Origin of the sequence: Bradyrhizobium sp. (assembly GCF_047605465.1) — a bacterium.
Lineage (GTDB): Bacteria > Pseudomonadota > Alphaproteobacteria > Rhizobiales > Xanthobacteraceae > Bradyrhizobium.
In genome coordinates this window covers 57,672-171,448 of the sequence record NZ_JASGFS010000007.1, presented here as the reverse complement: position 1 = coordinate 171,448, position 113,777 = coordinate 57,672, and the positions used below count along the sequence as shown (strand labels likewise).

The 113,777-nt window shown below is 65.8% G+C and carries 99 protein-coding genes (2 of these 99 cut by a window edge); 40 read left to right on the top strand and 59 right to left on the bottom strand.

Features of this window, described 5'->3' with window-relative positions; all coding sequences use genetic code 11:
• Positions 1–150: the start of an NAD(P)/FAD-dependent oxidoreductase gene (locus QM712_RS09825; protein ID WP_415022887.1), read on the bottom strand. Its footprint begins 1,305 nt before the window's first position; the window shows 150 of its 1,455 coding nt (coding positions 1–150); it begins with the start codon at positions 148–150; the stop codon falls past the left edge of the window.
• Positions 151–243: 93 nt separating this feature from the next.
• On the opposite strand from QM712_RS09825, the gene QM712_RS09820 reads away from it, so the two are divergent.
• The 3 genes from QM712_RS09820 (at position 244) to QM712_RS09810 (ending at position 1,538) form a co-directional block, all read left to right on the top strand.
• Complete coding sequence (locus QM712_RS09820; protein WP_415022886.1) at positions 244–780, top strand: SixA phosphatase family protein; 537 nt, start codon at positions 244–246, stop codon at positions 778–780.
• A gap of 71 nt (positions 781–851) precedes the next feature.
• On the top strand, positions 852–1,277 hold the full coding sequence (locus QM712_RS09815) for a universal stress protein (RefSeq protein ID WP_415022885.1): 426 nt from the start codon (positions 852–854) through the stop codon (positions 1,275–1,277).
• A 15-nt stretch (positions 1,278–1,292) separates the two neighbouring features.
• Positions 1,293–1,538 carry a hypothetical protein gene (locus tag QM712_RS09810; protein ID WP_415022884.1) on the top strand — a complete coding sequence of 82 codons (246 nt, stop codon included), beginning with the start codon at positions 1,293–1,295 and terminating at the stop codon, positions 1,536–1,538.
• A gap of 218 nt (positions 1,539–1,756) precedes the next feature.
• Here the strand turns inward: QM712_RS09810 and QM712_RS09805 are convergent, their stop codons facing one another.
• Complete coding sequence (locus tag QM712_RS09805; protein WP_415022883.1) at positions 1,757–1,993, bottom strand: DUF1127 domain-containing protein; 237 nt, start codon at positions 1,991–1,993, stop codon at positions 1,757–1,759.
• Positions 1,994–2,181: 188 nt separating this feature from the next.
• Here QM712_RS09805 and QM712_RS09800 point away from each other — a divergent pair, with 188 nt between their 5' ends.
• On the top strand, positions 2,182–3,525 hold the full coding sequence (locus QM712_RS09800; RefSeq protein WP_415022882.1) for a PLP-dependent aminotransferase family protein: 1,344 nt from the start codon (positions 2,182–2,184) through the stop codon (positions 3,523–3,525).
• 9 nt (positions 3,526–3,534) lie between these two features.
• On the opposite strand, the gene QM712_RS09795 is transcribed toward QM712_RS09800, so the two are convergent.
• Positions 3,535–4,122 carry a hypothetical protein gene (locus tag QM712_RS09795; RefSeq protein WP_415022881.1) on the bottom strand — a complete coding sequence of 196 codons (588 nt, stop codon included), beginning with the start codon at positions 4,120–4,122 and terminating at the stop codon, positions 3,535–3,537.
• Between the two features lie 59 nt (positions 4,123–4,181).
• Here QM712_RS09795 and QM712_RS09790 point away from each other — a divergent pair, with 59 nt between their 5' ends.
• Positions 4,182–4,616, top strand: a complete 435-nt coding sequence (locus tag QM712_RS09790) for a hypothetical protein (protein ID WP_415022880.1) — start codon at positions 4,182–4,184, stop codon at positions 4,614–4,616.
• 3 nt (positions 4,617–4,619) lie between these two features.
• On the opposite strand, the gene QM712_RS09785 is transcribed toward QM712_RS09790, so the two are convergent.
• The 3 genes from QM712_RS09785 to QM712_RS09775 form a co-directional block, all read right to left on the bottom strand.
• Entirely contained in the window at positions 4,620–7,019 is a 2,400-nt protein-coding gene (locus tag QM712_RS09785) for an EAL domain-containing protein (RefSeq protein ID WP_415022879.1), read from the bottom strand.
• Positions 7,020–7,124: 105 nt separating this feature from the next.
• Entirely contained in the window at positions 7,125–8,540 is a 1,416-nt protein-coding gene (locus QM712_RS09780; RefSeq protein WP_415022878.1) for an MFS transporter, read from the bottom strand.
• A gap of 173 nt (positions 8,541–8,713) precedes the next feature.
• Positions 8,714–9,220 (bottom strand): ferritin-like domain-containing protein, encoded by a 507-nt coding sequence (locus QM712_RS09775; RefSeq protein ID WP_415022877.1) that lies wholly within the window; start codon positions 9,218–9,220, stop codon positions 8,714–8,716.
• A 417-nt stretch (positions 9,221–9,637) separates the two neighbouring features.
• Between QM712_RS09775 and QM712_RS09770 the strand changes: the two genes are divergently transcribed.
• The 9 genes from QM712_RS09770 to garD all read left to right on the top strand — a co-directional run bounded on the left by QM712_RS09770 (position 9,638) and on the right by garD (position 22,725).
• Positions 9,638–10,720, top strand: a complete 1,083-nt coding sequence (locus QM712_RS09770; protein WP_415022876.1) for a lysylphosphatidylglycerol synthase transmembrane domain-containing protein — start codon at positions 9,638–9,640, stop codon at positions 10,718–10,720.
• A gap of 145 nt (positions 10,721–10,865) precedes the next feature.
• The gene (locus tag QM712_RS09765) at positions 10,866–12,818 is read left to right on the top strand and encodes a hypothetical protein (RefSeq protein WP_415022875.1); all 1,953 of its coding nucleotides are present in this window, start codon (positions 10,866–10,868) and stop codon (positions 12,816–12,818) included.
• 252 nt (positions 12,819–13,070) lie between these two features.
• Positions 13,071–14,573, top strand: coding sequence for a DUF1800 domain-containing protein (locus QM712_RS09760; protein WP_415022899.1), 1,503 nt, complete (start codon positions 13,071–13,073; stop codon positions 14,571–14,573).
• Between the two features lie 17 nt (positions 14,574–14,590).
• Positions 14,591–15,784 carry a DUF1501 domain-containing protein gene (locus QM712_RS09755; protein ID WP_415022874.1) on the top strand — a complete coding sequence of 398 codons (1,194 nt, stop codon included), beginning with the start codon at positions 14,591–14,593 and terminating at the stop codon, positions 15,782–15,784.
• A 278-nt stretch (positions 15,785–16,062) separates the two neighbouring features.
• The gene (locus QM712_RS09750; RefSeq protein WP_415022873.1) at positions 16,063–17,403 is read left to right on the top strand and encodes an MFS transporter; all 1,341 of its coding nucleotides are present in this window, start codon (positions 16,063–16,065) and stop codon (positions 17,401–17,403) included.
• Between the two features lie 128 nt (positions 17,404–17,531).
• Positions 17,532–18,437 carry a LysR substrate-binding domain-containing protein gene (locus QM712_RS09745; protein WP_415022872.1) on the top strand — a complete coding sequence of 302 codons (906 nt, stop codon included), beginning with the start codon at positions 17,532–17,534 and terminating at the stop codon, positions 18,435–18,437.
• A 126-nt stretch (positions 18,438–18,563) separates the two neighbouring features.
• A complete protein-coding gene (gene kdgD / locus QM712_RS09740; protein WP_415022871.1) occupies positions 18,564–19,508 on the top strand; it encodes a 5-dehydro-4-deoxyglucarate dehydratase in 945 nt (314 codons plus the stop codon).
• Between the two features lie 34 nt (positions 19,509–19,542).
• Complete coding sequence (gene gudD / locus QM712_RS09735) at positions 19,543–20,886, top strand: glucarate dehydratase (protein ID WP_415022870.1); 1,344 nt, start codon at positions 19,543–19,545, stop codon at positions 20,884–20,886.
• Between the two features lie 297 nt (positions 20,887–21,183).
• On the top strand, positions 21,184–22,725 hold the full coding sequence (gene garD / locus QM712_RS09730; protein WP_415022869.1) for a galactarate dehydratase: 1,542 nt from the start codon (positions 21,184–21,186) through the stop codon (positions 22,723–22,725).
• 148 nt (positions 22,726–22,873) lie between these two features.
• Here garD and QM712_RS09725 read toward each other — a convergent pair whose 3' ends face one another.
• Both QM712_RS09725 and QM712_RS09720 read right to left on the bottom strand, forming a co-directional pair.
• A complete protein-coding gene (locus QM712_RS09725; protein ID WP_415022868.1) occupies positions 22,874–23,470 on the bottom strand; it encodes a DUF2147 domain-containing protein in 597 nt (198 codons plus the stop codon).
• 100 nt (positions 23,471–23,570) lie between these two features.
• A complete protein-coding gene (locus QM712_RS09720; protein WP_415022867.1) occupies positions 23,571–24,599 on the bottom strand; it encodes an NAD(P)/FAD-dependent oxidoreductase in 1,029 nt (342 codons plus the stop codon).
• Between the two features lie 182 nt (positions 24,600–24,781).
• On the opposite strand from QM712_RS09720, the gene QM712_RS09715 reads away from it, so the two are divergent.
• The gene (locus QM712_RS09715) at positions 24,782–25,246 is read left to right on the top strand and encodes an acyl-CoA thioesterase (protein ID WP_415022866.1); all 465 of its coding nucleotides are present in this window, start codon (positions 24,782–24,784) and stop codon (positions 25,244–25,246) included.
• A gap of 14 nt (positions 25,247–25,260) precedes the next feature.
• On the opposite strand, the gene QM712_RS09710 is transcribed toward QM712_RS09715, so the two are convergent.
• The gene (locus tag QM712_RS09710; protein ID WP_415022865.1) at positions 25,261–25,581 is read right to left on the bottom strand and encodes a 2Fe-2S iron-sulfur cluster-binding protein; all 321 of its coding nucleotides are present in this window, start codon (positions 25,579–25,581) and stop codon (positions 25,261–25,263) included.
• Positions 25,582–25,772: 191 nt separating this feature from the next.
• Positions 25,773–26,147, bottom strand: a complete 375-nt coding sequence (locus tag QM712_RS09705; RefSeq protein WP_415022864.1) for an Hpt domain-containing protein — start codon at positions 26,145–26,147, stop codon at positions 25,773–25,775.
• Between the two features lie 393 nt (positions 26,148–26,540).
• On the opposite strand from QM712_RS09705, the gene QM712_RS09700 reads away from it, so the two are divergent.
• The gene (locus QM712_RS09700) at positions 26,541–32,186 is read left to right on the top strand and encodes a negative regulator of septation ring formation (protein ID WP_415022863.1); all 5,646 of its coding nucleotides are present in this window, start codon (positions 26,541–26,543) and stop codon (positions 32,184–32,186) included.
• A gap of 343 nt (positions 32,187–32,529) precedes the next feature.
• Here the strand turns inward: QM712_RS09700 and QM712_RS09695 are convergent, their stop codons facing one another.
• The 3 genes from QM712_RS09695 to QM712_RS09685 are packed head-to-tail and all read right to left on the bottom strand — an operon-like array spanning position 32,530 to position 35,334.
• Positions 32,530–33,399, bottom strand: a complete 870-nt coding sequence (locus QM712_RS09695) for an MlaD family protein (RefSeq protein WP_415022862.1) — start codon at positions 33,397–33,399, stop codon at positions 32,530–32,532.
• A gap of 16 nt (positions 33,400–33,415) precedes the next feature.
• Positions 33,416–34,198, bottom strand: a complete 783-nt coding sequence (locus tag QM712_RS09690; protein WP_415022861.1) for an ABC transporter ATP-binding protein — start codon at positions 34,196–34,198, stop codon at positions 33,416–33,418.
• A 2-nt stretch (positions 34,199–34,200) separates the two neighbouring features.
• Positions 34,201–35,334 (bottom strand): MlaE family ABC transporter permease, encoded by a 1,134-nt coding sequence (locus tag QM712_RS09685; protein ID WP_415022860.1) that lies wholly within the window; start codon positions 35,332–35,334, stop codon positions 34,201–34,203.
• 134 nt (positions 35,335–35,468) lie between these two features.
• On the opposite strand from QM712_RS09685, the gene dgcA reads away from it, so the two are divergent.
• On the top strand, positions 35,469–36,464 hold the full coding sequence (gene dgcA / locus QM712_RS09680; RefSeq protein WP_415022859.1) for an N-acetyl-D-Glu racemase DgcA: 996 nt from the start codon (positions 35,469–35,471) through the stop codon (positions 36,462–36,464).
• On the opposite strand, the gene QM712_RS09675 is transcribed toward dgcA, so the two are convergent.
• Entirely contained in the window at positions 36,434–37,630 is a 1,197-nt protein-coding gene (locus QM712_RS09675) for an MFS transporter (RefSeq protein ID WP_415022858.1), read from the bottom strand. The two genes, dgcA and QM712_RS09675, sit on opposite strands and share 31 nt — an antisense overlap.
• 74 nt (positions 37,631–37,704) lie before the next feature.
• Here QM712_RS09675 and QM712_RS09670 point away from each other — a divergent pair, with 74 nt between their 5' ends.
• Complete coding sequence (locus QM712_RS09670) at positions 37,705–38,997, top strand: hypothetical protein (protein ID WP_415022857.1); 1,293 nt, start codon at positions 37,705–37,707, stop codon at positions 38,995–38,997.
• A gap of 262 nt (positions 38,998–39,259) precedes the next feature.
• Here the strand turns inward: QM712_RS09670 and QM712_RS09665 are convergent, their stop codons facing one another.
• From QM712_RS09665 to QM712_RS09645, 5 genes are all read right to left on the bottom strand, one after another.
• A complete protein-coding gene (locus tag QM712_RS09665; RefSeq protein ID WP_415022856.1) occupies positions 39,260–39,655 on the bottom strand; it encodes a hypothetical protein in 396 nt (131 codons plus the stop codon).
• Between the two features lie 38 nt (positions 39,656–39,693).
• Positions 39,694–39,888: a hypothetical protein gene (locus QM712_RS09660; protein WP_415022855.1), complete on the bottom strand. Its 195-nt coding sequence runs from the start codon at positions 39,886–39,888 to the stop codon at positions 39,694–39,696.
• 90 nt (positions 39,889–39,978) lie between these two features.
• Entirely contained in the window at positions 39,979–40,422 is a 444-nt protein-coding gene (locus QM712_RS09655) for an RbsD/FucU family protein (protein WP_415022854.1), read from the bottom strand.
• A 36-nt stretch (positions 40,423–40,458) separates the two neighbouring features.
• Positions 40,459–41,490 (bottom strand): aldo/keto reductase, encoded by a 1,032-nt coding sequence (locus QM712_RS09650; RefSeq protein ID WP_415022853.1) that lies wholly within the window; start codon positions 41,488–41,490, stop codon positions 40,459–40,461.
• On the bottom strand, positions 41,490–42,188 hold the full coding sequence (locus QM712_RS09645) for an alpha/beta fold hydrolase (protein WP_415022852.1): 699 nt from the start codon (positions 42,186–42,188) through the stop codon (positions 41,490–41,492). Before QM712_RS09645 ends, QM712_RS09650 begins: the two co-directional genes overlap by 1 nt.
• Before the next feature lie 108 nt (positions 42,189–42,296).
• Here QM712_RS09645 and QM712_RS09640 point away from each other — a divergent pair, with 108 nt between their 5' ends.
• A complete protein-coding gene (locus QM712_RS09640; protein ID WP_415022851.1) occupies positions 42,297–43,307 on the top strand; it encodes a LacI family DNA-binding transcriptional regulator in 1,011 nt (336 codons plus the stop codon).
• A 41-nt stretch (positions 43,308–43,348) separates the two neighbouring features.
• On the opposite strand, the gene QM712_RS09635 is transcribed toward QM712_RS09640, so the two are convergent.
• Genes QM712_RS09635 through QM712_RS09620 form a run of 4 tightly spaced genes read right to left on the bottom strand, consistent with a single transcriptional unit; the run spans position 43,349 to position 47,744 of the window.
• Entirely contained in the window at positions 43,349–44,581 is a 1,233-nt protein-coding gene (locus tag QM712_RS09635; protein WP_415022850.1) for a hypothetical protein, read from the bottom strand.
• A gap of 26 nt (positions 44,582–44,607) precedes the next feature.
• A complete protein-coding gene (locus QM712_RS09630; protein WP_415022849.1) occupies positions 44,608–45,438 on the bottom strand; it encodes a carbohydrate ABC transporter permease in 831 nt (276 codons plus the stop codon).
• Between the two features lie 7 nt (positions 45,439–45,445).
• Positions 45,446–46,378, bottom strand: coding sequence for a carbohydrate ABC transporter permease (locus QM712_RS09625; RefSeq protein WP_415022848.1), 933 nt, complete (start codon positions 46,376–46,378; stop codon positions 45,446–45,448).
• A gap of 22 nt (positions 46,379–46,400) precedes the next feature.
• Complete coding sequence (locus QM712_RS09620) at positions 46,401–47,744, bottom strand: extracellular solute-binding protein (protein ID WP_415022847.1); 1,344 nt, start codon at positions 47,742–47,744, stop codon at positions 46,401–46,403.
• Positions 47,745–48,018: 274 nt separating this feature from the next.
• Here QM712_RS09620 and QM712_RS09615 point away from each other — a divergent pair, with 274 nt between their 5' ends.
• Complete coding sequence (locus QM712_RS09615) at positions 48,019–49,818, top strand: caspase family protein (RefSeq protein ID WP_415022846.1); 1,800 nt, start codon at positions 48,019–48,021, stop codon at positions 49,816–49,818.
• A 235-nt stretch (positions 49,819–50,053) separates the two neighbouring features.
• Here QM712_RS09615 and QM712_RS09610 read toward each other — a convergent pair whose 3' ends face one another.
• From QM712_RS09610 to thiD, 4 genes are all read right to left on the bottom strand, one after another.
• A complete protein-coding gene (locus QM712_RS09610) occupies positions 50,054–51,037 on the bottom strand; it encodes a threonine/serine dehydratase (RefSeq protein WP_415022845.1) in 984 nt (327 codons plus the stop codon).
• Between the two features lie 78 nt (positions 51,038–51,115).
• Complete coding sequence (locus tag QM712_RS09605) at positions 51,116–52,159, bottom strand: glycosyltransferase family 4 protein (RefSeq protein WP_415022844.1); 1,044 nt, start codon at positions 52,157–52,159, stop codon at positions 51,116–51,118.
• A complete protein-coding gene (locus tag QM712_RS09600; protein ID WP_415022843.1) occupies positions 52,159–52,971 on the bottom strand; it encodes a UDP-2,3-diacylglucosamine diphosphatase in 813 nt (270 codons plus the stop codon). The genes QM712_RS09605 and QM712_RS09600 overlap by 1 nt, the downstream gene beginning before the upstream one ends.
• A gap of 227 nt (positions 52,972–53,198) precedes the next feature.
• On the bottom strand, positions 53,199–53,999 hold the full coding sequence (gene thiD, locus QM712_RS09595; protein ID WP_415022842.1) for a bifunctional hydroxymethylpyrimidine kinase/phosphomethylpyrimidine kinase: 801 nt from the start codon (positions 53,997–53,999) through the stop codon (positions 53,199–53,201).
• Between the two features lie 339 nt (positions 54,000–54,338).
• On the opposite strand from thiD, the gene QM712_RS09590 reads away from it, so the two are divergent.
• From QM712_RS09590 to QM712_RS09570, 5 genes are all read left to right on the top strand, one after another.
• Positions 54,339–56,285: a PAS domain S-box protein gene (locus tag QM712_RS09590; RefSeq protein WP_415022841.1), complete on the top strand. Its 1,947-nt coding sequence runs from the start codon at positions 54,339–54,341 to the stop codon at positions 56,283–56,285.
• A gap of 119 nt (positions 56,286–56,404) precedes the next feature.
• Complete coding sequence (locus QM712_RS09585; protein ID WP_415022840.1) at positions 56,405–56,650, top strand: Lrp/AsnC ligand binding domain-containing protein; 246 nt, start codon at positions 56,405–56,407, stop codon at positions 56,648–56,650.
• Between the two features lie 95 nt (positions 56,651–56,745).
• Positions 56,746–57,168 carry a PqqD family protein gene (locus QM712_RS09580; RefSeq protein WP_415022839.1) on the top strand — a complete coding sequence of 141 codons (423 nt, stop codon included), beginning with the start codon at positions 56,746–56,748 and terminating at the stop codon, positions 57,166–57,168.
• 61 nt (positions 57,169–57,229) lie between these two features.
• Positions 57,230–58,153 carry a hypothetical protein gene (locus QM712_RS09575; protein ID WP_415022838.1) on the top strand — a complete coding sequence of 308 codons (924 nt, stop codon included), beginning with the start codon at positions 57,230–57,232 and terminating at the stop codon, positions 58,151–58,153.
• 20 nt (positions 58,154–58,173) lie between these two features.
• Positions 58,174–58,854: a glycosyltransferase family 2 protein gene (locus QM712_RS09570; protein ID WP_415022837.1), complete on the top strand. Its 681-nt coding sequence runs from the start codon at positions 58,174–58,176 to the stop codon at positions 58,852–58,854.
• On the opposite strand, the gene QM712_RS09565 is transcribed toward QM712_RS09570, so the two are convergent.
• Entirely contained in the window at positions 58,829–60,427 is a 1,599-nt protein-coding gene (locus QM712_RS09565; protein WP_415022836.1) for a nucleotidyltransferase family protein, read from the bottom strand. The genes QM712_RS09570 and QM712_RS09565 overlap by 26 nt on opposite strands.
• A 175-nt stretch (positions 60,428–60,602) precedes the next feature.
• The gene (locus tag QM712_RS09560) at positions 60,603–61,532 is read right to left on the bottom strand and encodes a c-type cytochrome (protein WP_415022835.1); all 930 of its coding nucleotides are present in this window, start codon (positions 61,530–61,532) and stop codon (positions 60,603–60,605) included.
• A gap of 153 nt (positions 61,533–61,685) precedes the next feature.
• Here QM712_RS09560 and QM712_RS09555 point away from each other — a divergent pair, with 153 nt between their 5' ends.
• Positions 61,686–62,102 carry a CHRD domain-containing protein gene (locus QM712_RS09555; protein WP_415022834.1) on the top strand — a complete coding sequence of 139 codons (417 nt, stop codon included), beginning with the start codon at positions 61,686–61,688 and terminating at the stop codon, positions 62,100–62,102.
• 68 nt (positions 62,103–62,170) lie between these two features.
• On the opposite strand, the gene QM712_RS09550 is transcribed toward QM712_RS09555, so the two are convergent.
• From QM712_RS09550 to QM712_RS09520, 7 genes are all read right to left on the bottom strand, one after another.
• The gene (locus tag QM712_RS09550) at positions 62,171–62,617 is read right to left on the bottom strand and encodes a c-type cytochrome (RefSeq protein WP_415022833.1); all 447 of its coding nucleotides are present in this window, start codon (positions 62,615–62,617) and stop codon (positions 62,171–62,173) included.
• Positions 62,618–62,704: 87 nt separating this feature from the next.
• Positions 62,705–65,014, bottom strand: a complete 2,310-nt coding sequence (locus QM712_RS09545) for a xanthine dehydrogenase family protein molybdopterin-binding subunit (RefSeq protein ID WP_415022832.1) — start codon at positions 65,012–65,014, stop codon at positions 62,705–62,707.
• Positions 65,015–65,326: 312 nt separating this feature from the next.
• Positions 65,327–66,853, bottom strand: a complete 1,527-nt coding sequence (murJ, locus tag QM712_RS09540; protein ID WP_415022831.1) for a murein biosynthesis integral membrane protein MurJ — start codon at positions 66,851–66,853, stop codon at positions 65,327–65,329.
• Between the two features lie 300 nt (positions 66,854–67,153).
• Positions 67,154–68,305, bottom strand: a complete 1,152-nt coding sequence (locus tag QM712_RS09535; RefSeq protein WP_415022898.1) for a DegT/DnrJ/EryC1/StrS family aminotransferase — start codon at positions 68,303–68,305, stop codon at positions 67,154–67,156.
• A 30-nt stretch (positions 68,306–68,335) separates the two neighbouring features.
• A complete protein-coding gene (locus QM712_RS09530) occupies positions 68,336–69,340 on the bottom strand; it encodes a Gfo/Idh/MocA family oxidoreductase (protein ID WP_415022830.1) in 1,005 nt (334 codons plus the stop codon).
• A 186-nt stretch (positions 69,341–69,526) separates the two neighbouring features.
• Complete coding sequence (locus QM712_RS09525; protein WP_415022829.1) at positions 69,527–70,939, bottom strand: mannose-1-phosphate guanylyltransferase/mannose-6-phosphate isomerase; 1,413 nt, start codon at positions 70,937–70,939, stop codon at positions 69,527–69,529.
• 6 nt (positions 70,940–70,945) lie between these two features.
• Entirely contained in the window at positions 70,946–71,935 is a 990-nt protein-coding gene (locus QM712_RS09520) for an NAD-dependent epimerase (protein WP_415022828.1), read from the bottom strand.
• Between the two features lie 238 nt (positions 71,936–72,173).
• On the opposite strand from QM712_RS09520, the gene QM712_RS09515 reads away from it, so the two are divergent.
• Positions 72,174–73,133, top strand: coding sequence for a lysylphosphatidylglycerol synthase transmembrane domain-containing protein (locus tag QM712_RS09515; RefSeq protein ID WP_415022827.1), 960 nt, complete (start codon positions 72,174–72,176; stop codon positions 73,131–73,133).
• Between the two features lie 38 nt (positions 73,134–73,171).
• Entirely contained in the window at positions 73,172–74,143 is a 972-nt protein-coding gene (locus tag QM712_RS09510; protein WP_415022897.1) for an MraY family glycosyltransferase, read from the top strand.
• Here QM712_RS09510 and QM712_RS09505 read toward each other — a convergent pair.
• The 6 genes from QM712_RS09505 to rfaD form a co-directional block, all read right to left on the bottom strand.
• Entirely contained in the window at positions 74,131–75,078 is a 948-nt protein-coding gene (locus QM712_RS09505) for an NAD-dependent epimerase/dehydratase family protein (protein ID WP_415022826.1), read from the bottom strand. The genes QM712_RS09510 and QM712_RS09505 overlap by 13 nt on opposite strands.
• Positions 75,075–76,295, bottom strand: a complete 1,221-nt coding sequence (locus QM712_RS09500; protein WP_415022825.1) for a glycosyltransferase family 4 protein — start codon at positions 76,293–76,295, stop codon at positions 75,075–75,077. Before QM712_RS09500 ends, QM712_RS09505 begins: the two co-directional genes overlap by 4 nt.
• A 2-nt stretch (positions 76,296–76,297) precedes the next feature.
• Positions 76,298–78,211, bottom strand: a complete 1,914-nt coding sequence (locus QM712_RS09495) for an SDR family NAD(P)-dependent oxidoreductase (RefSeq protein ID WP_415022896.1) — start codon at positions 78,209–78,211, stop codon at positions 76,298–76,300.
• A 129-nt stretch (positions 78,212–78,340) separates the two neighbouring features.
• A complete protein-coding gene (locus QM712_RS09490) occupies positions 78,341–79,624 on the bottom strand; it encodes an O-antigen ligase family protein (RefSeq protein ID WP_415022824.1) in 1,284 nt (427 codons plus the stop codon).
• Positions 79,621–81,105, bottom strand: a complete 1,485-nt coding sequence (gene rfaE1 / locus QM712_RS09485; protein WP_415022823.1) for a D-glycero-beta-D-manno-heptose-7-phosphate kinase — start codon at positions 81,103–81,105, stop codon at positions 79,621–79,623. Before rfaE1 ends, QM712_RS09490 begins: the two co-directional genes overlap by 4 nt.
• A gap of 11 nt (positions 81,106–81,116) precedes the next feature.
• Entirely contained in the window at positions 81,117–82,097 is a 981-nt protein-coding gene (gene rfaD / locus QM712_RS09480; RefSeq protein WP_415022822.1) for an ADP-glyceromanno-heptose 6-epimerase, read from the bottom strand.
• A gap of 160 nt (positions 82,098–82,257) precedes the next feature.
• Between rfaD and waaF the strand changes: the two genes are divergently transcribed.
• Complete coding sequence (gene waaF / locus QM712_RS09475; protein ID WP_415022821.1) at positions 82,258–83,328, top strand: lipopolysaccharide heptosyltransferase II; 1,071 nt, start codon at positions 82,258–82,260, stop codon at positions 83,326–83,328.
• A gap of 164 nt (positions 83,329–83,492) precedes the next feature.
• On the opposite strand, the gene QM712_RS09470 is transcribed toward waaF, so the two are convergent.
• Positions 83,493–84,530 (bottom strand): glycosyltransferase family 4 protein, encoded by a 1,038-nt coding sequence (locus QM712_RS09470; RefSeq protein ID WP_415022820.1) that lies wholly within the window; start codon positions 84,528–84,530, stop codon positions 83,493–83,495.
• 126 nt (positions 84,531–84,656) lie between these two features.
• Between QM712_RS09470 and galE the strand changes: the two genes are divergently transcribed.
• From galE to QM712_RS09455, 3 genes are all read left to right on the top strand, one after another.
• Positions 84,657–85,670: a UDP-glucose 4-epimerase GalE gene (gene galE, locus QM712_RS09465; protein WP_415022819.1), complete on the top strand. Its 1,014-nt coding sequence runs from the start codon at positions 84,657–84,659 to the stop codon at positions 85,668–85,670.
• A 118-nt stretch (positions 85,671–85,788) separates the two neighbouring features.
• Positions 85,789–87,597, top strand: a complete 1,809-nt coding sequence (locus QM712_RS09460; protein ID WP_415022818.1) for an ABC transporter ATP-binding protein — start codon at positions 85,789–85,791, stop codon at positions 87,595–87,597.
• 36 nt (positions 87,598–87,633) lie between these two features.
• Positions 87,634–88,335, top strand: coding sequence for a fumarylacetoacetate hydrolase family protein (locus QM712_RS09455; RefSeq protein WP_415022817.1), 702 nt, complete (start codon positions 87,634–87,636; stop codon positions 88,333–88,335).
• 88 nt (positions 88,336–88,423) lie between these two features.
• On the opposite strand, the gene QM712_RS09450 is transcribed toward QM712_RS09455, so the two are convergent.
• Positions 88,424–88,882, bottom strand: a complete 459-nt coding sequence (locus QM712_RS09450) for a YybH family protein (protein ID WP_415022816.1) — start codon at positions 88,880–88,882, stop codon at positions 88,424–88,426.
• A gap of 145 nt (positions 88,883–89,027) precedes the next feature.
• Here QM712_RS09450 and QM712_RS09445 point away from each other — a divergent pair, with 145 nt between their 5' ends.
• Together QM712_RS09445 and QM712_RS09440 are read left to right on the top strand one after the other, a co-directional pair.
• Positions 89,028–89,840, top strand: a complete 813-nt coding sequence (locus QM712_RS09445; protein WP_415022815.1) for a uridine kinase — start codon at positions 89,028–89,030, stop codon at positions 89,838–89,840.
• A 13-nt stretch (positions 89,841–89,853) separates the two neighbouring features.
• Positions 89,854–90,681 (top strand): molybdenum storage protein subunit alpha, encoded by an 828-nt coding sequence (locus QM712_RS09440; protein WP_415022814.1) that lies wholly within the window; start codon positions 89,854–89,856, stop codon positions 90,679–90,681.
• An 81-nt stretch (positions 90,682–90,762) separates the two neighbouring features.
• Here the strand turns inward: QM712_RS09440 and QM712_RS09435 are convergent, their stop codons facing one another.
• The 7 genes from QM712_RS09435 to QM712_RS09405 all read right to left on the bottom strand — a co-directional run bounded on the left by QM712_RS09435 (position 90,763) and on the right by QM712_RS09405 (position 99,063).
• A complete protein-coding gene (locus QM712_RS09435; RefSeq protein ID WP_415022813.1) occupies positions 90,763–91,692 on the bottom strand; it encodes an aspartyl/asparaginyl beta-hydroxylase domain-containing protein in 930 nt (309 codons plus the stop codon).
• 133 nt (positions 91,693–91,825) lie between these two features.
• Positions 91,826–91,981 carry a hypothetical protein gene (locus QM712_RS09430; RefSeq protein WP_195803435.1) on the bottom strand — a complete coding sequence of 52 codons (156 nt, stop codon included), beginning with the start codon at positions 91,979–91,981 and terminating at the stop codon, positions 91,826–91,828.
• Positions 91,982–92,084: 103 nt separating this feature from the next.
• On the bottom strand, positions 92,085–93,137 hold the full coding sequence (locus QM712_RS09425; protein WP_415022812.1) for an alpha/beta fold hydrolase: 1,053 nt from the start codon (positions 93,135–93,137) through the stop codon (positions 92,085–92,087).
• A gap of 141 nt (positions 93,138–93,278) precedes the next feature.
• The gene (locus QM712_RS09420) at positions 93,279–94,739 is read right to left on the bottom strand and encodes a flavin-containing monooxygenase (protein ID WP_415022811.1); all 1,461 of its coding nucleotides are present in this window, start codon (positions 94,737–94,739) and stop codon (positions 93,279–93,281) included.
• Positions 94,740–94,899: 160 nt separating this feature from the next.
• Complete coding sequence (gene ahcY, locus QM712_RS09415) at positions 94,900–96,321, bottom strand: adenosylhomocysteinase (RefSeq protein ID WP_415022810.1); 1,422 nt, start codon at positions 96,319–96,321, stop codon at positions 94,900–94,902.
• 129 nt (positions 96,322–96,450) lie between these two features.
• Positions 96,451–97,647 (bottom strand): methionine adenosyltransferase, encoded by a 1,197-nt coding sequence (metK, locus tag QM712_RS09410; protein ID WP_415022809.1) that lies wholly within the window; start codon positions 97,645–97,647, stop codon positions 96,451–96,453.
• A 63-nt stretch (positions 97,648–97,710) separates the two neighbouring features.
• A complete protein-coding gene (locus QM712_RS09405; protein WP_415022808.1) occupies positions 97,711–99,063 on the bottom strand; it encodes a hypothetical protein in 1,353 nt (450 codons plus the stop codon).
• 159 nt (positions 99,064–99,222) lie between these two features.
• Between QM712_RS09405 and QM712_RS09400 the strand changes: the two genes are divergently transcribed.
• A complete protein-coding gene (locus tag QM712_RS09400) occupies positions 99,223–100,938 on the top strand; it encodes a caspase family protein (RefSeq protein WP_415022807.1) in 1,716 nt (571 codons plus the stop codon).
• A gap of 197 nt (positions 100,939–101,135) precedes the next feature.
• Here QM712_RS09400 and QM712_RS09395 read toward each other — a convergent pair whose 3' ends face one another.
• From QM712_RS09395 to QM712_RS09370, 6 genes are all read right to left on the bottom strand, one after another.
• Entirely contained in the window at positions 101,136–102,254 is a 1,119-nt protein-coding gene (locus QM712_RS09395; RefSeq protein ID WP_415022806.1) for a cobalamin-independent methionine synthase II family protein, read from the bottom strand.
• 20 nt (positions 102,255–102,274) lie between these two features.
• Positions 102,275–102,991, bottom strand: a complete 717-nt coding sequence (locus tag QM712_RS09390; protein WP_415022805.1) for an ABC transporter ATP-binding protein — start codon at positions 102,989–102,991, stop codon at positions 102,275–102,277.
• Positions 102,984–103,739: an ABC transporter ATP-binding protein gene (locus QM712_RS09385; RefSeq protein WP_415022804.1), complete on the bottom strand. Its 756-nt coding sequence runs from the start codon at positions 103,737–103,739 to the stop codon at positions 102,984–102,986. Before QM712_RS09385 ends, QM712_RS09390 begins: the two co-directional genes overlap by 8 nt.
• Positions 103,736–104,764, bottom strand: a complete 1,029-nt coding sequence (locus QM712_RS09380; RefSeq protein ID WP_415022803.1) for a branched-chain amino acid ABC transporter permease — start codon at positions 104,762–104,764, stop codon at positions 103,736–103,738. The genes QM712_RS09385 and QM712_RS09380 overlap by 4 nt, the downstream gene beginning before the upstream one ends.
• Before the next feature lie 10 nt (positions 104,765–104,774).
• The gene (locus QM712_RS09375; protein ID WP_415022802.1) at positions 104,775–105,644 is read right to left on the bottom strand and encodes a branched-chain amino acid ABC transporter permease; all 870 of its coding nucleotides are present in this window, start codon (positions 105,642–105,644) and stop codon (positions 104,775–104,777) included.
• 182 nt (positions 105,645–105,826) lie between these two features.
• A complete protein-coding gene (locus tag QM712_RS09370; RefSeq protein WP_415022801.1) occupies positions 105,827–107,017 on the bottom strand; it encodes an ABC transporter substrate-binding protein in 1,191 nt (396 codons plus the stop codon).
• A gap of 528 nt (positions 107,018–107,545) precedes the next feature.
• Here QM712_RS09370 and QM712_RS09365 point away from each other — a divergent pair.
• Positions 107,546–107,830 (top strand): hypothetical protein, encoded by a 285-nt coding sequence (locus QM712_RS09365; RefSeq protein ID WP_415022800.1) that lies wholly within the window; start codon positions 107,546–107,548, stop codon positions 107,828–107,830.
• Positions 107,831–107,897: 67 nt separating this feature from the next.
• Here the strand turns inward: QM712_RS09365 and purU are convergent, their stop codons facing one another.
• A complete protein-coding gene (purU, locus tag QM712_RS09360) occupies positions 107,898–108,761 on the bottom strand; it encodes a formyltetrahydrofolate deformylase (RefSeq protein ID WP_415022799.1) in 864 nt (287 codons plus the stop codon).
• Positions 108,762–108,903: 142 nt separating this feature from the next.
• On the opposite strand from purU, the gene QM712_RS09355 reads away from it, so the two are divergent.
• Together QM712_RS09355 and QM712_RS09350 are read left to right on the top strand one after the other, a co-directional pair.
• The gene (locus QM712_RS09355) at positions 108,904–109,746 is read left to right on the top strand and encodes a uroporphyrinogen-III synthase (protein ID WP_415022798.1); all 843 of its coding nucleotides are present in this window, start codon (positions 108,904–108,906) and stop codon (positions 109,744–109,746) included.
• Positions 109,747–109,867: 121 nt separating this feature from the next.
• The gene (locus tag QM712_RS09350; protein ID WP_415022797.1) at positions 109,868–111,130 is read left to right on the top strand and encodes an MFS transporter; all 1,263 of its coding nucleotides are present in this window, start codon (positions 109,868–109,870) and stop codon (positions 111,128–111,130) included.
• Positions 111,131–111,151: 21 nt separating this feature from the next.
• Here the strand turns inward: QM712_RS09350 and QM712_RS09345 are convergent, their stop codons facing one another.
• The gene (locus tag QM712_RS09345) at positions 111,152–111,826 is read right to left on the bottom strand and encodes a Crp/Fnr family transcriptional regulator (protein WP_415022796.1); all 675 of its coding nucleotides are present in this window, start codon (positions 111,824–111,826) and stop codon (positions 111,152–111,154) included.
• 338 nt (positions 111,827–112,164) lie between these two features.
• Here QM712_RS09345 and QM712_RS09340 point away from each other — a divergent pair, with 338 nt between their 5' ends.
• Positions 112,165–112,986, top strand: a complete 822-nt coding sequence (locus QM712_RS09340; RefSeq protein WP_415022795.1) for an ABC transporter ATP-binding protein — start codon at positions 112,165–112,167, stop codon at positions 112,984–112,986.
• Positions 112,983–113,777 carry the 5' portion of a long-chain fatty acid--CoA ligase gene (locus tag QM712_RS09335; protein ID WP_415022794.1) on the top strand. Its footprint extends 1,137 nt past the window's final position, so 795 of the gene's 1,932 nt are visible here — the first part of the coding sequence; it begins with the start codon at positions 112,983–112,985; its stop codon lies beyond the right edge, outside the window. The genes QM712_RS09340 and QM712_RS09335 overlap by 4 nt, the downstream gene beginning before the upstream one ends.

Below are 113,777 nucleotides of genomic sequence, written 5' to 3'. Positions count from 1 at the left end.
AGCCCCGAGCCGGGCCGCTTCCAGCGCGATGGACAGCCCGGCAAGGCCGGCGCCGATGACGCAGATGTCGGCGTCGAGGTCGAACGACAGCCGCGTGCGCTCGCGAAGGCCGGCTTCCTGCTGGGACACGCTTGTGAAAGTCTCGCTCATGTCGTTTTCTTAAAGGACCGGTCGGGCGCTTGTCACCTTGTCCTCAACAGGCGCCTGTAGATTATCCTGGACGCGTAACGATTCGAGAATGCCATGCGCCGTTTGATGTTGCTGCGTCACGCCAAGACCGAGACCGACGCGCCGAGCGGGCGCGACCAGGATCGCCGGCTCGACGAGCGCGGCCGCAGGGACGCCGCGCAGATCGGCGACTGGATCGCCGCCCACCCGCCGTTTCCCGATACCGCGCTGGTTTCGCACGCCGTCCGCGCCCGCCAGACCTGGGACATCGCCTGGGAGACCATGAAGGACCGCGTCGCAGCGCCGCAGGTCGAGGTTCTCCCGGAACTCTACGGTGCCGATCCGGCGCAGCTCCTGGAGACCATTCGCACCGCAACCGTTCCGGCCAACCCGCAACAGCTCCTGCTGGTCGGCCACAATCCCGGAATGCACGAGGTCGCCTTGATGCTGATGGGCGGCGGTGATCCGGCCGGCGCCAAGGCGCTCGCGGACAATCTGCCCACCGCGGGACTTGCGATCTTCGACTTTGACGACAAGGATTGGAGCGACGTGGCCTACCGCCGCGGCAAACTGGTGCTGTTCGTCAGCCCCAAGCTGCTCCGACTGGAATGAGACGCAAGGGCGCCGTCTCATCCGGTTGAGCCAGCTTGACGGTTGGACGACTGGAAGATTTGGAGGCGCAGATGTTCAAGTCCATTCTCGTGCCGATCGACCTCGCCGACACCGATCTGGCCAAGCCGGCGATCGCGACCGCCGCGACGCTGTCGCAGACATGGAGCGGATCGATACGTCTGCTCAACGTGCTGCCGATGACGCCGGTGATGCTCGCCGAATATGTCCCGGCCGATTTCGACGAACAGCAGCGCCAGACATCGGAAGAGGCGCTCGCGATCGTCGCACGCGAATCCGGCATCGAGTCGGGGCGCATCTCGAGCGTGGTCCGCCAGGGCGGCATCTATCACGAGATCCTGGAAGAAGCCGTCCACATGAAAGCCGACCTGATCGTGATGACCTCGCACCGGCCGGCGATGCGCACATACTTCCTCGGCTCAAATGCAGGTCATGTCGTGCGCTATGCAAAGTGCTCGGTGCTGGTGGTCAGGCACTGAACTCGGAGCAATGCCGTGAGGCAATGGTGGCGAAGATGGACCTACGACGTCCCGCTCGCGATCGGCGATGCGCTGTGGGCCGTGTGCGTGGTGCAATTCGCCGCGTTGCTCGACCGCTTGACGCTGCGGCAGGTGATTGCCTGGATTCCGGTGGTGATCCTGATCCTGGCCTACTACCACAGGATCCCGATCCCGCCGGAGCTGATGCTGGTCGGCGATCTCCTCGCCTATATCGACGGCTGTTCCTGCTGGGCGTGCTGAGCCGGGTCACGACGATTCTGTTCGTGCTCAGGCGGACGGCGGCACGCATCAATCTCCTCGCCGGCAGCATCACAACGCATGTGCGGCGCCTGGAGGTCCGGCATCGGCGACAACGCGGCGCCTCGCCGAAGCCGCGCCGCCAGTCCGACCGATCCGACGACGATCGGGCTTTCGGCGGAGCGTGGGATCAGGTCGCGATCGCCTGATCCCGCGGTGTCTTAGAGATAGCGCCGCAGTTCGTCCTTGAACTGTCCGTAGACGGCGTCTTCGATCTGGCTGCGCGTGATCCCGATGTCGCGCAGCGCGCGGTCGTCGAGCTCGTTCAGCGTCTTGACGGCGGAGCGGCGCTCCAGGCGATCGAACAGCGCAAGTGCGCGTTCGGCGAGCGAGCGGAAAAATCCGCGCGATGAGGATGGGCGTAAATCCTGCCCGGCAGTTTGCGAAATCGTGGTCATTTTTCTTCTCCGGCCTACCGTCCCGCGCGGCGAAGCGGATGCCGTTGGCGCAGACGCCGTGAAGCATCTGCACCCTGTTTTGCCCTCGGATTGCTCTCGCTCTCCTCGGCTCAATCGCGGAACTTGATGGAACTTAAATGCTCCAGTACATTCCTCGGTGCAAGGGAAACATTGCTCTCGGTGCAATAATGTCCAAGTTCGAATACGTAAAGCTCGCCGATTCGATTGCCGCCGACATCTCCAACGGGACGTTGAGGCCCGGCGACCGGCTGCCGCCGCAGCGCAATTTCGCCTACGACCGCGGCATCGCGGTCTCGACGGCCAGCCGGGTTTATACGGAGTTGCTGCGCCGTGGCCTCGTGGTCGGCGAGGTCGGCCGCGGCACGTTCATCTCCGGTGACGTCAGGCGCAATGTCGAAACCGTGACCGAGCCGCGCGACGCGCGGATCGACTTCGAGGTCAACTATCCCCTCCTGCCACAGCAATGGGCCATGATCGCCAAGAGCCTCGCCGGGCTCGAACGTGTCGACGCGCTGGAGGCGGCGCTGCGGGCCTCGACCAGCACTGGCACCAAGAGCGCGCGCAACGCCGCGGCCAATTATCTCGCGCGCAAGGACTGGTCGCCGCAGTCCGAGCAGATCGTCTTCACCGCCAACGGCAAGCAGTCGCTGGCGGCTGCGCTCGCCGCGCTCATCCCCACCGGCGGCCGCTGCGGCGTCGAGGCGCTGACCTATCCCTACGTCAAGAGCATCGCCGCACGGCTCGGCGTGACGCTGGTGCCGATCCCGATGGACGAGCACGGCGCGCGCCCCGATGCGATCCAGAAGGCGCATCGCGAGGCCCACCTCTCGGCGCTCTACCTCCAGCCCGTCATCCAGAATCCGCTCGGCGTCACCATGAATGCGAGCCGGCGCGCGGACATCATGCGCGTCGCCGAGAAACTCGACCTCACCATCATCGAGGATACCGTCTACGGCTTTCTCGCCGACGAGACGCCGCTGGCCGCGCTGGGGCCGGACCGCTGCGTCGTGCTCGACAGCCTGTCCAAGAAGGTCGCACCGGGCCTTGCCCTCGGGATTCTCGTCGCGCCGCCGCATCTGCGGGAGACCGTGATGAGCGCGGTCCGGACCGGCGGCTGGATCGCCTCCGGCCATGCGCTCGCCTCCGGGCAACGACTGATGGCCGACGGCACCGTTGCCGAACTGACGCGACTGAAGCGCATCGATGCGACACGCCGCCAGCAGATTGCAGCGAAGCTGCTCGCGGGCTACCAGATCGCGGCCGATCCGCGCTCCTATCATTTGTGGCTGACGCTGCCGCCGCACTGGCGTTCACAGACCTTCGTGGCCGCAGCAGCGAGGCGCGGCATCGCGCTGACCCCGTCCTCGACATTCGCGATCGCCCATGGTCACGCGCCGAACGCGGTGCGGCTCGCGCTGGCGCCGCCCTCCCCTGAACAGCTCGATTCCGGCCTGCGCACGCTCGCCTCGCTGCTCGGCACCAAGGAAGAGGATTTCGACTCGACGGAATAGCGCGTGCCCTTAGGGCAGCAGCGATCGAGGCAGGCGGTCGAAGCTGTAGCTCCGCGGCTGGTTGCGCCGCACGAAGCCGCCGACCTGCCAGACGAACAGCGCGGCAAATCCGATGATGAACAGCGCGCCGGCGAATTCGCCGATCATCAGCGCGCGGATCAGGAGCCCCGACATCGCCACCGCCAGCACGGCGAGGAAGGCCAGCATCGCGGCATAGGTCTTGCGGCCGAGGCCGGCGATCAGCTCGGCGCGGCTGCCCGCCTTCGCCATCCGCGCGTGCAGCTCGACGATGAAATCGCGGAAACCATTGTCCTGCGGTGCCATCAGCGCCGCGGTTTGCCAACTCGTCGACAGGATCGCGATACGGCCGCCACCGGCACGGCTGACATCGGCGCGGAAGCGGTGCTGCTGCATCGACACGGGGCGGAACGAAAGCCGGATCGCGCTGATCTCGTCGTAGCGCCACAGTCCGGAGCGGCCGGCGATGTGCCAGGACAGGCCGTCGCCGGTGAGCTCGAAACGATGCGCCGAACCGATCAGCGACGCCTTGTAGGCGTAGCTCGTCACCGAACCGGCCTCAGCTTCCGAAACCTGCATCGTCCATCCCGTCCGCGATCGGCTTGCGCGACCGCCCCCGACCATCCTACAAGCGAGGCATGGCTGAGACGATCTTTTTTCCGCGCCGGCTGATTCTCGGTGCTGCCGTGATCGCCGGCGTCCTGCTCGCGCTCGCGGTGCACATGCTCGGCGCGCGCTACGGGCTCGACCTCGGCGGCCTCTGGCGGTCCGACACGCACGAGTTCATGCCGGCGGGCGCGGCGATCGCCTGGTGGCTGATCGCAACCGTCGGATTCTCCGGCGGCTATTTCACCGCGACCCTGATGCAGAGCGCCGTCTCCGGCCAGATCCCGCAACGGATGCGGCAGTTCCTGATCGCGGTCGGCGTGCTGCTGCTCGCGGGGGCCGGCCAGGCGGCGTCCGCACCGAGCCCGATTCCGACCGTCTCCGGCGTGCTCGCGGGCCTCGCCGCCTTGTGCCTGGGCGCCGTGATGGCGTTCTGCGGCGCGCATTTCGCGCTGCGCCGCTCCTAAACCTCACGCCGATGCGCGGCGGCGCACCGGCTCCAGCATCAGCACGACATCCGACGCAGGCCGTGGCTTGCTGAACAGATAGCCCTGCACCTGGGTGCAGCCCTCGCGCCGAAGCAGCTCGAGCTGCGCGTCGTTCTCGACGCCCTCCGCGGTCGTCACGATGCCGAGGCTGCGGCCGAGGCCGGTCACGGCGCGGATGATCGCCATCGAATCCTCGCGCGTGGCGAGCTCCGACACGAAGGAGCGGTCGATCTTGATCTTGTCGAAGGGGAAGCTGCGCAGGTAGCTGAGCGACGAATAGCCCGTGCCGAAATCGTCCAGCGAGATGCGCACGCCCATGCTGCGCAGCTCGTGCAGCGTGGCCAGCGTCGCCTCGCTGTTCTGGAGCAGCACGGATTCGGTGATCTCGAGCTCGAGGCGACGCGCCGTGAGGCCCGATTCCTTCAGTGCCGCGGTCACGGATGCGATCAGGTTCGGGCTCTTGAACTGCACCGGCGACAAATTGACGGCAACGCCGACACCGTCCGGCCAGGTCGCCGCGTCCGCGCAGGCGCTGCGCAGCACGTACTCGCCGAGCTGGATGATCAGTCCGGTCTCCTCGGCCAGCGGAATGAATCCGACAGGCGAGATCATGCCGCGCAGCGGATGGTTCCAGCGCAGCAATGCCTCGAAGGCGACGACGCGATCGCTGGCGACGTCACGGATCGGCTGGTAGTGGACCTCGAACTCGTTCCGCTGCAGCGCCGCGCGCAGATCCATTTCCAGCATGCGCCGCGCCTGGGCGCGCGCATCCATGCCGGTCTCGAAGAACCGATAGGTGCCGCGGCCGTCCGCCTTGGCGCGGTACAGCGCGAGGTCGGCGTTCTTCAGCAGTTCGTCCGGATTGCTGCCGTCCTGCGGCCACAGCGAGATGCCGATCGAGACGCCGATGACGATCTGGTGGTCGTCGATCTCGTAGGGCGCCGAGATGACCTCGACAAGCTGGCTCGCCAGCAGCGTCGCGGCGGCCTCCTCGGACCGGCCGAGCTGCACCACGGCGAACTCGTCGCCGCCGAGCCGCGCGACCGTGTCATTCTCCCCGACGGTGGCCTTCAGCCTGCGGCCGACTTCCTTCAGCAAGGCGTCGCCGATGGGATGGCCGAGGGAGTCGTTGATGTCCTTGAAGTGATCGAGGTCGAGGCACAGCACGGCGAGCTGATCGTTCGCCTTCGCACGGCGCAGTCCCTGCTCGAGCTGTTCGTGGAACAGCATCCGGTTCGGCAGATTGGTCAGCGCGTCATGACGCGCCATGTGCGAGATCTTCGCCTGCGCCTCCAGCCATTCGGTGATGTCCTCGAAGGTCGCGACCCAGCCGCCGCCCTGCATCGGCTGGTTGACGACGCGGATGGAGCGGCCGAACCGTATGACGACGTCGGTCGTGGTGCGCCCTTCCCTGGCATCTTCCACGAGGCGCGCGAAGAACTCGCTGGGATCACCGCTCCATTTCCCCTCGGCCTGCTCCTCCTTGAGCACGTCGAGAAGCACGCGGCCCGTGAGCTGCTTGTCGGAACGGTGCAGCATTGTCGCATAGCGCTCGTTGAACAGAAGAATCTTGCCCTCGGCGTCGAACATGCAGAGGCCCTGCGACATGTTCTCCAGCGCGGTGTCGAGCACCACCTGCTGACGTCCCAATTCGCCCTTGGCGCGGCGATCGAGCACGGCGGCTGCGAGCGCGATCGCGAGAATGGCGACCGCCGCGCTCGCGGTGAGGATCGAGAGCGAGCCCGGCGCGATCGACATTCCGCTGACCACGAGTGTCGGGTCCGGCGTCAGCAGCACGGCGCCCATGGCGGTGAAATGATGAGACACGATGGCGATCGTCAGCAGGCCCGCCGCCTTCAGCGAGCCATAGCGACGATCGGGCTGCGCCGCGACGTACATCGCAAGCGCCGCGAAGACGATGCCGAACAGGACGGAGGCCGTCACCGTCCCGACCACCCAGTCGACCCGCGCGGGCATGTCGAGCGCCATCATGCCGGTATAATGCATGGCCGCGACGCCGCCGCCGATGACGGCACCGCCGATGGCGGCGATGGAGGCACGGCTCGCCGAGACGGCGATGCTCAGGCCGATGAACGTCACGGAGACCGCGAACACCAGGGACAGGATCGTGACCGGAATGTCGTAGGCTGCGCGAGCCCCGGGGCCATAGGCCAGCATCGCGATGAAATGGGTCGCCCAGATGCCGCAGCCGCCGACGGCCGCGTCGAGCAGGATCCAGGCCACGCGGGCACCACCATTCGCCGCACGCGCCCGATGAAACAAGCTGATCGCCGTTGCACTGGCGAGAAGACACACCGCGCCGCCCAGCACGACCAGACGCCAGTCATGCTGGTCGGTAAGACAGTAGAACACTTGATACATTGCCGGCCCCTATTGCAGCCGCACTAGAACCGGCAGAGTGTGGATAGTCGGTAACCGGCTACGAGCCGTCTCCTGAAATGGTGAACAGATGATGTGTGCGGCCGCTCACATGGATCGCTTTGCTGCGCGATCCGTCCGCACGCCGAACCCGATCGCAGCCGCCGCGAGCAGCAGGACCACCGCCGAAATCAGCAACGAGAGGTGGAGCCCCGCCATGAACGCACCGTCACCGGCGACCAGCGAGCCGAACAGCGCCACGCCGAGCACGCTGCCGGTCTGACGCGTCGCGTTCAGGACGCCCGCCGCGATTCCGGACCGCTGCTTCTCGACGCTGCCCAGCAAGGTCGAGGTCAGGGGCGGCACCAGCAGGCCGAGGCCGCCGCTGATCGCGATCATCTGCGCGAACATCGCCCAATAGCTCGTCCCTGCTTCGGTCCAGAGCAGTCCGAGGCATCCGAGCGCCGATATGCAGGAGCCGACGACGATGGTCGGACAAGGGCCGATGCGTTCGGCGACGTGCGGCGCCAGCAGGTTGACCGGCAGCACCGCACCCATCATCGGCACGAAGGCGAGCCCGGTCCACCAGGCCGACAGTCCATTGATCCTTTGGAAGTACAGGCTCAGCACGAAGATCAATCCGTAGATGGCAACATTCACCAGCAGGCCGACGATCGTCGTCAAGCTAAACAGCCGGTGGCTGAACAGTGAAAGCGGAAGCATGGGCTGCGCCGCGCGGCTCTCGCGCCAGACGAACAACACGGCGAAGACCGCTGCCACAAGGAATGCCGCGATCACGGCCGGATGCCGCCAGCCGAGCGCGCCGCCCTCGATGATTGCGCCGGCGAGCGCACCCAGCGCACCGATGGCCGTGATCTGACCGGGCAGATCGATCTCGCGCGAGCGCGCACGCGTGGTCTCGCTGGCATAGCGCCAGCTCAGCCACAGGCCGGCGAGCCCGATCGGGAGATTGACCAGGAAAATCGCGCGCCAGCCGACCAGCGTGATCAGGGCCCCGCCGACGAATGGTCCGGCGGTAAGCGCAAGGCTCGCACCGGCCGCCCAGACCGCAACGGCGCGGCCGCGCTGACGGTCGTCCGCATAGGCGTGGTTGAGGAGTGCCAGCGAATTCGGCACCAGGATCGCCGCCGCGAGTCCCTGGACCAGGCGCGCTGCGATCAGCACCATGGCGTCGGGCGACAGCGCGCAGGCCAGCGAGGCCGCGGTGAAGATGGCGAAGCCCGCCATGAACACGCGCCTGGCACCGATACGATCCCCGATCGCGCCGGCGGTGAGAATGAACGCGGCAAAGGCGATGGTGTAGGCGCTCACCACCCATTGCAGCTCTGCAACGCCGCCACCGAGTGTCTTGCCGATCGCGTCGAGCGCCGTGTTGACGATGGTGACGTCGAGCTGCACGACGCCGTAACCGAGGCTCATCGCCGCGAGCGTGAGCGAACTCGCAAGGCGCGATGTGTCCTTGGTGCGATCGACGGATTTGTAGCCGAGACTATTGGCCCGCATGTTGCCACCTCAATTGGAGCCCCATGCGAAACATAGGCATTCAGTCGCCATCATGCTTCGACAACGACCGAATGATGAATGTCCGGAGAAAGTCGGCGTATCGCCCGCAGGCGGCAATTGAGAGAACAGGCTCCGCGCGGATGGCCGCGCGGCGCCATGTTCGTAGCGTGTTCCTAGCCGGCCGCGCGCAAATTAACCTTGCTCTCGGCAATCGCCGTGAGCTTCTTGTCGGTGGCCTTTTCCTCTTCGAGCGTCCTTGTAAGCACGCTTGCGCAATCGTTGCGGCCGAGCAGCTTGGCCCAGGCGATCAGACTGCCATAGCGAACGATCTCGTAATGTTCGGCCGCCTGCGCCGCATTGATCAGCGCCGCATCGAGCACAGCCTTGTCGGCGACTTCACCGGCGGTCTCGTCGGCCTCCTCGATGATACCGTCGATCGCCGGGCAATCGACCGCCTTCACCTGCGTACCGTACATCCTGAACACTTCCTCGAGGCGCTTGACGTGCTGCTTGGTTTCTTCGAGGTGCGTCAAAAAGCCCTGCTTCAGCTGCGGATCGGTCGCCTTATCTGCCATTTTGGGCAGCGCCTTGGTGAGCTGCTGCTCGGCATAATAGATGTCCTGCATCTGATGCACGAACAGGTCGTTCATGGTCTTGATGTCTTTCGTGAACAATCCCATCGTTCCGATCCTCTCGGGTTTCGGGAACACGCCGGCACCGGCTTGCACGCAAACCGCTTCACCTGCCGCATTCGATTGCTGATGGGGCGCTAACATGCGTGCGGCACCGTCGTTCCAAAAAAGCCGGCAGGGCTTGCGCCGGAACAATGGCAACGTCATCCGGCCGTGACATCATGCCGAAAGCGCAGGCCTGCGGCCCGATCCCGGGCCATTCGACTCATCGGCGCACGCGCACGGAATGTGTACCACATATGACAAAAACGGCCGGTCCGGCGCAGAACCTATCCTTGTCAAGGGCTGCACAAGCCTCCGTTTTTGCCTTAATGGACTAGATGAATACCGAGCGATTGGTGCCTATGTTGGCAGCTATCGCACCTGACCCATTCGGGTCGGTCTTGCCCCCCGCCGGGAGGATGAATGCACGGACTGCTGCCCGCGCTGAAGCGCGGCTTCAAAAGATGGATCGGCTGGCGACGGCTTGGAATTGCCGCGAGCGTCTTCATCATCGCTTTCGCGCTCACGACGCTCGTGCGTACCCTGAAAGGCATCGACACCAGTGTCATCCTGACGGCGTTAACCGAGATTCCGCGCGGTAATATCGGACTGGCGGCGATCTGCGTCTTCTTCGCGTTCTGCACGCTGACCTTCTATGACTTTTTTGCACTGCGAACGATCGGCAAGAAGCATGTTCCGTATCGCATCGCAGCGCTGTCCAGCTTCACGTCCTACTCGATCGGCCACAATATCGGCGCCACCGTCTTTACCGGCGGCGCGATCCGTTTCCGGATCTATTCGGACTATGGGCTGAACGCGATCGACGTCGCCAAGATCTGCTTCCTGTCGGGCCTGACGTTCTGGCTCGGTAACATCTTCGTGCTCTCGATCGGGATGGCGATCCATCCGGATGCGGCATCCTCGATGGATCAGCTGCCGTCGTCGATCAACCGGCTGATCGCGCTCGGCGGCCTCGCCTCGATCGGCGCCTATCTGGTCTGGCTCTGCATGGGCGAGAAGCGCCGCGAGCTCGGCCAGAAGGGCTGGAAGGTGGTGCTGCCGTCCGCCCCGCTGACGCTGGTGCAGATCCTGATCGGCGTGGTCGACCTCGGTTTCTGCGCCACGGCGATGTACCTGTTGATGCCGGCCAATCCGCCGATCGACTTCATGTCGCTCGCCGTGGTGTTCATCCTGGCGACGCTGCTGGGCTTCGCCAGCCACGCCCCCGGCTCCATCGGCGTGTTCGACGCCGCGATGCTGGTCGCGTTGCCCGAGTTCGGCCGCGAGCAGCTTCTGGCCACCCTGCTGGTGTTCCGCATCCTCTATTTCATGATCCCGTTCGGGCTCGCCATCTCCATCATGGGCACGCGCGAGCTCTGGATGAACGTCGTCGAACCCTGGCAGGAGCGCCGGCGGCTGGCTGAGGCCTGCGCACAGGCCAACCTGCCCAATCAGGTGACGCAGATGGAGCGTGAACGGTCGCTGCGGCAGGCGAGCAAGCGCTGAGGCGCGATCCCGCCGGGAGCGCGACGGTCCGCACCGCGCTCCGGCCACTGGACGGCCGCCTGCAAAACCGTCAGACAAAATGTTGCAGGCGGGAGGCCGTTCCTCTCTTATTTCCGCCTCAACTTTGCCGTTGAAGACGCGGGCCATGATCAGACCATTTCTTCGCACCCTCTCCGCAGGCGCCCTGCTGCTTGCCGGAATCCTGACCGCCTTGCCGCTCGAGCGTGCCGCCGCCCAGGATACAGGCGCCCTGCAGATCACCTGGGAGGTGCGCAACCGGTTTCGCCTGTTTCGCGAGGAGCGCGACTTCCTGCTCCATGTCGAGAACGCGCGTAACCGCAGCATTCTCGCCGCCGAGCAGTCGCTGGAACTGCAGAGCGAAGGCCGCGGCTGGGCCCGCAACATGGTCAACCGCCTTTGCATCGACCTCCAGGGCCGGGTCAACCAGCCCTGCACCCGCGACAACGTCAAGGAAAACTACATCACCCCGATCGACCATCCCGTCACCGTCCGCCTGAGCGGCGCGGTGCCGGTCGGCGCCATCTGCGCCTGGTCGTTCGACGACGGCGACGGGCCGCAGCAATCGACCTTCGACTGCGCCGAGCCGATCAATCTGCGCGTCCGCTACGGCAAGCAGACGGTGGCCAGCGTCGACGTCTCCTCGGGCTCCGATCCGACCCAGCGCGTGCAGACCGAGATCCAGGTTCGAGATATCTTCATCGCCGGCCTCGGCGACAGCATCGCCTCGGGCGAGGGCAATCCGGACCGGCCGCTGGCGCTGTCCGACGAGGGTTTCTGCTTCCGCTCCTATCTCGGCACGGCTGGCGCGCAGTACTACCGGCCGAGCCGCGCCGGTTTCAAGGGCGGGCGCGCCTGCGAGGCGCCGGATACGCTCGCCAACTGGCAGCGCTACGGCGCGCTCTGGTTCAACTCGCCCTGCCACCGTTCGCTCTACAGCTACCAGGCCCGCACCGCGCTCGCGCTCGCGGTCCGCTACACCCATGTCGCGGTGACCTATCTGCCGCTCGCCTGCACCGGCGCCAGCATCGGCGACGGCCTGCTCGGCTCGCAGCGCGCCCGCGAATGCCCGCCCGGCAAGACCGGCGTCTGCAACACCAGCGTGAACGCGCAGGTCGCCGAGCTGCGCGAAGCCCTCACCGCCGCGAAGAAGCGGCAGCCGGACCGGACGCTCGATCTCGTGCTGCTGTCGATCGGCGCCAACGACGTCTATTTCTCCGGGCTCGTCGCCGACGTCATCGTCGACACCGCGACCGAGCGTGCGCTGTTCCGCCGCTCGGGCGTGATGGCGAGCGTCGACGATTCCCGCGACGCGCTGACGCGCGAGCTGCCGCAGAATTTCGTCAAGCTGCGCGAGGCGCTGAAGCCGCTCGTCGGCGGCGATCTCTCGCACGTGGTCTACGTCTCCTATGCCAACCCGGCGCTCGCCGAAGGCGGCGTGCCCTGCCGCGGCGGCCGCGCCGGCTTCGACATCCATCCCTCCTTCAACGCCGATCCGGAGCGGCTCGCACGCGTGTCGACCTTCGTCGACACCGAGTTCCTGCCGCAATTGAAGGGGCTCGCCACTTGCACGCGCGGCGCGCTGTGCCGCGATCCCGAAGCCGACCGCATGACCTTCGTCGACGCGCATCAGAGCGCGTTCGCCGATCACGGCTTCTGCGCGCATGCGGGGAACGATCCCGAATTCGACCGCACATGCTTCGCCGAGAACGGCAAGAGCTTCAATCCGGACATCGTGAGCGCGGCGAGCCAGCCGATGCTGTGCGGCCGCGGCGCCTCCGAATATCGCGCCTACCTGCCCCGCGCCCGCTGGATCCGCGACGCCAATGACAGCTATTTCGCCGCGATGACCTATCCGCAGGGGCTGCCGGCGGCGAGCCAGCCGACCGACATCCACGATGCAACCTGGGGCGTGCTGTCCGCGGTCTATGGGGGCGCCGTGCATCCGACCGCAGAAGGCCACGCCGCGATGGCGGATGCCACCCTGCCGGCCGCGAGCGCCGTGCTCGGGCTCGACGCCGCGCCGCCGAACGTCACGCGCGGACTTCTCGCGCCGCTGCTGCCCAGTTCGCAGCAATAGCCGCCCCGACGAGGGCGGAAACAGTCGGGCGGACGCGCAAACCGGGCTGGAACCGGGCTTGCGCGCGCGGTCGCTCGCTGGAAATTGATGGCGCTCCCGTCATTTCATTCCGTTCTATTCAGGGCGCGTTCAGCGATCTGGAACATGATGGCGCACGCGTTGCGGGACTGTGCGCTCCCCGTCCGGTCCAACCATTCGGGAATGATCGTGAATAGCAGGGACGCTCATCGTCGGTTGCGGCACTTCGGCCTCATGGCGCTCGCTGCCATCACGGCAAGCATGATCGCGAGCGCCTCCCGCGCCGATGACCTCAGCCCGCATGATCTCGCCCTGCTCGATCGGCTCACCTGGGGCGTGACCACGTCAAGCGCCACGCATCTGCACGCGGTCGGCGCCGAACGCTGGCTCCAGGAGCAATTGCATCCGGCCCCCAATCCCGCGCTGCCTGACGCCGCTAAGGCGCAGATCGAGGCGATGCCCGACGTCCACAGCTTCCCGTTCGATATCGCCGTCGCCTTCGAGCAGCAGTCGAAGAGCGCCAACCAGGTCACCGATCCCGAGCAGAAGAAGGCGGCGCAGCAGGTCTTTCAGCAGGCGATGAACGATCGCGCCCGGCAGGCCGCGGCACGCACCATCCTGCGCGCGCTTTATGCGCCCGATCAATTGCGCGAACGGATGATGTGGTTCTGGTTCAATCATTTCAACGTGCACCAATACAAATCGAACCTGCGCGTGCTGGTCGGGGACTACGTCGATCACGCCATCCGGCCCTACTCGCTGGGCAAGTTCGGCGACCTCCTCAGCGCGACCGTGCATCATCCCGCCATGCTGCGTTATCTCGACAACGCCGACAACGCCGCGGGCCATCTCAACGAGAACTACGCCCGCGAGATCATGGAGCTGCACACCATGGGCGTCGGCTCGGGCTACACCCAGGCCGACGTCGAGGCGCTGGCGAAGATCCTCACCGGCGTCGGCATCGACACCAGGCCGGAAGACCCGAAACTCAAGCCCGAATTGCAGTCCCAGCTCGTGCGCGAAGGCGCCTTCGAATTCAATCCCGCCCGTCACGACTACAGCGACAAGACCTTCCTCGGACATCCCATCAAGGGACGCGGGCTTGCCGAAGTCGACGAAGCCATCGGCATCCTGGTCCACCATCCGGCGACTGCGAGCCATGTCGCGCGCAAGATCGCGACCTACTTCGTATCGGACACTCCACCGGAAGCGCTGGTGCAGCGGATGGCGCAGACGTTCAAATCCACCGATGGCGACATCGCCGCCGTCCTGACCACGATGATCCATTCGCCCGAGTTCGAGGCATCGCTGAAGCCGGGCACCCGCTTCAAGGACCCCGTGCAGTACGTGCTGTCGGCCGTTCGTCTCGCGTATGACGACAAGGTGATCCTGAATACCGCCCCGATCCAGGGCTGGGCCAATCGCCTCGGCGAGGGCCTGTTCAATCACGACACGCCGGATGGCTATTCGCTGACTTCGGCGTCGTGGAACGGACCGGGACAGATGATGGTGCGCTTCGAGATCGCGCGTCAGATCGGATCGGGTTCGTCCGGCCTGTTCAAACCCGAAGGGCCGAACCCGGTCGAGCAGCCGGCGTTTCCTGTGCTGCAGAATGCGCTCTACTTCAACGGCCTTCGCCGGACGCTCGGGCCGGCGACGCTGGCGTCGCTGGAACGGGCCGTGTCACCCCAGGACTGGAACACGCTGTTCCTGTCGTCACCGGAATTCATGCACTGACAGCAACGGAGATCGTCATGAACCGTCGCGAGCTGATCAAGACTTTTGCCGCCCTCGCTCCCCTCACCGTCGCGGGCCGCGTCTGGGCCGCGCCCGCCACCGACGCGCGGCTGCTGGTGGTGTTCCTGCGCGGCGCCTATGACGCGGCGAACGTCGTGGTGCCGGTGTCGAGCGAGTTCTACCATGCATCGCGGCCGACGCTGGCCATCGCCAGGCCCGACATCGGCAATCCGAACGCGGCGCTCGCCCTCGACTCCGATTGGGGACTGCACCCTGCGCTGCGCGACAGCATCTACCCGCTCTGGGCCAAGCGCGAGATCGCCTTCATCCCGTTCGCCGGCACCAGCGACGATCTGACCCGCAGCCATTTCGAGACCCAGGACACGATCGAGCTCGGTCAGTCCGCGGGCGGATCGCGCGACTATCGTTCCGGTTTCATGAGCCGGCTCGCCGCCGAGCTCACGCGCGTGAAGCCGATCTCGTTCACCGACCAGCTTCCGCTGATCTTCCGTGGAAAGTCGCAGGTTCCGAACACCAGCATCAACAACGTCGCCAAGCCCGGAGTCGACGACCGTCAGGCCGAGTTGATCAAGCAGATGTACGCCCAGTCCAACCTGGCCTCGTCGGTCTCGGAAGGCTTCAGGGTGCGCGACGACGTCTACCGCTCCGTCTCCGAGGAAATGACCGCCGCCAACCGCGGCGCGGTCTCGCCGCGCGGATTCGAATTGTCGGCGCGGCGTATCGGCCGGCTGATGCGCGAGCAGTTCAACCTCGGCTTCGTCGATGTCGGCGGCTGGGACACGCATGTCAATCAGGGCGCGGCCAACGGCTATCTCGCCGATCGGCTCGGCGAGCTTGGCCGCGGCCTCGTCGGCTTCTCCGAGGAAGTCGGCCCGGCCGCCTGGCGTGACACGATGGTGGTCGTGATCTCAGAATTCGGCCGTACGTTCCGCGAGAACGGCGACCGCGGCACCGATCACGGCCATGGCAGCGTGTACTGGGTGCTCGGCGGCGGAATCAATGGCGGCCGCATCCTCGGCGAACAGGTCAAGGTCGAACAGCCGCATCTGTTCCAGAACCGCGACTATCCCGTCCTGACCGATTATCGCGCGCTGTTTGCCGACCTGTTCAGCCACGCCTTCGGGCTCGGGAATGAAAGCGTGCAGCGTATTTTCACCGGGGTTCATCCGACCAACCTGGCGCTGGTCTAGTCGCGAACTGGGATAAGCGCCCGTGTTGCCGCGTTGTCATTGCGAGCACCGCGAAGCAATCCAGAGCGTCTCAGCGAGGCGATGCAGGATCGCTTCGCCGCGCTCGCACTGACGAGCCTCGTGGCTCTGGTCTCGCTGTTCTCCCTTGGCCACATCCCCGCGTTTTCCGTTCCATCAATCCAAAAACGGTATCGATCGATACCCGCTTCAACTTGGACTCTGTCCTCTCCACGCTTCTAGGAAGCAGTCAGAGGAAATAAAGTTCGAGGAGACGCGTCATGAGCGCGATTGTGTCCACGGCGGACGTGAGGAGATCTCGCGTCAGGCTGTTCATCGTGACCATGTTGTTCCTGGTCACTACCGTCAATTATGCCGACCGTGCCACGCTGTCGATCGCGGGTCCCGCGCTTTCCAAGGAACTCCATCTCGATCCCGTCGCCATGGGTTACATCTTCTCGGCGTTCGGCTGGTCCTACGTGATCGCACAGGTCCCGGGCGGCTGGCTGCTCGACCGCTACGGCTCGCGCCTCGTCTATGCCTTCAGCATCCTCGTCTGGTCGCTGTTCACGATGATGCAGGGCTGGGTCGGCTTCCTCAGCGCCGGCACCGCCATCAGCGTGCTGTTCGCGCTGCGCTTCCTGGTCGGCATCGCCGAGGCGCCCTCGTTCCCCGCCAATGCCCGCATCGTCGCCGCCTGGTTTCCCGGCAACGAGCGCGGAACCGCGTCGGCCTTCTTCAATTCGGGGCAGTATTTCGCCACCGTGATCTTCGCGCCGCTGATGGGCTGGATCGCCCACGATTACGGCTGGCGCTACGTGTTCTTCGTGATGGGCGCGCTCGGCGTGATCATGGGCATCGCCTGGATCAGGACCGTCTACGGCCCGAAAGAGCATCCGTCGATCAACGAGGCCGAGTTCGACTATATCAGGGACGGCGGCGCGCTGGTCGATCTCGACGCGCCCAAAGACGAGCGCGTGCCTGACACGGGTCCGAAATGGGACCACATCCGCCAGCTTCTCTCCAACCGCATGATGCTCGGCGTCTATCTCGGCCAGTACTGCATCAACACGCTGACCTATTTCTTCCTGACCTGGTTTCCCGTGTACCTCGTCAAGGAGCGCGGCCTGTCGATCCTGCAGGCGGGCTTCGTCGCGACACTTCCCGCATTGTGCGGCTTCATCGGCGGCGTGCTCGGCGGCGTCATCTCCGACGCCATCCTGCGCAGGACCGGTTCGCTGACCATGGCGCGCAAGATCCCGATCGTCGGCGGCATGCTGCTGTCGATGGCGATCATCGGCTGCAACTACGTCGACGGCCAGGCGCTGGTGGTCGGCTTCATGGCGCTCGCCTTCTTCGGCAAGGGCATCGGCGCGCTGGGCTGGGCCGTCGTCTCCGACACCTCGCCGAAGGAAGCCGGCGGCGTCTCCGGCGGCCTGTTCAACACTTTCGGCAATCTTTCCTCGATCACCACGCCGATCGTGATCGGCTACATCGTGGCCGCAACCGGTTCATTCAATGGCGCATTGGTGTTCGTGGGCATCAACGCCCTGGTCGCCGCGATCGCCTATCTCGTGGTCGTCGGCAGGATCGAGCGCGTCGTGCTGCGGCCTTCCGCCTGAGCACCAAAGTGCGACCGGACGCTAGGTCAGACGAGTTGCGGCGGCGGCCCGGCCGCCGCCTTTCTTTTTGGGGGTGATCGATGCTAGAAATGCCCGAGAAGCGCCTTATCCATCTAAGGCATGTATCGATGTTCGATCTCAACCAACTCCGCTGCTTCGTCACGGTCGCGGAGGAATTGCATTTCGGCCGGGCCGCGGCGCGGCTGAACATGACCCAGCCGCCGCTGTCCCGGCAGATCCAGGTGCTCGAGCACATCATCGATGCGCCGCTGCTGGAGCGCACCAGCCGCTCGGTGCGGCTGACACCGGCCGGACGCAGCTTCCTGCCCGAGGCACGGCGCATCCTGAAGCTCGCGGAAAGCGCCTCGCAGGTCGCCCGCCGCATCGCGCTCGGCAAGACCGGCTCGGTGAAGATCGGCTTCACCGCAGCCGCGGCCTACGGCTTCCTGCCTGAACTGATCGCCGCCTGCCGCGCGAGACTGCCGGAGGTGGATTTCTCACTGAAGGAAATGGTTTCGGGCGACCAGTTCGAGGCGCTGACCTCGGGCCAGATCGATGCTGGCCTGCTGCGGCCGCCGATCGCGCGCCCGGAGCTCGTCAGCCGCCGTGTCGTCGCCGAGCCGCTGCTCGCGGCGATCCCGAAGAAGCATCCGCTGGCGAACGCCGACGGCATCACCATCAAGGATTTCGACGACCAGCCCTTCGTGATGTATTCGCCCTATGAGAGCCGCTACTTCCACGATCTGCTGGTAGCGCTGTTCACCCGCGCCGACGTGCTGCCGCGCTACGTCCAGCACCTGAGCCAGATCCACTCGATCCTCGCCATGGTGCGCGCCGGCCTCGGCCTCGCCATCGTACCGGCCGCCGCTGCAAGCCTGAAGATATCCGACGTACGCCTGCGCCCGCTCAAGCTGCGCACGCGCGTCCCGGTCGAGCTGTTCATGGCGTGGCGGCGCGACGACGAGAATCCCCTGCTCTCGGCGCTGGTGAAGATCGCGAGCGAAATGGCCTCCGCCGAGGTGGTTGAGGATTGATGCTGATTTCGCATCGGTCGATATAGGCTTTGGCTTGGACGCGTATCGAACCGTCTCTTAAACATCCGCACATGGACGCCCGGCCCGCGCTGCGTCCCCTACGATCCAGAGAAGGGAGTGACGCCCATGAGCAAGATGACCCCGCAGGAGATGGCCCGCAAGATCGGCTCCGGCCTGCTGTCCTTTCCCGTCACGCCGTTCAAGGCGGACTACAGCATCGACGAGACGACCTATCGCGCCAACATGGACTGGCTGTGCGGCTATGACGTCGCCGGTCTGTTCGCCGCCGGCGGCACCGGCGAGTTCTTCTCGCTGACGCCGGCCGAGGTTCCGCACGTCGTCAAGATCGCGGTCGACGAGACCAAGGGCCGCGTGCCCGTGCTCGCCGGTACCGGTTACGGCACCGCGATCGCCCGCGAGATCGCGATCGGCGCCGAAAAGGCCGGCGCCGACGGCCTGTTGCTGCTGCCTCCCTATCTCACCCATTCCGAGCAGGACGGCCTTGCCGCTCACGTCGAGGCGGTCTGCGCCGCCGTGAAGATCGGCGTCATCGTCTACAACCGCGACAACGCCATTCTCCAGCCCGATACGCTCGCGCGCCTCGCCGAGCGCTGCCCGAACCTCGTCGGCTACAAGGACGGCATCGGCGACATCGAGCTGATGACCCGCGTCCACACCAAGCTCGGCGACCGCCTGACCTATATCGGCGGCCTGCCGACGGCGGAGACCTTCGCGCTGCCCTATCTCGACATGGGCGTCACGACCTATTCTTCGGCCGTGTTCAATTTCGTGCCGGAATTCGCGACCAGCTTCTACGCCGCCGTTCGCAAGCGCGATCACGAGACCATCAATGCCGGGCTGAAGAACTTCATCCTGCCGTTGATCGCGATCCGCAACCGCAAGAAGGGCTATGCGGTCTCGATCATCAAGGCCGGCATGAAGGTGATCGGCCGCGACTCCGGCCCCGTGCGTCCGCCGCTCACCGATCTCACCGAGCAGGAGACGGCGGAGCTGGCCGCGCTGGTGCAGAAGCTGCCCGCCATCCGCTCAGCACAGCAGGCCGCGGAATAACGCGAAGAAGACGGACAACAGGGAGGAGCGCGCGATGGCCCGGACCGACATCTCTGGCGCACCGGTCGTCACATCGATGCAGGTGGTTCCGGTCGCGGGCCGCGACAGCATGCTGCTCAATCTGAGCGGCGCTCACGCGCCGTTCTTCACCCGCAACATCGTCATCCTCACGGACAATGCCGGCCACACCGGCGTCGGCGAGGTGCCGGGCGGCGAGAAGATCCGGCAGACGCTCGACGATGCCCGCGATCTCGTGATCGGCAAGACCGTCGGCGCGATGAACGACATCCTCGCCGACATCCGCACCACCTTCGCCGATCGCGACGCCGGCGGCCGCGGCAAGCAGACATTCGATCTGCGCGTGATGATCCATGCGGTCACCGCCGTCGAATCCGCGCTTCTCGATCTGCTCGGCCAGCATCTCGACCTCCCGGTCGCCGCCCTGCTCGGCGAAGGCCAGCAGCGCAAGAGCGTCGAGACTCTCGGCTATCTCTTCTTCGTCGGCGACCGGCGCAGGAGCAAGCTCGACTATGTCAAGGGCGAGACCGGCAAGCCCGACTGGTTCAACCTCCGCCACCAGGAGGCGATGACGCCCGAGACCGTGGTCCGGCTGGCGGAAGCCACTCACGACCATTACGGCTTCGCCGACTTCAAGCTGAAGGGCGGCGTGCTGCGCGGCGAGCAGGAGATCGAGGCGGTCACCGCGATCGCAAAGCGCTTCCCCGATGCGCGCGTCACGCTCGATCCCAATGGCGCATGGTCACTCGACGAAGCCATCCGCCTCTGCAAGGACATGCACGGCATCCTTGCCTATGCCGAAGATCCCTGCGGCGCCGAGGCCGGCTTCTCCGGCCGCGAGATCATGGCCGAATTCCGCCGCGCCACGAGCCTGCCGACCGCGACCAACATGATCGCCACCGACTGGCGCCAGCTGTCCCATGCGCTGCGCCTCGGCGCGGTGGACATCCCGCTGGCCGATCCCCATTTTTGGACCATGCATGGCTCGGTCCGCGTTGCCCAGACCTGCCGCGACAACGGCCTGACCTGGGGCTCGCACTCCAATAACCATTTCGATATTTCGCTCGCCATGTTCACCCATGTCGGCGCCGCTGCGCCCGGCAGGGTCACCGCGATCGACACCCACTGGATCTGGCAGGACGGCCAGGCGCTCACCCGGGAACCGCTGCAGATCAAGGGTGGCAAGATCGCCGTTCCCGACCGACCGGGCCTCGGCATCGAAATCGACCGCGCCGCGATCGAAGCTGCGCATGGTCTCTACAAGCAACACGGGCTTGGTGCCCGTGACGACGCTCTCGCCATGCAGGACCTGATCCCTGGCTGGAGCTTCGACGACAAGCGTCCCTGCCTGGTTCGTTGAGACCTCGGGTATGATTCCGGAAAAGCGGCTCCGCTGCAGGATCATGCCCAGAGAGAAGGAGAAAGCGATGACCGCGATCCTGAAGCATCGCCAGGAACATCAATCATTCCAACACCCGAGCAGGGCTCCCATGCCTGCGCGTTCTACACGACGGTGAAGACGGCCTATACTTATCCGGGCTGACCGGCTGACATCGCGGGGTGGATTGGCGTAAGCGTAATCCACCTCCACCTTGGCGGACAGAGACATTGGTGGGTTACGCTTTCCGCCAACCCATCCCACACTTCGGAGTCCTCCATGGACCAGGACGTCGCAGCGAAAGAACAGCCCCGCTACATCAAGCTCAACGCGCGCGACAATGTCGCGATCGTGGTCAACGATTTCGGGCTCCCCGCCGGCTCCCGCTTCGCCTGCGGGCTGACGCTGCGCGCCTTCGTGCCGCAGGGACACAAGACGGCGCTGGTGGACATCGCGGAAGGTGCACCGATCGTCCGCTACGGCGAGGTGATCGGCTACGCGCTGTCGCCGATCCTGGCCGGCGAATGGGTCGACGAAGCGCGCATCCGCATGCCGGAGGCCCCTGCCCTCGACAAGCTCGAAATCTCGACCGCGGTCCCGGCGCAGCTGCCGCCGCTCGAAGGCTTCACGTTCGAAGGCTACCGCAACCCCGACGGTTCGGTCGGCACCAAGAACATCCTCGGCATCTCCTCCTCCGTGCAATGCGTCAAGGGCACGATGGAATATGCGGTGAAGCGCATCCGCGCCGAACTGCTCCCTAAATATCCGAACGTCGACGATGTCGTGCCGCTCACGCATGCCTATGGCTGCGGCGTCGCCATCACCGCGCCCGACGCGGTCGTGCCGATCCGTACGCTGCAGAACCTCGCGCTCAATCCCAATTTCGGCGGCGAGATCCTCGTGGTCGGTCTCGGCTGCGAGAAGCTCGCGCCCGAACGGCTGGTGCCGGAAGGCATCAGCGATGCCATCGTGCGCATGCAGGACGAGGCCTTTGACGGCTTCGGAGCGATCGTCGAGGCGATCATGACCCAGGCCGAAGCGCGGCTGAAAGTGCTCAACAGCCGCAAGCGCGAGACCTGTCCGGCCGCCGATCTCGTCATCGGCCTGCAATGCGGCGGCAGCGACGCCTTCTCCGGCGTCACCGCCAATCCCGCCGTCGGCTTCGCCGCGGATCTCCTGGTGCGCGCCGGCGCGACCGTGATGTTCTCGGAAGTGACGGAGGTGCGCGACGCCATCCAGCTCCTCACCCGCCGCGCCATCAACGAGGATGTCGGCCGCGCGCTGGTGCGTGAAATGGCCTGGTACGATTCCTATCTCGCCCGTGGCGGCGCCGACCGGAGCGCCAACACCACGCCCGGCAACAAGAAGGGCGGCCTCGCCAACATCGTCGAGAAGTCGCTCGGCTCGATCGTCAAGTCGGGTTCGTCCGCGATCACGGGCGTGCTCTCGCCCGGCGAGAAGGCGACGCAGAAGGGCATGCTGTTCGCGGCGACCCCCGCATCCGACTTCATCTGCGGCACGCTTCAGCTTGCCTCCGGGATGACGCTGCAGGTCTTCACCACCGGCCGCGGCACGCCCTATGGCCTCGCCGCCGCGCCCGTCATCAAGGTCGCGACCCGCAGCGAGCTTGCGCGGCGCTGGAAGGACCTGATCGATTTCGACGCCGGCGGCATCGCCACCGGAACGAAAACCATCGAGGAAACCGGTTGGGACCTGTTCCGCCTGATCCTCGAAGTTGCCAGCGGCCGGACGAAGCCATGGTCGGATCGCTGGGGCATCCACAACGATCTGACGCTGTTCAATCCGGCGCCGGTGACCTGAACGCAGCGAACGCGGCGGCATCCGCCATCGTCATTACGATTGCAGCGAAGTCATCCGGACTGGCGCGAGGGAAAGGCTTCGGTCCGCCGCGCCCGCAATGACGAGGCGCGACAGATCACCACCGCGAAGGCAACGGAGTTGCGCGCAACTACTGCTTCGGCCCCGGTGCCATCATGGCGCCGCCCTTCTTCATCGCCGGCACCGGCGGCTTCGCGGCGACGGCCTGCGCGGGCAGATATTTGGCGACGATGACGGGATCGACCTGGGCGAGGTTGGCGTCCGGCAGGCGGCTCCAGCTCTCGTCCTTGCCAAGCAGCGAAATGCCGAGATAGCCGCGCAGGGTCAGCGTCTGTCCATCCGGGCTGACCTTCATGTTGGCCTTCCAGATGTTGCCGTCGCGCGGGTTGAGCACGTTGCCGCCTTCGTATTTCAGGCCGTCGCGCTTCATGTTGCGGACGAAGGAGATGCCGAGCACGGGCGCGTTCTTGCGATCGTCCGTGCACTTGGTGCAGGCCTCGTTCGGATCGTCGCCGGGCCGCGGGAAGGTCTTCACGATCACGCCTTCGAAGACGCCGTTGTGGTCGATGAAGAGGAACCAGCCCACCGGCTTGCCGTCCTCGACCTTTTGCCAGAGGCCAGCGGCCGTAGGCTCAGCTGTTTGCGCCGCTGACGGCACGACTGCCGCGAGGGACAGCGCGAGCGCGAGAAAGGACAGAAGCCGAAAGCTGGAAAAGAAATTCCGCATCATGATCACCTTGCTAAAGCCACGACTGGAATGGCCGCAGACTACGGCGATTTCGCGAACGGTTCCAGCACCAGAACTGGGGCATGGCCTCCCGCCTGCGTCAATTGACACCGAGCTTCTTCTGCAGGCTGGAGGACGAGGTCGTGTATTGGAACACCAGCCGCTTCTCCGGATAGACGTAACGATGGGCTTTTTGCGACATCAGCGCGCCCTCGTGGAAGCCGCACAGGATCAGCTTGATCTTGCCCGGATAGGTGTTGATGTCGCCGATCGCGAAGATGCCGGGCACGTTGGTTTCGAACGCGCTGGTCTCGACCGGCACCAGATTGTTCTCCAGCGCGATGCCCCAGTTCGCGACCGGACCGAGCTTCATGGTCAGTCCGAAGAACGGAAGCATGGTGTCGCAGGAAATTTCGGCAACGCTATTGTCGTTGCCCTTGACGGTCGCGCCGGTCAGCCTGCCGTCGGCTCCCGAGAGTCCGGTGACCTGACCGAGCCGCAGATCCATCTTGCCGTCGGCCACCAGCGCGCGCATCTGTTCGACGCTGTGGGGTGCCGCGCGAAAATCGTCGCGCCGATGCAGCAGGGTGATCCGCTTGGCCAGCGGGTGAAGATTGAGCGTCCAGTCGAGCGCGGAGTCGCCGCCGCCGACGATCAGCACGTTCTTGTCGCGGAATGTTTCCATCTTGCGCACGGCATAGTGCACGGACGTGCCTTCATAGGCCTCGATTCCCGGCACCGGCGGACGCTTCGGCTGGAACGAGCCGCCGCCGGCCGCGATCACCACCACCTTGCATTCGAACACCTTGCCGGCGTCGGTGGTGCAGCGAAACAGCGGATCGCCGATCTTCTCCACCGTCTCGACCATCTCGCCGAGATGGAAGGTGGGATGGAACGGCTTGATCTGCTCCATCAGCGCGTCGGTGAGACCCTGCCCCGACACCTGCGGAATGCCGGGAATGTCGTAGATCGGCTTTTCCGGATAGAGCTCGGCGCACTGGCCGCCGACCTTGTCGAGGATGTCGATGAAATGCGCCTTCATGTCGAGAAGGCCAAGCTCGAAGGCGGCGAACAGACCGCAAGGGCCGGCGCCAATAATCAGCACATCGGTTTTGATCGCGTCGCTCATGTCGTCTCTTTATCGGTCGTTATCGGTTGGACGGCGCCCGGCGGGCAGAGGGGACCCTGCCTGTCTAGCCAACGGGGATGGATCAGGGAAGGCATAAAAGCGGGAGCGTCCCGCAGCCGCGCCCACTTGCCGGGTCAGGATAAGTGGGCTGTAACGAGGAAAGATATGACGGAGATCAACCGGTGAACGCACCAAGCCGCCAGGATACGGCGCCGCGCCTCGAGGACTACCCCTACCGCCTCAGCGACAACGTCCGCTTCGGCGACCTCGATCCCAACCACCACGTCAACAACGCGGTCTACGCCACCTATTTCGAGACCGGACGCGTGACGCTGATGAAGAGCCCGGAATACGGGCTGACCCCGCGGGGCCTCGCCTGGATCATGGTGCGGATCGACATCCACTTCCGCGCCGAGCTGCACTGGCCGAACACGATCGAACTCGGGCTCGGCGTGATCAAGCTCGGACGCACGTCCGTGACCTTCGAGCAGGTCGTGTTCTCACAGGGAAAGTGTATCGCCTCTGCGACTTCGGTCGGCGTGATGCTCGACGGAGCGACGCGCCGGCCCGCACCGCTCCCCGCGGAGGTGATCGAGAAGCTGAAGCCCTGGCACAAGCGCGGCGTCGAGGTCGCGCCCGGCACCTGACGTCGGATGCGGAATCAGGCCTGACGCTCCGGCGTCGCCACGACGAGACCGTCGAGCTCGTCGGCGACCTTGATCTGGCAGGACAGGCGCGAGTTCGGGCGCACGTCGAAGCCGAAGTCGAGCATGTCTTCTTCCATCGGCGTCGGGCTGCCGACCTTCTCGCGCCAGGCTTCGTCGACATAGACGTGGCAGGTTGCGCAGGCGCAGGCGCCGCCGCACTCGGCCTCGATGCCCGGAATGCTGTTGCGTATGGCGGCTTCCATCACGGTCGCGCCATTCTCGATTTCCACCGTGCGGGTTTCGCCCTTGTGGTCGACAAAGTGAATTTTGGCCATATGTGCTCGTGCTGCCGCGATGTTGGGAATGAAGGAGGGTCTGGGCTGTCCTATAACGGGTCGATCAGTCCGGCGCCATAGCGTTTTCGGACGAGGTGGATCCCGGCGCAGGCCAAGAAAACGCGTCAAAACAAGCGGCTGGAGTCCTGCCGGTTCTGAAGCGCGAGCCGCCCCATATTTTGCGGCGCGGACTAATGCTTCAGGATCGCCTCGATCGCGGTGCGGACCTCGACCACCGCCTCCTTCAGCGTGGCGAAGGCGCGGGGCGGGTTGTCTCCGGTCCGGATTGCCATCTCCAGGCCCGCGGCGGCATCGGCCACCGCAAAAGCGCCGATCCCGCGCGCCGATCCCTTGAGCTTGTGCGCGAGCGCGCCGGCCTCGGCGGGCAACGCCGCCATGGCGGCGATGAGCCGGACCGCCTGCTCGGCGAACATCGAGAGCACTTCCTGTTCCAACTCGACGTCGCCGAGGGTCATGCGGGACAGGTGCTCGAGATCCAGCGGGCTATCGAAGGGAGCAAGCGGTGGCGAGGGCATCCAGTCCATCCGTTGCAGTTCAGGCATCATGGCGCAGGTCCCGGCATTGCGCGACGTCCCGCCGGTCCGGCGGATTGGCTCCACGGAAGCATGGAAATGGTTAACGAAACGTTTGGGGGGCTTTGCCCAATTCCGCCAGCATATTGACGAAAAGTTGCCGCAATCGGCCGAGTCCCGTGGAGAATTTCATTTAGTGCGAGGGTGTTACGCCGCGATCCTGTTAACGATGATTAAGATTGTCTTAATCCCGGGCATTTCATTCGCGACGCTCTGCCAATAGGATGTTGCGGAAATTGGCGGACAAGCCGTCCGGGTGGGGACGGCTCGGGACTCCGCGCGAGCGGCATGAACCGGTCTGTGGGCTTGCGCCTCGCGCAGGGCTCGCGGGGGACGCGTACAAGTTAAAGAGGGCTCAGGCTGAACATGGCGAACACTCCCAAGAAGGTCAAAGACCCCACGGAAGTTGCGCTTTCCGCGATCCAGGAAGCGCTGAACATCAGCGACACGGCTGCGGACACCAGCCGCAACGCATCCTCGGTGCGCAACGAGACGACATCTGCCGTGACGCCGCCGGCGCCGGCGGTATTCGACGAGCCGGGCTTCGAGCCCCGTCCGGCCGCGAACGAGCGTTCGATGTTCGACACGATCGAGGAGCCGCGCGGCTCCCGACGGCCCGCCAATGACGACCGCGAGACCATCGGCCAGCTGCTCCAGGCGCTGCAGAAGGGTCGCCCTGCCCGCAGCGTCTACACCTTCGCCACGGTCTTCGCCGGCATCTGGATCGTCGCCTGCGCCGCGCTGACCTTCGGGTTCCTGCCCTCGATCCAGGCCGCCATGGGCCAGAGCGGCGGCGTGCTGGTTCTCGCCGGCCTCGTCGCGCTGTTCTTCGCGCCGGTGATGCTGTTCTACTTCCTCGCGAGCCTCGCCTGGCGCGGCCAGGAGATGCGCATGATCGCGCAGGCGATGGCGCAGGTCGCCATCCGCTTCTCCGAGCCGGAAGGATCGGCTTCCGATTCCATGGTCACCGTCGGCCAGGCCATCCGCCGCGAGGTCGCGGCGATGGGCGACGGCATCGAACGCGCGATCGCGCGCGCCGGCGAACTCGAGACGCTGGTCGCCAACGAGGTCGCGGCCCTCGAACGCGCCTATTCCGACAACGAAGTGCGCATCCGCGCCCTGCTCCAGGACATCGCGCACCAGCGCGACAACCTGGTCGGCCAGGCCGAGCAGGTCCGCAGCGCCATCTCCGGCGTGCAGATCGACCTGCGCCACGACATCGCTCTGATCTCGGATGCGATCGCCTCGCGCGTCGACGAGGTCGCCAAGAGCATCACCGGCGCTCTCGAGGAGCGCGGCGCCCACATCACCCAGGCGCTGAGCAATGCCGGCGACAACATGATCCTGGCGCTCGGCGAGCGTGGCGGCGACCTGCTCGACCGCCTCGAGGAGGCCAGCAACGAGACCACGCGCGCGGTGCTCGACGCCAGCGAGCGGCTGACCACCAGCCTCAACTTCAAGACCGGCCACGTCCACGACGAGTTCGTCGATCTCGCCGACCGCGTCCACGAGATGCTGAACGAGCGCATCGACCGCATCACCGGCGAGTTCGAGCAGCGCTCCTCGGCGATCGTCGACGGCATCTCCGATCGCACCGAGCAGGTGCACGACTCCCTGAAGAACTCGTCGGACTCGCTGCTGCTCGAGCTCGAGCTGCGCAGCAACGACCTCTCCGCCAAGATCGACGACGCCGGCAACCGCCTCGCCGGCCAGATCATGACCTCCGGGGACAAGGCGAGCGAAGCGCTCGACGCCACCGTGAACACGCTGGTCGCCAAGGTCGTGAGCCAGACCGAGACCGCGCACGACTCGCTGTCGCTGCAGATGAGCGCCTTCGACGAACTGGTGAAGAACCAGGGCTCCGAGCTGGTCGAGAGGTTCGCCCGCGATTCCGGCACGCTCGGCTCGCTGATCACGCGCCACATCTCCGAGTTCGACCGCACCGTGAAGACCTTCGGCGGCGAGATCGTCGACCGCATGGGCCAGCGCACGCAGGACATCGCCGACACGCTGAAGACCTACGTCGACAATTTCGACACCCGCTTCACCTCCAACGGCGGCCAGATCACGGCGGCGCTCGACCAGCGCCTGGTGCAGTTCGAGACCACGATCGGTGAACGCGTCACCAATCTCGACGCCTCGCTCAACGGCAGGATCGCCGGCCTGGACAGCACGCTCGACGGCCACATCAGGACCTTCGACGAGCAGCTCGGCGGCCGCGTCACGGCGCTCGAACAGTCGTTCGACACCCGCGCCAGGTCCGTCACCGAGACCATCGACGGACGTCTCGGCACGCTCGCGACCTCGCTCACGGACGGCGCGGCGCAGGCGATCCAGTCCATCGACTCTCGCCTCACCCACCTGACGACGTCGCTGACCGACGGCGCATCGCAGACCATCCAGTCGATCGATACGCGCTTGACCCACCTCACGACGACGCTCACGGGCGGCGCCACGCAGGCGCTCGAGTCCATCGACTCCCGCCTCACCTACCTGACCACCGCTCTGACCAACGGCGCCTCGCAGGCCGTGCAGTCGATCGACACCCGCCTCACCCTGCTGACCTCCACGCTCACGGACGGCACGGCACAGGCCATCGACGCGGTCGACCGCCGCATCACCGGCGTCACCGAGACCATCGACGGCCGCAGCATGCATCTGACCGACACGGTCGCGGCCCGCTTCCAGGACATCCACCAGGCCATCGAGACCAAGGTCGGCTCGGTCGCCAACGACATCGACGTCCGCGTGGCGCAGTTCGAGGATCTCCTCGGTTCGCGCGTCGAGGCCGTCGCGGGCCGCATCGAGAGCAGCGGACGCCAGGCCAGCGAGGACCTGATGTCCCGCGCCGAGATGATCTCCACCACGATCCGCTCGCATGTCGAGGACGCCGAGCGCTCGCTCACCAACCTCGTCGTCAACACCAGCGAGACGATCCAGACCGGCGCCCGCACCGCGCAGCAGTCGCTGATGACGGTCTCCTCGGACGTCAACGCCCAGCTCAAGATGACCTCCGCCGAGGTCGAACGCGCGCTGACCGCGGTCGGCACCGGTGCCGCGAACTCGATCCTGACCAGCGCCCGCGAGGCACAGTCGACGCTCGTCGCGGCCTCGGGCGATGCGTCCAACCAGATCAAGTCGCTGTCGTCCGACGTCGAGCGCACGCTGTCGGCGGCAGGCTCGGCGACCGCGGCCTCGATCCTGGCCGGCGCCCGCGAGGTGCAGACCACGCTCATCACCGCCTCCTCGGATGCGGCCAACCACGTCAAGACGCTCACCGCCGACGTGCAGCGTTCGCTGTCGATGGCCGGCTCGACCACGGCCGAGTCGATCACCGCCGGCGCCCGCGATGCGCAGAGCTCGCTGATCGCGGCCTCGACCGAGACCGCCAACCAGATCAAGGCGCTGTCCTCCGACATGCAGCGTTCGCTCTCGATGGCGGGCACCTCGACGGCCGAGACCATCACGGCCGGCGCCCGTGAGGCCCAGAACACCCTGGTCACGGCGTCCTCGGACGCGGCGAGCCAGGTCAAGTCGCTCGCGATCGAAGTGCATCGCTCGCTCTCGCAGGCCGGCCAGTCGACCGCCGAGACGATCACGGCGAGCGCCCGCGACGCCCAGAGCACCCTCCTCGCGGTCTCGGCCGAGCAGACCGGCCAGGTCCGTTCGCTGGCCGCCGAAATGCAGCGCGCGCTGGCGACCGCCGGCGGCGCCACCATCGAGGCGCTCACCAGCGGCGTGCGCGAGGCACAGGGCACGCTGATCACCGCCTCCACCGACGCGGCGAGCCAGATCAAGTCGCTGACGACGGACATCGAGCGCACCCTGACCTCGGTCGGCGCCGACACCGCGGCGACGATCCTCAGCAGCGCCCGCGAGGCGCAGTCGTCCCTGACCTCGACCTCGGCGGACGCCGCGAGCCAGATCCGCACGATCTCCACCGAGATCGAGCGCGCGCTGAGCACGGCGACCACGAATGCGACCAACGACATCCAGACCAGCGCGCTCAACGCCCAGAATGCGCTGATCTCCGCCTCCAACGAGGCGAGCTCGCGGGTCAAGACGAGCTCCGCCGACGTCGAGCGCTCGGTGCTCGCCGCCAGCAGCAGCTTCGGCCAGGCCATGACCGGCAAGACCGACGAGATCGTCACTTACGTGCAGCAGCAGGCCGACCGTCTCTCGAACATGATCGACGCCAAGCGCGGCGCTCTGGTCGATGCGATCGGCTCGAAGACCAGCCAGCTCACCCTCGACATCGACCGCGTCACCTCCGACGCGCTGAAGTCGATCGAGACGCGCGGCCACGCCTTCTCGCAGACGATGATGGGCAACGGCTCCGAAGTGGCCCGTACCATCAACACCGCGAGCGAGCTCGCCACCGGCGCGGTCGGCAAGTCGCTCAAGGACCTCGAGCAGGCCTCGCGCGCGGCCATCGACCAGTCGCGCCAGGTCTCGATCGCGGCCGTCACCGAGATGCAGGAGACCAGCAAGATCCTGCGCACCGACACGGTGGCCCTGTTCGAGCGGCTCCGCGAAGGCAACATCCTCCTCCAGGAGGTGCTGACCGGCGCTCACGACAACCTCAACTCGCTCGAGCGGGCGCTGGTGACGCGCGTCGCCGACTTCGTCTCGGCGATGAACGACGTCACCTCGCGCAACGGCGCGGCGACGCAGAACCTGGAAGACCAGCTCAACGTCTTCAACACGAAGACCACGAAGGCGCTCCAGGACCTCGGCGAGCTGTCGACCCAGTTCGACGCGCACGGCAAGGCGCTGGTCGATGCCGCGCAGGTCGTCGAGCAGAGCAACAAGAACACCACCGCTTCGCTCGCCGAACGCAAGCAGGCGCTGGAATCGCTGGTCACCACGATCGACCTGCGCACGACCGATCTCGACCAGCGTCTGTCGCGCTTCACCGGCCTGCTCGATGAATCGCTGGCGGCTGCCGAAGAGCGTGCCCGCGACATCGCCCGCGTCGTCGCGGAGACCGCCGGCGCAGGCTCGGCCGCGATCACCCGCCAGTTCGAAGCGGTGCGCGCGGCGTCCGAGGAGGAGCACCGCCAGACCATCGACGCGATGCACGACATCTACCGCCAGACCACCGACGAGGCGGATGCGATGTTCAAGCAGTCGACGGAGCGGTTCACCAACCTCGTCTCCAGCATGAAGCAGATGGCGTACGAGATGCACAACGAGCTCGAAGCCACCCGCAACGAGCTGCGCCGCGGCGTACTCGAGATGCCGCAGGAGGCCGCCGAGAGCACTGCGCAGATGCGCAAGGTGATCGTCGACCAGATCGAGGCCCTCGCCGAGCTCAACCGCATCGTGGCCCAGCATGGCCGCGGCCTCGACGTCTCGACGGCGGGCCGTGCCAGCGTGCAGCAGCGCCAGGAAGAGCCGATGCTGGCAACCGCCGGCACGCGCACCGAGACCCGCATGCGCGACACCGGCAGCGCCTCGACGCTTCCGCCGCCGGACCTCGGCATGCCGGCCTCCTCGCGCCGCACCGAAGCGCCGCCGGTCGCGCCCGCGGGCAACGACCAGGGCCGCGACGGCTGGCTGTCGGATCTGCTGAACCGCACGGACGCCAACCAGGGCGCTCCGACCGGCCGTGAAGCTTCGCCGCGCGCTCGCCCGGCTCCCGCTCCGCAGCCGCAGGCTCCGCAGAGCGCCGGCAATCCGCTGGAGTCGCTGTCGCTCGACATCGGCCGTCTGATGGACCGCAACCTCGCCGCCGAGATGTGGGATCGCTACCAGCGCGGCGAGAACAAGGCCTTCACCAAGCGCCTCTACACGCCCGCCGGCCAGAAGGCCTTCGACGAGGTCGCCCGCAAGTATCGCTCCGACCGCAACTTCAAGGGAACGGTCGACCGCTACATCGCGGAGTTCGAGCGCCTGCTCGACGAGGTCGCCCGCGACGGCCGCGGCCCGCAGGAGCTGCGCAGCCACCTGACCTCGGAGACGGGTCTGGTCTACACCCTGCTCGCGCACGCGGCGGGCCGGCTGGGATAAGGCAAGGCCCGCGAACAGCGCGAGGCGAACGGCGAATGAAAAGCGGAGCCCTCACGGGCTCCGTTTTTGTTTGTGCGCGACGTTGCGGGACCATCATGGCCCGCATGGAGCGCGGCGGAACGCGGTGAAAGACCCGGATAGCGCTTCGCCCCGTCCAGGCTGCGAAATTACGAGATCCGCACGCCACTTCCCTGCACCGTCATTGCAAGCAGCGCAGCGACGAAGCAATCCAGACTGCATCCGCGGAGACAGCCTGGATTGCTCCGCCACTGCCAAGGCTTCGGCGGACACCTCGCTGTGCTCGCAATGACGAGAGACGGATTCCGCGAGCTCGCCCGTCCGCCTACCGCCTGCGTTCCGTCGCGGGCGGCTTCGGCGGCTCGGGCGGCGGGGCCGGCTGGGAGCTGTTGCTGGCGCCGAACAGGACGCGGGTCGGGTTGCGGTCGAAATTGTTCACGGCGCGGCTGATGTCGCCGAGGGTACGGCGGCCGTCGGTCATCAGGGCGCCCGAGCGCTTGTCGAAGTCTTCGGCCAGTTCGCGGATCGACTTCACGGCCTGGAACAGCTCGCCGCCGTCCTTGCCGCCGGCCAGCGTGTTCAGGCCGAGCATGAGGTTGTCGGCCTTGAGCATCACGCCGTCGACCTTGGCCATGACGACGTCGATCTTCTCGGAGTTGCGGGCGAGCGAGTTGGTGAAGGTCTCGAGGTTCTTCAGCGAGTTCTTCACCGATTCCTGATTGTCGGCGACGATCTTGTTGATGTTCTGCAGCGTGCCGCGGATCGCCTCGGTGACGTCCTGCAGCTTGTTCGGATCGGCCGTCAGCGTCGGGATGCCGTCCTGGTCGAGCGGCGGAGGGGCAGCCGCCTCCTCCCCGCCCTTGAGCGAGATCGCGGCGACGCCGGTGAGGCCCTGGAATTCGAGGCCGACCAGCGTGTCCTTGCGGATCGGGGCGTTGTTCTCGATCATCGCGAGTGCGACAACCCGCCGCGGGTTGTCCAGCTTCACCGAGACCACCTCGCCCACCCGGATACCGTTGAAATTGACGCTGCCGCCGTTGCGCAGGCCCGCGGCCGGGCCCTCGAACACGACGCGCAGGGGGCTGCGCTGCTTGGTGGTGTGCAGCGACTGGAACCACAGCACGAAGCCGATCGCGGCGGCGATCACCGCCAGCGTGAAGGATCCGATCAGTACGTAATTCGCCCGCGTTTCCATCAGGTGCTCCGGCTGTTCAACCCATGACCGCGCGGGCGCGCTTGCCGTGGAAATATTGCCTCAGCCAGGGATGCTGCGAGGCCTGCATGTCGGCCATCGACCCTGCCGCAATGATCTTACCGTTCCCTAAAACGGCAATGCGGTCACAGGCTGTGTAGAGGCTGTCGAGGTCGTGGGTTACCATGAAAACGGTCAGGCCCAAAGTGCGCTGAAGCGTCCTGACCAGTTCGTCGAAGTCGCCTGCGCCGATCGGGTCGAGGCCCGAGGTCGGCTCGTCCAGAAAGACCAGGTCCGGGTCGAGCGACAGTGCGCGTGCGAGCGCGACGCGCTTGATCATGCCGCCGGACAGTTCCGAGGGAAAGCGCTCGGCCACGTCCGGCTTGAGCCCGACCATGGTCAGCTTGGCGATCGTGATCTCGTCCATCAGCCGCTGCGACACCCGGAGATATTCGCGCATCGGAAACTGGATGTTCTGCCGCACCGTCAGCGAGGAGAACAGCGCCCCCTGCTGGAACAGCACGCCCCAGCGCCGCTCCACGCCGCGACGCTGTGGGCCGCTGGAGGCGTCGAGGTCGACGCCGAACACCTCGATGCTTCCGGCCACCTTCGGCACCAGGCCGATGATGGTGCGCGTCAGCACCGACTTGCCCGCGCCGGACGGGCCGACGAAGCCGAGGATCTCGCCGCGCCTGACGTCGAGGTTGAGGCCGTCGAGCACCCGCGTCGCACCGAACTGCACGGTGATGTCGCGCACGCGGATGATGGGATCTGGCGTCGCGTTCCGGATGTCCTGGGCCATCGTCACATCCCGATCGACGCGAAGAAGATCGCGAACACGCCGTCCATGACGATGACGAAGAAGATGCCCTTCACCACCGACGACGTCGTGTGCTGGCCCAGCGATTCCGCGCTGCCCTGCACCGCGAGGCCCTCGACGCAGGCGACGATGCCGATCACGGCGGCCATCACCGGGGCCTTCACGATGCCGACGATGAAATGGTCGATCGAGATCGCATCGCGCAGGCGCAGCAGGAACGCCTCGGGATCGACGCCGCCATAGAGCCACGCGACGAGGCCGCCGCCGTAGAGCGCGGCCATCGCGCCGAGGAAGGCGAGGATCGGCAGCGCCAGCACCAGGGCCAGCATGCGCGGCAGCACCAGAACCTCGATCGGGTCGAACCCCATGGTGCGCAGCGCGTCGATCTCCTCGCGCATCTTCATCGAGCCGAGCTCGGCGGTGTAGGCGCTCCCCGAGCGGCCCGCGACCATGATCGCCACCAGCAGGACGCCGATCTCGCGCAGCACCAGCACGCCGAGCATGTCGACGACGAAGATGTCGGCGCCGAAGCGGCGGAAATGGAAGATGCCCTGCTGGGCGATGATGCAGCCGATCAGGAAGGTAATCAGCACGATGATCGGCACCGCGCGCCAGCAGACCTGCTCCATGTGGTGCACGGTCGAGGTCAGGCGGAACGAGCGCGGGTGGATCAGCACGCGGCCGCCGGCCGCGAGCACGGCGCCGAGCATGTCGATCAGGCTCGCCACGGTGCCGCCGATGCCGGCGACGGTGCGGCCGATCTGCTCTAGCATGCCGGTGATGGTGATGGTGCCGGTGTCGATCACGGGCGTCGCCCGCACCCGGCGCACCTCGTCGACGAGGCTCGAATAATTTGCCGAGAGCCCGGCGATCTGCGCCTCGACGGCCCCTTGCGTGAGGCTGCGGCGCAGCCGCTCGATCAGCCAGGCGCCGAACGTATCGAGCTGGGCGACCTCCGAGACATCGATGAAGACGCTCTGCGGGCCGCCGGCGAGCTTCTCCGCATCGGCGACGATCCGCTCGAGCAGCGGCGCGAAGCGCGCGGTCCAGGTCCCGGTGGCACAAAGCGCCAGCGCGTTGCCCTTCGCGATCCGTTCCAGCTTCGGATCGCCGCTCAAGATGTCCGCTCCCGCGCCGGGACGGAGAAAAACGATTGGTTGCGCACGCGCCCTTACCTAGAAAAGGTACCCCCAACTGGCCATTGTTAGTTGCTAGAGGTAACCAGCAGGTTCAGATTTCGCCAGAGTTCAAAATGACTTCCAGCAAAGTTCCGGCACTTCGCGCGCGAATCGAGCGCTTTCCCATCACCGGGAGCTTCACCATCAGCCGGGGCGCCAAGACGGAAGCCGTGACCGTCGTGGCCGAAGTCAGCCGGAACGGCCTCGCCGGCCGGGGTGAATGCGTGCCCTATCCTCGTTACGGCGAGACGCCGGAGGCTACGCTTGCTGCCATCGAGGCCATGCAGGACGCGGTCGCCGGCGGTCTCACGCGGCAAGCCCTGCAGGCCGCCATGCCGCCGGGAGCAGCCCGCAACGCGCTCGATTGCGCCCTGATCGACCTCGAGGCCAAGGCGGCGGGCCTGCGGGCCTGGAACCTGCTGGACCGCCCGGTGCCGGGCGAGCGCACCACGGCCTACACGATCTCGCTGGGGACGCCGGAGGCCATGGCCGCGGCGACCGCCCGGGCGGCGCACAGGCCGCTGCTCAAGATCAAGCTCGGTGGCGAGGGCGATGCGGAGCGGATCGCCGCCGTCCGCAAGGCCGCCCCCGAATCCGAGCTGATCGTCGACGCCAACGAAGCCTGGACCGAGGCCAACCTGCAACACAATCTCGCCGCCTGCGACGCCGTCGGCGTCACGCTGGTGGAGCAGCCGCTGCCGGCCGGCAAGGACGACGCGCTGGCGCAGATCAGGCGCCCGCTCGCGGTCTGCGCCGACGAGAGCGTGCATGACCGCGGCTCCCTGGCGCCCCTGCGCGAGCGCTACGACGCCGTGAACATCAAGCTCGACAAGACCGGCGGCCTCACCGAGGCGCTGGCGATGGCCGACGCCGCGCAGGCCCTCGGTTTCGAGATCATGATCGGCTGCATGGTCGCGACCTCGCTCTCGATGGCGCCCGCGATGCTGGTCACCCCGCAGGCGCGCTTCGTCGATCTCGACGGGCCGCTGTTGCTCGCGCGCGATCGCGACCACGCCCTGCGCTATGACGGCAGCCTGGTCTATCCGCCCGACGCCGCGCTGTGGGGATGAGCCTTGAGATGGGGCCGCGCCGCCCAGATCACGAGCGCACCGGCGGCGGCCATCGCCGCCATGACGTAGTAGAGATCGTCGCCGATCCGCGCGTAGATCGCGCCTGAGGCGATCGAGGTCGCCGCGCCCAGGAGCCCGTTGCACGCGACGTAATAGCCCTGCCCCCGCGCGATCTGGTGCGAGGGCACGCGCTGCACCAGCAGGTTCATGGTGCCGACGATCGTCATCCCGAAGGTGAGGCCGTGGCCGAGCTGCACGATCGCAAGCAGCGCGAGCGGCGGCTCCTGCGCCGTGACGATCCAGCGCACGACCGCGCTCGCGCCGCCGATCGCGATCAGCGAGGACGCATGCAGCGAGAAACGCGGCGACAGCGCGAAGACGGCGATCTCCGCGATCACGCCGAGCGTCCAGAGGCCCGCGATGGTGACCCCACCGAGGCCCTGGGCCTGCCAGTTGATGGCCGAGAACGTGTAATAGGCGACGTGGCTACCCTGGATCAGCGCGGCCGAGGCGATCACGGCCCAGAAGCCGCCGTCGCGCAGCAGCGCCTTGCCGGCATGCGTCTCCGTCGTCTTTCGCCTGACGTCGTCGAGCGGCTGCAGGAACAGGCTGGCGAGCACCGCGACGATGGCCCACGCGACGATGACCCAGATCAACCTGCTCGCGGCGATGCTGTCGACGAGATAGCCGCAGGCGAGCGAGCCCGCGGCGAAGGCCGCCGAACCCCACAACCGCAGCGGGCCGTAATCGAGCCCGTAGCGCGCGACGCCGCGCAACGCATAGGCGTCGGTCAGCGGGTTGGTCGGCGTCCACATCATGCAGGTGAGCGCGTAGATCAGGAACAGCGCGAGCGGTTGCTGCTGCAAGCCGACCGCCGTGAACCCGATCGCGGTGGCCAGCACCGACACCATCATGCCGGCGCGGATGGCGTGCCGCTTTTCGGCAAGGGCCGTGATTTGCGGCAACGTGGTGAAGCGCGTGATCGCCGGCAGCGCGTTGATGATGCCGATCCATGACGGATCGATGCCGATCGCCTTGAGCCAGACCGGGAAGAACGGCAGATGCGTGCCCGACACGGCGAATACGGCCGAGTAGAACAGGGCGAGTCCCACCGCGAATCGCCGTTTCACGGATGCAGGCGTGGGGATTTGTGATTCGCGTGCCATCAAACCAATTGCGATTCGGTCGATATCGTGGTGATCGTTACATAACGCGCAGTGATTTGCGCGACGAGATTGCCATGGCCACTGAAGCATTCGCCCTCTCGCCCATGTCTGCCCGCGCGGCAGAGCCGAACGAGCAGGACTACGAAGCGATCCGCGAAGCCTTCATGGAGACGGCGCGCGGCCGCTGGTTCCTTGGCGAATACGCCAAGCGCAACCGCAATGCCGACACGCGCATGGTTCTCGACGCGGTCGCGAAAATCGAGGAAACCCTTGCGGCACAGCGGCAACCGATCGTCGAGGATCGCCTTCCCGAGGCGCTTGCCGCGATCCGCCGCGCCGTCGCGGATGCCGAAACGTCCGCCGCCAGGGCGTTCGATCCGGCCGCTATCGAGGCCGGCATATCGCCGATCCATCGCGGCGTGCGCATCATCAGGGAGATCTCCTGGCGCTGGCGCGAGATCGGCGCCGACGGGCGAATCTGCGACCTCATTGATTCGCAGCTCTCCTCCATCGAGAGCGCCTGCGCGCAGGTGTCGACCATCGACCCGCGCGCCGACCTGAAGGCCGCCTTCGACCTGCTCAAGGACCGGATCGAGCAGACCGACGTCGGCGCAACGTCGCAGGCGGCATCACCTCCCTCGCCCGCTCCCGCGCGGACCGAATCGCCGTCCAGCGCGGAAACAGCGTCGGCAGCAGCCACGTTCTCCGCGACAGCCGGCGAAGCCCCTGCTGCCGATGCGGCGAGCGCGGTTGCCGAGGCGGCGATGGACGCCGCGATGGAACCGGAGATCGCCGCGGAACGCCATGCCGCGTTCGAAGAGGTCGCAGAGTCCACGGCCCTTGCGGACGTGACGGACGAGTTTTCGCTCGACGCCGCCGCGGAAGCCGAGGACGAAGCGGTGCTCGAGCGCATCGCGATGGAGATGGCCGCGGCCGATCCGGATTTCGACGAACTCGTCGAGCCCGTCGAAATCACCGTCACGGTTCCGGCGCCGATGGACGTCGAGATCGCGGCGATGGTGCCGGAGCCCATCGCGCCCGAGCCGATCGCGGCAATGGTCGCGGAAGAGCCCGCCGATGACGCTCCGATCGCCATGGAGTCGCTTGCGCGGCTCACCGACGCCATCGCGGAAGCGGCCGCCGAAGTGATGGAGCAACCTGTGCCGGCCATGGCGGCTGCAGCCACCGCGACATTCGCCGCCGTGCCGACCGCCACGCTGCCGATGCCCTCGCCGCTCCCCGAGGCCTCGCTCGGCGCCACCATCCTCGCCAGCGGCATCCTGCAGAAGCCCCGCGCACCGGCCAACGATCCGCTGGCCCCGATCCGCCGCATGACCCAGGCCGAGAAGATCGCGTTCTTCTCGTAAGGATCGTTCGCTTCGTTGGTCGCTTAGGCGGTCACCGCATCGTCATTGCGAGCGCAGCGACGCGATCCGGAGTCCTTCCGCGATGAGATCCTGGATGCTTCGCTGCGCTCGCAATGACGGCGCACGAGGCAACAGCAGTCACCTGTCCCGGACGAACGAAGCGAAGCTCCAGGACCCAGGGGTCGCAGCCTCACTGATAGGATGGGTCGCAGCCCTCGCGCGGCCGCCAAGGCGGCGCTGCGCCGCGTTCACGCGCGATCGATCAACCGCAGTTCCAGACCGCGCCGATCGGTGTCCGCGTCCAGCAGGGACCGAAGCTGCCGCCATTGTAGCGGCCGCCGCCGAAGCCGGGCCGGCCGAAATAGTGCCACTCGCCGTCCCAGCCATAATAGCGCGGCACCGGGTCGATGTACCAATGACGCCGGTCGTTGCGCGACAGCCGCCGCATCGCGTCCTTCTGGGCGTAGAGCGGCTGGCTGTTGCTCAGCGGCTGCCGATAACCCGGCAGGAAGCCGTAGCCATGCCAGACCGGCTTGGGACGTTTTTGCGTCGGCTCGGCCGGCGCGACGGCCGGCAGCAACGACACGATGACAGCAATAGTCAGACACAGGACTCGCGACATGCCCGCACGATAGACAGTCGCCTGCAGGAAGGCCATTCAAATCCGAGTGGGCTTGCGCGCCATCGCGCCTGGCGTCAGGCAATTCGCTTCGGTCGCAATTCGATGATCTCGGCCGGCTCCGCGGCGGAATCCGGGCCCGACTGGATCATGCCGTCAGGACGACTGCGCAACTGCGCGTCGCGGTCGATCGCCTCTCGCTCGAACAGAGCCTGCAACTCCGGCCGCAGGCCGTCGCCGCGAAGCGCAGCGATGGAATGAAACTTGTACATGTCGTGCTCCCACGTGTCTTCGCCACGATAGGAGTTGCGACAGATCGATCCACCCGATTTCCGAACGCGCGACGTTGCGCGCGGCAGGCTCTAGCTGATCACGCCCTTGCGGATCAGGAAACAGCCATAGCTCCTGGTGTCCCCGACCTGCACGACACCGAAGCTCGCCGCCGCCGCGCGATAGAAATCAGGGCGCGAGAGCTTGCCGGGCGTGACGGGGCGGCCGACCGAGCGAGCGATCTCGTCCAGCACGGCACGCTGCACCTCGGGGACGCGATTGGGGTCGTCCACCGGCATCATCACGCGCACCGGATCGGGATCGAAATCGTCGAGCGGATAGAGCGTCATGATGGCGCCGATCGCCGTCTCCATGCTCATGCCCGGCAGCTGGATCAGGCGCCGCGACGTCGTGCTCTGCGCGATGCGCGTCGCCGGATGATTGGCATCGACGAAGGCAAGGTCGTCGCCATGGCCCATCGAGGCCAGAAGCCAGAGCAGATCTGGCGTCAGGATCGGATCAAGCGATTTCAGCATGGACGCCTCCCGCAATTGAAATGAATCTCGAGCTCATCATGACGGAACAGCCGCATCGTGCGGAAGCAGCCGTTCCGACTTCAAATCGTCCCAGAGCCCGCGTGGAGCCCTGCGGCTCAGCCGCGCCGCGTTTTGCCGGACTTCGTCGGCCGAAACCGCGCCGAGCACGACACTCGACACGGCCGGGTGCGCGAGCACGAATTGCAGCGCGACATCCGGAAGCGACACTTCATGTGCACCGCATATGGCCTCAATCCGGCGCACGCGCGCAAGGACGGCTTCGCTTGCCGCCGCATAGTTGTAGCGCGCGCCATCCCGGGCGCCGGTGGCCAGAATCCCGGAATTGAAGACGCCGCCGAGAAGGAGGCCGATCCCCTTGCGCTGGGCAAGGGGGAAGAAGCTCTCAGCCGCGCCCTGCTCCAGCAGGGAATAGCGTCCGGCCAGCAGCATCACGTCGAAATCGCCGGCGCTTGCGAAGCGCTCGCACATCCCGACGTCGTTGACGCCGACGCCGATCGCCTTGATCACGCCGTCGTCGCGCAGGCGCGCGAGCGCGCGATAGGATCCCTCCATCGCTTCGGCGAATCGCGTCTCGACCGCGGCTTCGCCGTGGGTCCAGGCATCGACGTCGTGAATGAGCAGGATGTCGATGCGCCCGACACCGAGCCGAAGCATCGACTGCTCGACCGACCGCATCGTGCCGTCATAGGAATAGTCGATGATCGCGCCGTGAGGCAGGCCGCCGACATAGCCCGAACCGTTGCCGCGCGCCGCGAACGGATCGAGCCAGCGCCCCACTTTCGTGGACAGCAGGAAACTGTCCCGCGGCACGCTGCGGAGCGCCGTCCCGCAACGATGTTCGGCAAGACCATGCCCGTAGAGCGGCGCGGCATCAAAGATGTTCATGCCGACGTCGTAAGCGGCAGTCACGGCACCGATGGCGCGGCCTTCATCGAGCACCTGATAGAGGTCGCCGATCGGCGCGGCACCGAAACCAAGGCAACTCACCTGCAATCCCGTGCGCCCGAGCGTGCGCGACGGCAACGGCTTCTCGTTCGCGAAATCCATCACGCCTCCATCCACGCTTGCAGCGCCGCCGTGACGCGCCCGGGTGTTTCCAGCGATGCGCAATGACCGCAATCGGGAATCATCGACAGCGTGCTGCCCGCGATGGCGGCGACCAGTTCGCGCGAACAATCGGGCGGCGTGACCTGATCCTGTTCGCCCACGACGATCGCGGTCGGACACCTGATGGACGCCAGCACAAGACGGGCATCAGGTCGCGCGATGACCGCACGCATCTGCCGCTCGATGATGTCGAGGCCCACGGTTTCGGCCATCGCGACCATCAGCGCCGCGAGGCCGGCATCGTCTCGATGCGCACGATGGAAGTCGCGACCCAGTCCCGCCGCGGCCATCGCCCCGACACCGTCGCGGCGCGCCAGCGCGAGCGCCGCATGACGCAGCGGAGTGGTCGCGGGATTCTCCGGGCGCGCCGACGTCGAGACGAGCGCCAACCGCTCGACGCGTTCAGGCGCCAGCCGCATGATCTGAAGAGCGACATAGCCGCCCATCGAGCATCCCGCGAGCGCAAATCGCTCCGGCGCTCCGGCGAGCACGGCCGTCGCCATGCCGGCAATGCTCTCGCAGTCGAGAGAAGCGACCGGAACGATGACATCGCTCCGACTCCCGAGCGCGTCGATCTGGGGCTGCCAGACGCGATGGTCGCTCTTGAGGCCGGGAAGCAGGATCAACGGCGGAGGCATCGGCTGTCCCTAACCATTGCGATCAATCCGATCACAGATCACTACCTCTCGGCGGAGATAACGTTTAGATTGATGACGTGACTTCGTTCCCTCATGAAGATGGCGTCGATGGCGAACATACGTGACGTTGCTAGGCAGGCTGGAGTATCGATCGCCACGGTGTCTGCCGCCCTCAATCGCAGTGGAACTGTCAGCGAGAAAACCCTGCGCCGGATTCTCGACGCGGTCGATGCCGTCGGCTACGCGCCGAACGGAATCGCGCGCAGCCTCCGGATGGGACGCAGCCAGCTGTTCGGCCTCATCGTCTCGGAGATCACCAATCCGTTCTTCGGCACGCTCACGCGCGCGATCGAGAAGGCGGCGCACGATGCCGGCTACGCCGTCATCATCTGCAACAGCGACGAGGACGAGGCGCGCGAGCTCGAACTGCTCGAACTGCTGCGCGTCCAGCGCGTCGCGGGCGTGATCCTGTCGCCGTCCGGACAGGGCGCGGCCTACCGCGAGAAGCTCACGCGCGAGATCGGCGCGCCGCTGGTCACCATCGACCGGCGGATCGAAGGCCTCGATCGCGACTTCATCGGCCTCGACAACCGCGCAGCGGGCCGGATGATCACGGAATACGTCCTGCGCTTCGGCCACCGCCGGGTTGCCTTCATCGGCGGCCGTGCCGGCCTGTCGACCAGCGACGAGCGCTATCAGGGGTATTGCGAGGCCCTGCGCGACATCGGCCTCGAGCCGGATCCCGCGATCTGCCTGCGTGCCGACTTCCGCGGCGAAGCGGCCTACATGGTGGCCCAGCCGGTGCTGTCGGGCCGCAACCGGCCGACCGCGATCGTCGCCGCGAACAACGTGATGGCCCTCGGCGCGCTGCAGGCGATCGGCGATCTCGGCTTCAGGTGTCCGCAGGACATCTCGGTCGCGGCCATCGACGACTTCCCGTGGAGCACGGCGCTGCGGCCGCGCCTCACGGCGATTGCCCAGCCGATCGAGGAGATGGGTCGCATCGCCGTGGAATACCTCCTGGATCGCGTCGGCGAGATCGAGACGATCACGGCGGCGCGCAGCCGGATCTTCGCACCGACGCTGATCGCGCGCGATTCCTGCGTCGCGCTCGACTAGGAGCGCGCGCGACCTGTCCCGCGAAATGTCGTGCGCGGCGATCAAATATGCAGCCCCGCCCACTCCGGACGCGTGATCCGGTGCACGGCCGACCACAGGCCGATATCCTTGCGGCCGCCGCCGCCGATGCCCCCACCCCAGGCATGCACGTTGTTGGATTCGAGCAGGCAGACCCCCTCGGCGCCCCCACGCTGCGCGCCGTCGGCGAGGCTCTCCAGCTGACTGCAGGCATCGAGCGCGCTGCGCGCATGCATGTCGAACATGAACAGCCCGATCGTCAGCGTCCCCTTGCCGTCCATCCGCTCGCGCGCGTCGAGCGCCTCGCGCCAGACATCGGCGGCGGTGATGTCGAACAGGTCCCAATTGTCCATGAACAGCACGACATCGTCGACGATCCCTTGCCTCGCCCACTCCGCCCAATCGACGAACGAGCCGCGCCGCGAGTCGGTCGGATAGCGCTCGGACACCCACCACGGCATCGGCAGCGCCATCGACCGCAGCGAGCGAACCCGCACCGCCAGGCGCTTTCCGCGTCCGTGCACGAGCGCTGCGGCCTCACGCATGAATTCGGTGTTCTGCGCCACGCGAAAGTCCACCCAGACGGGATCGTCGTTGCGCAGCTCGCGCGGGTCCTTGCCGTGCAGCGCGCGAAACGCATCGCGCATCGGCGGCTCGTAGCCGTAGATCGAGACGCCGCTGGGATCGACTTCCACGCTCGGCTGCCGGCGGAATTCCCATTCCTGGGTCTCGCGATAGAAGTCCAGCATCACGTAGTCGGGATTGTAGTCGAGCTGTTCGGTCAGCATTCCCAGCTTGTGCGCGCGCGTCGCCGGATGCGCGAAGCTGAGCTTGCTGCGCCGTGTCCTGCCCTCGCGCGTCTCGACCCAGCACTCCGGCTTCTCGCGGGCGAGCCGCGAGACATCGAGCTGGAAATGAGTCTCCTCGAACAGCGGATACCATGCACCGATTTCGAGGCCGCGCTCCCGGCCGGCTTCGATCGCATCGGGCAGCGGATCCCATTGCCGCAGATCGTAGCTGCGCCGTGCCGTGCCTTCATTGCCGGGGCGATCGATTCCGCCGCCGCCTTCCCGGCCCCAATAGACCGTCTCGATCTTGGAATGGTACTGGGCCCGCGCCCCGAACATCGTGCGCCACGGCACCCGCTGCACGCCGGCTTCCTTGAGCTGGTCGAGGATACGCTCGACCGACGGACGCCCCCAGCTGCCCCAGGAATTGAACCAGTCGCCGTGACTGACCGTGACATCGACTCGCATTCACATTCTCCCCGTTGCCCGCACCGTCATCCCTTGACGGCGCCGGCCGTAATGCCCTGCACGAACCATTTCTGGATCAGCGTGAAGAGGATCAGAACGGGCACCGCGGTCAGCGCGCCCAGAACCATGATTTCGCCCCACGGTGCATGTCCCGAGCTCGCCATCTCGGCGAGCGCGACCGGAACCGTCTTCATTTCGCTGCGGGTCAGGACCGTGCTGGAAAAAAGATACTCGCTCCACGAGATGATGAAGGCGAGAATGCCGACCGCGAGAATGCCGGGAGCCGCGAGCGGCAGGATGACGAGGCGATAGATCTGGGCGGTGCTGGCACCATCCATCACGGCCGCTTCGTCCAGCTCCGGCGGGATGTTGCGGAAGAAGGATTGCATCAGCCACAGGCAGAACGGCAGCGTCAGGGTCGTATGAGCGAGGATGCCGCCGAGATAGGTATTGGTCAGCCCGAGCTGGTCGAGGGCCACGTAGAGCGGCAGGAAAATCAGGATCGGCGGGATCACGTAGACGAAAAGTACGCCGAGCGTGATGGCGTCGCGGCCGCGGAACTTGAAGCGCGTGAGGCCGTAGGCCGCGAGCGAGCCGAGCAGCATGTTGATGCAGGCGGCGCCGAACGCGACGATCGCGCTGTTGGCGAACCATTGCAAAGCATCCGTCTGCAGCAGCACTTCGCGCAGCCAGTGCAGGCTCGGCTCGGTGAAGAGGCGCGGCGGCCGTGCCAGCAGGTCGGCCGGCGTCCGCAGCGCCGACAGCACGATCCACAGCAGCGGAAAGCTCGCGAACAGCACCAGCGCTGTCGCCCATATCGCGAACGGCAGCCGGAGCAGGATGGCTTTGGGATTCATCGATCGCTCAATGGCTCAGGCTCTGCCGGATCACACGGCGGAACGCGTAGACGACGGCGGCAATCGCAAGGCCGAGCAGCAGCGCGAGAACCGCCGCCCGTCCCGGACGGAAGAAGCCCATCGCCTCCTCGTAGATCCAGATCGGCCAGACATAGGTTGTTCCCGCCGGGCCGCCGCCGGTCAGGAGCCAGGGCAGATCGAACGAGGTCGCGGTCCAGATTCCGCGCAGCACCAGCAACGCGATGGTCGCGCTGCGCAGCGACGGCAGCGTGATGTAGCGAAACTTCTGCCACACGTTGGCGCCATCGAGGCCGGCGGCCTCGTACAACGCCGGGTCGATCTGCTGGAGCGCGACCAGGTAGATCAGCATGGCGAAGGGAAAGCCGTGCCAGATGTTCGCGAGCACCACCAGCCAGATCGCGACATCGGCGGAGCCGAGCGGCGAGGCGTTGAGCGGAAACAGGCCGAGGATCTGCAGCCAATGGGTCAGGATGCCGGTGCCGTCGCTGAACATCCAGCGCCAGACCAGCGCCAGCGAGATGGCCGGCACGGCATAGGGCAGCAGCAGGACGCTGCGCAGGACGACGCTCGCGCGCCCGGCAGCGAGCAGCGTCATGGCGGCGAGCAGCCCGAGCACGAGCTGCCCGGCCGTGGATCCCAGCGTCCAGACCACGGTCACCCAGGAGATCGCGCCGATCTTTCCGCTGAGGAAGACGTTGACGTAGTTGGCGAGACCGACGAAACGGCCGCTCTCGCCGATCATGCCGGCGTCGTAGAAGCTGTAGCTGATCGACTGCACCAGCGGGACCAGCAGGAAGCCCGCCAGCAGCAGCAGGGCCGGCAGCACCAGCAACAGGCCGACCGGCGGACGATAGCGCGCCAGCACGGACCACGGCATGCGATCCGAGGCTTGCGGCGTGGCCGCGCTATCTGGGGTCATGGCTTCGGTCCGGCCGCGTTGACTAGCGACGATCGAGCGACGACTTCATGAACTGATCCAGCTCGTCGATGGCCTGCGCGGAGGTCTGCCGTCCCAGCGCGACCTTCTGCATGCTCTCGTTGATGACGCTGGTGCTCTCCATGATCGAGGAGACCGGGTTGAGGCCGGCTTCCAGGCCGTAGCGGTACCACCTGTTGATCACGTCGCGGCGGATCGTCTCGATCTCCTTGGCGAAGCGCACATTGATCGGATCGGACTTGAAGGCCTCGCTGTCGTAGGCGCTGTTGATGGCAGGCAGCGCGAAAATGGCGCGGCTGTTGGCGCGACGGGCGACTTCCGACGGCTGCATCAGGCAGGCGACGAGCTTCTTCGAAGCCGCGACTTCAGCCTCGGGCGCGGTGCCGATCATCATGTAGAAGCCGCCGCCGAGGCTCGCCTTGGCCGGACCGTCATGGGCGGGAAACGGAAACACGCTGAGCTGGTCCAGCAGCTCCGGCCGCTGCTGCTCGACGAATTTCACCACCCCGCCCCATTCGGCGCCGGCCGCGATCTGGCCGTTCATCAGCGCGGTGCGGATCTCGAGCAGCGTCCAGTCGATGCTGGCGGGCGGCGAATAGGCCTTGTGCATCTTCATCATGTAGTCGAGGGCCTGCACCGCATCGGCCTTGCGTCCGGCGAAGGAATAGTTGCCGGTCTTGGGATCGACCACCGTGATGCCTTCCGCATAGAGCGCATCGAACAGCGACTGCTGGGCCGCGAAGAACTTCGCGCCCCAGGGCACTGCGAAGCCGAACTGATCGGGCTTGCCGTCGCCGTCCTTGTCGATGGTCAGCTTCGCCGCCATCGCCTCGAGCTCGGCCCAGGTCTTCGGTGTCGACTGGATGCCGGCCTGCGCCAGGAGGTCCTTGCGATACCAGACCGCATGATGCAGCGCCCAATCCGGCACCGCCCAGGTCTTGCCTTCGGCCGAGACGGCCTGAAGGAATGCCGGGATGAAGTCGGCGCGGCCGTGACCGTCGATCACGTCGTCGACCGCAACCAGGCTCTTTTTGTCGTGCAGGAACGCGACCACGCTCTCGACCGTGATGATGACGTTGGGCGGCCTGCGATCCCTGAGCGACGTCGCCAGTCGCGGATACATCACGTCGAGCCCGACGCTCTGCAGCGCCACCTTCACGTTCGGCTGCTGCGCCGAACAGGTTTCCAGCTGCTGCTTCAGAACGGTTTCGTGCGCGGGGGTGCTGGCCTGCTGCCAGAGCGTCAGCGTCACCGCCTGCTGGGCCATTGCGCGATCGGAGAGGCTTGCGGCGCCGAGGGCGATCGTGCCCAGGAGCAGCGCGCGGACAGAACCGAGCTTGGATGACATCATTGTATCCCCCCAGATGAAACGTTTCGTTTTGTTACGGCCAGAAGCGGTCCGCTTGAGAATTTCTCCCGCGGATTAATCGTCCAACTTCTCGTTCGGTGTCAATCGAAACGTTTCGATAACGCAAATTGCCGCATCCAGCGGCCAAGACCGAATGTGTGACTTAGCTCACATTTCGCGCATTGGTGATCGCAATCACGGACCTCAGGCTCGAACGCGGCGATGGTTCCCCGCAACCAATCTCGCATCGAGATCAGTGCCAAAGGAGCACACTATGTTCCGCCTGAAGTCCTTCCTGATGTATGCGGGCCTGCTGGGGAGCCTGTTCGGCTTCGCGTGCGGCCCCGCCTCCGCGCAAGTGGCGCCCGGCGAGCCGGCGGCCCCGGCCGCCCTGCAGGGCCCGGAGCAGCGGGTCGCGCTGGTGATCGGCAATTCGAACTACCGGAATGCGCCGCAGCTCGCGAACCCCGAGAACGATGCCCAGTCGATGGCGCAGTTCCTGAACTCCGCCGGCTTCGAGGTGGTGGCCGCGACCGACCTGACCCAGGACGACATGCTCCGCGTGGTGCAGGATTTCTCGGCCAAGGTGTCGGCCCGCGGTCCGAACACCGTGGCGATGATCTACTATGCCGGCCATGGCGTGCAGCTCGCCGGCGAGAACTATCTCGTTCCCGTGGACGCGCGGGTCGCCACCGCCGCCGAGCTGGTCAGCAACTCGGTCCGCCTCGTCGACGTGATGTCGACGCTGGAGACGATCCCGAGCCGCATGCGCATCGTCATCCTCGATGCCTGCCGCAACAACCCCTTCCCCTCCGTCAATGACGCCGGCCGCGGCCTTGCGATCGTCGACGCGCCGAACGGCTCCATCGTCGGCTATTCGACCGCACCGGGCGCCGAAGCACAGGATGGCGCCGGCGGCCACAGCCCCTACACCCAGGCGTTCCTCAACGTGGCGCGTGAGCCCAACGTGCCGATCGAGCAGCTGTTCAAGCGCGTGCGCCTGCAGGTCAACCAGAGCACGAACGGCACGCAGATCCCGTGGGAGAGCTCTTCGCTCACGTCCGACTTCACCTTCTTCGGCGACACCGCCGTTGCCGCGAGCCGTGCGCCGGTGAACACGCCGGTCGTGCAGATGGCGTCCAACCTGCCGAGCCGCTCGGCGCGCCAGGCCTACGACTACGTGCTCTCGGAAGGACGGCCGGAATATTATCAGGAGTTCATCCAGATGTATCCGCACGACCCGCTGTGCGATCGCATCCGCTGGCTGCTGTCGAACCTCGCGATGTCGCAGGCCTGGCACAAGGCGGTGCTCGCGAACTCGCCGCTCGGCTACCAGACTTTCTACGACAGCTACGGCAGCAGCCCCTATGCGACGTCGGCGCTGAAGCTCGCGGCGCAGCCGAAGCTGATCCCCCTGTTGCAGCCGACCAAGTTCCTGGCGCCGCAGACGATCACCCCGACGCTGAAGATCGGCAGCCTCGGCCAGCCCAAATACATGCCGCTGGTGCAGCAGGGTGCGGGTCCGCAGATCAACGCCAATCTGCCGGTCGTGCAGAAGCCTGTCGACAACACCGGCATCGGCAAGCCCGGCAATGGCGGCCAGATCGTCAACCTGCCCGCGGGCAACAACCAGAGCCAGCAGAACGGCACGCCGCCTCAGGTCCCCGGCAAGATCGTCACGCTGCCGGCACCGATCAGCACCACGACCAACAACGGCGCCCCCGGCAAGATCGTGACCCTGCCGGTGACCAACACCACGCAGAATGGCGGCGGCAATGCCGGCGCTACGCCCGGGAAGATCGTGAGCATGCCCGTGAATCTCGGCAAGGGCGGCGCGAATGTCGATGCGAAGCCGGTCAACGTCCAGACGCAGAACAACCCGGTCCGCATCACCAACGGCGTGAAGTTCAACAACAACCCCGTCAACAAGGTTCAGGTGCAGAACACACGCCCGCAGCTCAACACGATGCCGAACCGCAACAACAATGGCGGCAACAATTTCCGGCAGTCGATGAACCAGGCTCCGAACACGAACGCCGGCGGCAACAATCACCGCACCGGCTTCATGCGCTGACAGCCGACAGCCTGGACGGCGCATGCCCTCTCCCGCTTGCGGGGGAGGGCTTTCGCTTTTGATGGATCGAGAGACAGCGGCCGTGTTCGGCCTGCATGGTTCGAGGCACTCGCTTTCGCGAGCTTCTCACCACCAGGTCCGAGATCCCGCCGCGAGACGCGACTTCATCCTCAGGACCTGCCGCAGGCAGGCGCCTTGAAAGATGGTCGCAGGCGAGCTTTCGCCAATCGGACGCTTAAGCCACGAGCTCGGCGAACAAATCGGCGTCGACATTGCCGCCGGAGAGCACGATGACGACGTTCTTGCCGGCAACGTCGAGGCGGCCGGCCAGCAGCGCGGCAAGACCCACCGCCCCGCCCGGCTCGACCACGAGCTTCAGCTCGCGATAGGCATAGGCGACGGCCGCGCCGACTTCGGCATCCGACGCGGTCACGCCGCGCGCGAGCAGCTTGCTGTTGATCGCGAACGTCATCTCGCCGGGGATCAGCGCCATCAGCGCATCGCAGATGGTGCGGCCCGCGGGCGGATGCGGCTCACGGTGGCCCGCGGTCAGCGAGATGCCGTGATCGTCGAACGCCTCGGGCTCGGCCACCACGATCTGCGCCTGCGGATAGCGCGCCTTCACCGCGGTTGCGACGCCGGCGATCAGGCCGCCGCCGGAGGCCGGTGCGACCACGATGTCCGGCGCAAGGCCGAGGCCCGCCATGTCGTCCGCGATCTCGCGGCCGGCGGTGCCCTGCCCCGCGATCACGAAGGGATCGTCATAGGGCTTGACCAGCGTCGCGCCGCGCTTCTCCGCGATGCCACGCGAGATCGCTTCGCGATCGTCGCGGTCGCGGTCGTAGAGCACGACTTCGGCGCCGTAGGATTTGGTGCGCTCGCGCTTGGACAGCGGCGCGTCCGACGGCATCACGATGGTCGCCTGCATGTCCAGGATCTTCGCCGCGGCCGCCACGCCCTGGGCATGGTTGCCGGAGGAGAAGGCGACGACGCCGCCGGCGCGCTTGTCCTGCGGAATCGACGCGACCTTGTTGAAGGCGCCGCGGAACTTGAAGGAGCCGGTGCGCTGGAGCATCTCCGGCTTCAGGAACACCTTCGCGCCGAGACGCTCGTTGAGCACCGGAAAGGACAGCAGCGGCGTGCGGATGGCGAAGGGCGCGATCACGCGCGCTGCGGCATCGATATCGGCGGGGCCGATCGGGAGGTTCTGTTCCGTCATCCCCGATTTGTATCGCGGGCGGCGAGCCACGGGCAAGACACCTCCGCGCGAGGATATCGGGCAAAACGGCCCGGCCGGTCAGGCGACGAAACGCTCGGGCTCCGCCCCGGCCTTGCCCGGGAGCACCGCCCCGACCGCCCGGATGCAGTCGATGAAGGCCCGCGCCGAGGCCTCCCAGGTGTAGTTGGCGGCGAATTCGACGCAGTCCTGCCGGGAAATGTCGAGCGCCGCGAGGCAGGCGCTGCGCAGGTCCTGATCCAGCGCGCCGACCGGCGCATCCCCGATCACGTCGCGGGGCCCCTTCACCGGGAACGCCGCGACCGGCAGCCCGCTGGCGAGGGCTTCGAGCAGGACGAGGCCGAACGTATCGGTCTTGCTCGGAAACACGAAGACGTCGGCCGCCGCATAGATATCCGCCAGCTCCTCGCCGTGCTTCTCGCCGAGAAAGATCGCGTCGGGATAGGCCTCTTCAAGCGCGACGCGCGCGGGGCCGTCGCCGACGACGACCTTGGTGCCGGGCAGATCGAGGTCGAGGAAGGCTTCGAGATTCTTCTCCACGGCAACGCGCCCGACGGAGAGGAACACCGGCGCCGGCAGGCAGAGATCGACGGCGCGGGGATGGAACAGGCGGGTGTCGACGCCGCGCGGCCACAGCACGACGTTGTCGAAGCCGCGCTCGCCGAGTTCGCGCGCCAGCGCCGGCGTTGCCGCCATCACGGCCCGGCTCGCGCTGTGGAAGCGGCGCAGCGCCCGCCAGATCAGGGCGCCCGGAACCGGCACCCTGGCGCGGACATATTCGGGAAAGCGGGTGTGGAAGCTCGAGGTGAACGGCAGTTTGCGCTGCCGGCAATAGCGGCGGACCATCAACCCGATCGGCCCTTCGGTCGCGATATGGATGCTGTCGGGGCGCGCCTCCGCGATCAGTTTCGCGATCCGCGCCGGGCGCGGCATGGCGAGCCGCACGTCGCGGTAGCTCGGCATGGCGAAGGTACGGAACGATTCCGGCGTGAGGAACGAGAATTCGACGCCGAGCCCCTCGGCGGCGTCCGCGAGCTTGGTCAGCGTCCGGACCACACCGTTGACTTGCGGGTGCCAGGCGTCGGTCGCGACCAGGATGCGCATCAGGCTGCCCGTGCTGCCACCTGCGGAACGGGCGCCGCTTTGCGCATCTGATCGGCCCAGGTGATGATCTCGAAATGGCCGTCGTCATGTTCGACGAGCGCCGTGCAGCTCTCGACCCAGTCGCCGCAGTTCATGTAGCGGATACCGCCCTCGTCGCGGATCACGGCGTAGTGGATATGACCGCAGATCACGCCGTCGGCGTCATGACGGCGCGCCTCGGCGGAGAGCGCCTGCTCGAACGCACCGATGTAGTTGACGGCGTTCTTGACCTTCTGCTTGGCCCATTGCGACAGCGACCAGTAGGGCACGCCGAACATGCGGCGGAAGAAGTTGACGAAGCGATTCATCTGGATCGCGAAGTCGTAGGCCTTGTCGCCGAGATGGGCGAGCCAGCGCGCGTTCTGCACCACGAGGTCGAAGATGTCGCCGTGGATGACGAGGTAGCGCTTGCCGTCCACGCCGGTATGGACGGTGTTCTCGACGACGTCGATGCCGCCGAAATGCGTGCCGTAATAGTTGCGCAGGAACTCGTCGTGATTGCCCGGCACGTAGATGACCTTGGCGCCCTTGCGCGCCTTGCGCAGCAGCTTCTGGACGAGGTCGTTATGCGATTGCGGCCAGTGCCAGCTCGATTTCAGCGCCCAGCCGTCGACGATGTCGCCGACGAGATAGATGGTGTCGGCATCGTGGTAGCGTAGAAAGTCGAGCAGGAGATCGGCTTGAGAACCGCGGGCTCCGAGATGAACGTCGGAGATGAACAACGTGCGAAAGCGCCGCTCCGGGCTTTCGTCACTGACATCGTAGCTTCCCATGCGCCAGCCTGTAACAATAATCCCGTGACAGGGGGATGACCGATTGAACTTGTGAGGCACCCTCAGATACGAATCAAACCTCGTCTCCCCCACCCCGCGAATATCAGTCGCATGCGACAATCAGGCGACATGGGGCCGCCGCGGCTTCCGCCGGGGCATGGAACTGACTGGCCGGACGGGGTTATTCCGGCGGACCGCGGTGCGACCGTCGGTGGCCGGAGCCGGATTCAGTAAAATCTGTGGAAATGATGGATCGGCCCGTGGCCGTGTCCGACGCTGAACCGGTCGGCCGCCGCGATCGCCGCGCTGATCCAGTCCTTGGCGTTGCGCACGGCGCGCTCGAGGTCCTCGCCCTTGGCGAGCCCCGCCGCGACCGCCGAGGACAGCGAGCAGCCGGTGCCGTGGGTGTTGCGGGTCGCGACGCGGGGCGCGGCCAGCGCGATCGTGTTGTCCCGATCGACGAGATAGTCGATGCTCTCGGGGCCGTCGCCGTGCCCGCCCTTGATCAGCACCGCACGACAGCCGAGCGCGAGCAGGCGGCGGCCCTGGCTCGCGATCTCGGCCTCGCCTGCGGCAACGGGTTCGTCCAGGAGAGCCGCGGCCTCCGGCAGATTCGGCGTGATGACGGAGGCGAGCGGCATCAGCCTGGTGCGCAAGGCTTCGACCGCATCGGAGGCCAGCAGGCGGTCGCCCGAGGTTGCGACCATCACGGGGTCGAGCACGACGTGAAGAGGCGACCGGCGCGACAGCGCGGCCGCGATCGCATCGATGCTCGACGCCTGCGCCACCATGCCGATCTTCACCGCGCCGACATCGAGGTCGGAGAACACGGCATCGATCTGCGCGGTGACGAATTCGGCGGGCACCGCGTGGATGCCGGTGACGCCGCGCGTGTTCTGTGCCGTCAACGCCGTGATGGCGGAGGCACCAAAGACCCCGAGCGCGGCAAAGGTCTTCAGGTCCGCCTGAATGCCGGCGCCGCCGCTCGAATCCGAGCCGGCGATGGTCAGGGCCACGGGCGTCGTCATCACCGGCCCCACGCGTTGGAAAGAAACACCGCCATGGCCTGTCCTAGCGCGGCAGCCCAACACCAGCAAGCCGCACCGGCCGGGATTCACGGCAAGGCCGCCGACAGCGGCGAATCAGCCGGACGCGGTCATACGCCGCATTGTCGACCCGCAACCGTGCACAGATGCGCAAAAGATACCGTTGATATCGCGCCCCTCCTTGGCGTCATCATTGATGAATGAGACGCTGGATGGTGGAATCGTCCAGCGGCGCCAACATTGCGGACCGACCCCGGTCCGCAAGCCTGTCGGGGGGTGGGATCAATGTGGGCCTTCTTCACTCGTCTGCTCGATTCGTCGATGCTTTCGCCCCACGGCATCTGCCTGTTATGGGAGCCCGAGCTGATCTGGCTCCACGTCGTCTCCGACGCCTGCATCGCGGCCGCGTATTTCTCGATCCCGTTTGCCCTCGCGATCCTCGTCACCAAGCGGCGCGACCTCAAATTCGGCTGGGTCTACTGGGCGTTCGCCATCTTCATCACGGCCTGCGGCCTGACGCATGTGCTGTCGATCTACACGCTCTGGGTCCCGATCTACGGCATCGAGGGGATCGTCAAGGCGATGACGGCCGTCGCATCGGTGTTCACGGCCGGTGCGCTGTGGCCGCTGTTGCCGAAGATCCTGACGATCCCCTCTCCGTTCGAGCTCCGGCAGGTCCAGGCCGCGCTCGAGGTGGAGGAGACCAAGAGCCGTGACGCCACGCTGCTGCTGGCGCAGGTCGGAGAAGCCCAGCGCGCGATGCGCGAGAGCGTCACGCGCCTCACCGCCGTCGTCGAGACGGCGGTCGACGGGGTCATCCTGTTCGATGCCCAGAACCGCATCCTGATGTTCAACCCGGCCTGCGAGCGTCTGTTCGGCTACCGCGCCGGCGAGGTCATGAACCGGAACGTCGGGATGCTGATGCCGGGCGCCGCGAACACCGCGTCCGGCGGCGGCGCGAGATATTTCGCAACCGGCGGCGAGGCCATGGGCCTGCGCAAGGATGGATCGACCTTTCCGATGGATCTGTCGGTCGGCGAAGCCAACCAGGACGGCGAGCCGATCTTCGTCGGCATCGTCCACGACCTGACCACGCGCAAGCTGACCGAGCAGCAATTGCAGCAGGCGCAGAAGATGGAGACGGTCGGCCAGCTCTCCGGCGGCATCGCCCACGACTTCAACAATCTTCTCACCGTCATCATCGGTAACGCCGAACATCTGAGCGATCAGCTCAAGGGACGGCCCGACCTGCGGCGGTTTGCCGACGATATCTGCCTGTCGGGCGAACGCGGCGCCGAGCTGACGCAGCGGCTGCTCGCGTTCAGCCGCCGCCAATTGCTCCGGCCGCAGGCCATCGACTGCCGCGAGCTGCTCGAATCCATGCTCAAGCTGCTCAAGCGCACCCTGCGCGAAAACATCGAGATCAGGACGTCGTTCGGATCCGGCACGATCATGACCTTCGCCGACCGTGCGCAGCTCGAATCCGCGGTGCTGAACCTTGCGCTCAACGCGCAGGATGCGATGCCGACGGGCGGGCACCTGACGCTGAGCACGGAGCTGGCCTCGATCGACGAGGACTACCGCGCGCTTCACCCGGAAGTCGCGTCGGGCGGCTACACCCTGATCTCCGTCACCGACGACGGCGAAGGCATGACGCCCGAGGTGATCGAGCACGCTTTCGAGCCGTTCTTCACCACCAAGGAGGTCGGCAAGGGCTCGGGGCTCGGCCTGAGCATGGTCTATGGCTTCGCGAAGCAATCCGACGGCCACGTCTCAATCTACAGCGAGACTGGCCTTGGGACGACGGTCCGGATCTATCTGCCGCGCATCGGCACCGGACCCACTCCCGCCGAGACGCTGGAGAACGAGGTGGCGGCGCCGCGCGGATACGAGACCATCCTGATCGCGGAGGACGATCCGTTCGTGCGCTCCTCGGCCATCCTTCGGGTCGAAGCGCTCGGCTATCGCGTCGTCGCCGCCGTCAACGGCAAGGAGGCGCTGCAACGGCTGCGCGTCGATCCCGGCATCGACATGCTGTTCACCGACATCGTCATGCCCGGCGGCGTCAGCGGCTGGGAGCTCGCCGAGCAGGCCCGCCGGATTCGTCCGGGTCTGCCGGTCGTGTTCACCTCGGGCTACGCGCTGGAAACGCTGGTCGAACAGGGCCGCGCGCAAGCCAACTCGATCATCCTGACCAAGCCGTATCGCAATGCCGAGCTTGCGCAGCGGCTGAGGGACGCATTTGCCACGGCAACCGTGACCTCGTAAGGCAGAGCCGATATCTGTGTTCAAGGGGCTGGAGGCCCGCGCCCGCGAGCGAGTCCGCTTGCCAATTCCGGCCGGTTTTGGCCTATTAGCCCCCAAAATCCGCCTTCGGAGTGACCGCTATGGTTCCCTTTTTCGTCCAGATCAAATGCAAGCTCGGCCAGTCCTACACGGTCGCCAACGCCTTGGCCGAAGCCGAGATCGCCTCGGAAATCTATTCCACGGCCGGGCATTACGATCTGCTGGTGAAATTCTACGTCGACAAGGACACCGATATCGGTCACTTCATCAACGAGAAGGTGCAGATCCTGCCGGGCATCCAGGACACCCTCACCATCATCACCTTCAAGGCGTTCGGCGCCGGCTAGGCATGCTCAAACGTCCCGGCGGCCGTGCGGTTGCGGGGTGAAATCTCTGTGCTAGCGTGCAGTCGTTGGAATTAAGTCGGATCGCAAAGCAAATCATGCCCCTCACGACGTCAGTGCCGCTTCTGATCAGCCAGCAATTCGACAGCGAAGTGGTGTTGGCCAACTATCAGAACGGCGTCTACTACAACCTCGACGGAAGCGCCGCTCAGATCTGGCTCGGCCTCAAGGCGGGATGGACGGTCGAGGAGATCGGCGCCGCATTTGCAGCAGCGACCGGCGTCGATACGGCATCCATCACCAAGCAGGTGCAGACCTTCGTCGACAGCATGCTGGCGGAAGGCCTGATCGCGAACGGCGCCGCCGACCCGCGCGAGGAGCAATGGTCGCCGACGCTTCCGGGCGAACTCGGCACGCCGGAATTCCAGCGCTTCGACAATCTGCGCGAGCTTCTGCTGATGGATCCCGTTCATGACGCCGGCGAGGAAGGCTGGCCGCTGCGCGAGACCAATGACAGCTAGCGATCGAATCCGGCAGGAGATCGCGAACGTCTTCGAGGCGGACGCATCAGCGGGGTCTACCGTGGCGCACGCACGCTGCGGGCCGTTCGGGTTGCGTCTCTCGTTCGCCTCGCCGGATCTGGCCCGCATGTTCCTGCCGGCCTACATCCAGCGCCCTTCGGATATTGTCGATCTCGACCTGCGCTTCTTCACCGCCGACGATCGCGACCTTTCGGCGCTGGTGCCGGAAGCCGCGGAACGTCCGCGGCTGCTGATCGAGGACGGCATATATTCGGTCTGGCAGCCGGCGGTCATTCCGGTGCTGTTCGCGGTCGACCGGATCGCGCGACGCGGCATCGCGTGGCTGCCGAAGGGCGAAGCTCCGCCCTGGATCCGCAGCCGGCCCGCGATCTCGCTGATCCATGCCATGATGCACGAAACGCCATGGTGCGCCGTGCATGCCGCGGCGGTCGGGACCGATGGCGGGTTCGCGCTGCTGGCCGGTGAAGGGCACAGCGGAAAGACCACCGCGGCACTCGCCTGCGCCAAAGCCGGCTGGCGCTACGCGGGCGACGATTTCGTCGCCGTCAACAGCGACACCGGACAGATCGAGCCGCTCTTCTGCTCTGCGCGCCTGCGCCCCGCTCTCGTCGATGCCTTCAAGAGCTTCATCGGCGAAACCACACCGGTTTCGGACTACAACGGCGAGCCGCGTCACGAACTGAGCCTCGCCGATCTCGGCAATGGGATCGGAGGCGGCAAGCTGCGGGCCATCTTCATCCCGCGCCGCCGCGGCGCGACGTCGCCCGAATTTTCGCCGGCGCGGCAGTCGGACGCGTTTCGTGCGCTGTTGCCGACCACCGCTTACGAACTGCCGGGGTGGCCGGACGTGATCGCAGGCAAGGTCGCGCGGATCGCAGGCCTCGGCCCGGTGTTCTTCGCCGACACCGGCACATCGCCGACCGGCATTCCCTCGGCTTTCTCGCTTCAACTGGAACGGCTCTGACCGAGCAAGGGCCGGCCGGCATGCAGGTATCCGTCGTCATCGCCGCCTACAACGCCGAGGCCTATCTCGCCGAGGCGATCGAGAGCGTGCTCGGCCAGACGGTGCCGCCCGCCGAGGTCGTCGTCATCGACGACGGCTCGACCGACGGGACGCGAGCCATCCTCGACCATTTCGGGCAACGCATCGTCGCGCTCAACCAGGCGAACAGCGGCCAGGCCGTCGCCGTCAACAAGGGCCTCGCCACCGCGCGCGGCGACCTGATCGGCTTCTGCGACGCGGACGATCTCTGGACCCCGCGCAAGCTGGAAATGCAGTTGGCGCTGCTCGAAAGCAACGGCGGCCTCGAGGCCGCCTTCGGCAAAGTGGAGCAGTTCGTCAGCCCTGACGTGCCGCAAGACCAGCGCGAGCGGCTTCAGCCGGCGGTCACCACCCTGCCGGGCGAACTCAAGCAATGCATGCTGATCCGGCGTTCCGCGCTCGATCGCTTCGGCCCGTTCGACGAGACCTTGCCCGCAACGTTCTTCATCGCATGGCTCGGCCGTGCCAAGCAGAACGGCATCAGGATGGCCCATGTCGACGACGTCGTGGTCCGGCGCAGGCTGCACCTCGGCAATGGCGGCCGCGTCAATACCGAGGCCCAGAATCTCGAGACGCTGATGGCGCTGCGCAAGGCCATCAAGGCCCGGCGCCCTCCGGATTGAAAACCGGCGCGCCGTCGATCGACATCGACTTGACGAACAGCCCGAGCAACCGATGGTCGATCGAGTGACCGATATCCATCGGCCGCCGGGCATCGAGCATCCGCAACGCGACGACGATCTTCCGCCGGCCGGTGGCGCCGACCACCTTGGCTCGCAGGGTGATCCTGAACGGCATCGCGTCCCTGCGTCTCGCGGTCGCGCGCGACACCGCGCCGACCCCGGCATAGGCCGCGAAACGAAAACCGTCCCGGTCCGGCGGCAGGAACGGCACCACGGCAAGCTCAACGGCGACGACGGCCTGGTCCAGTTCGTTGGCCGGCACCTCGATCATGGCGAAGTGGCGATCGGTCCACCGTCCCTCGTCTTCCGGGACCGAGAATCCCCGGCCGAACCAGACGCCCTTCCCCGACGACATTTGCGTCGCACCCGCGGCCTGCTGCCATAGTCGCTTCAGGATCGCGTTTCTGAAGAGAGGGAAATGCGCGGCGCTGGCGTCGAATGCCGCAACGGCCGCTCCCGGCAGTTTCGGCCAGGCCCACCGTCCGAACGGCGCCTTGAACTGGGCGCGGAGCGACGACAGGAAGGCAGCCACGAACTGCTGCCATTGCGTGCGTTGCGCCCGCGGCACCGCCCGCACGGCGATCTCGACGAATTTCCCCGGCGGCCCGTAATTCCACAACTGCTCCACCAGCCCGTCCGGTACGAGCGCCGGCATCTCGCGGGCGACGACGTCGAGCAAGTGCGCCGCTAGCAGGCTGCCATTGTAGCGAGTGACGATCGACCGGAAGCGATCCCAGTCGACGCTACCGCCGCAACTCTGCAGGACATGCACGACCTCTAGCGCCCGAAACACCATCTCCTTCTGATCGGCGGAATCCGGCCGCATCGCCGCGATCGCCAGATGTTCCGGAAGACCGGGGATCCGCACTTCATGCGTCAGCAGCGTGGCCGTCTCCGACGTGCTGAACAGCTCCTCGGTGAACGCCTCGTCGTCGAGCCAGAAGATCGCACGCCAATGCAGGTCGATCGCTCTGCTGAGCCCGGCGCGGGACATCGCCACCGCATGGATGTCGCGATCGAAATCGGACTCGGAGAACAATTCGACGCGCATGCCGTAGCTGCGGAAGTCCGCCTGCCGCAATACCTCGATCGCACGCGGAGCATCGGCACGCCGAACCAGCAGATCGTAATCGCCGGTCATGCGCTTCGCCATATAGCTGGCATCGCGCGCGAACAGCGCGCCGCCCTTGATCAGCAGCGATGCGATGCCGGCCTGCTTGAGCGCCGCGTAGGCATCGACGACATCGCGAACCCGCGTGGCGTTGGACAGCCAGACGTGCTTGACGACGCCACGCATGCGCTTGGTATCGGCATCCGCGATCCCGGCCTTGTCGGCGGTGGCGACGAGGAGCGGCATGGTCCGATAGACGATTTCGTCGGCCGCATCCAACGGCTCGGATGCCCGCCAGGCCCGGTAGGCGTCGACGGCGGTCTGGCCCTGGCCAAGAGCAGCCCTGAAGAGCGTCAGATAGCGCTGGTTCAGCGCATCCGGAGGTGTCGATGCTTGCGCCATCTCAGGAAGTTGCAACCGTCGCCGGGGCCGTGTCGATCATCAGGACCGAAGGGAGCGGGGAGAGGATCATCTTCACGGTTGTAAAACTTCGACAGCCCATCACGACGTAGTTCCAATTCTCAGGCGGCGGGAAGATGGGGGCGCAATCACCGGGTGTCAATTGGGAAACATCGCTTCAGCCGTCCGCCTCCTTGCGTTTCGGCCGCACCGGTCCGTCCACCGGCGGTAGCGACTTGAGATAATCCGCCATCGCCGCGATATCCTCGTCCGGCAATTGCGACGAGTTCTTGATCACGCGCGTCATCGCACCGCCGACGCTGTCGCCGTCGGGCAGTTCGCCGGTCTTCAGGAAATAGGCGATATCCTTCGCGCTCCAGTCGCCAAGACGCTTCTGCGTGATGTTGGGAACCCATCCCTCGCCTTCCGGATTGGGACCACCGGCAAGTCGTTCTCCGGCGATGATCCCGCCGAGCGCATTGCGCGGGCTGTGACACTCGGCGCAATGGCCGAAGCTGTTCACGAGATAGGCCCCGCGATTCCACTGCGCGGAGCGGGCACCGTCGGCGACGAACGGCTTGCCGTCCATGAACAGCAATTTCCAGATGCCGACATTGCGGCGGATGTTGAACGGAAAGCGGATGTCGTGATCGCGAACCTTGCCGGCAACGGCCGGCAGCGTCTTCAGGTAGGCGAAGAGATCGGCGACGTCCTCGCGCTTTGCCAGATGATAGGAGGTGTATGGGAAGGCCGGGAAATAATGTTCGCCGGCCGGCGAGACGCCGTTCATCACCGCGTTGACGAACTCCGCTTCTGTCCATTTGCCGATTCCGTCATTTGCATCCTGCGAAATGTTCGGCGCGTAGAACGTTCCGAACGGCGAGCGGATGGCGAGCCCGCCGCCAAGGCGGGTGCGGTCGGGCTGATCGGGCACCGCATGACAGGAGGCGCAACCGCCGGCGTTGAAGATCACCTCGCCATTGGCCAGGTTCGGCGCATGGGCGGGAACGGCGCCGGTCAGCGCCATCACCGGCGCGCTGAGCCACCAGTAGACGCCGGCCGCGGCCACCACGGCGACCAGTGCCACGAGGATCGTGCGTTGCCACATGCGGTCCATCCACTCGTTGCGGCGAACTTAAAGGCGGCCGCGGCGTGGCTCCAGCCACGAAGATTTTAGCCCGCCCCCGTCGAAAACGGGAATAAACTGAAACGCCGGCTGTTGGAAGTTTGGCACCTCAACGACGTCCCCAGGGAGAAAGTCATGAACAAGATCGTCATTGCCGCACTCGCAGTCGGAGCCGTCGCTTTTGCGGGGCCGGCCAGCGCCGAAAAGCTGAAAGCAACGCTCGACGGCAAGTCCGAGGTGCCCGCGACGACCAGCAGCGGCACGGGAACGGCCGATCTGGACTACGACGCCGCCAGCAAGAAGCTTTCCTGGAAGCTCACCTATTCCGGCCTGTCAGGGCCGGCGACAGCGGCGCATTTCCACGGGCCCGCCGAGCCCGGCAAGAACGCCGGCGTCGCGGTGGCGATCCCGAACGCCGCCAACAGCCCGGTCGAGGGCAGCGCGACGCTGACCGACGCGCAAGCCGCCGATCTGCTGGCGGGCAAGCTCTACGTCAACGTTCACACCGCAGCCAATCCGGGCGGCGAGATCCGCGGTCAGGTCACGAAGTAACGCCGCATCAGGCGAGACGAGCAAAGGGCGGGTGCCGCGCGCATCCGCCCTTTTTTCATCGCTCCGCGTCAGCCTTTCTTGACGCGGAACGTCTCGTGGCAGCCGCCGCATTCCTTGCCGATCGCCGTCAGCGTCGGCTTGAGCGTGTCCAGATCCTTGACGTTGCCCTTCGCCTCGCCGACGACCTTGGCGAAACTCGCGATCTTCGCCTCGAACCCGGCCTTGTCCTCCCAGATCTTCGGCGAGGCGTAATAGTCGCCGTCGAGCTTGACGCCCTTCGCACTGTCCGGGAACAGCCCCGGCAGCTTCTTGGCCGTATCCGCGAACTGCGCCAGCGCCGTGTCCACGGTGGCCTGGTCGTAGGGCTTGTCGCCCTTGACCATGGCAGACATCGCGCCGGCGTTCCGGCCGTTGCCCTTCATGAGCGTCTGCACCTCCTTCACGGAGTCCTGCTGCGCCCAGACCGCACTCAAACCGAACAAGAGGACGCTTCCGACAATCAAAGCACGCTTCATTCGCGAATCTCCTTTCCGTGATTCACGATCATGCCGCCCCATCATTGGAGCGAACACCGCCTGGCAGATTTCATTCCATCGGGAAGCTCACAGCGTGTGACGGCGGTGATGCTCGTTGATTGCGATCCACACCCGCTCCGGAGTTGCCGGCATGTCGATGTGGTCTATCTTGTATTCGCGCCAGAGCCCGTCGACGACGGCGTTGACGATGGCCGGACATGAGCCGATCGCACCGGCCTCGCCTGCGCCCTTCACGCCCAGCGGATTGGTCTTGCAGGGAATGTTGTTGGTCTCGAACACGAAGTCCGGGCCGTCGGCCGCGCGCGGCAGCGCGTAGTCCATGAAAGTCGCGGTGATGAGCTGGCCGTCGCCCGCGCCATAGACCACCTGCTCCATTAGCGCCTGACCGATGCCCTGCATGGCGCCGCCATGCACCTGCCCGGCCAGCAGCAGCGGATTGAGCGTCTTGCCGAAATCGTCGACGATCACATAGTTCACGATCTTGATGATGCCGGTCGCCGGGTCGATCTCGACCTCCGCGACATGCGTGCCGTTGGGATAGGTGCCGTCGGCGCTGGCGAAGGTCGCGCTCGCGTTCAGCTTCGCGGGATCGGCGCCCGGCCGCTTGGCGAGATCGGCGAACGAGATCGAGCGGTCGGTGCCCGCGATGCGCACCGCGCCTTCGGAGACTTCCAGGTCGCCGGCGCTCGCTTCCAGCGCCTGCGCCGCGATCTCCTTCAGCTTCTGGCCGAGCTCGCGCGTGGCGCGCTCGACGCTGACGCCGCCGGACGGGATCGAGGCCGAGCCGCCGGTTCCGAGGCCGGTCGCGATCTCGTCGGTGTCGCCCTGGCGGACGTGGACGCGCTCAGGCGCCACGCCGAACTGCTCGGCGACGATCTGCGCATAGGCGGTCTGGTGGCCCTGCCCGCTCGACTGCGTGCCGATCAGGACGGTGATATCGCCGTTCGGATCCATTCGCACATGGGCGGTCTCCTCGCCCATGGTGCCGCAGACCTCGACATAGCTGGCAAGCCCGATGCCGCGAATGAGGCCGTGCTTCTTGGCCGCCTTGGCACGCTTGGGAAACTCCTTCCATTCGCCGATCTCCATCGCGCGCTTCAGGTGCGCGGCGAAGTCGCCGGAATCATAGACCTTGCCGGTCGCCGTCTTGTAGGGCAGCGCCTTGGGCTGGATGAAATTCTTGCGGCGGATGGCGTCGGGCGTCATGTCGAGCTTGCGCGCGCAGGCGTCGACGAGGCGCTCGATGACATAGGCGGCTTCAGGCCGTCCCGCACCGCGATAGGCATCCACCGGAACGCTGTTGGTGAAGATGGTGCGGACCCGGCAATGGAAGGCCTGGATGTCGTAAAGGCCCGGCAGCATGCCGGCGCCGCCATGCGGGATATAGGGTCCGAAGGTCGACAGATACGCCCCCATGTCGCCCATCAGGTCGCAGTCCATCGCGAGAAACTTGCCGTCCTCGGCCAGCGCCATCTTCGCCGTGGTCACGTTGTCGCGGCCCTGCGCATCGCCCATGAAGTGCTCGGAGCGATCCGCCGCCCATTTCACCGCCTTCTTCAGTTTGCGCGCGGCGACCGCCATCAGGGCGTATTCGCGGTAGGGAAACAGCTTGGTGCCGAAGCCGCCGCCGACGTCGGGACAGATCACCCGCATCTTGTCGGTCGGGATGTTGAGGACGTTCTGGCAGAGGATGTCGCGCAGGCGATGGCTGCCCTGGCTGCCGACGGTCAGTGTCAGATGGGCGCGCTTGGCGTCGTATTCGCACACGGCCGCACGCGTCTCCATGAAGCTTGCGACCACGCGCGGATTGACGATGGAGATTTCGGCAACGGCATGCGCCTTGGCGAACGCGGCCTCCGTCGCCTTCTTGTCGCCGATCGAGACGTCGAACAGCACGTTGCCGGCCTTGTCCGGCCACACCTGCGGTGCGCCCTTCTTCACGGCATTGACGACGCCGGTCACGGCCGGCAGCGGGCTCCACTTGACGTCGATCGCCTCGATCGCATCGCGGGCCTGGTCGATGGTCTCGGCCACCACGAAGGCGATGGAATCGCCGACATGGCGCACCTCGTCCTTGGCCAGGATCGGGTAAGGCGGGCCGGTGAACGGATCGGTCTCGAGATTGAACAGGCAGGGCAGATTGCCGAGGTCCTTCACGTCGTCGGCGGTCAGGATCAGCGCGACGCCGGGCAGCGTCCGGGCATGGCTCGCATCGATGGTAAACTTGGCATGGGCGTGCGGCGAGCGCAGCATCAAGCAGCGGAGCACGGCCTGCGGCGCGAAATCGTCGGTGTAGCGGCCCTTGCCGCGGATCAGCGCGTCATCCTCCTTGCGCAGCACGCTCTGGCCGACGCCGAACTTGATGGGGGCTGCCATTTCCTTGTCCCGTCCTATGGTTGTTTTCGGACATACTGCCGTGGAAAAAGTGGCAACGCAAACGGGTTCGGCCGCACGAGAGAGGGGCGGACCACCTTGCAGCGGGCCCGTTGCTGTTTACGGCACGCCTGGCCGGGGGGCAGACCGGGCACGTCCGAAGCGCCAAACAGTCAGAACCGTGGGCAAGGTCGATTGAAAGAAGACGCGATCGAAGCTCTGCGGTGCACCGCGGGATGGAGCCCGGAACTCAAGACGATTCTCCGACAGCCGATCACAAGGATTGACTGACCACCGTGGCTGAAGCGGGCCTTGTTAGCCACGCACCAGCGAGACCAGCCATTTGCGGCCGAACAGCACGAGGATCGCCAGCGCGTAGACGATCGTGCCGCCGACGGCGAGCAGCGCCAGCGTCAATTCGTCGTGGAAGCGTATGGCGGCCAGCGCAGAACCGGCGAAGCGCGCGGTCGACCAGAAGAAGGCGGCGAGGATGATCCCGGTCAGCAGGAATTTGCCGACCGACGACAGCCACGCGCGGTCGAGCACGAGGAAGCCGCGCCGCACGGCGAAGACGAACAGCAACAGCAGGTTGGTCCACTGGCCTGCGGCGGTCGCCAGGGCGAGGCCGATCTGCGCAAGCCCTCCCATCAACGCAACCTTCAGCGCGACATTGATCGCGACGCCGCTGAGCATGGCCCGGACCGGCGTGGCCGTATCCTTCCGCGCATAGAAGGTGGCGACCGCGCTCCGGATCATCACGAACGGGATCAGGCCCACGGCGTAGGCCGCCAGCGTCGCGGAAGCGGCCGCAGCATCGGCCTTGGAGAAGGCTCCGTGCGCGAACATCGCGCGGACGATCACATCGGGCACGGTGGTGAAGGCCGCGACGAACGGCACCGAGAACAACAGCGTAAAATCGAAGGCGCGGCGCTGCGCCTTCATCGCGCCGTCGTGGTCGTTCGCCGTGATCCGCCGCGACATCTCCGGCAGCAGCACGGTCCCGATGGCGATGCCGATCACGCCGATCGGCAGCTGATTGAGGCGATCGGCATAATAGAGCGCCGACAGCGCGCCCGCCGGCAGGAACGTCGCGATGATGGTGTCGGCGAACAGCGCGACCTGCGTGCCCATCGAGCCCAAAGTCGCCGGGCCGAGCGCCCTGAAGAATCCGCGGACGTCTTCGTCGAGGCGCAAGGGCGCAAAGCGCGGCAGGCCGCCGTGGCGCGCGAGATCGTCCGCGAGCAGGAAATATTGCAGGAAGCCCGAAATCAGGACGCCCCAGGCGGCGGCGTGGCCTGCGCTCGGAAACCAGGCCGCGAGCGCCAGCGTCATCATCATCGAGATGTTGAGGAAGATCGACGCGGCCGCGGCGCTGGCGAAGCGCTGCATCACGTTGAGCATGCCGCCGTAGAGCGTCACCAGCGTGATCAGCAGGAGGTAGGGAAAGGTGATGCGGGTCAGCTCGATCGCGAGCTTGCGCTGCTCGGCATCCTCGCTGAAGCCGGGCGCCAGGATGCTCATGGCCTGCGGCATGAACAGCCATGCGACAATCAGCAGCACGACCTGCGATGCCAGCAGCACCGTGAAGATGCGGTCGGCGAACAGCCTTGCGGCCGCCTCCCCGCGCTCGCCATGGACGTGGGCGTAGGCCGGCACCCAGGCGGCATTGAAGGCGCCCTCGGCGAAGATCGCGCGGAAATGGTTGGGCAGCCGCAGCGCGACGAAAAAGGCGTCGGCCACGGGACCGGCGCCGAGGATCGCCGCGAGCATGATGTCGCGGGCAAACCCCGTCAGCCGCGACAGCAGCGTATATCCGCCAACCGTGAAGATACGTCCGAGCATGCGTCTGTTTTAGAGCATGGCGAGATTAGGTCTAGGTGAAAGCCGCGCGGCAGGACGATCGCACGTGACGGGATCGAGAGGGACGGGACTCGCCCGGCCGCCATGATTCGCGACACCCGCCCGAGCGGGCACCTCACCCTCACCATGAGGGTCCGAGATCCCGCCGTGACAGCCGACCCCTGAGGACCTCCCGCAGGCGGCCATCTCCAAGGATGGCCGCGGGCAAGCTGCCGGCCGTCGTCTGGATGTGCGACGGCCCTCTCGTCCGCAAGCGGAAGAGATCGAGAACCCGCAGCCCGATCAGCCCGAAATCGCGCCCCGCACCGCTGCGATGATTCGCTCCTGATCGGCTTCGGTCAGGTAGGCGTGCATCGGCAGGCTGATCACGTCCTGCGACAGGCTCTCGCAGCCCGGCAGGCCGCCGTCGGCGACCGGATACTGCTTGTAGGCGGTCTGCTGATGCATCGACTTGCCGTAATAGATCGCGGTCGGCACGCCCTGGGCCTTCAGCGCGGCGGCGAAGCCGTCGCGGTCGGTGCCGGCAGGAAGACGGATCGTGTATTGCGCCCAGACCGAGGTATTGCCCGGCGCAAGCCGCGGCACGGTGACGACGTTGGACAGACCGCGTGCATAGCGCTCGGCGATCCTGTTGCGGGCGGCGATCTCGTCGTCGAAGATCTTCAGCTTCTCGATCAGGATCGCGGCCTGCATGGTGTCGAGCCGGCCGGTGAGCCCGAGCCTGACGTTGTCGTATTTGTCCACGCCCTGCCCGTGCACGCGGATGCTGCGCAGCGTCGCGGCGAGGTCGTCGTCATCGGTGAAGATCGCGCCGCCGTCGCCGAAGCAGCCGAGCGGCTTCGCCGGGAAGAAGCTGGTGGCGGTGGCGAGCCCGAAGGTGCCGAGCTTGCGGCCCTTGTAGCTCGCGCCAAAGCCCTGTGCGGCATCGTCGATCACGAACAGGCCTTCGGCCCTGGCGATCTCGGCAATGGCGTCGTGATCGGCGGGCTGGCCGAACAGATCAACCGGAATGACCGCGACCGGCTTCAGGCCGGCCTTCCGCGCCGTCGCAATGCCGCGCTTGAGCGATTCCGGGCTCATGTTGAAGGTGGTCTCGTCGACGTCGACGTAGACCGGCGTCGCGCCGGTCCGCGCTGCCGGCGAAGCCGTCGCGATGAAGGTGAAGGACGGGCACAGCACGGCATCGCCGGGCCCGACATTCTTCGCCATCAGGATCATCAGCAGCGCATCGGTGCCGCTGGCGCAGCCGATCACATGCTTGGCGCCGCAATAGGCGGCGAGCTGCGCTTCGAACGCGGCAACCTCGGGCCCGTTGACGAACTGGCAATGGGTGAGAACGCGGCCAACCGCTTCATCGATGGCGGAGCCGAGCCGGCGCCGTTGCGCGACGAGGTCGATGAAGGGAATGGGATCGGAACGCAGATGCTGGTTCATGGCGCCTTGCAGATTCGACATGGAGGAGATTCAGCCGGCGACGCGGCGCGGACCCTTGCGGGCCTGCGATGCGGCGGCCGAACGCGACGGCGTTTCCAGGCACTGCGTGGCGATTTCGAGAGACGCGACGCCTTCGTTGCCGGTGACCGCCGGCGTCTCGCCGTGACGCACGGCCTTGAGGAACGCCAGCAGTTCGGCGCGCAGCGGCTCGTCATGGCCGACCGGCAGATGCCGCATCGAATAGCTGCCGTCCGGCTTGAAGCCGAAACATTCGGTGACCTGGCGCGTCAGGAGATCGCCCATCACGTATTTGCCGCGCGTCGCGACCGTGACGCTGCGCGCCTTGAACGGCGTCAGCCAGTTGGTGTTGATGTGCGCGAGCACGCCGTTGGCGGTGCGGAACTGCAAGAGCGCGATGTCTTCGCGCTCAGCGACGGCGCTCGACAATTGCGGCTGCACCTCGACGATGTCGGATTCGGTGAACCAGCGGATCAGGTCGATGTCGTGCACGGCGAGGTCGATGACGACGCCGACATTGGACATGCGCGGCGGGAACGGTCCGACGCGCGTGATCGCGATCGACAGGATGTCCTCGCCCGCGATCGCCTGCTTGACGGCGGCGACCGCCGGATTGAAGCGCTCGACATGACCGACCATCAGCGTGACGCCGGCGGCCTGCGCGGCGGCGACGATCTCCCGTCCCTCCTCCACCGTGGAGGCGATCGGCTTCTCGACCAGGACGTGGACGTTCCTCGCGATGCAGGCGAGCGCGACCTCGTGATGAAGATGGGTCGGCGCCGCCACGGTGACGGCATCCACGCCCTCGGCCAGGAGCTGGTCGAGCGTCTCGAAACCCTGGCAGTTGGCAAGCTCGGTGGTGCGCGTCCGGTGCGCAGGCGACGGATCGACGATGCCGACGAGACTGACGCCCGGCAACCCCGCCAGCACGCGCGCGTGGTTGCTGCCCATCACGCCGGCGCCAATGACGCCGACCCGCAAGCCGGCCTTTGCCGGTGCAGACCCTTTGGAACTCATTTGATTCGAACCCCGATTCAACCCAAATCCCCGGGGCCACTCCTAGCACGGCCGCCACATTTGTGGCGAATGCCGAGGGCGTGGTCCGGACACGATTTGATTCAAAAAGTTACACGTTCCCCGGGCCTTAAGCGGCTGAAAGATACCGCTCTTTCGGCCCGGATCGCGTGATTCGGAGTCTGCTGGTTACGACCTTTGATAGTCGTCTTCAATCCGGATGATGTCGTCTTCCCCGAGATAGCTTCCAGTCTGGACCTCGATCAGTTCCAGCATGATCTTGCCGGGGTTCTCCATCCGGTGGACGGCGCCCATGGGAATGTAGATGGACTCGTTCTCGTGCACCGTCTTCACGGTCTCGTTGACCGTGACCCGGGCCGCACCCCGGACCACGATCCAGTGCTCGGCGCGATGATGGTGCTTCTGCAGCGACAGCCGCCCGCCTGGCTTCACCACGATGCGCTTGACCTGGTGACGCTCGCCATTGTCCACGGACTGATAGCTGCCCCAGGGCCGGTGCACCTTGAGATGCTCCTCGGTGACCTTGGGGGCCACCGCCTTGAGCTTCGTCACGAGACGCTTCAGGCCGTTCGCATCCTTCTGGCGCGAGACCAGAACCGCATCCGCGGTGGCGACAACGACGAGATCGTCGACGCCTTCGAGCGCGACCAGCGCCTGGTCGGTAGTGACGTTGCAGTTGCGGGAATCCTCGAATACGGCGGTGCCGTGCGAGGCATTGCCCTGCGCGTCCTTCGCCGACAATTCCCACACCGCGTGCCAGGAGCCGACGTCGGACCAGCCGCAGGATACCGGCACCACCGCCGCGCGCGATGTCTTCTCCATCACCGCATAGTCGATCGAGATCGCCTTCGCCGCGCCGAACGCCTGCGGCTCCAGCGTCACGAAGCCGAGATCGCGGCCGGCATTGGCGACGGCGTTGGCGATCGCCTCCACGCTCGCGGCGTCGACCTTGCGGTACTCGTCGAGCAGGACGGACGCCGGGAACATGAAGTTGCCGCTGTTCCAGAGGTAGCCCGAATTGACGTAGTCGGCGGCCTTCACGGCGTCTGGCTTCTCGACGAAGCGCGCGACCGCTTGCACCTCGCCCGAGATCACCTCGCCGGGGCTGATATAGCCGTATTCGGTCGCCGGCCGCTCCGGCTTGACGCCGAAGGTGACGATGCGTCCTGCCCCCGCGGCCACGAGGCCCTCGCGGCAGGCCGCCACGAAGGCGGCGTTGTCCTGCACCACGTGGTCGGCGGCGAGCGCGAGCACGATGGCCTCGCTGGCACGGTTCTGCGCGAACACCGCGCCGGCGGCGATCGCGGGACCGGAGTCGCGCCGCATCGGCTCGAGGATCACGTCGGCCTCGATGCCGATCTCGGCGAGTTGTTCCAGCACCATGAAGCGGTAGGACGCGTTGGTGATGACGATCGGGCGATCGAACAGCGAGCCGTCCGAGACGCGCAGCAGCGTGTCCTGGAAGGTCGATCGCGTGCCGAACAACGGCAGGAATTGTTTAGGGCGCACCTCGCGCGAAGCCGGCCACAGCCGCGTGCCGGCACCGCCACACATGATCAGGGGGATAATGCGTTTGTCCATCGCCATTCAAACCTTGAAGTAGTCCCGATACCAGGTGACAAAATTGCGGATTCCGTGCTCGATCGGCGTCGACGGTGCGAAGCCGGTGTCGCGCATCAGATCTTCGACATCCGCGAACGTTTCCAGCACGTCTCCCGGCTGCATTGGCAGCAGCTCTCTAAGAGCCGTACGACCCAGCTCCCGCTCCAGAAGCGCGACGACATGCATCAGCTCTTCCGGATGGTGGTTGCCGACATTGTAGACCTTAGACGGCGCATTTGCGGCAGCCGGATCATCCACAGGCACTTGATCGATCAGCTTGGATACTACACGGGTGACATCGTCGACATAGGTGAAGTCCCGCCGCATCTTTCCATGGTTAAAGAGCCGGATCGGCTCTCCCGCCAGGATGGCTTTGGCGAACAGAAACATGGCCATATCAGGCCGTCCCCATGGCCCGTATATGGTAAAGAAGCGAAGGCCGGTGACCGGCAGGCGGTAAAGGTGGCTGTAGGACTGCGCCATCACCTCATTCGCCTTCTTGGTCGCGGCGTAGAAGCTCACGGGATGATCGGTCCGGTCCTGCACGGCAAACGGCAGCTTAGTGTTCGCACCATAAACGGACGATGACGAGGCGTAGACGAGATGACGACAGCCGTTGTTCCGGCAGCCCTCGAGCACGTTGAGGAAACCCTCCAGATTGGAATCGACGTAAGCCCGCGGATTGTCGATAGAGTGGCGCACCCCGGCCTGTGCGGCGAGATGCACGACTTTGGCGAATCCGTGTCGCTCGAACAGCGCCGCGATCGTCGTGCGGTCGGCGAGATCGGCCTCCACGAAGGAGAAGCCGGAGTCGCGGCGCAGCAGCTCCAGGCGCGCCTGCTTCAGCTTCGGATCGTAATAGGCGTTGAGATTGTCGAGCCCGATCACGGGCCTGCCTTCAGCCAGGAGTTGCCGGGCGACGTGAAAGCCGATGAAGCCGGCGGCCCCCGTGACCAAAATCGCCTGATCCGTCATCCTGTTCCCAAGCTCATGGGCTTGCCCGCCGCGCCCGCGATAGACGCATGTTTAGCCACCGCGTCGAGGGGGCCGCAATAGCCCCGCCGCCGTTCAGAGCTTTCGGGAGAGGCTTTCATGAGAGCTCTTCGATGAGAGCTATTGCAAGATCGGCGCCAAAACCATACCAAAGCGGCCGAATTCGACGCCTCGCGTCGGGTGGCTCCGAATCTTCGCAAACCCTGTTCATGCGGGCGAGATGCGCCGAATCCTGCTGTCGACGGCCAAAATCCTGATCTCCGCGGCGCTGCTCTACCTGGCGCTGCGCAAGGTCGACCTGACCGAGCTGCTGTCGCGCTTCACGGCGACCAGCCTGTTGTGGATCGGCATCGCCATCGCCGTCACCTTCCTGCAGATCTTCGTCGGCGCGTTGCGGTGGCGCGAGATCAGCTCCGAATGCGGCGCACCGATCGAGCTCGGCCGCGCCATGCGCTACAACGTGATCGGATCGTTCTTCAACCAGACGCTGCCCTCCGCGATCGGCGGCGATGCGGTCCGGCTCTGGCTGGTCGCGCGCGCGGGCGCCGGATGGCGCGCGGCGACCTATTCGATCTTCGTCGATCGCGCGATCGGCCTGATCGCGCTCGCGATCATCATCGTGGCGAGCCTGCCGTGGAGCTATCGCCTCATCACCGATCCGCACGGACGCTCGGCGCTGCTGCTGCTCGACTTCGCGGCGCTCGCCGGCGGCATCGGTTTCCTGATCTTCGGCGCGCTGAAATGGTCGTGGCTGAAGACCTGGTGGGGAACTCATCACCTCCACGCCTGCGCGGTGATCGCCAACCGCGTGATCTTCAACCGCACGCGCGGCCCGATCATCGCGATCCTGTCGCTCGCCATTCACGTGCTGGCCGTCGTCATCGCCTGGTGCGTGGTGCAATCGATCGCCGCACCGGTCAGCTTCGGCCAGGTGTTCCAGCTGGTCCCGCCGGTGATGCTGATCACCCTGATGCCGATATCGATCGCCGGCTGGGGCGTGCGCGAGGCGACCATGGGGCTGGCCTTCGGGTTCGCGGGCCTCGCCGCCAACGAGGGCGTCAACGTCTCGCTGCTGTTCGGCGCAGTCTCCTTCATCGTCGGCGCATTCGGCGGCCTCGTGTGGATCCTCAGCGCGGAAAAGGCCGCGCAGGGCTCGGCGCCGATCGGAGTGCCGGAGTGACGACCACGGCTGTCGACGCGCTGCCGTCGCTGCTCGCCATGGCAGCCGCCGCGCTGGTGTCGGCTCTCGTCACCTGGATCAGCCGCCCCCTGCTCCAGCGCTATGCGCTGGCGCGGCCAAATGCGCGCTCCTCGCACCGGATCCCGACCCCGCAGGGCGCCGGCATCGCGGTGATCGCCGCGACATTGCTGGTCGCCTCGGCCTGGGCCGTCCAGGCGAACGTCACGATCCCGCTGGCGCTGGTGGCGGCGACGGTGCTGATCGCGCTGGTCGGGCTTGCCGACGACATCCTGTCGCTGCCGGTGCTCTTGCGCCTCGTGCTGCAGGCGGCCGCCGTCGCCGCGGTGGTGTTCACCGCGCCCGAGACCGCGCGCATCGTGCCTGCCCTGCCGCTCGCGCTGGAGCGCGGCCTGATCTTGCTCGCCGGCATCTGGTTCGTGAACCTCGTCAACTTCATGGACGGGCTCGATCTGATGACGGTCGCCGAGGTCGTGCCGGTCACCGCCGCGCTGCTGCTGCTCGGCTGGCTCGGGGGCCTGTCCTGGCCGGCCGCGCTGATCGCCGCAGCGCTGTGCGGCGCCATGCTCGGCTTCGTGCCGTTCAACCGGCCGGTCGCGAAAGTGTTTCTCGGCGACGTCGGCAGCCTGCCGATCGGCCTCTTGCTCGGCTGGTGCCTACTCGAACTCGCCTGGCACGGACAGCCCGCCGCGGCGCTGCTGCTGCCGGGCTATTACCTCGCGGATTCGACCATCACCCTGTTCCGCCGCATCGCGAGGCGCGAACAATTCTGGTCGGCCCACCGCACGCATTTCTATCAGCGCGCCACCGACAACGGCTTTTCGGTCTCCCGCGTCATCGGCGAGGTCTTCCTGCTCAATGTCGGGCTCGCTCTGCTGACCATCGTGATGATCCGTGCCGGCTCCACGGCGGCTACGGCGCTGGCGCTCTTGGCGGGCGCCGTCGCGATCGGCTTCGTGCTGCGGCGGTTCTCCCGCCCTCAGGCGTCCTGATCCGCGAGCGCAAGCCGCAATCCCTCGTCGAGACTGATCTCCGGCTCCCATCCGGTCGACATCGCCTTGGAGATGTTGAGCTCCAGCGATCCGATCAGGCTGTCATGGGTGTCCTGCCGGCCGAGCACGCTGAGAAGCGTGCCGAGCAGCTCCGGCGGCATGCCGAAGAGCCGCGGGCTCTTGCCGGATGCCTTGGCCAGACGCGCGATGAATTCGGGCGTCGAGACCTGCTCCTTGTCGGCCACGAGGAAGATCTCGAAATTGCTCGCGGGATCGGATAGATCGAGGCGCCGGAGAATGAACGAGGACAGGTTCTGGACGGCCAGGAAGGCGCGCTGATTGTGGATGGCGGCAAAGGGCAGCGGCAGCCCGACATTCACCGCGCGCGTCAGCAGCGCGAAATTACCCTTGGCGCCCGCGCCATAGACCAGCGGCGGCCTGATGACCGAGATGTTCATCGCGCTGTCGCGCGCGAGCGTTTTCAACCCCGCTTCGGCGGCGGCCTTCGACATGCCGTAGAGCCCGCGCGGGGTCAGGGTGTCGCCCTCGCTGAACGGCGCGCGGCGGTCGTTGCTGCGGCCATGCACGAGAACGGTGCTGACGAAGATGAACTGGCGCACGCCGGCGGCCGCCGCGCACCGCGCCAGGTGCAGCGTGCCGGCGATGTTGACGTTGCGATAGAGCTGGACCGCATGTTCCTCGTGCTTGTGATGCACGCGTGCGGCCAGGTGGATCACGGCATCGACGCCGTCCAGCGCCGCCCGCCAATCGGTGTCCGGGCCGATGGATTCGATGACGACCTCGTCATCACGGCCTTCCGGTGTGCGGACCGTGCGGCGGACCGTCCAGCCCGCCTGCACGAGCGCCGGCACGACGTGACTTCCCACGAAGCCGTTCGCTCCCGTCACCAGCACGACAGGCTTGCGCTCGCTCATCTCTGCTCCGCCAGTTCGGGGTTGCGCAGCAATTCGTCCATCAGCGCGGCATAGGCATCCATCGCGGCCGTCTTGTCGAATTTCGACGCCGTCTTCACCGCGCGCAGCGCCATTGCACCGTCATCGGAGCGCGACGCCGCGCGGATCGCATCGGCCAGTTGATCCGCCCGGCCCGGCGTCACGACCCAGCCGAGACCGTTCTCCACCACCGTCAACGCGGCCTCGGCCTCGGGCTCGGACACCAGCACCACGGGGCGGCCGACCGCCAGCAGATTGTAGAACCGGCTCGGCACCGACACCCCCGCGACATCCTTGCGATACGGAATGATCCAGAGGTCGGCTGCGGCCAGAAACGCTTCGAGCTCGGCGTCCCCGACGCGCGCGACGAAGGAGATATTGGGCAGGTTCGCGGCGGCCTGCAACTGTTTCAGGCGCGCGAAGCCGATCCCCCAGCCGGACAGCAGGAAGTGGATGTCGGCCTCGTCCCGCAGCAGGCGCGCCGCCTCGAACACGATCTCGGGATCGTGGGTGAAGCCGAGATTGCCCGACAGGCCCACGACGAAGCGAGCCGACAGCTCCCGCCGGAACGGGTTGTCCGCGGTCAGCGGACGCGGCGCGGGCACGAGCGTCGTCCAGTTCGGGATGAAGCGAATCTTGTTCCGCGTCATGCCGCGATAGCTCAGCAGTGGCCGCTCCGCATCGCGCCCGATGGTGATGACGGCATTGAGCGCGCGAAACATCAGCGCGTTGGCGGCGCGCATCACCTTGGTCCCGATCGACCCGGGCTTCAGCAGGCCCGCCATCACCAGCACGTCCGGAAAGAGGTCGTGCATGATCAGGGCCGAGCGCGCGCCCTTCAGTCTTGCGGCCGCAGCGACCGCGTAGGGCAGCATGAAGGGCGCGGTGACGGTGAGCACGACGTCGGCCCGCTTCAGCTCCCGCATCAGGGCGAAGAACGTGCGCGCCACGAACAGCAGTTCGGAGACGCCGCGCTGCATCAGCGCCGCCTTCCCCGCCATCCGGTTCTTGATCGCAACGAGCCGCGGCTTGCCCGGACCGGTCTGCGAGGCCGGCAGCGCGCCCGGCGAGCCCGACAGCACCACGACCTCGTGGCTGGCGGCGAGATGACAGGCGATCGCCGCCATGATCGCCGCCGTCGTGCTCGGGTCAGGCGGATAATGCTGGCTCGCGACGACGATTTTGCCGGAAGACTGCATGGTCAGGCCGCGGTCGACCCGAATTCCGGAACCGCATCCTTCAGGATGGTCTTGATGGTGGCGCGATCGTCCCGCGCGATGGCCTGCTCGAGCGCCGCGATCCATTTGCGCAGGGTGATCATCGGCGGCTCGTTCGGCTGTGCGGCCATGACACCGGCGACGCCGATCTCGACGGTCGGCTCCTCCGAGGCGAACAGAATCTCGTGCAGTCGTTCGCCCGGCCGCATGCCCGTGAACACGATCTCGATGTCGTAACCGGGCTGCAGGCCGGAGAGACGGATCATGCGCTCGGCGAGATCGACGATCTTGACCGGCTGCCCCATGTTGAGCACGTAGACCGAGACGTCCGGACGCGCCGTGCCGAGCGCATGCGTCGCCGCGGTGATGACGAGATCGCAGGCCTCGCGGATGGTCATGAAATAGCGGACCATGTCGGGATGCGTCACCGTCACCGGGCCGCCGGCCTCGATCTGGGCCTTGAACTTCGGCACGACGGAGCCGTTCGAGGCCAGCACGTTGCCGAACCGGACCGAGATCAGCCGCATCGCTGCCTTGGCCGTGCCGGCTTCAGCCGCGAGGTCGTGATCGAGCGCCTGGCAGTACATCTCGGCGAAACGCTTGGTCAGGCCGAGCATCGAGACCGGCTCGATCGCCTTGTCGGTCGAGATCATCACCATCGCTTCGGCACCGGCGCTGCGCGCCGCGTCGGCGACGTTGATGGAGCCGAAGATGTTGGTCTTGACGCCTTCGCTCCAGTCGCGTTCGAGGATCGGCACGTGCTTGAGCGCGGCGGCGTGGAACACGATGTCCGGCTTGAAGTCGGCCATCAGCCGCATGATCCGCTCGCGGTCGCGGATGTCGGCAATGCGCCCCTCGACCGTCGCCGCCGTGCCGTGCGCGGCGAGCGCTTCCGTGACCGCATAGAGCGCCGGCTCGGAATTCTCCAGGATCAGCAGGCGCGCGGCGCCGAACACGACGACGCGCTCGCAGATCTCCGAGCCGATCGAGCCGCCGCCGCCGGTGACGATCACCGCCTTGCCCTTGATCAGGGCTTCCAGCCGCGCATAGTCGATCGTCTCGCTCGGCCGGAGCAGGAGGTCTTCGACCGCGACCGCGGTGAGCCGCGGCGTGTCACCGCTTTCCAGAGACGGCATCCGGTTGACGATCACGCCGAGCCGCCGCGCCCGCATCAGGATCGATTCCGGATGGGCTTCCGGCGCGAAGGCCGACGGCGTCATGACGACGCGGGCGATCGCCTTGTTGCGCTTGGCGAAGTCACCGATGACGTCCTCGATGTCCTCGACGCTCCCGAGCACCGGCACGTTGCGGATGAACTGACCGAGATCGGAGCTCGACGGCGACAGCACGCCGACCGGCCAGATGCGCTTGATCGCGCCGCTCTCGATGCCGCGCAGCAGCACCTCGGCGTCCGCGGCGCGGCCGACAAGAAGCGTCGGCGCGGCGTCATCGGTCCTGGCGTGGCGCCGCACCCGCGTGTAGCGGAAATAGCGGTAGGCCATGCGCAAAGCGCTGAGGAACGAGATTTCCAGGAACCAGTAGAGGACGATCGTGACCTTGCCGAGAAAGAAGGCGCCGCGGACGTTGGGGGCGACGAAGATGTAGTCGAGCACGAGGAGCGCGACCGTCAGCACCGTCGCGACGCGGATGATGTTCAGCGCATCGGGCAACGAAATGAAACGCCATTTCGTCGTGGTCAGGTTGAAGATGAAGAACACGACCACGCTGAAGGCGAGGAAGTAGGGCAGGATCTGGAACAGGAGCGGCAAACGGTCGTAGAATCCGTCTCCGCCCTCGAAGCGCAGATAGAAGGCAACGAACAGCGCCGCCGTGGTCGCCAGGAGGTCGTGAAGCGCAATCAGGAAATTGCGCAAAGTGAGATGCGAGAGACGCGTCATCCGCCGACCGATGAAAAACCCGTTAGATGCAACCTGTCCGCGCTGATAGCCCATCTCGGCGAGACTTGCCAGCAACAAGACCTCCGAAGCGCAGCACTTGCCGGCACGGCATTTGTCGAGCGCGAACGCTCAGGAACCGGCTTCCCTCGCCTTCGGCGAAACGCCGCGCGCGCGAAGGACCATGCCGCCGGCAACCCCGACGCCGATGACGTACATCCAGCCCTCGTGGAAGTCGAACAGGTGAGAATTGAACAGAGAGGTGAAGACGTTCTGCACCACCACCAGCAGGCCGATCCAGTTCGCAAGCCCGTCGCCGCGAAACAGCAGCAGATGAAAAAGCCAGGTCGCGTAGAGAATGACGACACCGATGCTGCCCCACTGCACGGCGACGGCCAGCGTCTGGTTGTGAGGATTCGGAAACACCCTGACGCCCGGCACCCAGTCGGCGCTCTTGGAGACCTTGTCGAACAAGCCCTGCGTGGAACCCGTCCCGTGTCCCATGATCGGAGCGTCCCGGAAGAACTGAATCGACTTCTGCCAATATTCGAGGCGCTCGCCCATCGAGGTCGGAATTCTCTGCTTGGTGTAGAGCTGGTAGTCGCTCACGAAGGTATCTGCGGTCTTGCGCAGCTGCGGCGATGCCTGCCACGCGGCCGCGGCACCGGCGACCAGCAAGGCGGAGATGATCGCGATGCTGCGCCAGCGCAGGTGAAGCACAGCGAACACCGCGAGCATGATCGGCACGGTGACGAGCGCGGTGCGCGACACGATCACGAAGGCCATGTTGACGAAGAAGCTCACCGCGAGCGCCGTCAGCAACCCGGCAAGCCAATACCGTTTCTCGCGCAGCAGCAGCACGACCGGATAGGCCAGCGCGACCGCGCACAGCGTGAACTCCTGGCTCTGGTCGATGTAGTTCTTGACGAAGATTCCGCGCTCGGGGTTATCCGGCTTGATCGACAGATTGGGATAGAACGCCACCAGCCAGGACACCACCGACAGCAGCGCGCACGAGATCAGGAAGGCGATGAGCACCCAATGGCCGCGCTGCGAGCGCTCGAAATGGTAGAGCAGGACGGGGATGACGAGCAGCTTCGCCACCGGGCTCAGCGAATAGAGGCGCATGCCCCACGGCGCGTCCGACCACAGCGTGCCCAGAAGCGCCAGCAGCACCAGCGCGATCGGCGCGGCGCAGATCGGACGCTTGAGCGACTCCAGGAATGCCCTGACGTCGAGGAACGGCACCATGCAGACGAGCAAGAGAGCATTGAAGATGCCCGCGAGCGACGTCGACCATGGCAGCGAGGCCGCGGTGAGGATCGCGAACAGGTCGACCGTCTCGCTCCACGCCACCGGGCTGCGCAGGCGCCGCAGCAGCATCCCGCCGGTCGTCTCCCTTGCAAGCGTCGTCACTTCGCCCCTCCCCGTGCACGATGGACCAGCGCCGTCGTGCTGAAGCCCTGGAGGATATCGACGAGCACGACCGTTCCGCCGGAGGCTTCGACGACCTCGTGGCCGACGACCTGCTCGCGGGTGTAGTCGCCGCCCTTCACCAGCACGCTGGGCTTGATCCGGGTGATCAGTTCGAGCGGCGTGTCGTCCTCGAAGATGACGACGAGATCGACCGCTTCGAGCGCCGCCAGTACTTCGGCCCGCGCCCGTTCGTCCTGGACCGGACGATCCGCGCCCTTCAGCCGCCGCACCGAGGCATCGCTGTTCAGTCCGACGATCAGGCGGTCGCAGGCGGAACGCGCGGCCGTCAGCACCTTGACGTGGCCGGGATGCAGGATGTCGAAACAGCCGTTGGTGAAGCCGACCCGCAGGTCCTGCCGCTTCCATTCGGCGAGCTGCGCGTCGAGCGCACCCGGCTCGAGCACGATCTTCTCCTCGGCGGCGAGATAGGCGTGCGGCAGGATCTTTCGCCGCAACTCGGCCGCGCTCACGCTGGCGGTGCCCTGCTTGCCGACCGCGACGGCGGCTGCCGCGTTCGCGATGCGCAGAGCCGTATCCCAGTCCGCGCCCGCCGCGAGCGAGACCGCGAGCGCCGCGGCGACGGTGTCGCCCGCGCCGGAGACGTCGCGCACCTTCACGGGAAAGGCCGGAACATGGACCGCCTCGCCGCTGCGCGGCACCAGCGTCATGCCGCGCTCGCCCTGCGTGACGAGGATCGCCTCGCAATCGGCCAAACGCATCACGTCCTCGGTGGCGTCGACGATGTCCTGCGGCGTGTCGGCGCGGCTGCGGGCGGCCTCCGCGAATTCCTTGCGATTGGGCGTGAGCAGCGTGGCGCCGCGATAGATCGCCCAGTTGAGGCTTTTCGGATCGACGATCACCGGCTTGCCGAGCTTCCGCGCGGTGTCGATCACGTGACGGATCACGCGCGCGGTCAACACGCCCTTGGCGTAATCGGAGAGCAGCACGAGGTCGGCACGGGCGATCTGCGGCAGGATCGCCTCGATCAGCCCGGTCTCGATGTCCTCGGAAGCGGCCTGCGCCTGCTCCCAATCCGCGCGCAGCATGTGGGTGGAGAAATGCTCGGAGACGAAGCGGACCTTTCGCGTGGTCGGCCGCGAGGGATCGCACACCAGCACGCTTTCGATCCGGGCCTGCTCCTTCAGCGCGGAAGCGAGCCGCTTGCCCGCATCGTCATCGCCGACGAGGCCCACGAAGATGCAGTGCGCACCGAGGGACGCAACGTTGCGCGCAACGTTGCCCGCGCCGCCGATGTGGATCTCGCTGCGCTGGGCCGCGATCACCGGCGTCGGCGCTTCCGGAGAAATCCGCGACACCTCGCCGTAGACGAATTCGTCCAGCATGACGTCGCCGATGCAGAGCACCGTGCGGCGCGCGATGTCTTGCGCCAGGGCATCGAAGTCGAGGATGGGCGTCGGCATGGTGGTGGGCCTCAGCGGAAGCGGTCGGACCGGTCGAGATATTCGCCGACATAGGCCTTCACGGCGTCTTCGAGCGTCGTGAAGCCGCCATTGTAGCCGGCCCGGTGCAGACGATCGACAGCGCTCTGGGTGAAGTACTGGTAGCTGTTGCGGATGCTCTCGGGCATGTCGACATATTCGATGTTGGGTCTGGTGCCGAGCGCGGCATAGGCCGCGAGCATCAGGTCCTTGAAGCTGCGCGCATTGCCGGTCCCGACGTTGAACAGGCCGGACACCGAAGGCGTCGCCAGGAGCCACATGACGACCCGCACCACGTCGTCGACATAGATGAAATCACGGCGCTGATCGCCGTCGGCGATGCCCGCGCGATGCGACTTGAACAATTGCACGACGCGGCCCACCTTGACGTCGTCGAAGCGTCGCGCCAGCACGCTCATCATCGCGCCCTTGTGGTACTCGTTCGGGCCGAACACGTTGAAGAATTTGAGGCCCGCCCATTGCGGCGGCAATCGGTCGCCGCGCGTGACGCGCTCGGCCACCGCGAGATCGAACAGGTGCTTGCTCCAGCCGTAGAGGTTCATCGGCCGCAACTGCTTCAGGGCCGCAAGCGAGGCGTCGTCGTCGAAGCCTGCGGCACCGTCGCCATACGTCGCCGCCGACGAGGCGTAGATGAACGGGACGGCGTTGGCCGTGCACCAGTCGAGAAGGCGCATCGACAGGCGGAAATTGGTCTCGATGACGAGGTCGCCGTCGGTCGCGGTGGTCTCGGAGATCGCTCCGAGATGGATCACGGCGTCGAGCTCGCGGCCCTGCAACCAGCCGAGCAGTTCGGCCGGGGGGACGATATCCACAAGCTGCCGCTTGGCGAGGTTGCGCCACTTGCCGTCGGTGCCGAGCAGATCGCAAACCACGACGTCGCTGCGGCCGGCCTCGTTCAGCGCGGCGACGACGTTCGATCCGATAAAACCGGCTCCGCCGGTCACCAGCAACATTCCACTTCCCTGCCTGAGTTTTGCGGCCCGGCCTTGCCGTAGCGCATGATCCGTCAAAGTGTAAGCGGTTTCGGGGACCGGGCCTCTCCCGGCTTTACCTGCCGGCCCGGAGCGGCTAACCGAACCGCCACATTCAGTGACGCTCTGGTTATATTAACGAATGAACCAAGATTCGCAATTTAGCGGAAGTGAGGACCGGAGCGACACCCGCCCGATCCTGATCATCCCCTACATGTGGATCGGTGATTTCGTGCGGAATCACACGGTCGTGCGCGTGCTTAGGGAGCGCTGGCCGAACCGGCCGGTCGATCTCCTGACCACCTCGCTCTGCGCCCCGCTGGTCGACTACATGCCCGGCGTCCGCGAGGGCATCGTCTGGAACCTGCCGCGCAGCCGGCTCGCCGTGGCCCGCCAGTTCGGCCTGGCGAAGCTCCTGCGCGAACGGAACTACGGCACCGCGCTGGTGCTGCCCCGGACCTGGAAGGCCGCGATTGCGCCGGCGCTCGCCGGCATCCCCGAACGGGTCGGATTCGTCGGTGAGTTCCGGTTCGGCCTGATCAACCATTGGCGCTGGGGCGAGAAGAAGCTGCCTCGCTTCATCGACAAGAACGCGGCGCTTGCCCAGGCGGACGGCGCTCCCTTGCCCCCGGAATGGCCGGTGCCGCAACTGCGCGTCCCCGCCGAAGAGATCGCGCGCTGGCGAGAGGCCAACGGCCTGGGCGCCGGAGCCGCCGTGGCCCTCGCCCCCGGCTCGGTCGGCGTCTCCAAGCGCTGGACCGCCTATCCCGAGGCCGCACGGCTCCTCGTCGAGCGCGGGCTCGAGGTCTGGGTGGTCGGCGGCCCCGCGGAAAAAGGACTGGCGCAGGAGATCGTCGCGGCCGGCGGCCCGAAGGTGCGGGACCTCACCGGCAACGATTTGCGCAACGGCGTGCTGGCAATGGCCGCGGCCGGCGTCGCCATCTCCAACGATTCGGGCCTGATGCACATCGCCGCCGCGCTGGGCACGCCCACCATGGGCATCTTCGGCCCGACCAGCCCCTATCTCTGGGCTCCCCTCAACGGCCTCGCCGCCACCGTGGTGCAGGACAAGAGCATTCTGTCCTGCCAGCCCTGCCAGAGCACGATCTGCCGGATGAACGACCACCGCTGCATGCGCGACATCTCGGCGTCCGAGGTGGCAGCGATCGCGCAGCGGGTGCTGGGCGAGGCCGGGGCGTCCGCTTCGACCTGAAGCATTCGAGGCCCGTGCCGATGATGACATCGTGCTGGTGTTTTGCCCGACGTGTCAAAATGTTTCGCTGAGCCCCGGCACCGTGCACCGACGCCCGCCGGCGACGTCCGGCTACTGTGCATGGGGTCGTTTTCGAGATTTTTGTTGTGGCCCGGCCCGCCGGCTCAGAGCACGGTCCGATAAACGTCCCCGATCCGCGCCGCTTCCGCATCGAGGCTGAACGTCGCAAGCACCCGCGCCCGTCCGCGCTCGCCCATCGCGGTGGCCGCAGCCACGTCGCGCATCAGCGGCTCCAGCGCTGTGGCCAGCGCGTCGGCATCGCCTGTCGGGATCAGCACGCCGCTCACGCCATCCTCGACGACGAGTTCAGCCGCGCCGGCCCGCGCGGCGACGAGCGCGCTCCCGGCCGCCATCGCCTCGATCAGCGTCAGGCCGAAGCCTTCGTTGCGCGAGGTGAAGGCGTAGATCGTCAGCCGCTGGTACCAGCGCTGCACCGCTTCGATCGGCAGTTCGCCGGTGATGACGATACGCGATTGCAGGCCGGCGGCCTCGATGCGCTTCTTCAGATCGTTCGCAAAGACAGTCTGCTCCGGCGTGACCTGACCGACGATGACGGCGGTGAAATCCGGGTAGCGCGGCAACAATCGGCACATCGCGTCGACGAAGACATCGGTGCCCTTCTGCGCGCGCACGCGGCCGAAACAGCCGATGGCGTAGCGGCCCGGCAGCGCGGCTTCCGCGAAGGCCGCGGCGCGGTCTTGCGGCGGCGCGTAGACGTCGGTGTCGACGCCATGCGGGATCACGGTCGCCTTCACCTTCAGGAATGAAGCAGAGACGTCGGAGGTTGCGATGATCGCGTCCATGCGCCGGATCAGCCAGCGCGTGATCCAGCTGTGATGCCGCTGCGCCGCCGAGGTGAACACGAGCTTGAGCGGCCAGCCGAACGCGCGCAGGGCGACGCCCACGATCATCTCGTTGTTGCGGCGCGCATGCCAGAGCAGCAGCGTCCTGCGGCGCCAGAGTTTCAGGAGATCGCCGACCTCGAGCCGTGTGATGCCCTCCGGCGCGTCGGAGCCGAACCAGGCGGCACGAAACAGCCGCGCCAGCCGCGGCGCTACCATCCGGTTGGTCGCGGTGACCCCGGAATAGCGCCTGTGCAGATTTGGCACGATCACTTCGAGATCGCCGGGGAAATTCGCCACGCCACGCTCCGTTTCGCAAGGCTCCTATACGCAACATTAAGCATAGTGACCAGTTCAGCCGTTCCGAAACCCCCTCTTCACCGCGCAAACGTTAGCATCGGGGTTGATCGAAGACGGGTGAGATCAATGACTGTGCTAGTCACCGGCGGCGCCGGCTATATCGGGAGTCACACGGTTCTGGCGCTGGCGGAAGCCGGCGAGGACGTCGTCGTGGTCGACGATCTCTCCACCGGATTCTCCGCCTATCTGCCCGAAGGCGTGCCGCTGTTCATCGGTGATGCCGGCGACGAGAATCTGATCGAAGGCGTGATCGCCCAGCACAACATCGAGAGCATCATCCATTTCGCGGGCTCCGTCGTGGTGCCGGATTCGATGCGCGATCCGCTCGGCTACTATCGCAACAATTTCACGACCGCGCGCAACCTGCTCAACGTCGCGGTCAAGCGCGGCATCAACCGCTTCATCTTCTCCTCGACCGCCGCCGTGTACGGCAATCCGGACCAGGTGCCGGTGCCCGAGCACGCGCCGACGCGGCCGCTGTCGCCCTACGGCTCGTCGAAGCTGATGACCGAGATCATGCTGCACGACGTCGCCACCGCCTACGGCATGCAGTACGTGACCCTGCGCTATTTCAACGTCGCCGGTGCCGACCCGCATGCGCGCATCGGGCTCGCCACGATCGGTGCCACGCATCTGCTGAAGATCGCGGTCGAGGCCGCGACCGGCCAGCGCGCCAAGATCGACGTGTTCGGCACCGACTATCCGACGCAGGATGGAAGCTGCATCCGCGATTTCATCCATGTCACGGACCTCTCGCAGGCGCATCGCTCCGCGCTGGCCTATCTGCGCCGCGGCGGCGCCTCCACCACGCTGAATTGCGGCTATGGCCGCGGCTATTCGGTGCTGGAGACCATCGACGCGGTGCGCCGGGTTTCCGGGCGCAGCTTCGCCGTGCAATACGCGCCGCGCCGGCCCGGCGACATCATGACCATGGTCGCCGACACCAGCCGCATCCGCAGCCTGCTCGACTGGCAGCCGCAATACGACGACCTCGAGACCATCGCCGCGCACGCCCTGGCGTGGGAGGACAAGCTGTTCCGCGAGCGCCATGGCGAACTCCGCCACGCCGTCTCGGCCTAGATTCCATCCAGGCGCAAGCCCTTAATTGGGCTTGAAAAGCCCCGCTTTAGCGGGCACAGAGGCCATTCGATCCCTGACGCGCGGGCAGGCTTTTCCCTGTGCCGTCAATGGACTACGGATGGCCCAGTTTCCAAAGAAAATCACCGACGATCCCTATGCGGCAGCGATCCTGATTCGCCGCCTGGTCATGGAACAGGGGGTCACCTACTGGCGGCGCTACATCGTCGCCTTCACGCTGATGGCGCTCGCCGCGGGCGCCACCGCAGGCGCGACCTACGTCCTCGGCCAGGTCATCAACCAGGCCTATGTCGACAAGAACATTCCGGGCATCGCGATGTTCTCGGGCATCACGGTGATCCTGCTGTTCATCAAGGGCGTGGCGACCTACGGCCACATGGTGATCCTGACCAAGATCTCGAACGCCATCCTCGCCACCAACCAGCGCCAGCTCTTCGCCAAGCTGATGCGCGAGAGCGTCGGCTTCTTCTCCGAGCGGCATTCGTCGGAGTTCCTGGCGCGGCTGACCGCCGGCGCCAAGTCGATCACCGACGTCCTCAACATGCTCGTCAACGCCATCGGGCGCGATCTCCTGATGCTGCTCGCCATGATCGGCGTGATGGTGTGGCAGGACCCGCTGATGTCGCTCATCGGCCTCGTCGCGGTGCCGCCGGCGATGCTGGTGCTGCGCAAGCTGGTCAAGCGCATCAAGGGCCTCGCCTACAACCAGTTCACCGGCACCGCCGACATCCTGGAGACGATGCAGGAATCGCTGCAGGGCATCCGCACCGTCAAGGCGTTCACGCTCGAAGACACCATGCAGAGCCGGATCGACGAGAACATCGCGATCGTCGAGCGCAACGCCAACAAGATGGCCCGCGTCGCCAACCGCTCCAACCCGCTGATGGAAATGCTCGGCGGCTTCGCGGTCGCCGGCTGCCTGCTCTATGGCGGCTACAGCGTGGTCGCGCTCAATGCGACACCGGGTGCGTTCTTCTCCTTCATGACCGCCTTCCTGATGGCGACCGAGCCTGCCAAGCGGCTGGCACGGCTCAACATCGACCTGAACAGCCAGCTGGTCGGCGCACGCATGCTGCTTGAAGTGGTCGACAGCCCCGCGAGCGAGCATTCCGACGACGACAAGCCGGCGCTGAAGCTGTCCGATGCGCGCATCGAGTTGCGCGATGTCAGCTTCTCCTATCGCACCGGCGAGACCGTCCTCAACCGGATGAGCATCGTTGCCGAACCCGGCAAGGTCACCGCGCTGGTCGGCCCCTCCGGCGGCGGCAAGTCGACCGTGCTGGCGCTGCTGCTGCGCTTCTACGAGGTGACGCAGGGCGACATCGTGATCGACGGCCAGTCGATCGGCTCGGTGTCGCGGAAATCGCTGCGGTCCCAGACCGCCTATGTCGGCCAGGACGTCTATCTGTTCCGCGACACCATCCGCAACAACATCGCTTTCGGCCGGCCGGGTGCGACCGAGAACGAGATCACCGAGGCGGCGAAAGCGGCCTGCGCGCATGATTTCATCATGGGCTTCCCGCTCGGCTACGATACGCCGGTCGGCGAGCACGGCACGCAGTTGTCCGGCGGCCAGCGCCAGCGCATCGCGGTGGCGCGCGCGCTGATCAAGAACGCGCCGATCATCCTGCTGGACGAGGCCACCGCGGCGCTCGACTCGGAGTCCGAGCGGCAGGTGCAGGAGGCGATCGAGCATCTCTGCCAGAACCGGACCACCATCGTGATCGCGCACCGCCTGCACACCATCATGCACGCCGATGCGATCCTGGTCGTCGAAGGCGGCGAGATCGTCGAACAGGGCCGGCACGACGAGTTGCTCCGCCGCTCGGGCCGCTACGCCTCGTTCTTCCGTCTTCAACATCACGACACCGGTCCCTTGGGGCTGGCGCCGATCAGTGCAACCGCCTAGCATTCGTTTCACCCCAAAGAGCAGCGAGACCGCTTCATGAACGCCGCCTCCTACGTCATCCCGCTTCCGCCCCAGGCTTCGCTTCCCGTCGTCGGTGAGAGCGGCCGCTATCCGGTCCGCCGCATCTGGTGCGTCGGCCGCAATTACCTCGAGCACATCCGCGAGATGGGCAATGACGAGCGCGCCCCGCCCTTCTTCTTCGCCAAGCATGCCGACATGCTGGTGCCCGATGGCGCGACCATTCCCTATCCGCCGCTGACCAAGGACCTGCACCACGAGGTCGAACTGATCGTCGTGCTGAAGAGCGGCGGCCTCAACATTCCGGCCGAGAAGGCACTCGACCACGTCTACGGCTATGCCGTCGGCATCGACCTGACGCGCCGCGATCTCCAGATCGCCTCGCGCAAGAAGGAGCGCCCCTGGGAGGTCGGCAAGTCGTTCGACGGCTCCGCGCCTGCCTCCGCGGTGCAGCCGGCGTCGAAGATCGGTCACCCCTCGACGGGCAAGATCTGGCTGACGGTCAACGGCAAGGAAGCGCAGAAGGGCGATCTCAACGAGATGATCTGGAACGTTCCGGAGATCATCTGGCAACTCTCGCAGCAGGTGAAGCTCGCAGCCGGCGACATCATCATGACGGGCACGCCAGCCGGCGTGTCGCAGCTCCAGCCCGGCGACAAGCTCGAATGCGGCGTCGATGGCGTCGGCACGCTGAAAGTGTCGATCGGCCAGCCGGAATAAACGGCACGGTCACTTCAGATCAAAGGGCCCCGGACATCGTCCGGGGCTTTTTTGCATTTGAGGTCGCGTAGTCTCGGATGCCCCTGCTCTACCACGCCTTGACCGGGCGGTTGGCGTGGCTGGCCTGCGGCACACCGCGGTTGAGCGACATATGCGAATGCACGCACAGCCAGCCATCCGCATTCGCAGCGAACACCATCGTGGCGCGGCCGGGCCGCGGAAACGTGCTGCCGTCGGGATGGTAGCCCGTGCTCGTCCACGGCGCGATCACCGTCGCCATCGTGCCGTCGGCGGATGCGAGGATCGAGGTCTGGTCGAGAACGAAACGGAAGTCCGTCGTCCTCGGCCAGACGCTATTCCACTGCGTCGAGACCCACTGATCGACGCCGGGGATGACATCGTTGTGCGTGCCGAAAGCGAGCACATCGGGATGAAAGAGCGGTCGTGCCGAGGCGTAGTCGACCTCGCGGACGTACCCCGCGAAGGTTTCCAGCCATGCACGGAAGAACTGTGCTATCTCCGCGTTTGCGGTCGGCAAGGGGGCCATTGCCTGCTCCATGTTCGGCTACACGATCGCGGCGAGGTTGTTGCCATGGACCCGGGCGTTCGGCAACTCCGAGACCGCGTATCGACATCGGTCAGGACCGGAGGGTCCCCCGAGAGAATGCATTGGAAACGAAAGGATGTCTCTGATGTCAGCGACGATCACTGAACTCGAGGGGCTGCTCATGCAGCGCTCACTCACCGATCCGCAGCTTCTCGCCGCTGCGGAGGCAGCTTCCGACTTCCGCATCCTGCCGGATGCCACCGTCATCAAGATCGGCGGCCAGAGCGTGATCGATCGCGGCCGCGCCGCGGTCCATCCGCTGGTCGACGAGATCGTCGCCGCACGCAAGACCCACAAGCTGCTGATCGGGACCGGTGCCGGCACCCGCGCGCGGCACTTGTATTCGATCGCGGCCGGCCTGCGCCTGCCGGCCGGCGTGCTCTCGCAGCTCGGCGCCTCGGTCGCCGACCAGAACGCCGCGATGCTGGGACAATTGTTGGCCCGGCACGGCATCTCCGCCGTCAGCAGCGCCGGGCTCTCGTCCGTGCCGCTGTTCCTCGCCGAGGTGAATGCCGTGATCTTCAGCGGCATGCCGCCCTACAGCCTGTGGATGCGACAAGCTGCGGAGGGCGTGATCCCGCCCTACCGGACCGACGCCGGCTGCTTCCTCGTGGCCGAACAGTTCGGCTGCAAGGCGATGGTCTATGTGAAGGACGAGAACGGTCTCTACACCGCGAACCCGAAGACGTCGAAGAATGCCACTTTCATCCCGAAGATCTCGGTGGCGGAGATGAAGGCCAAGGGTCTTCAGGATTCCATTCTCGAATTCCCGGTGCTCGATCTCCTCGCCGCCGCGCGCCACGTCCGCGAGGTGCAGATCGTCAACGGCCTCGTGGCCGGCAATCTCACCCGCGCGCTCGCGGGCGAGCATGTCGGCACCATCATCACCGCGAACTGAGGGGGGCACCGTCATGACTGTCATCAACCAGATCAAGCACGTCGCCTCGCCGCTCGCGCGCCAGACGCTCCTCGATGGTGATCTCACCCGCCCCGTCGCGGGCAATCGCCCGATCAAGCTCCTGCCCTGGGTGCAGGTGGTGAAGATCGGCGGCCGCATCATGGATCGCGGTCACGAAGCGATCCTTCCGCTCGTCGACGAGTTGCGATCGCTCCTGCCGGAGCATCGGCTGCTCATTCTGACCGGCGCCGGCATCCGCGCCCGTCACCTCTACAGCGTTGGCCTCGACCTCGGACTGCCGGTCGGCTCGCTCGCACCGCTTGCCGCCAGCGAGGCCGGTCAGAACGGTCATATCCTCGCGAGCCTGCTGGCGCCGGAGGGCGTCTCCTACATCGAGCACCCCACCATCGCGAGCCAACTCGCCATCCACCTCAGCGCGGCTCGTGCGGTCGTCGGCAGCGCCTTCCCGCCGTACCACCATCATGAGTTCCCGACCTCGCGCATCCCGCTGCACCGGGCCGACACCGGCGCCTTCCTGCTCGCGGACGCGCTCGGGGCTGCGGGTCTCACCATCGTGGAGGACGTCGATGGCGTCTACACCACGGATCCGAATGGCGCCGACGGCAAGAAGGCGGAGCTCTTGAAGGAGACCAGCTTCACCGAGCTCGCGAAGCTCAAGGGCACGCTGCCGTTCGATCCAGCGCTGATCGACGTGATGGCCAACGCACGGCACATCGCGCGCGTGCAGGTGGTGAATGGTCTTGTGCCCGGCCGGATCGGTGCGGCGCTGCGTGGACATCACGTGGGATCGATCATTCACACCGGCGCCAAGCCGGTGTGATCGCAGGCAGCGCATCCCCAAGGAAAAAGCCCCGGAGATCGCTCCGGGGCTTTTTGATTCAGGCCGCGCGGCGAGCGTCGATCACTTCAAGGCCGAAAACACGATGAGGCCAAGAACCAGCGCCGTCACCGAGTACTTCAGCGTGTAGTAGACGTTGCGGTTCCACTCCTTGACCTTGCGGCTGCCGAGATGGATCTCGTAGAGCTTGCCGAACACCTTGTTGAGCGCGCCGACACTCTCGCCGTCGACGTTCTGCGTCGCCGACGCCTTGACGATGTGATGGCTGACCCAGCGATTCATCGCGGTCATGAAGCCGTACTTCATCGGACGCTCGACGTCGCAGAACAGGATGATGCGGTTGACATCGGTCGCGTTCTCGGCGCTGTGGATGAAGGTCTCGTCGAACATGAAGGCCTCGCCGTCGCGCCAGACGCATTCGACGCCGTCGACCAGGATACGGCACTTGTTCGAGTTCGGCGTGACGAGGCCGAGGTGGTAGCGCAGCGAACCAGCGAAGGGATCGCGATGCGCTCCGAGCTTGCCGCCCGGCGGCAGCATCGCGAACATCGCGCCGTGGACGTTGGGGATCGAGTTGAGCAATTCCACCGTCTTCGGGCACAGCGTACGCGCCGACGGCAGGAAGTCGTCATACCACTTCAGGTAAAATCGCTTCCAGCCGCTCTTGAAGAACGAGTAGAAGCCCCAGTCGTTGTTCTTGGCGGCGGCGCGGATGAAGCCTTCGTCGAACAGGCGAACCGCTTCGTCGCGGATGGTTTCCCAGTTCTCGCTGAGCGGCTTGAGTTCGGGAAACTGCTCGACCGCGATCACCGGCTTGTTCGGCACGGCCGAGCCCGCATACATAAGCACGTTGTAAGGGGCGAGATAGGTCGAGTGATCGCCGAGCTGGCGCGCGAAGCGCAATCGCTGCTTGCCGCGGAAGTGAACGTAAATCGTCGATGCCGCCAGCACGTAGAGAATGACAAGTTGCGGCGCAAAAAGCTGTTTCAGCATATCCCCGATCCCCAGTGACCCAGCCGGGGTGTCGTGTAACCCGAGCGGGCCCGTGCGGCAAGATCGTCACCGGCAGGGTGACATCACACGCTGGGGAGAGGCTGGAAATGGAACCCGCGTGCGGGCTGCCGAATCAGGCCCGCGACAGGGCCTGGAGGCCTTTGAAGGTCAGGCGCTTGGGATCCCTGACGCCGGCCAAGTACAACCTTCGGATGAAGGCGATGACGGCGTCGCGGTCACAATCGGTCAGCGCAACCACGGCGTCGACCGCAATCTTCTGGGCTTCCATTGGGCTCACCTCGGCCTTGCGGGTTACCCGGCCCGGACAGGCTAGGATGCACCGGTTAATCCCGCGTTAACCGTTCTGGCGCCCGGCTGATCCGGCGTCGGGCTCAGCTTCCGGCGATATCGACGACGGCCTGGGCAAAGGCCTGCGGGGCTTCCTGGGGCAGGTTGTGCCCGATGCCACCGGCCACCGTCCGGTGCTCGTACTTGCCGGAAAACTTGCCGGCATAGGCCGCCGGTTCCGGATGCGGAGCGCCGTTGGCGTCGCCTTCCATGGTGATGGTCGGAACCGTGATCACGGGCAAGCCCGCCAGCCGCTGCTCGAACGCGGCATATTTCGCTTCGCCCTCCGCGAGGCCGAGCCGCCAGCGATAATTGTGGATGGAGACGTCCACGTGATCGGGATTGTCGAGCGATGCCGCACTGCGGTCGTAGGTTGCGTCGTCGAACGCCCATTTCGGCGAAGCGAGCCTCCAGATCAGCTTCGCGAAATCGTGCCGGTTTCTGGCGTAGCCTTCGCGGCCCCGCTCGGTGGCGAAGTAGAACTGATACCACCATTGCAGCTCGGCGCTCGGCGGCAGCGGCATCTTGCCTGCCGCCTGGCTGGAGATCAGGTAGCCGCTGACCGAGACCATGGCCTTGACGCGCTCAGGCCAGAGCGCCGCGACGATATTGGCGGTGCGCGCGCCCCAATCATAGCCGGCAAGCGTCGCCTGCTTGATCCCGAGCGCGTCCATCAGCGCGACGATATCGGCGGCCAGCGCGGCGGGCTCGCCATTGCGCATCGTCGCCTCCGACAGGAAGCGCGTGGTGCCGTAGCCGCGCAGATGCGGAACGATGACGCGGTAGCCGGCCTGTGCCAGCGCGGGCGTGACATCCGCGAAGCTGTGGATGTCATACGGCCAGCCATGCAGCAGGATCACCACGGGCGCATCGGCAGAACCAGCCTCGGCATAGCCGACATTGAGAACACCGGCGTCGATCTGCTTGAGCGGAGCGAACGACACAGTCGCACCCGGCTTGATCGCAGGCAGGCCGGTCGCCGGTCTCGCACCGCTCTGGGCGAATGCGGGACTTCCCAGGACAAGAGGAGCCGCGGCAACGCCGAGAACGGCAGAGCCGAGGAAGCGGCGGCGGTCGTGATCGATTTCTTGCGACATCGTGATCTCATGGATTGAAAGCCAGCGCGCTGCCGCACGATCGGCCGGAAGGCACCGAGCAGCAAAGCACGCGATTGGATGCCTCACTTTCACAGCGTCATCGGATCACAATTCAGCGATTGCGGCCGCCTCAGTGGGTGGTCAGGAATACCGCATCACACCGTCGTCAACGCGGCCGAAACGCAGGGAGACGATGTCCAGCGCGTAATTCTGATGAAGCCGCCACGGCCGCTTCGAACCCTGCTTGGGCATTTTCGCGACCGAACGCTGCACGTAGCCGGAACTGAAATCGAGCGAGGGCTGCTGGGTGATCGTCCGATCGTCGTTATGAGGCACGCATTGGCGGAAATTGTGCCGGTCCATATAGTTGATGAGCCGGCAGACATATTCGCAGGTGAGATCGCATTTCAGCGTCCACGAGGCGTTGGTGTAGCCGAACGCCGATGCCATGTTCGGCACGTCGGCATACATCATCCCCTTGTAAGTCAGCGTATTGGCGAAATCGACGGCGCGCCCGTCCACGCTGACCTCGAGACCCCCGACGACCTGGAGCACCAGCCCGGTCGCCGTCACGATGATGTCGGCCGCAAGTTCGCTGCCATCCTTCAGGCGAAGGCCGTCGCGCGTGAACGTGTCGATCTCGCTCGTGACGACGGTGGCGCGCTTTTCGCGGATCGCCTTGAACAGATCGCCGTCAGGCACGAGGCACAGCCGCTGGTCCCAGGGATTGTAGCGCGGGGTGAAGTGGGTCGCGATATCGTAGTCGGGACCGAGCGCCATCCGCACGCCCTTCAGGACCAGATCCTTCACCTTCGCGGGCCGGCGCCGGCTGAGCTGGAAGAAGAACATCCCCCACATCACGTTGCGCCAGCGGATCAGGTGATAGGCCAGCCGTGTCGGCAAATTGCGGCGCAGCTTGTTCGCGACGGGATCCTGCGCGGGGCGCGACACCACATAGGTCGGCGAACGCTGGAGCATGGTGACCTGCGCCGCCTTCTTGGCCAGCTCCGGCACCAGCGTCACCGCGGTTGCCCCGGAGCCGATCACGACGACGCGCTTGCCCGTATAGTCGATGTCCTCGGTCCATTTCTGCGGATGCACGATGCGGCCGGCGAAATCGGCCGTGCCCTTGAACTCGGGCGTATAGCCGGCTTCGTACTTGTAGTAGCCCGAGCACATGAACAGGAAATTGCAGGTGAAGCGTACGATCTCGGTCGCGCCCTCGCCCGTGATGCGCTCGGCTTCGACGGTCCAGCGCGCCTCCGGCGTCGACCACGCTGCGCGCTTGACGCGATGCCGGAAGCGGATGTTCTTCTCGATGCCGTTCTCTGTCGCCGTCTGGCGCACATAGTTCAGGATCTGCGCCCCGTCGGCGATCGCCTTCGGATCGGTCCACGGCTTGAAGGAATAGCCGAGCGTGAACATGTCGCTGTCGGAGCGGATGCCAGGATAGCGAAACAGGTCCCAGGTGCCGCCGATGCAGTCGCGGCCTTCCAGGATGACGTAGCTCTTGCCGGGACATTTGGTCTGGAGATGATAGCCCGCGCCGATGCCGGACAGGCCGGCACCGACGATCAGCACGTCGAAATGTTCTTGTTGCATGGTTTCCTCCGCCGCTCGCGATTGTCGGCCCGTCGCTGCCAGCCGTCAATCAGCAAACAGCCGCGCGACGACGGCAAAGCGCGTCGAATTCCACGTGCCGAAACAACAAGGCCCCGGATCGCTCCGGGGCCTTGCGTCGATGATCTCTCGGCTTCGGGGATCAGTAGCGGTAATGGTCCGCCTTGTAGGGACCTTCCTGCTTCACGCCGATGTAGTCGGCCTGGTCCTTGCGCAGCTCGGTGAGCTTCACGCCGATCTTGGCGAGATGCAGACGGGCCACCTTCTCGTCGAGGCTCTTGGGCAGCACGTACACTTCCTTCTTGTACTTGCCGTCCTTGTTGTTGGCGAACAGCTCGATCTGCGCCAGCGTCTGGTTGGTGAACGAGGCCGACATCACGAAGGACGGATGGCCCATCGCGTTGCCGAGGTTCACGAGGCGGCCTTCCGACAGCATGATGATGCGGTGCTTGTCGGGGAATTCGATCTCGTCGACCTGCGGCTTGATGTTGGTCCACTTCAGGTTACGCAGACCCGCAATCTGGATCTCGTTGTCGAAGTGGCCGATGTTGCAGACGATGGCGCGATCCTTCATCGCGCGCATGTGCTCGATGGTGATGATGTCCTTGTTGCCGGTCGCGGTGACGAAGATGTCGGCGCGGGGCGCGGCGTCTTCCATGGTCACGACCTCGTAGCCTTCCATCGCGGCCTGCAGCGCGCAGATCGGATCGATTTCGGAGACCAGCACGCGGCAACCGGCCTGGCGCAGCGAGGCCGCCGAACCCTTGCCGACGTCGCCGAAGCCGGCGACCATCGCGACCTTGCCCGACATCATCACGTCGGTGCCGCGGCGGATGCCGTCGACCAGCGATTCGCGGCAGCCATAGAGGTTGTCGAACTTCGACTTGGTGACGCTGTCGTTGACGTTGATGGCGGGCCACAGCAGCGTGCCGGCCTTTTGCATGTCATAGAGACGATGCACACCCGTGGTGGTCTCCTCGGAAACGCCCTTGATGCTGTTGGCGATCCCGGCGAAGTAGCCCTTCGGCTTTTCCTTGAGCTGCTTCTTCAGCAACGCGAAGAAGACTTCCTCTTCTTCCGAGCCCGGCTTGTCCAGGAACGCGGTGTCGCCGTTTTCGGCGCGCAGGCCGAGATGGACGTACATGGTGGCGTCGCCGCCGTCGTCAAGGATCATGTTCGGGTGACCGCCGCCGTGCCAATCGAACAGCTTGGCGGTGTAGTCCCAATATTCGCTCAGCGTCTCACCCTTCACGGCGAACACCGGAATGCCGGCGGCTGCGATCGCCGCCGCGGCGTGGTCCTGGGTCGAATAGATGTTGCAGGAGACCCAGCGGATGTCGGCGCCGAGCGCCGCCAGCGTCTCGATCAGAACGCCGGTCTGGATCGTCATGTGCAGCGAGCCGGCGATGCGCGCGCCCTTCAGCGGCTGCTTCGGGCCAAACTCTTCGCGGGTGGCCATCAGGCCGGGCATCTCGGTCTCGGCCAGCGAGAGTTCCTTGCGGCCGAAATCGGCGAGCGAAATGTCCTTGACGATGTAATCGGTGAAGCCGGGCTTCGCGTTCATTGCGAGTGTCCTGTTGTTGAACTGGTCATTCCGGGGCGTCTTCGGGAGGCGAACCCGGAATCTCGATGTGATGAATGGGGATCCCGGGATCGCCCGCTTCCGCGAGCGAACCCGGGATGACGCACGAAATCAGAGCGCGCGCTTGAGCGGCTCGACGAGGTCGGTCTTCTCCCAGGAGAAGCCGCCCTCGTTGTCCGGCGTGCGGCCGAAATGGCCGTAGGCCGAGGTGCGCGCGTAGATCGGACGGTTGAGGTCGAGATGGGTGCGGATGCCGCGCGGCGTGAGATCCATCGCCTTGGCGGCCGCCTTCTCGAGCTGGTCCTCCGGCACCTTACCGGTGCCGTGGGTGTCGATGTAGATCGACAGGGGACGCGCCACGCCGATGGCGTAGGCGAGCTGCAGCGTGCAGCGGTCGGCGAGACCGGCCGCGACGATGTTCTTCGCGACGTAACGCGCAGCGTAAGCCGCCGAGCGGTCGACCTTGGTGGGATCCTTGCCGGAGAACGCACCGCCGCCATGCGGGGCCGCGCCACCATAGGTGTCGACGATGATCTTGCGGCCGGTCAGGCCGGAGTCACCATCGGGACCACCGATGAAGAACTTGCCGGTCGGGTTGATGTGCCAGATGGTCTTCGGCGTGATCCAGTCCTTCGGCAGCGCCTCGCGCACATAGGGCTCGACGATGTCGCGGATCTGCTTGGACGAGATGTCCTCGACCAGATGCTGGTGCGAGACAACGATCTCGCGCACGCCGACCGGCTTGCCGTTCTCGTACTGCACGGTGACCTGGCTCTTGGAGTCCGGACCGAGCACCTTCTCCTTGCCGGAGTGGCGGGCTTCGGAGATCAGACGCAGGATCTTGTGGGCGTAGAAGATCGGCGCCGGCATCAGGTCGGGCGTCTCGTTGGTGGCGTAACCGAACATGATGCCCTGGTCGCCCGCGCCCTCTTCCTTGACCTCGCCCGGCTGAAGCGCATCGACGCCCTGCGCGATGTCGGCCGACTGCGGATGCAGGAGGATCTCGATGTCGCAGGTCTTCCAGTGGAAGCCGGCCTGCTCGTAGCCGATGTCCTTGATCGCGTTGCGGACGACACTTTCGATCTGCTCGTTGGTGACGGACGCAGGACCGCGGGTCTCGCCCGCGATCACCACCTTGTTGGTGGTGGCAAGCGTCTCGCAGGCTGCGCGGATCGCCCAGGGATCGATGCCGGCTTTCGGCCCCTCGCGGTAGAACAGATCCACGATTTCATCGGAGATCCGGTCGCACACCTTGTCCGGATGACCCTCGGACACGGACTCGCTGGTGAAGAGATAGGACGCGCGCATCAAGTAACCCCTTGTTCCGCCTCTATTTGGCGGCTCGTTTGCGATGTTTACCGTTGGATTATGTCAATCACGCCGTCGCGAGATGACGTAGGATTCGTCGTAGAACCAGAGCCCGTTGTATTTTCGCAGCACGTCCCTGGCGGCATCGAGAGTGCGGCCGTTCTGAGCCATTTCCGTCAATCGGTCGTCCTCAATCTGAGCGACGTACACCGCCGCATTCCACGCTGCAAAGGCCGTCGAGGTTCCGATGGTCCCGGTCACCTCGTTGGGCAGCGCTTCCATATCATACCTGAAGATCGAACGGTTATCCGCATATGCATTAAAATTAAGGTCGCGGCCCAACGATCCGAGTTCGTACTTAACGGCGCGCAATAGCTCATGACGGCTCACCGAGAAAGGATTTTCTCCTGGCCAGATCGCCTGGATCATTTCCATGCCGGGATCCTGCCCATGGGAGTGAATACCGATCAGGCGTCCTCCGGGCCGAAGCGCCCGCGCCAGGGGCGCGATGATCCGTTTTGCCCGGAAATTGACCGAGGACAGGGCGCGATAAGGCTGTGAGGCGATGACGAGGTCGAAATTGGCCTCGGTCTGGCCCGGCCGCGGAATGGTCGAATCCAGCAGAAACCTGTGATCCTCGCGGTAGAGAACGAGGACGACCGGCCGCTCGTACAGGGGCATGGCCGTGCGTGGGCTGATCGCGGCGCGCCAGTTCTGCTCCAGGAACGGCTTCAATTCGGCGATCTGCGTCTCGAACTCGCCCGACGAAGCGCCCCGCAGCGGAACTTCATGCCAGACGGTGGCGGCGGCCGCCGCCGGCGATGCCGGGGTGAGCCAGGGCGCCTCCGCGTAGAACATGTTGGTGAAGACGAAGACCGACGCGGGATGCTCGAAAATGCGATCCGGCACCTTGTCCAGCGTAAGGCGCAGATCCTCGAGGCTGAGCTCCTTGCCGGCGACATAGAACGGCATGTGCGGGTAACGCTGGTGCGTGGCGCGCAGTACCCGCGCCAGCACCGTGCCGTCGCCGACGCCCGCGTCGAAGATCCGCAGCGCCGGCGGGCGCGGATGAATGGTCGCGAGCTCCAGCGCAACCCTGTCCGCGACCACCCGCTTTTCGCTGCAGGTGTGGACGAACAGCAGGTATTTCTGCCGGTTCTCGAAGAAACGGAAATTGCCGCGCGGATCGCGCCTTTCCGGGGGCACCTGGAGTCCCCGCGGCGGCGGCAGGCCGCCTGTTGATGCGGCCATGTAGGCCTGGATCCGCTCCAGCGTATCGATGGTGATGCGCTTGCCCTCGCGCAGGCGATGCACGAGCTTCCCATCGTTCACCGCGCGGCGGCCAAAGGTCGATTCCGCCATGTCCGCCTTGCGGCAGAACTCGGTGATCTGGCTCAGGATTTCGTCGTTCTTCATCGTGGGGATGTGAGTGGGCAGACGCGTTGGGCTCAGTGTCCTAGCAAAATCTGCCCACCAAGGGAATACCCCCTGACGTTACTCACCTACCGACAAAGCCGTGAACCCCGATGCTCCCGCCGGCAACAAACAAGCGCCTCCTCATCGGGACCACCCCCCATGCGCCGCCTGCTCGTCGCGTTCTGCCTGCTTGCCTCGACCCTTTGGCCGGCGCCAGCCTTCACACAGGCCCGCAACCAGCTGGGGGCACTCTGCACCACCGACACCACACCGGCGGACCAGATGATCGAGGCCTGCAACAAGATCATCGCGCTGAAGGCATTTCAGGGCGGTCAGCTCGCGACGATCTACTTCTGGCGCGCCGTCGGCTGGAACAAGAAGGGCGACTATCCGAAGGTCATCGCGGACACCACCGAAGCGATCCGGCTCCAGCCGAGCCAGGCGGTCTACAATCTCAGGGGATCGGCCTATTACGACAAGGGCGAGTACGACATTGCGATCGCCGATTTCGACGATGCGCTGAAGCTCGGACCGCCGAGCGGCATCATCTTACACAATCGCGGCAACGCCTGGCGCGGCAAGGGCGATTACGCCAAAGCGATCGCGGACTACGATGCCGCGATCAGGCTGGAGCCGAAATCGGCGTTCTCGTTGCAGAACCGCGGCATCGCCAAGGAGGCGACCGGCGATCTCGACGGCGCGCTGGCCGACATCAACCAGGCGATCCGGCTCGATCCGACACTGCCGCAGCCCTTGATCAACCGCACCGCGATCTGGCGCGCCAGGGGCGATCTCGATCGCGCGATCGCCGACGGCAGCGAGGCGATCCGGCTCGCCAGGGAGAAGACGCCCGCGAACATCATGACGCCGCCGAACAACGTACTGATCTCCGGCTATGTCCATCGCGCGCTGGCCTATGAGGCGAAGGGCGACTATGCGCATGCCGGCGACGATTACAGGGCGACGCTGGCGATCGCGGCCTCCGATGCCGGCAGCAAGGCGAACCAGGCCACCGCGAGAGTGAGGCTGTCACTGGTGACGGACATAGCCGTGCCAATCCCGCGCGATGCCCCGTCACCGACGACGCAGCCGGCGGCACCTGCCACTCAGCAGACGGGCGCGGCGCCAGCCACCTCGCCCGCGCCGACTGCGCTTGGCAAACGCATGGCGCTGATCATCGGCAACGGCGCCTATGCGCACGTCAAGCCGCTGCCCAACCCGCCGAACGATGCGCGCGCCGTCGCGAAGAGTCTGCGCGACATCGGCTTCATCGTGTCGGAAGGTGTCGATCTCGACCGCGCGGCGATGCAGAAAGTAACGCGCGACTTCCTGCGCCAGGCAGCGAGGGCGCAGGTGGCCGTGGTGTATTATGCCGGCCACGGCGTGCAGGTCGACGGCCGCAACTATCTCATTCCCGTCGACGTCGAGCTCAAGCCGGGCGCGAGCATGACGGAGGCGATGATCGACATGGACACGATCATGTCCGGCCTCGACGACCAGATCCGCACCAACATCCTGATCTTCGATGCGTGCCGCAACAATCCGATGGCACATCAGGCCGCGGCCAGCGGCACAAATCGCGGCATCGATGGAGCTTCGGGTCTCGCCGCGCCGACAAGTCTCGGCGTCGGCGCAACGCTGGGTGCCGGCACCCTGATCGCATTCGCGACGGCCCCGGGCCAGGTCGCCCTCGATGGCGAAGGCGCGAACTCGCCGTTCTCCGCCGCGCTGTCCCGCCACCTCGGCACGCCGGGCCTCGAGGTGCAGCAGATGTTGACGCGGGTGCGAGCGGAAGTGGTCTCGGCTACGAAAAACAAGCAGGTGCCCTGGTCGAACTCGTCGCTGCTGGGCGAGGTCTATCTGGCGGAGAAGTGAGAGGCACGCCGCCTCCCCACATTTTGGGGTCGTCCCGGCGAAGGCCGGGACCCATCACAGCAGCGAGTGGCTTGACGGACTGACCGCTCGCAGGCTCGCGCAGCAATCAGTCCACGGCGCATGGGTCCCGGCCTGCGCCGGGACGACACCGAAATCGGCGAGGTCTTGCAGCCTCACACGCTGGGGAATGCGTGGAGCTAGCTGCCCCAAACTTCCTTGGCGATCTCCACCGCGAGGCTCAGCTTGGCCCACTGCTCTTCCTCGGAGAGGATGTTGCCCTCTTCGGTCGAGGCAAAGCCGCATTGCGGGGAGAGAGCGAGCTGGTCAAGCGGTACGAACTTGGCGGCCTCTTCGAGACGGCGCTTGATGTCGTCCTTTTTCTCGAGCTCGCCGAACTTCGAGGTGATGACGCCGACCACGACGACCTTGTTGCCCTTGGGCAGGAACCGCAGCGGCTCGAAACCACCCGCGCGGTCGCTGTCGTATTCGAGGAAATAACCGTCGTAGTTCGTAGCGGCGAGCATCGTCTCCGCAACCGGCTCGTAACCACCCGAAGAGATCCAGGTCGAGCGGAAATTGCCGCGGCAGACATGCGTCGTCACCACCATGTCGGCGGGCTTCTCTGCCAGCGCGTAATTGATGACGCGCGCGTAGATCTGCTGGAGATTGTCCGGATTGTCACCGCGCTCGCGCGCCTTCTGCAATTCCTCCGGCGAGCAGAGATAAGCCCACACCGTGTCGTCGAACTGCAGATAGCGGCAACCTGCGTCGTAGAACGCCTTCACGGCCTTGCGATAGGTCTTGCCGAGATCCTCGTAGAACGTCTCGAGATCGGGATAGACGTCCTTGGAGATCGATTTGCGGCCGCCGCGGAAGTGCAGCACGGCCGGCGACGGGATCGTCATCTTGGCGGTGACATGGGCCTGATCGGTACACTTCTTCAGGAAGCGGAAGTGGTCGAGCATCGGATGGTCGTCGGGGAAGTCGAGCTTGCCGATCACGCGCACCGCGTCGTGACGGGTCTGCACGCCCGTGAACTGGATGCCGGCGTCGGGATGGAACAGTTCGCAGCCGGTCAGCTTGGCCAGGAAGTCGAAATGCCACCACGAACGGCGGAATTCGCCGTCGGTCGCAAGCTTCAGGCCGACGGAGGCCTGCTTGTGCACGACCTTCTCGATCTCCATGTCCTCGATCTTGCGCAGATCGTCGGCCGAGATCTCGCCCTTCTCGAGCTTGGCGCGGGCTTCCTTGATCTTGGCGGGACGCAGAAGGCTGCCGACCTCGTCGGCGCGGAAGGGGGCTTTGGCTGGCTGCATTTTTCTGACTCCCGGGAGCTCTAGTGGGCACTCGCCCCTGCGACCCCGAGATGACGCTCCAGGACCGACGGGTCGGCCTTCAGCGCGGCGCTCGGGGCATCGTGGACGATCGTTCCGCGCTCCAATATCACAACGCGGTCGGCCAGCCCCAGAATCTTTTGGGCATTCTGCTCGACGATGATCGAGCAGATGCCGCCCGCCCGGGTGATGGTCCCGATCGCCTTCAGGAGCTCCTCTACGATGATCGGGGCGAGGCCCTCGGTCGGCTCGTCCAGCAGCAGCACTTTCGGGTTGAGCGTCAGCGCGCGGCCGATCGCCAGCATCTGCTGCTCGCCGCCGGAGAGCTGGTTGCCGAAATTGCTCCGCCGCTCCTTCAGCCGCGGAAACATCTCGTAGACCTTCTCGACCGTCCAGGGACCCGGCTGTGCCACCGCGGTCATGTTCTCTTCCACCGTCAGCGAACGGAAGATGTTGCGTTCCTGCGGCACCCAGCCGATGCCGGCGCGGGCCCGCTGGTCGGACCGCAGCGTCGTGACATCGGCACCGGCGAGCGTGACGCTGCCGGAGAAACGGCGGGTCACGCCGACGATCGAGTTGATCAGCGTGGTCTTTCCGGTGCCGTTGCGCCCGAGCAGCGCCAGCACCTGCCCCTCGGCAAGGCGCAGGGACATGTTGGGCAGCACCACCGCCTCGCCATAACCGGCGCGAAGCGAATCGATCGCGAGCAGGTCAGACATTCACCGCCTCCTCGCCGAGATAGACCGCCTTGACCTGGGGGTCGCGCGCGACCTGCTCGGGCGGCCCTTCCGTGAGCAGCGCGCCGGAGACCAGCACCGAGATACGATCCGCGAAGGAGAAAACGAGGTCCATGTCGTGCTCGATCAGCAGCACGGTGACGTCGCGGGGCAGCGCGCCGACGACCGCCAGGATGTCGTGACGTTCGCTCTCGGGCACGCCCGCGGCGGGCTCGTCGAGCAGCAGCACACGCGGCTTGGCCGCGATCGCGACCGCGATCTCGAGCAGGCGCTGCTTGCCATAGGGCAACGTCACGGTCTGCTCGTTCATCACGTCGAGCAGATGGAAGCGCGCGAGAAGATCGGCGATCTCCTCGTTGACGTCCGCGCGCGTGCCCATCCGCCGCCACCAGTCGCCGCCATGGCCGAGGCGTTCGGACACGGCCAGGCCGATGGTCTCGAGCGGGGTCAGGTCCGGATAGAGCTGGTTGATCTGGAACGTACGCGACAGCCCGCGCAGCACCCGCTTGTGCACGGGAAGATCGGTGATGTCCTGGCCTTCGAGCAAAATGCGGCCCGCGTTCGGCTTGAGCACACCCGTGAGCTGGTTGATCACCGTGGTCTTGCCGGCGCCGTTCGGCCCGATCAGCGCATGGCGGGCGCCCCGCTCGATTTTGAGCGAGAGGTCGCGGGTAACGCGCAGGCCACCGAACGTCTTTTCGAGATTCCTGGTTTCGAGCGCGATGGTCATGCGTCGCTCTCCGGCACGGCGACGACGGCCTTGCGTCCGGCGATCTGCTTGATGACGAGGTTGGGCACGTACAGCACCCAGCGATGCAGGCGCTGGCGGCCGACCAGCACGATCACGACCAGCACGAGACCGATCCAGAACTGCCAGTATTGCGGGGTGATCGCGGAGAACACTTCCTGAAGCATGCGGAAGATCACCGCGCCGATCAGCCCGCCATAGAGATAACCGGTGCCGCCGATGACGAGCACCAGCATCAGGTCGGCCGAACGATCGAAGGCGAACACGTCGAGCGAGGCGATCGCGGTCGTCTGGGTGAACAGCGCACCTGCGATGCCGGCATAGAATGCCGCCAGCGTATAGACCGCGATGAGGCGATGATTGACGGGGATGCCGATCGCGGCAGCTCGCAGCGGATTGTTCTTGATCGCGCGCAGCGACAGGCCGAACGGCGAATGGACCACGCGGCGGGCGAGCAGGAACAACAGGAACAGCACGGCCAGCGAATAGAAGAACCCGGTCTTGCCGAACATGTCGAACGGGATCTGGCCGAAGATCGGCTGCATCTCGATGCCCTGCAGGCCGTCGGTGCCGCCGGTGATGTTGGAGAAGCGTTCGGCGAGCGCCTCCAGCAGCAGCGCAATGCCGAGCGTCACCATCAGCCGGGTCAGGTCGACGCCGCGGATCACCAGGAAGCTGGTGGCAAAACCCAGCACCATCGCGACGAGGCCCGCCGCGATCAGCGCGAGCACGGGCTCGTTGATGATCCCGTGCAAAGCGAGAAGCCCCGCGCAATAGGCGCCGACACCGAAGAACGCGGCGTGACCGAGCGAGACGATGCCGGCGTAGCCGAGGATGAGATCCAGCGACATGGCAAACAGCGCCAGCCGCAGGATGTCGGTCATGATCAGATAGCGCGTGGGAAACAGGAAGCCGCAGGCCAGCACGACGAGCCAGAAAGCGAACTCGCCATAGTGCCAGCGCGCTTGTCGCTGGGCGTGGTAACCAACGTCGGAAGAAGCGTTCATCGGCTTGAACTCAGCGCGCGGCCGTGCGGCCGAACAGGCCGTTCGGGCGCCAGATCAGGATCACGATCATCATGGTGTAGATCACGAAGGGGCCCATCTTCGGCACGTAGTATTTGCCGGCGACGTCGCCGATGCCGAGCAGGAGCGAAGCCAGGAACGGGCCGGTGATCGAGGACGAACCGCCGACGGTGACCACGATCAGGAAGTAGATCATGAACTTCAGCGGGAAATACGGGTCGAGGCCGAGGATCTCGGCGCTGAGGGCGCCGCCGAGGCCGGCAAGCCCGCAACCGAAGGCGAAGGTCAGGGCGAATACCTGCGGCACGTTGATGCCGAGGCCGCTGGCGGCGCGCGGGTCGTCGACGGCGGCACGCAGACGGCTGCCGAAGCGCGTCTTGGCCAGAACCATCTGGAGCCCGATCGTGAGCAAGCCGCAGATCACGATGATCATGAGCCGGTAGCGGCCGATGCCGACGCCGAACACGTCGAACTGGCCCTGGAGCGCGGCCGGCAGGTTGATGAAGACCCGCGACGAGCCCTGGATGTAGTCGACGGCGGCGACCGACATGAACGTAAGGCCGATGGTGAACAGCACCTGGTCGAGATGGCTGCGCGCATAGAGGTGACGGTAGAGCGTGCGTTCGAGCACGATGCCGATCATGGCGGCGGAGACGAAGGCGAGCGGGAGCGCGGCGAAGAACGGCCAGCCCATCCGGTTGACCAGCACCATGCACACGTAGCCGCCCGCCATGGCGAAGGCGCCGTGGGCGAGATTGACGAAATTCATCAGGCCGAGCGTGACCGCGAGCCCGCAGGCGAGAACGAACAGCAGCATGCCGTAGGCAACGCCATCGAACAGATTGGTGAGGATTGCGGTCATCGTCTCAGCTTGGAGTTAGGCGTCATGGCCGGGCGAAGGCACGAAGCGCGTCTTCGAACAAATGTCCCGGCCATCGACGTTGTTGTCTCGACTTTTTCCTGGGTCTTGCGTGAATGCCCGGGACGAGCCCGGGCATGGCGCTGGAGCGCTCGGGGCGCTCCGGGATGACGCGCTGTCGCGCGTCACTTCTTGATCTTGCCGGGGTCCTTGACGGCGTCGAAGGTCGCGAACTCGACGTTGTAGAGCTCGCCGTCGACCTTCTCGACCTTGCGGATGTAGACGTTCTGCACGATGTCGCGGGTCTCCGGGTCGATCGAGATCGGGCCGCGCGGGCTCTCCCACTTCTGGCCCTTCATCGCCTCGATCAGCTTGGTGCCGTCGGTATCGCCGTTGGTCTTCTTCAGCGCCTCGTAGATCAGGTGGATGCCGTCATAGCCGCTCACCGCCATGAAGCCCGGACGGCTGTTGAAGGCCTTCTTGTAGGCCGCGACGAAATCCTTGTTCATCTGCGAGGGATGCGCCGCCGAGTAGATGTGCGCGGTCACGGTCCCGAGCACGGCGTCGCCCATGTTGTTGAGGAGATCGTCGTCGGTGACGTCGCCCGGTCCGATCACCTTGATACCGGACTTGTCGAGGCCACGCTCGGCATATTGCTTCATGAAATTGCCGCCCTGACCGGCCGGCACGAACACGAAGATCGCATCGGGCTTGGCGTCCTTCATGCGCTGCAGGAACGGCGCGAAGTCAGGATTGGCGAGCGGAACCTTCACCTCTTCGACGATCTCGCCGCCGCCGGCCGTGAAATGCTCCTTGAACGAGGCCAGCGCATCGTTGCCGGGTGCATAGTCCGACGTCAGCGTCGCGACCTTCTTGATGCCGTTCTTCACCGCCCAGTCACCGATGATGGTGGAGGACTGCGGCAGCGTGAAGCTCGTGCGCACGATGTAGGGCGAGCGCTCGGTGATGATGGAGGTGCCGGCCGCCATCACGACTTCCGGAATCTTGGCCTGCGTCGCGAGCGGCGCGGCGGCCAGTGCCGCCGGCGTCACGCCGAAGCCGGCGATGAAATTGACCTTGTCGTTGACGATCAACTCCTGGGCCGCGGTCTTGGTCTTGTCGGGAATCGCAGCGTCGTCCTTGAGGATGATCTCGATTTTCTTGCCGGCGACGGTGTCGCCCTTCTGCTGCATGTAGAGCTTGATCGCATTCTCGATCTGCTTGCCGGTCGAAGCCTGGCCGCCGGTCATCGGCAGAATCAGGCCGACCTTGACCGTGTCCTCGGCTCTTGCCGGCGTAACAGCCACAAGACCCGTGATGGCCGCGACGGCGGCCGCCCAGGTCGTCTTGCGAGACAGTTGTTTGCGTTCGAACATCAGATGTCCCTCCCCTTCATTCCTGACCTCTTGTGCGCCGGACCGAGTGCCCGATCCTTGCCTCAGTTTGGCTCACGCACGAGCGATATCGCGCGCCACATGGCGTCCTTCGCGCCCCCATTGTCAATCGGACGTTTGGCGACCATTCGGCGCAAGCCGAGCGTTCCGATTGCCGATGACGGGAGCCGCATCGCGGTTACGCCGGGGTTACCCGAGCGTCCTCGATCCCAGTCGCTTCTATTTGTACGATTGTACAAATAAAATGGACCTGTCAACGAAAAAGCCTGTCCGCTGACCAAGCCAAGATGTCGCGAGTCTGTTGCCGCACTCTAGGAACGCCGGAGATCGCGTGGATGGAGGATTTCATCTTTCTTTTGCAGAATCTGTACATCCGGAGGCGCCATCCCGGCGGAATTAAGGTATTTTGATACCTATCTCGAATAAGTCTATTTTACCTAGTTGAAGGCTAGTCTCCCGGTGCCGGCCTGATCCGGCGCCCAATGACCGAATTCGCGTGCGTTCCACACAATGCCCAAGCTCTTCCAATCCGTCCTTGTCCTCGTTGCGCTCGCCGCGGGGCTGTGCGGCTGCGGCACCGTCAACGAAAAGCTCTCGGCCGGGATGGGCGACTATGTCCCGCAATGGGCGGGCGGCCTGCCCGCCGACGCTCCGCCGCGCCCGGGCACGCCGCAATACGACGCCTACATGAAGGAACGCGAACGCAAGCGTCTGATGCCGGCGGCCGATCGCGAGAAGGAAGAGCAGGCACAGAAGGGCGCGACCGGATCCACGTCGGGCGACGCGGCGCGCTGAGACGGCGGATGGCGAGCGGCGCGTCGAGAAGGGTCGCTTCCACCCGCTGCTCGCCCCTCATGATTCGCTAGTCCATGAACACCACGGTCTTGCGGCCGTTGAGGATGACGCGATCGTCGAGATGGTAGCGGATCGCGCGCGCCAGCACCCGGCGCTCGATGTCCCGGCCCTTGCGGACGAGGTCCTCCGGCGCGTCACGGTGGCTGATCCGTTCGACGTCTTGGTCGATGATGGGACCCTCGTCGAGGTCGCTCGTGACGTAATGCGCGGTCGCGCCGATCAGCTTCACGCCACGCTCATGGGCCTGGTGATAGGGCTTCGCGCCCTTGAAACCCGGCAGGAACGAGTGGTGGATGTTGATGCAGCGGCCGGAAAGCTTCGCGGAAAGATCGTCCGACAGGATCTGCATGTAGCGGGCAAGCACCACGAGATCGGCGCCGGTCGTGGTGACGAGATCGAAGATCTGCGCCTCCTGCTCGCGCTTGGTCTCCTTGGTGATCGGCAGATGGTGGAACGGGATCTCGCCGAAATCGAGCCCGGCATAGACCTCGCGCGGATGGTTGGAGACGATCGCGGCGAGCGTCATCGGCAATTCGCCCGTGCGCCAGCGGTAGAGGATGTCGACCAGGCAGTGATCGGACTTCGACACCAGGAGGATCACCTTGCGGTGCGCGGCGCGGTCGCGCATCTGCCATTCCATGCGGAAACGCTCGGCGATCGCCGCAAAGCCGGTCTGGAGTGCGGAGAGTTCCACGGCGAGATCGGCTGCGGTGAATACCACGCGCATGAAGAATTTCTTGGTCTCGGTGTCGTCGAACTGCTGGGCGTCGAGAATGTTCTGCCCGTTGTGAGCCAGGAAGGTCGACACCGCCGAGACGATGCCGGGACGATCTGGACAGGACAGGGTCAGGACGTATTGATGATCGGACATGGCTCTTGATGACGGTTTGGGCAGGGACTGCGGAGCGACCCGCGATTTGCGCCCTGCTCTATCACCTACGCTGCCCTTGCGCCAATCCCGGGCCCAGAGTCAGGATGAACGGACAATTGCGATTTACGACCGGAGCATACCCATGGCCGACCGCTTGAACGGCTACCGCATCCTGATCCTGGAGACGCGCGAGGAAGCGCAGTTTTCGAAGCTGCTGGCCGAGCAAGGCGCCGAGGTGGTGCAATGCTCGATGTTTACCATTCAAGATGCGCCCGATCCTGCCCCGGTCGAGGCCTGGATCCGCCGCGCCATCGACAAGCCGCTCGACGACCTCGTGCTGATGACGGGCGAAGGCCTGCGACGAATCATGAAGCTCGCGATCGCCCGCGGGCTCGACGCCGCGCTCATCGCGGCGCTCGCAGGATCGCGAAAATTCACCCGCGGGCCGAAGCCCGGCAAGGCGCTGCGCGAGGTCGGCCTCGAGGCGCAGCAGACTACGGAGAAACCGACCACCGAGGGCGTGATCGAGATGCTGGGCAAGCTGGAACTGAAGGGACGGCGCGTCGGCCTCCAGCTCTATCCGGACAAGGACCACAGCGCCCTGACCGACGCGCTTGCCGCACAAGGCGCGAATGTCGATACCGTGCTGCCTTACGTCTACGATTCCAAGGCCGCCGATGCGAACATCGTCGCCGCCGTCGACGCCATGGCGGAGGGGCGGATCGATTCCGTCGCCCTCACCAATCTCGGCCAGGTGCGCCGCCTGATCGAGGCCGCGAAGGCGCATGGCAGCGAGGCGAAACTGCGCGCCGGTTTCGAACGAACGCTGATCGCCTCGGTGGGACCGGCGGTCTCGGGCGAGCTCGCCGCGCACGGGCTGCGCACGGACGTCTCGCCGGCGGATGAAGCCTATTTCATGCGCCCGCTGATCTCAGCGATGGCTGCGGCTCTCGCGGACCGGAAGCCGCGCACCGCTGCGAGGTAAGAGCCGCGCGCGGGGGCGGTCTGCGGCAGCTCCGATTGACACATGCATCGCCGGCGCTAGTTTGCCGAGCAGCAAGAAGAAACGACAGCAAGGGAATCGCCGTGACAGGCGTCATCGCGTCTTGAGCGCAGCCGCGCGGCCTTCGGCACTCGCGCCATTCCGTATCCGCAACTATCGCTTCCAGTGGCCGTCCGACCTGCTGACCTCGTGGGCGTTCGAGGTCGAGACGCTTGTGCTGGGCTGGTACATCATGGTCGAGACCGGCTCGGTGCTGCTGCTCACCACCATGGCATCGCTGCAATATATCGGGACGCTGATCGCGCCGGTGCTCGGAATGGTCGGCGACCGCATCGGTCATCGCGATCTTCTTGTCGTGATGCGCCTCGCCTATACCGTCTTCTCCTCGATCATTCTGACGCTGGCCTTCACCGGCCATCTGGCGCCGGTCAATGTCATGATCATCGTCGCGGTCACCGGCCTGATCCGCCCGTCCGATCTCGGCGTTCGTGGCGCGCTGCTCGCCGACATCATGCCGAGCGAGCAGCTGGTGGGCGCCATCAGCCTCGCGCGGACGACACAGGACAGCGCGCGTATCGTGGGCGCGCTGTCAGGCGCGGGACTGTTCGCAGTTCTTGGTATCGGCTACGTGTATATCGTGATCGCCAGCCTCTATCTCGTGGCCGCGATCCTGATGCTCTGCCTGACGCGGCCCGAAAAGGCGGTCATGACGAGCACGCTTCCGGCGAACAGCCACGCCGTCTCGCGGCTGCTCGGCGACCTCAAGGAGGGCATCGTCTACGCCTGGAATGGTCCGGGCATGCGCGCGGCGCTTTGCGTCGCCTTCCTTGCCAACCTCACCGCCTTTCCGCTGACGAACGGACTGTTGCCCTATATCGCCCGGGATATTTTTCACACCGACCAAAGCGGCCTCAGCTACCTCTCGGCCAGCTTCGCCCTGGGCTCGCTGATCGGCTCCATCGCACTCAGCGTTGCCGGCGGCCTGCGCATCGCCCGGCTTCTGATCGGCGCGACGCTGGCCTGGTACGCCATGCTGCTGGTGTTCGTCGAAATCAGGACCATGCCGGTAGCCATGGCCTGGCTCGTGCTCACCGGGATTGCCCAGAGCATGTCGATGATATCGGCTGCAGTGATCCTGATGCGGGCGGCAAGCGCGCATCTGCGGGGCCGCGTGATGGGGGTCCGCATGATGGTCATCTACGGCCTGCCGCTGGGGCTGCTCGCGGCCGGCAGCCTAATCGACCTGATCGGCTACTCCGCCACGGGCTCGCTCTACGCGATCTCGGGAATCATCGCGATGCTGGCGATCGCGCTGCGCTGGCGCGCCGATCTCTGGCCGGCGCACGCGCCCGCAAATGCGCGATGACGGGACAGGTGCTCGCGCGCCTCAGTCCCCATATCCGCGCAGCCGCTCGACATCGAGGATGGTGACCCCGCCATATTCGAGCCGCAGCAGGCCTTCCTTCTCGAGACGGTTCAGCGCGCGATTGGCGTTCTGGCGCGACATGCCGGAGAGCGCGCCGATCTCCTCCTGGGTGATCTCGAGATGCGCCGTGTACTCCGGATAGAGGATGGGATTGAACAACGAGGCGATGCTGCGGGCCAGGCGCGAGGTCGCATCGAGCGTACGGTTGACCTCGAGCATGCCGATGAACTGGGCGAGCCGCTCGTTGAGCTGACGCACGAGGAATCGGTTGAAGCCGACGCTGTTCTCGAACAGCCACATGAACGCACTGCGCTCCATCAGCGCGACGCGGCTGTCGCGCAGGGCGACCACGTCGTAGCGGCGCAGCTCGTTCTTGAGCACGCTGCCTTCGCCGAACCAGGCGCCGGCGGTCAGCCCCGCAAGGCTGGTCTCCTTGCCGTCGCGCGAGACCCCTCCCATCCGGGCAAGACCACTGACCACGCCGGCCCAGTAGTCGAACTTGTCGCCGCGCATGAAAACGGTCTCGCCCGTACCGTAGGACCGCTCGGTGATCCCGGCGCGGGCCACCTCGATCTCGCGCTCCGTGAGCTCGCGCGACCAGGCGGCGACGCGCTTCAGTTGATCCTCTGAAATCATGATCCCGAAGCCAGCCGCACCGTTTCGTCACCCCATCCTTCTGTTGCACTGCAACAGGGTCGTTTTCAACCACCATCCGACGAAAGACGAAGGCCGCGCCCACCCGACAAACTTTGTCACCGAATTGTCAGGCCGAAGACATTTCAAAATAGCGCTTTCCCCTATTGAGAGCCACCTTGGGCACTGCGGCTTTTGATCCCGAAAAGGACGAGAGCGGCGCGGTCCGGTCGAGACCAATAGCTGCATGGCCCCGCCGGGACGACCGTACTAGGATTGCCCGAGAGGAACCGACGAAGAGCGCCGCATGAAAGCGCCATCACCGGGGAGGGATTTGTTTGGTGGCTACCAGTCTTGAAGTGCGCGGCGTGTCCCTGCGGTTCGGCGGCGTCCGCGCGCTGACCGATGTGAGCTTCGCCATCCAGGAGGGGGAGCTGTTCTCGATCATCGGTCCCAACGGCGCCGGCAAGACCTCGATCGTCAACTGCATCTCCGGCCGTTACAAGCCGACCGAAGGTCAGCTCTTCTACCGGGGCCGCGACATCACGGGATTGACCCCGAACGCGCGTCCGACGCTCGGCATCGGCCGCACCTTCCAGAATCTGGCACTCTTCCACCACATGAGCGTGCTCGACAACATCATGGTCGGCCGCCATCACCTGCTGAAGAACAACTTCCTCACCGGCTCGCTGTACTGGCTCACCGGGGCACGCAAGGAGGAGCTCGAGCACCGCCGCAAGGTCGAGGAGATCATCGACTTCCTCGATCTCCAGTCGGTCCGTAAGGCGACCGCCGGTACTCTCCCCTACGGCCTGCGCAAGCGCGTGGAATTGGCGCGCGCCATGGCGCTGGAACCTCGCCTGATTCTCCTCGACGAGCCGATGGCCGGCATGAACTTCGAGGAGAAGGAGGACATGGCCCGCTACATCGTCGACCTCAACGAGGAGTTCGGGATGACGGTCGTGATGATCGAGCACGACATGGGGGTGGTGATGGACATCTCCCACCGCGTCATGGTGCTGGATTTCGGCCGCAAGATCGCCGAGGGCGATCCGGGTGCGGTGCTCGCCGATCCCCACGTCAAGCGCGCCTATCTCGGCGAGGAGGACGAGGTGCTGGTCGATCCGGACGATGCTCCGACGGCCCGGGAGAGCGCGGCATGATGGACTATGCAGGCCGCGTCGCGCAGGCCGACACCTATCCCAAGATGCTCCGGCTCAACGCCAGGGAACATGGCAGCGAGATCGCGCTCCGCGAGAAGGATCTCGGGCTTTGGCGCGTGTTCACCTGGAGCGACTATCAGACCCGGGTGCGCGACTTCGCGCTCGGGCTGATGGAATTGGGCCTCGGCCGCAACGACGTCATCGGCATCATCGGTGACAACCGGCCGGACTGGGTCGCGGCGGAAGTGGCCGCCCACGCGATCGGCGGCCTGAGTCTCGGGCTCTATCGCGACGTGCTGGACGAGGAAGCCGCCTATCTCCTCAATTACGGCGAAGCCCAGCTCGTCTTCGCGGAGGACGAGGAACAGGTCGACAAGCTGCTGGCGCTGGCCGATCGCGTGCCGAGGCTGAAGCACATCATCTATTCCGATCCGCGCGGCATGCGGAAATACGATGATCCGCGGCTGATGTCGGCGGAGAAATTCGCCGAGCTCGGACGCGCACGCGCCGCGCGAGAGCCCGAGCTCTACGACAGGCTGGTCGACGCCACCAAAGGCGAGGATGTCGCGATCCTCTGCACGACCTCGGGCACCACATCTCATCCGAAGCTCGCGATGCTCGCCGCCGGCCGCGTGCTCGGCCATTGCGCGACCTACCTCGCCTTCGATCCCAAGGGCCCGGACGACGAATATGTCTCGGTGCTGCCGCTGCCGTGGATCATGGAACAGGTCTACGTGCTCGGCAAAGGCCTGCTCTGCCGGATGAAGATCAACTTCGTCGAAGAGCCGGAC

What these genes read in the sequence shown, in the direction of transcription:
- QM712_RS09820 (WP_415022886.1), top strand. Translation starts at nt 244, where the DNA reads ATGCGCCGTTTGATGTTGCTGCGTCACGCCAAGACCGAGACCGACGCG.
- QM712_RS09815 (WP_415022885.1), top strand. Translation starts at nt 852, where the DNA reads ATGTTCAAGTCCATTCTCGTGCCGATCGACCTCGCCGACACCGATCTG.
- QM712_RS09805 (WP_415022883.1), bottom strand. Translation starts at nt 1,993, where the DNA reads ATGACCACGATTTCGCAAACTGCCGGGCAGGATTTACGCCCATCCTCA.
- QM712_RS09800 (WP_415022882.1), top strand. Translation starts at nt 2,182, where the DNA reads ATGTCCAAGTTCGAATACGTAAAGCTCGCCGATTCGATTGCCGCCGAC.
- QM712_RS09795 (WP_415022881.1), bottom strand. Translation starts at nt 4,122, where the DNA reads ATGCAGGTTTCGGAAGCTGAGGCCGGTTCGGTGACGAGCTACGCCTAC.
- QM712_RS09790 (WP_415022880.1), top strand. Translation starts at nt 4,182, where the DNA reads ATGGCTGAGACGATCTTTTTTCCGCGCCGGCTGATTCTCGGTGCTGCC.
- QM712_RS09785 (WP_415022879.1), bottom strand. Translation starts at nt 7,019, where the DNA reads ATGTATCAAGTGTTCTACTGTCTTACCGACCAGCATGACTGGCGTCTG.
- QM712_RS09780 (WP_415022878.1), bottom strand. Translation starts at nt 8,540, where the DNA reads ATGCGGGCCAATAGTCTCGGCTACAAATCCGTCGATCGCACCAAGGAC.
- QM712_RS09775 (WP_415022877.1), bottom strand. Translation starts at nt 9,220, where the DNA reads ATGGGATTGTTCACGAAAGACATCAAGACCATGAACGACCTGTTCGTG.
- QM712_RS09770 (WP_415022876.1), top strand. Translation starts at nt 9,638, where the DNA reads ATGCACGGACTGCTGCCCGCGCTGAAGCGCGGCTTCAAAAGATGGATC.
- QM712_RS09765 (WP_415022875.1), top strand. Translation starts at nt 10,866, where the DNA reads ATGATCAGACCATTTCTTCGCACCCTCTCCGCAGGCGCCCTGCTGCTT.
- QM712_RS09760 (WP_415022899.1), top strand. Translation starts at nt 13,071, where the DNA reads ATGGCGCTCGCTGCCATCACGGCAAGCATGATCGCGAGCGCCTCCCGC.
- QM712_RS09755 (WP_415022874.1), top strand. Translation starts at nt 14,591, where the DNA reads ATGAACCGTCGCGAGCTGATCAAGACTTTTGCCGCCCTCGCTCCCCTC.
- QM712_RS09750 (WP_415022873.1), top strand. Translation starts at nt 16,063, where the DNA reads ATGAGCGCGATTGTGTCCACGGCGGACGTGAGGAGATCTCGCGTCAGG.
- QM712_RS09745 (WP_415022872.1), top strand. Translation starts at nt 17,532, where the DNA reads ATGTTCGATCTCAACCAACTCCGCTGCTTCGTCACGGTCGCGGAGGAA.
- kdgD (WP_415022871.1), top strand. Translation starts at nt 18,564, where the DNA reads ATGAGCAAGATGACCCCGCAGGAGATGGCCCGCAAGATCGGCTCCGGC.
- gudD (WP_415022870.1), top strand. Translation starts at nt 19,543, where the DNA reads ATGGCCCGGACCGACATCTCTGGCGCACCGGTCGTCACATCGATGCAG.
- garD (WP_415022869.1), top strand. Translation starts at nt 21,184, where the DNA reads ATGGACCAGGACGTCGCAGCGAAAGAACAGCCCCGCTACATCAAGCTC.
- QM712_RS09725 (WP_415022868.1), bottom strand. Translation starts at nt 23,470, where the DNA reads ATGCGGAATTTCTTTTCCAGCTTTCGGCTTCTGTCCTTTCTCGCGCTC.
- QM712_RS09720 (WP_415022867.1), bottom strand. Translation starts at nt 24,599, where the DNA reads ATGAGCGACGCGATCAAAACCGATGTGCTGATTATTGGCGCCGGCCCT.
- QM712_RS09710 (WP_415022865.1), bottom strand. Translation starts at nt 25,581, where the DNA reads ATGGCCAAAATTCACTTTGTCGACCACAAGGGCGAAACCCGCACGGTG.
- QM712_RS09705 (WP_415022864.1), bottom strand. Translation starts at nt 26,147, where the DNA reads ATGATGCCTGAACTGCAACGGATGGACTGGATGCCCTCGCCACCGCTT.
- QM712_RS09700 (WP_415022863.1), top strand. Translation starts at nt 26,541, where the DNA reads ATGGCGAACACTCCCAAGAAGGTCAAAGACCCCACGGAAGTTGCGCTT.
- QM712_RS09695 (WP_415022862.1), bottom strand. Translation starts at nt 33,399, where the DNA reads ATGGAAACGCGGGCGAATTACGTACTGATCGGATCCTTCACGCTGGCG.
- QM712_RS09690 (WP_415022861.1), bottom strand. Translation starts at nt 34,198, where the DNA reads ATGGCCCAGGACATCCGGAACGCGACGCCAGATCCCATCATCCGCGTG.
- dgcA (WP_415022859.1), top strand. Translation starts at nt 35,469, where the DNA reads ATGACTTCCAGCAAAGTTCCGGCACTTCGCGCGCGAATCGAGCGCTTT.
- QM712_RS09675 (WP_415022858.1), bottom strand. Translation starts at nt 37,630, where the DNA reads ATGGCACGCGAATCACAAATCCCCACGCCTGCATCCGTGAAACGGCGA.
- QM712_RS09670 (WP_415022857.1), top strand. Translation starts at nt 37,705, where the DNA reads ATGGCCACTGAAGCATTCGCCCTCTCGCCCATGTCTGCCCGCGCGGCA.
- QM712_RS09665 (WP_415022856.1), bottom strand. Translation starts at nt 39,655, where the DNA reads ATGGCCTTCCTGCAGGCGACTGTCTATCGTGCGGGCATGTCGCGAGTC.
- QM712_RS09660 (WP_415022855.1), bottom strand. Translation starts at nt 39,888, where the DNA reads ATGTACAAGTTTCATTCCATCGCTGCGCTTCGCGGCGACGGCCTGCGG.
- QM712_RS09655 (WP_415022854.1), bottom strand. Translation starts at nt 40,422, where the DNA reads ATGCTGAAATCGCTTGATCCGATCCTGACGCCAGATCTGCTCTGGCTT.
- QM712_RS09650 (WP_415022853.1), bottom strand. Translation starts at nt 41,490, where the DNA reads ATGGATTTCGCGAACGAGAAGCCGTTGCCGTCGCGCACGCTCGGGCGC.
- QM712_RS09645 (WP_415022852.1), bottom strand. Translation starts at nt 42,188, where the DNA reads ATGCCTCCGCCGTTGATCCTGCTTCCCGGCCTCAAGAGCGACCATCGC.
- QM712_RS09640 (WP_415022851.1), top strand. Translation starts at nt 42,297, where the DNA reads ATGGCGAACATACGTGACGTTGCTAGGCAGGCTGGAGTATCGATCGCC.
- QM712_RS09635 (WP_415022850.1), bottom strand. Translation starts at nt 44,581, where the DNA reads ATGCGAGTCGATGTCACGGTCAGTCACGGCGACTGGTTCAATTCCTGG.
- QM712_RS09630 (WP_415022849.1), bottom strand. Translation starts at nt 45,438, where the DNA reads ATGAATCCCAAAGCCATCCTGCTCCGGCTGCCGTTCGCGATATGGGCG.
- QM712_RS09625 (WP_415022848.1), bottom strand. Translation starts at nt 46,378, where the DNA reads ATGACCCCAGATAGCGCGGCCACGCCGCAAGCCTCGGATCGCATGCCG.
- QM712_RS09620 (WP_415022847.1), bottom strand. Translation starts at nt 47,744, where the DNA reads ATGTCATCCAAGCTCGGTTCTGTCCGCGCGCTGCTCCTGGGCACGATC.
- QM712_RS09615 (WP_415022846.1), top strand. Translation starts at nt 48,019, where the DNA reads ATGTTCCGCCTGAAGTCCTTCCTGATGTATGCGGGCCTGCTGGGGAGC.
- QM712_RS09610 (WP_415022845.1), bottom strand. Translation starts at nt 51,037, where the DNA reads ATGACGGAACAGAACCTCCCGATCGGCCCCGCCGATATCGATGCCGCA.
- QM712_RS09605 (WP_415022844.1), bottom strand. Translation starts at nt 52,159, where the DNA reads ATGCGCATCCTGGTCGCGACCGACGCCTGGCACCCGCAAGTCAACGGT.
- QM712_RS09600 (WP_415022843.1), bottom strand. Translation starts at nt 52,971, where the DNA reads ATGGGAAGCTACGATGTCAGTGACGAAAGCCCGGAGCGGCGCTTTCGC.
- thiD (WP_415022842.1), bottom strand. Translation starts at nt 53,999, where the DNA reads ATGACGACGCCCGTGGCCCTGACCATCGCCGGCTCGGATTCGAGCGGC.
- QM712_RS09590 (WP_415022841.1), top strand. Translation starts at nt 54,339, where the DNA reads ATGCTTTCGCCCCACGGCATCTGCCTGTTATGGGAGCCCGAGCTGATC.
- QM712_RS09585 (WP_415022840.1), top strand. Translation starts at nt 56,405, where the DNA reads ATGGTTCCCTTTTTCGTCCAGATCAAATGCAAGCTCGGCCAGTCCTAC.
- QM712_RS09580 (WP_415022839.1), top strand. Translation starts at nt 56,746, where the DNA reads ATGCCCCTCACGACGTCAGTGCCGCTTCTGATCAGCCAGCAATTCGAC.
- QM712_RS09570 (WP_415022837.1), top strand. Translation starts at nt 58,174, where the DNA reads ATGCAGGTATCCGTCGTCATCGCCGCCTACAACGCCGAGGCCTATCTC.
- QM712_RS09565 (WP_415022836.1), bottom strand. Translation starts at nt 60,427, where the DNA reads ATGGCGCAAGCATCGACACCTCCGGATGCGCTGAACCAGCGCTATCTG.
- QM712_RS09560 (WP_415022835.1), bottom strand. Translation starts at nt 61,532, where the DNA reads ATGTGGCAACGCACGATCCTCGTGGCACTGGTCGCCGTGGTGGCCGCG.
- QM712_RS09555 (WP_415022834.1), top strand. Translation starts at nt 61,686, where the DNA reads ATGAACAAGATCGTCATTGCCGCACTCGCAGTCGGAGCCGTCGCTTTT.
- QM712_RS09550 (WP_415022833.1), bottom strand. Translation starts at nt 62,617, where the DNA reads ATGAAGCGTGCTTTGATTGTCGGAAGCGTCCTCTTGTTCGGTTTGAGT.
- QM712_RS09545 (WP_415022832.1), bottom strand. Translation starts at nt 65,014, where the DNA reads ATGGCAGCCCCCATCAAGTTCGGCGTCGGCCAGAGCGTGCTGCGCAAG.
- murJ (WP_415022831.1), bottom strand. Translation starts at nt 66,853, where the DNA reads ATGCTCGGACGTATCTTCACGGTTGGCGGATATACGCTGCTGTCGCGG.
- QM712_RS09535 (WP_415022898.1), bottom strand. Translation starts at nt 68,305, where the DNA reads ATGAACCAGCATCTGCGTTCCGATCCCATTCCCTTCATCGACCTCGTC.
- QM712_RS09530 (WP_415022830.1), bottom strand. Translation starts at nt 69,340, where the DNA reads ATGAGTTCCAAAGGGTCTGCACCGGCAAAGGCCGGCTTGCGGGTCGGC.
- QM712_RS09525 (WP_415022829.1), bottom strand. Translation starts at nt 70,939, where the DNA reads ATGGACAAACGCATTATCCCCCTGATCATGTGTGGCGGTGCCGGCACG.
- QM712_RS09520 (WP_415022828.1), bottom strand. Translation starts at nt 71,935, where the DNA reads ATGACGGATCAGGCGATTTTGGTCACGGGGGCCGCCGGCTTCATCGGC.
- QM712_RS09515 (WP_415022827.1), top strand. Translation starts at nt 72,174, where the DNA reads ATGCGCCGAATCCTGCTGTCGACGGCCAAAATCCTGATCTCCGCGGCG.
- QM712_RS09510 (WP_415022897.1), top strand. Translation starts at nt 73,172, where the DNA reads ATGGCAGCCGCCGCGCTGGTGTCGGCTCTCGTCACCTGGATCAGCCGC.
- QM712_RS09505 (WP_415022826.1), bottom strand. Translation starts at nt 75,078, where the DNA reads ATGAGCGAGCGCAAGCCTGTCGTGCTGGTGACGGGAGCGAACGGCTTC.
- QM712_RS09500 (WP_415022825.1), bottom strand. Translation starts at nt 76,295, where the DNA reads ATGCAGTCTTCCGGCAAAATCGTCGTCGCGAGCCAGCATTATCCGCCT.
- QM712_RS09495 (WP_415022896.1), bottom strand. Translation starts at nt 78,211, where the DNA reads ATGACGCGTCTCTCGCATCTCACTTTGCGCAATTTCCTGATTGCGCTT.
- rfaE1 (WP_415022823.1), bottom strand. Translation starts at nt 81,105, where the DNA reads ATGCCGACGCCCATCCTCGACTTCGATGCCCTGGCGCAAGACATCGCG.
- rfaD (WP_415022822.1), bottom strand. Translation starts at nt 82,097, where the DNA reads ATGTTGCTGGTGACCGGCGGAGCCGGTTTTATCGGATCGAACGTCGTC.
- waaF (WP_415022821.1), top strand. Translation starts at nt 82,258, where the DNA reads ATGAACCAAGATTCGCAATTTAGCGGAAGTGAGGACCGGAGCGACACC.
- galE (WP_415022819.1), top strand. Translation starts at nt 84,657, where the DNA reads ATGACTGTGCTAGTCACCGGCGGCGCCGGCTATATCGGGAGTCACACG.
- QM712_RS09460 (WP_415022818.1), top strand. Translation starts at nt 85,789, where the DNA reads ATGGCCCAGTTTCCAAAGAAAATCACCGACGATCCCTATGCGGCAGCG.
- QM712_RS09455 (WP_415022817.1), top strand. Translation starts at nt 87,634, where the DNA reads ATGAACGCCGCCTCCTACGTCATCCCGCTTCCGCCCCAGGCTTCGCTT.
- QM712_RS09450 (WP_415022816.1), bottom strand. Translation starts at nt 88,882, where the DNA reads ATGGCCCCCTTGCCGACCGCAAACGCGGAGATAGCACAGTTCTTCCGT.
- QM712_RS09445 (WP_415022815.1), top strand. Translation starts at nt 89,028, where the DNA reads ATGTCAGCGACGATCACTGAACTCGAGGGGCTGCTCATGCAGCGCTCA.
- QM712_RS09440 (WP_415022814.1), top strand. Translation starts at nt 89,854, where the DNA reads ATGACTGTCATCAACCAGATCAAGCACGTCGCCTCGCCGCTCGCGCGC.
- QM712_RS09435 (WP_415022813.1), bottom strand. Translation starts at nt 91,692, where the DNA reads ATGCTGAAACAGCTTTTTGCGCCGCAACTTGTCATTCTCTACGTGCTG.
- QM712_RS09430 (WP_195803435.1), bottom strand. Translation starts at nt 91,981, where the DNA reads ATGGAAGCCCAGAAGATTGCGGTCGACGCCGTGGTTGCGCTGACCGAT.
- QM712_RS09425 (WP_415022812.1), bottom strand. Translation starts at nt 93,137, where the DNA reads ATGTCGCAAGAAATCGATCACGACCGCCGCCGCTTCCTCGGCTCTGCC.
- QM712_RS09420 (WP_415022811.1), bottom strand. Translation starts at nt 94,739, where the DNA reads ATGCAACAAGAACATTTCGACGTGCTGATCGTCGGTGCCGGCCTGTCC.
- ahcY (WP_415022810.1), bottom strand. Translation starts at nt 96,321, where the DNA reads ATGAACGCGAAGCCCGGCTTCACCGATTACATCGTCAAGGACATTTCG.
- metK (WP_415022809.1), bottom strand. Translation starts at nt 97,647, where the DNA reads ATGCGCGCGTCCTATCTCTTCACCAGCGAGTCCGTGTCCGAGGGTCAT.
- QM712_RS09405 (WP_415022808.1), bottom strand. Translation starts at nt 99,063, where the DNA reads ATGAAGAACGACGAAATCCTGAGCCAGATCACCGAGTTCTGCCGCAAG.
- QM712_RS09400 (WP_415022807.1), top strand. Translation starts at nt 99,223, where the DNA reads ATGCGCCGCCTGCTCGTCGCGTTCTGCCTGCTTGCCTCGACCCTTTGG.
- QM712_RS09395 (WP_415022806.1), bottom strand. Translation starts at nt 102,254, where the DNA reads ATGCAGCCAGCCAAAGCCCCCTTCCGCGCCGACGAGGTCGGCAGCCTT.
- QM712_RS09390 (WP_415022805.1), bottom strand. Translation starts at nt 102,991, where the DNA reads ATGTCTGACCTGCTCGCGATCGATTCGCTTCGCGCCGGTTATGGCGAG.
- QM712_RS09385 (WP_415022804.1), bottom strand. Translation starts at nt 103,739, where the DNA reads ATGACCATCGCGCTCGAAACCAGGAATCTCGAAAAGACGTTCGGTGGC.
- QM712_RS09380 (WP_415022803.1), bottom strand. Translation starts at nt 104,764, where the DNA reads ATGAACGCTTCTTCCGACGTTGGTTACCACGCCCAGCGACAAGCGCGC.
- QM712_RS09375 (WP_415022802.1), bottom strand. Translation starts at nt 105,644, where the DNA reads ATGACCGCAATCCTCACCAATCTGTTCGATGGCGTTGCCTACGGCATG.
- QM712_RS09370 (WP_415022801.1), bottom strand. Translation starts at nt 107,017, where the DNA reads ATGTTCGAACGCAAACAACTGTCTCGCAAGACGACCTGGGCGGCCGCC.
- QM712_RS09365 (WP_415022800.1), top strand. Translation starts at nt 107,546, where the DNA reads ATGCCCAAGCTCTTCCAATCCGTCCTTGTCCTCGTTGCGCTCGCCGCG.
- purU (WP_415022799.1), bottom strand. Translation starts at nt 108,761, where the DNA reads ATGTCCGATCATCAATACGTCCTGACCCTGTCCTGTCCAGATCGTCCC.
- QM712_RS09355 (WP_415022798.1), top strand. Translation starts at nt 108,904, where the DNA reads ATGGCCGACCGCTTGAACGGCTACCGCATCCTGATCCTGGAGACGCGC.
- QM712_RS09345 (WP_415022796.1), bottom strand. Translation starts at nt 111,826, where the DNA reads ATGATTTCAGAGGATCAACTGAAGCGCGTCGCCGCCTGGTCGCGCGAG.